The sequence below is a fragment of the Acinetobacter calcoaceticus genome, assembly GCF_900520355.1.
In the GTDB taxonomy this organism is placed as follows: domain Bacteria; phylum Pseudomonadota; class Gammaproteobacteria; order Pseudomonadales; family Moraxellaceae; genus Acinetobacter; species Acinetobacter calcoaceticus_C.
Map to the genome: position 1 here is coordinate 2,824,891 of NZ_LS999521.1, position 115,343 is coordinate 2,940,233.

Here is a 115,343-nt window from a genome sequence, read left to right on the forward strand (position 1 = left end):
ATTAATATGACGTTTTACAATGCGGCGGGTTTTATCTTTACGCGGCCCGTACATCATTTCGGTCATAATCGATTTTAACGTAATCAGATCTTCTGTTACTACGCTTGAAAACACATCAGAGACTTCCTCTTGACGCTTCATAAAAGCACCTTGGACATTATAAGTCCCAATTCGAAGTACTGGTACAATCCAAGGGAACTTACGATCTTTTGTTAACCTAAAAATCTGTGGGTAACGAATATAATGTGGTTCAAGAGGGTTAAACACCATCCAGATTGCAATCCAGTTCGTTAAAAAACCCCAAATCGCAGCCCAAAACGGGACTGTCCAGTGCCAAGGTACGACAAACCAAACAATCATTTGGAAAATACCAAAGAACATCCCAATTAAAGCGCTAATATGCCAAATAAAGTTGATTTCTTTTTGTCCAACTTTTAAGAACATGCGTACCATCAAACGGCGGTCACCTTCCATCTGAGTCACGACCATTTCACGCATATTAACCAGTGACTCGACGTTCATGGTCAGCTCAGTCACTAATTCTCTTAATACACCTGGTAATTGTTTATGTGCCTGAGCATAAATACGGCGTTTAATTGAATAAGGTAAGTTTTCCCAAAGCACAGCATTACGATCAATCATGACTTCATCAATCAGATGCTCAAGTTCAAACCCAACCTGCTCACCAATAATGCGTGCCATATCTTCAGGATCCATTGCTTCTAAAAATTCACGCAATGAACCTAATTTAGATAAAGTATTGTCGGTAATAATGCCCGAGATACGCCCGGCTTTACGTGGCACAATGCCTTGCCAACCGACTGGTAATGGACCTAAGTGGAAACCCCAAAATTTGATTGGGTAGAACACCATTTTTAAAGCCATCCATACGTGTGCCCATGTGACAAAGGCAGTAACTGGAATAATACTTAAAACGGCCCAAAAATCAGGTCTGTGTAAAAAGGTCTGCCACAATCCACTGACGTACTCTAACATGTAAGACTCTCGTATTTATTTGTGCTCTGCTTATGGCGAGTTAACGATAAACTGCTTTGTTTTATAAACCAAAACTTAGAGAATAAGAAAATTGAATTTGTGGTTTAGTATCTGCGGCAACATTTCCATTTTGGTCAGTCAACTTTTCCGCTGCACCAATACCCACACTAAAAGTGCTAATTCTTTCTGAATTCAACAATACATAGGCTAAATCGACACCAGCGCCTAAACGCGATTTATAATCTCCATCGACCTCTTTACTATCGAGATGCCCAGCATAAAAACCGATATAGTAACCATTTTTATCTGTGCCGGTAAGATAATAAGGATATCGAAACCCGACTTGGCCACCAGCAGTTTTGTCACCATTCAAAAAAGCGCCAACTTTTGCATAGGCAATACCATAAGGGTTTACCCATTCACCGTTTAGATGTAATAGTTTTTGTGTAAAACCTGCGCCCACATTCCACGTAGATGCTGTATGTCCTGCTAATTTTGCTTCTGGAAGAAACGAATAGTCTTGAGCATGAGCCCAACTACTTACCGTCAAAACTGCAAGTAAGGGATAAATTTTTCTCATTATTTTCTCCATTTTCCCTAATCGTATTGTGAGAACAACCCTATTCTATTGAATGAGAGACTTTAACAGAATTATTTTGCTTCTTATATACAAGTATCTACAATTTTATTGTCTGCAAAGTCAAAACGTATCTTATTAAAAGGCAATGAAACTTTGAAAATTATGCAATATTTTAAGCTCTCTTGCGTTAGAATAAGCAGCTATTTTTCTACCCTATGTCATTAAGTCGATCCTTATGAAGCAGCACTTTCCTTTAAAAGATATCCAGCAAGAAAAGCGCATTTATCGAGGACGAATCTTTTTTGCCGTAGGTCTGGTTATCATTTGCTTATTAGTGTTGATTAGCCGATACGCTTATTTGCAAATTTTTCACTACGACGAATTCTCTACCGCATCTGACAAAAACCGAATTCGTTTGCAGCCACTTCCACCTGCTCGTGGTTATATCTATGACCGAAATGGTGTATTACTTGCAGATAATTATCCTGTTTTTACAGCAACTTTAAGTAAAACAGATGTAGAAGATGCCGACCATGTTGTTGAGCAGCTACAGCCTATTTTAGATCTAACACAAGAAGATATTGATCGTTTTAAAAGTCGTATAAAAACTGCTCGAAAAACTGAACGTGTCGCAATTAAACTTAATCTAACCGAAGCCAATATTGCCAAGTTCAGTGAAGCTAAATATAAATTTCCCGGCGTAAGAATCGAAACACAAATGACCCGTTATTATCCGCATGGTGAGTTATTTGCTCACGTGATTGGTTATGTAGGGCGTATTAACGATAAAGAATTAAAAAGTATTGATAAAGATTTATATGCTGGAACCAACCTGATTGGAAAGATTGGTGTTGAAAAAAGCTATGAAGATTTGCTACACGGAACACCGGGTTATGAGTCTGTAGAAGCAGATGCCCACAGTAATATATTGCGCCATTTAGGCCGTAAAGACCCCACTCGCGGGAATGACCTGTATTTATCTTTAGATTATGGTTTACAGGCGGTTGCGTCTCAACAGCTCGCAGGCCGTCGTGGTGCTATTGTCGCCATTGACCCTCGTACTGGCGAAATTCTGGCTTTAGTATCTAGTCCAAGTTTCAACCCTAATTTATTTGTGACTGGTATTAACCATAAAGATTATAGTTCTTTACGTGATAGTTTAGATCAACCACTTTATAACCGTGCTGTACAAGGTGCATATCCACCCGGTTCTACCATTAAACCAATGGAAGCCATGGGCGGTTTACACTACGGTATTGTAAACTGGTCAACAGCAATTTCTGACCCGGGTTACTTCCATTTACCCGGTGATTCTCATAAATTCCGCGACTGGAAAAAATCTGGTCATGGCATCGTGAACATGCATAAAGCCATTATTATGTCATGTGATACCTATTTTTATATTCTTGCCCATCAAATGGGTATTGATCAAATGAACCAATGGATGCGTCAATTTGGGTTCGGTCAAAAAACAGGTGTTGATTTACCAAGTGAAAGTGAAGGTCTTTATCCAAATCCTGAATGGAAAATGCGTACTCGCAAAGCCAAATGGATGAAGGGTGAAACTATTTCTGTAAGTATTGGTCAAGGTGCGTTTACAGCTACCCCTTTACAACTTGCTATGGCGACTGCAATTACAGCCAATCATGGTTCTCATGTCACACCTCACGTTTTACGTTCAACTCATGGTGCAAAACCATTTACCGTTCGTAATGCGCCTGATGGCAAAATCAATTTCAACGGAACGGATGAAGACTGGATTCAAATGCGCGATGCCATGGTTGATGTAATTCAATCAGGTACTGGCCGAGGCATTCGTACACCTCTCTATCAAATTGCAGGAAAGACAGGAACTGCGCAGGTTAAAAGTATTGCACAGGGTAAACGTTACAATGAATCAGCCCTAAGCGAACGCCAACTTGACCATGGTTTATTCGTTGGCTTTGCACCAGCCGACAAACCAGAAATTGCGATTGCGGTGATTTGGGAAAATGGTCGTCATGGGGGTTCTGCTGCCCAACTAGCAAAACCTATTTTTGATTATTGGTTATTAACTCGTAAGAAAAACCCGATTCGACCAGCAAATCATCAAGTTAATGGTGGATTGATGACCGCAGGAATTAAGCCAGGTGAACTCTCAAACGGCGGTGAAAGCTCTAGTCCAGCACCAGCCACCTCAGCATCAACACCACAAGCTACACCAGCTCGCTCTGCAACGAATGAGGTTGAGGATTAATGAAAAATCAATTACGCATTATTGGTGGCGAATGGAAAAGAAGAGTACTTCCATTTGCCAGCATTGATGGTTTACGCCCAACGCCGGACCGTGTACGCGAGACTCTATTTAACTGGCTCATGTGGGATATTCAAAATACCCAAGTTCTTGATGTCTGCACAGGTTCAGGTGCTTTAGCTTTTGAAGCTCTGTCACGTGGTGCCGCTTCTGTTTATATGATTGAACCTGATAAAACTCAAGCACGTTTTTTAAAAGATAATATTCAATTATTAAAAGCTCAGAACTGTCATTTAATCAATGCAACTGCACAACAAGCTTTACCCCGCTTAAAAGAGCAATTTGATGTTGTCTTTTTAGATCCACCTTATAGTCTTAATTTATGGCAAGAGCTTGCCGAATTAGCAGACCCTCTCATTAAAACCAATGGTTATATTTATGTTGAAGCTGACCGTGATTTGTCCCAACTTCAACTTCCTACTACTTGGCAACAAGTCAAAACAACCAAAGCCGGTATAGTTCACTCAGGTCTTTATCAGAAAGTAGCTAAATAAAAAGGTAGCCTAAAGCTACCTTTTACCTATGAAGTTATAACTAACTCAATCCAATAACAGCAACAATTGCCGCACAAGCACCTACAATTTTTTTGCCATAGGGCACATATCGTGTAAGCACAGCACCCAATGCTAGTCCACCACAGTAAATTAAAGCCATAGCTGTGACCATACCTGCAACCAAAGCAATAATATGCCCTGCATGCGATAGTTCTACGCCATGAGCCATACCATGAAAACTTGCAAGCAAAGCAGCGGCGATAGGTAAAACCTGATTTGATTTTGTCCATAGTGCAATTGCTGTCACAACTAAAGAAGCAACAATTCCATATTCAGCAATATTTGCAGGTACTAAACCTTGAGCACCGATTAAAAAGCCTACAATTAGGGTAACACTCAAAGTAATGATACCCGCAATTTTCCATTGTTTAGCTGCTGACCAGAGTAAAACACCAAAAGCTAAGGCCATGACTAAATGATCTAAACCAGTAAATGGATGAATAAAGCCTGCCATAAAACCCGAATGTGCATGGTCATGCCCTGGGTGTGCCATTGCAAGTGTAGGTAACAATGCAAGGAGCCCTATGCCCCATTTTTTAATGAAGTCCATAATCTCTCCTTAAGCTTTAAACAGCCCTTGTTTCTCAATAAATTGAATGATTTCTTCAAGACCATCTTGTGTTTTCATATTTGAAAATAAGAATGGCTTTTCCCCACGCATGCGTTTCGCATCTTGATCCATAACATCAAGGTTTGCACCGACCATTGGTGCAAGGTCAGTTTTATTAATAATCAGTAAATCTGACTTGGTAATGCCTGGCCCACCTTTACGAGGGATTTTTTCTCCACCCGCTACATCAATTACATATAGCGTTAAATCAGAAAGTTCCGGACTAAATGTAGCAGCCAAATTATCACCACCACTTTCAATAATAATGAGCTCTAAACCTTCAAACTTTTCACATAAATCATCAATTGCAGCCAAATTAATTGAAGCATCTTCACGAATTGCAGTATGTGGGCAACCACCTGTTTCGACACCAACGATACGATCTGGTGACATGGCTTCATGACGAGTTAAAAAATTGGAATCTTCTTTGGTATAAATATCATTCGTCACTACAGCCATATTGTATTTATTACGCAAAGCAAGGCATAAATTGAGCGTAAGTGCAGTTTTACCCGAACCTACCGGACCACCAATTCCGACCCTTAATGGACTACGTTCTGTCATGATTTTTATCCTTTTATTTCCTAAAATTAAGATCTGAATAACCGTGAATATTGTGTTTCATGTTGCATACTCAACATGGCGTAACGAGGTAAAGCACTACTCAATTGCTCATCATTAAGTTTTAAGGCTTTCTCTATCGCCTGTGGTACCAAACCATGTAAATGCCATAAAATTCTTTGTCCAGCCATTTGCCCTAAAGGTACGGTTTTTACCGCAGCCAGAACCTGATTTTCTAGAACAGTAAAAGTGTAGGCTGTAAGCACATCAGCGTCTTTAAGCTCAAGTCGACCACAGAGCTGTGCATAGACAGGCACGAAACCAAACTGCTTTTTAACCTCAACCGTTTTTTTTAAAACATCTCTAATCCACGCATTTAAAGAAAATGCCAACTGCTGAGACTCTGCCAAAAGCTCTTTACTTTCTCGGCTTGCTCTATATAAATTTGCCCAAACCAAAAACTGATCTTGATCATCATGATGCTGCATGAGACGTTTCAGTACTGGCAGTTCAAACCGCACTAGCAGCATTTCAAGCACTTCTTCGAAATAAGCAATTGCCGACGTTTCATCGTGTATTAAGCCAATATCAATGGCTGTTTCTACACCTTGTGAATAACAATATGCTCCAACTGGCAATGCCGTAGAAGACAGTGTCAGCAATTGAAGTAATTGCGCTGCGTTATGAATGGACATGGTGCAAAGCTTTAATCGGACTTAAGCGGTGGTCATGGCTATGTTGCGCATAAGCACCACTTTCAGGTTCAAATGGATGATCAGTTTCTGAAACTGTAAGCCCTAGCCCTTCTACCATTTCTGCAAGAACATGATCAGGTTCAAAATATAAAGCAGTAGGCGTCAGCATTAATGGCACATGTCTGTTACCGAGGTGATAGGCTGCTTTAAGCAAATCAAAATCGTTTGCAGCAATCACTTGTACTAAACGTTCAGGTTTAGCATCAACACGTAATATGTCGCCATCATTCGTCGCAATATATGAGCCACTCCGCAAAATGCCTGTACGCGGTAAATCAGCGCCCACATCTATGCCATTGGCTAAAGTCGCTCGAAACCGTGATTTTTGACGTGTATCAAAAGTGAGTTCAACCGTTTCAAATGTCTGATCAGGAGAAATGTGTTCAAGGCGTTGTGTATAGATTTTCATTTAGCTCTTCTCTCCTTATTTATTTCTTTCATATATAAAGTAATGAGGTAAATCACCTCTGTAAAACTCATTAAAACAAGAAATAACGCTGAGCCATTGGCAATACTTCAGCAGGTTCACATGTTAATAATTCACCATCAGCTCTCACCTCATAAGTCTCGGGGTGTACATGCATGACAGGACAATATGTGTTGTGTTTCATGTCGGTTTTGCTAATCGCACGCGTGTTTTTGCATGGACTAATTAACTTTTTAAGGTTTAATTTTTCAGCAACTTTTTCATCAATCGCTGCTTGAGATAAAAAGGTAATGCAGGTGTTATGTACACCACGTGGATAGGCACCAAACATTGGACGGTAATGCACGGGTTGAGGTGTCGGAATTGAAGCATTAATATCACCCATCGGTGCCGCTGCAATCATACCGCCTTTAATAATCATGGATGGTTTCACGCCAAAAAAGGCTGGCTTCCACAACACTAAATCAGCTAGTTTTCCAACTTCAATCGAGCCAATTTCATGACTTAAGCCATGCGTAATTGCTGGGTTAATTGTATATTTGGCAATGTAGCGTTTAACGCGATTGTTATCATGAAACTCATTGTCCCCCTCAAGAGGGCCACGTTGAATTTTCATTTTATGAGCAGTTTGCCAAGTACGTAAAATCACTTCCCCCACGCGACCCATCGCCTGAGAATCAGAGGACATCATCGCAATTGCGCCTAAATCTTGCAGAATATCTTCAGCTGCAATCGTTTCACGGCGAATACGACTTTCTGCAAAAGCGATATCTTCAGCAATTGCTGGGTCTAAATGGTGGCATACCATGAGCATATCTAAATGTTCATCAATGGTATTAATCGTATAAGGTCGTGTTGGATTGGTCGAAGACGGTAAAACATTACTCTGTCCAATCGCTTTTAAAATGTCTGGCGCATGTCCACCACCCGCACCTTCAGTATGGTAGGTATGAATCGTGCGATTTTTAAATGCAGCTAAAGTCTCTTCCAAAAAACCGCTTTCATTTAAAGTATCTGTATGAATCGCCACCTGCACATCAAACTCATCCGCCACGCTCAAGCAGTTATCAATCGCTGCTGGTGTTGAACCCCAGTCCTCATGTAACTTGAGCCCAATCACGCCAGCTTTAATTTGCTCTCGAATTGGATCTGGCAAGCTCAAATTACCTTTACCTAACAAACCAATATTCATAGGCAAATCGTCAATGGCCTGCAACATGGTAGCAATGTGCCAAGGTCCCGGAGTCACAGTAGTTGCAGACGTTCCTGCTGCTGGTCCTGTACCACCTCCAACCATTGTTGTTGTACCAGACATAAGCGCAGTTTCAACTTGTTGAGGACAAATCCAGTGAATGTGAGTATCAATACCACCTGCTGTTAAAATCTGCCCCTCACCCGCAATAACTTCTGTTGCTGCGCCTAAAGGAATCGTAATGTCGGGTTGAATATCAGGGTTTCCAGCTTTTCCTATTTTCCAAATGCGACCATTCTTTAAGCCCACATCAGCTTTAACAATTCCCCACCAATCCACAATTAAAGCATTGGTAATGACAGTGTCAGCAACTTGATCGGCCAAAAGTTGTGACTGCCCCATCCCATCACGAATGACTTTTCCGCCACCAAATTTAACTTCTTCACCATAAGTAGTTAAGTCTTGTTCAACTTCAATAAAGAGCTCTGTATCAGCCAAGCGAATACGATCACCCACTGTTGGACCAAACATCTCAGCATATGCACGACGTGACATTTTCATAACTTAATACTCATCTCTTCCATTATCGTTGTTATGTCTAATCCAACTTACCCATGACGCGGCCTGCGAAACCATACACTTCTCGCTTACCCGCTAAACTGACAAGCTCTACTTCCCGAGTTTGTCCCGGTTCAAAACGTATCGCTGTACCGGCCGCGATATTTAACCGAAAGCCTTTAGCTAGCTCACGATCAAACTGTAGTGCATCATTCGCTTCATAAAAATGAAAATGTGACCCCACCTGAATAGGCCTGTCACCAATATTCGCGACCACCACTTTTAAGGTTTCTCGTCCAACATTGAGTTCAATATCTGTATCTGGAGTAATGATTTCACCGGGGATCATAAGCGTTCCTTTTATACGATTGGCTGATGAACCGTGACTAACTTAGAACCATCAGGAAAGGTTGCTTCGACCTGAACTTCTGCAATCATTTCAGACACTCCGTCCATGACATCTTCGCGCTTTAATAAAGTTGTACCGTAATGCATTAAATCACTGACCGTCATACCGTCTCGCGCACCTTCAAGTAAAGCTGCTGAAATAAAAGCAATAGCTTCAGGATAATTCAGTTTCAAGCCACGCGCTTTACGGCGCTCAGCAACGAGTCCTGCTGTAAAAATGAGTAACTTATCTTTTTCTGTTGGATTGAGTTCCATATCTCTTTCCTAAATAGCATTTATATTCTTTAAGCAAAATACGTGCTCAAAAACAGCTTACTTGTTTTAAATGCTTTTTAAATACGCAATTTAACGTAACTTAGGTTTTCCAAATTCTTGGAAATTCTTCTTCCAAATCAAACCAGTAACGTCTTAATCTTGCTCGTATAGCTGCAAATGCATCATGACAATTTCGGACATCATTTCCCAAAAAACGAGCAGAAACCACATCATCCAATAAAGTTAATGTGACAGGTGCTTGCATGCGCATCATCAATTCTCGAATGAGTTCTAACTGTTGTTCTAAATAAAATGATGAACGATATTTTTCGGGAGCGACTGCCCAAAAGCTTCCCATTACTGCTTGATTGTTCATACCTAAACATGAACTAAGCCAACGGTCTTCTCCTTCAAAACACAATGTATCTGCAACCAACAATTTGTGTTCTCGCCACAATTTAAACTGGTTGTGATAACTGCCCTGAACAAAGCGCTCAGCACGTGCCTGCCGCCCAAGTACCAACATATCCCACCCAATAAAACTTGCAGCATGATCAAGATGAATATGAGTTTCTGAATGCGCTAAAGCCCCATCAAACAGCATCGTCTCTTGTGGAACCCACTCTAAAATCGACTGATCTTTCACATGCAAATGGATATGCTGAAAAGCTTGCTTTCCATTGGTTTTGTACCATTTGCCCGCTCCAGGAGTAGTTACTACCGCATGAGCTTGTTCTTTGGTTTCAATTTCAAAAGTAAGATGATCTCCTCCTGCAATTCCTGCTGGTGGATGAACAATAATGGCATGACACACACCTGTTCTTTCAGGCCAGAGCATTTTTTGCACCCTAACAGGGCCATGATGTTTTCGATGACTCATTATGGTGCGTGAATTTTCAAAACAAAAACCGAGCTCAAGTTGTGCATACCAAAATGGTGCTGAAGAATTTTTTGGAAATGGTTGTGCCTGATTCATTCTGGTTCATATGTTCAAAATAAGTGCTTAAACTTATAAGCAAAATACGCACCAAATATAAAAATAAGCCGACTGATAAAATTAGATACAATTTTTCGATTTTAATGAGCTAAAAAATCATCAATGTCTAACATAAAAGCACAGTAACTTATGGAATTGTTTATACAATAGCGCCCATCGTTGCTTCCATACTTGCTCTCCATGAAACTTTTTTTCGTGTTAACCCCACTTGTCTTTTTAACTGGGTGTATTTTTGGCCAATCTAGTGAAGTCAAACGTGCAGAAAAGCTCCTGCACAATTTCGAATGTAAAAATGTTGAGACGAGTCAACTTGCAACAAGCTCGATTAATTCTTATTACCAGCAATCTCTAGCAGTAAGCAAAGAAAAAGCAACTTCATACGTAGAGAGCTACAAAAATGGTGAAGAATTATTCGATATGCCACTGGATGAAGTTCTAAAACAACAATACCAACTTTATAAAGCAGCGTGCGATTCCTTAGGTGGAGTTTCTTCGCAACCGTAATTCATAAGGTATTCATTAAATCATTTTAGTGAATACCTCCTTCTTATTTTCGTTTTAATAATTATTCAAAATTTACTCACTTTACCTTTTGTTAAAATTAAATTACATACTTAAACTTTTATTAAGCTCTCATATTTCATAGCCTATTTATTGATTTTTTATTTATTTTCCGAGGTTTAGATCATCATGAAAAAAACATTATTATCAGTTGCACTTGTAAGTACCCTTCTTGTTGCTTGTAGCAAAAATGAAAATAAAGCCGACACGACAACACAAGCCTCTGCTCCGGCACAAACTACTGACGCCAACAACAATGCAGTAGATACCGCACATACAGCTGAAAATTCACTAGATTGGGATGGTACATATAAAGGTACTCTTCCATGCGCAGACTGTGAAGGCATCAAAACTGAATTAGAACTGAAAGATGATAAAACCTACGAGCTAACCGAAACCTACATTGGTAAAGGTGACACAAACCCGTTTGAAACCCATGGTACATTTACTTTTGACAAAGATAATACTTCTGTCATTACCTTAGATGATAAATCACAAAACCGTAAATTCTTTATTGGCGAAAATACCGCAACTGCTTTAGATATGGAAGGTAAAAAAGTTGAAGGTTCTTTAGCTGAACACTATGTATTGAAAAAATAATTTTTTTAATGATACAAAAACCCGCTCATCTGAGCGGGTTTTCTTTTGAAATCAATTCTTAGTGTGCTGCGAATTGGTTCATTGTATTTTTAGCATCATCATGTGCTTTAAGTGCATTGTCACCAGAGAAGATTTCTTTGTGATCATCACCGATATCAGAACCCGCCATTGCTTGGTGTTTCACACAAGCGATACCACCGCGGATTTCTTTACGTTGTACGCCAGCAACATAAGCCAACATACCTTCAGAACCGAAGTAACCTTGTGCAAGCTCATGTGTAGAAAGAGCAGCAGTGTGGTAAGTCGGAAGTGTAATCAAGTGATGGAACACACCCGCTTCACGAGAAGCATCTGCTTGGAATGTACGGATCTTGTCATCAGCATCAGCAGCTAATTCAGTAGCATCATACTCAGCGCTCATTAATTTAGCACGATCGTAATTCGATACATCTTTACCTTCAGCAACCCAACGGTCATAAGCTTGTTGACGGAAGTTTAAAGTCCAGTTAAATGATGGGCTGTTGTTGTAAACAAGCTTCGCATTTGGAACAACTTCTTTAACACGGTTAACCATGTGAGCGATTTCTTCTACGTTTGGAGTCGCAGTTTCGATCCAAAGAAGGTCAGCACCATTTTGAAGGCTAGATACACAGTCAAGTACAACACGGTCAATTTGAGTGTCAGCACGGAACTGATATAAACCAGAAGGTAAACGCTTAGGACGGTGTAATTTACCATCACGTTTGATCAAGATTTCGTCTTCTTGAGCATCAGCAATGTCAATTTCAACAGTGTCTAAGAAACCGATGTATTGAGAAGCAATGTCACCTGGCTCTTTAACCACTGGGATTTTTTGAGTCAAGTCAGCGCCTTCAGAGTCAGTACGCGCAACGATAACACCGTCATCAAGACCCATTTCTAAGAATGCATAACGTAATGCATGGATTTTAGAGATGAAATCTTCATGTGGAACAGTTACTTTACCAGCTTGGTGACCACATTGTTTAGCATCAGATACTTGGTTTTCGATTTGAAGCGCACATGCACCAGCTTCAATCATTTTACGAGCAAGTAAGTAAGTCGCTTCTTCGTTACCGAAACCAGCATCGATGTCAGCAATAATTGGCACAATGTGAGTTTGGAAACCGTCGATTTGAGCAGTGATTTCAGCAGCTTTAGCAGTATCACCAGCTTCGTTTGCTTTTTTAAGCGCACGGAATAAATCGTTTAATTCTTTTGCGTCAGCTTGACGTAAGAAAGTATAGATTTCTTCGATTAATGCAGGTACTGAAGTTTTTTCGTGCATAGATTGGTCAGGAAGTGGACCAAACTCTGAACGAAGAGCAGCAACCATCCAACCAGAAAGGTAGATATAGCGACGTTCAGTAGTACCGAAGTATTTTTTGTTCGCAATCATTTTTTGTTGTGCGATAAAACCGTGCCAGCAACCTAATGATTGAGTGTATTTGCTAGAGTCAGCATCATAAGCAGCCATATCACGACGCATAATCGCAGCTGTATATTTAGCAATGTCTAAACCAGTTTTGAATTGGTTTTGCATTTGCATACGTGCAGCATCTTCTGGGCTAATATCGCGCCAAGTGCTACCGAATTTTGCTTTTAGTTCGCGGATTGCATCAATCGCTGTTTGATATGTAGTCATGATATTGTCCTGTATTCATTTTAGGATTTCATCGATTAAAGCCTAGAGTCATGTACTTAAATTTCTTATGACACCAGCTGCTTCTTCATGAACACAGCTTAGACTTAGCCAATCAATTAATCCAATATCCTTTATTAATCTTCAGTATTTATTTAAAAAATGTATCGATAAATCGATATTATAGATAAAACCAAAAACTCTAACACTTTGTTTATAAAAATAAAATTATTCTAAAGGAGTATAGAATTTTATTCTAAAAACTTAGTAAGACTTATTTTTATACAATTTATGAAATTTTTTCCACCCATTTTTAACTTTAAAAGTCAATTGTAAATTAGGCTATTTTGCCAATGTTAAAAGTCAATTTTCATGCTAGAAAGTAATAAGTTATATATAAATATATTCTATTTGTCACCTTCATACTTAAAAACGTAGCAAAGACAATAAAATCGAGCCTTTGAAGTACTTTTTACACCTACTTAATTCCTACAAAAAATGTCGTTTTTCTCATCATTTTTTCACACAATAGTTATTAGATATGGCATAATTTGAAACAATTTCAGGGTTTTATTTTCGGTATTTTTTTTATGAATCTGGAGCGAGTAGATCTTAATCTATTAATATATCTTGATGTACTTCTTCGTGAAAAAAATGTTACACGCGCAGCCGAACAACTTGGGGTAACTCAGCCTGCCATGAGTAATATTTTACGTCGCTTACGTAATTTATTTAATGACCCTCTTCTTATCCGTTCTTCTGAAGGGATGACTCCAACAGAACGTGCTCTTGAATTACAACCTCGTATTCGCGATGCGCTTGCTGATCTCTCCATGATTTTGGAACCCCGTACCGAATTCCGCCCTTATACAAGTAATCGCGTTTTCCGCATTATGACATCGGACTATGCCGAAGCAACTTTAGTTCCTCGTCTTGTCAAAGCGCTCCGCTCTGAAGCTCCAAACGTTGTTCTTGATTTTCTTACACCAAGTGATGTGTCTTATAGAGACATGGAACAAGGTAAAGTTGATCTCGCAATTAATAGATTTAATGAAATACCGCAAAGTTTCCATCAGGTTTTAGTTTGGCGTGATAGTTTCAGTTGTATTCTTAACGACAAACACCCTGCTGTAACTCATTTAAATTTAAAAAGCTATTTAGATGCACAACATATCTGGGTTTCTAAAACAGGTATGGGTGTCGGTTTTGGCGTAAACCCTGATAAACAAGGTGGTTTAGGCTGGATTGATCAGGCATTAGAACGTATTGGTCAACGTCGTAAAATTTCTGTATTTACTCGTCACTACCAAATGCCAGCGTTACTTGCTCAAAACGTAGACCTTATTGCCACATTACCAACACGAATGGCACGCCTACAAACACAGAATCCCAAACTACTTATAAAGGATCCTCCTTTTTATATTCCAGAGTTCGAACTTAAAATGGCTTGGTGTCCGTTGTTACATCATCATCCTGCTCATCGCTGGCTGCGCCAACTTATCTTATTTGTTGCTCGTCAAATGATTGAAGAGGAAAACCGTGAATTTCTAACCAATAATTCACAATTTTCTCACTATTAAATAAATTTTAATTTAATTGTCGATTTCAGGCGCTGAGCAATCAATCTGGTTACCTCAGCGCTTTTTTATGTTAAAACATAGTCATAATAATGATGAATCTCAGGTGATTTGTGAGTCTCTTTCAAAATATCATTATCATCGTACTGCTTATCATCGGAGCAGGCTTTTTATCTTTAACTGAAATTGCACTCGCTGGTGCCAGAAAAGTTAAGCTAAAAATTCTAGCCGAAGCTGGTGAAGAACGCGCTCAACAAGTACTAGATTTACAAGAACAATCTGCTGACTTTTTTGCAGCCTCTCAAATTGGCCTAAATGCAGTTGCGATTTTAGGCGGTATTTTGGGTGAAGCTGCTTTTCGTCCTTATTTCGTGACTTTAGTTGACCGTTTCTACGCAGGTCCCTGGACACAAACGATTGGTTTTGCCCTATCCTTTACTTTAGTGACATCACTCTTTATTTTATTTGCCGATCTTATGCCAAAACGTTTGGCTATGATTGCACCCGAAAAAATTGCAATTAGTGTTATTAACCCAATTCAGGTTTTTATTAAGGTTTGTAAACCTTTAGCTTGGGGAATTAACGCAATTGCCAATCTGTTATTCCGTTTATTTAAAGTGAATACAACGCGAGAAGACAATATTACTTTTGATGATATTTCAGCAGTAATGGATGCAGGCGCTCAAGCAGGTGTACTTCAAAAACAAGAACATCACTTTATCGAGAATGTTTTTGAATTAGAAGAACGCAACGTACCTTCCAGCATGACAACACGTGAAAATGTTGTTTATTTCACTTTAAATGAACATGAAGATAGCATTCGCCAAAAATTAGCAGAGTATCCTTATTCAAAATTTTTGGTATGTAATGAAAATATCGATCAGGTCATTGGTTACGTCGACGCCAAAGACTTCCTTGTTCGTATTTTAAATAATCAATCTCCAACGCAATTGAATGAAACAACCATTCGTACGGTCTTGATGATTCCTGACACCTTAACCCTCTCGGAATTACTTGATCGTTTCCGCTCCACAAAAGAAAAATTTGCGGTTGTTATAAATGAATATGCGCTTGTCGTGGGGGTTATTACCTTAAGCGATATTATGATTACGGTTATGGGTGACTGGGTAACCCCAATTGAAGAAGATCAACAAATCATTAAACGCGATAATAACTCGTGGTTAATTGATGGCAGCACACCAATTGATGACCTAAGACACGCACTTGAAATTGATGAAATGCCTGATGAAGAAAATTATGAAACATTAGCAGGCTTCATGATGTACCGCCTACGCAAAATTCCACGCCCAGCAGATTTTGTGGAATTCGGTGGATACAAGTTTGAAGTAGTCGATGTCGATAATTTCAAAATTGACCAACTCCTTGTAACTCGAATTTTAGAACAAAGTGAAGTACATTCATCAATTGATGAAAACTGATTTATATTAATTTAAATACCTCACAAGCAAGTGGGGTATTTTTTCAATCTAAATAAATTTTTCAAATATCTATAATAATTATTTTAGATTCATAAATTCAATTTGCTCTTTTAATCTAAAAATAATATTATTTAAATTATCAATTATATTAAATCTTAAATACTGAAAAATAATAGAATAGTCTATATATCTCAATTAACATAAAGCGAATAGATCCCCATTTACATTACCATCAAACTTTTGTAACCTAACCCAAAGTCAGTCTTTAAATGGTTCTTCTTCTCATTTCACCCATCAAAACATGTATAATTAAAAAAAATATCATATAATTTTTATTTTTATAAAGCCTTTATAATCTATTATTATGAATTACATTTATTATATGCTTACTATAATCCAAATATATATGTTCAGTATTTCTTCAAAATATACCTTTCCAACTGAATATATATTAACCAAATAAACTAAATATATTATTTGTCTTTTTGATAAAAATTAATAAGAATAACCCAGGTCAGAGTTTTGAATAAACTTGTTCAGTAAAACTATAGGCAAAGGATTGATTGTATGCTGACATTACTTGGTGTTGGCATGATTTTGTGCTTCATGTATTTAATCATGTCCAAACGTTTAAGCCCTATTATTGCTTTAATTCTCATCCCATTTATTTTTTCTCTTATTGCTTGGGGCCTAGGTCACTACTTTGAAAGTTTGAGTCATATTGAACTCAAAGGTCTCAGTGAGATGATGCTAGAAGGCATCAAAAAATTAGCGCCAACTGGCGTAATGCTTTTATTCGCAATTTTATATTTTGCCTTAATGATCGATGCAGGTCTTTTCGATCCACCAGTTAAATGGATTTTGAAAAAGGTTAAAGGTGATCCTTTAAAAATTACCATGGGAACCGTGTTTTTAACCACAATGGTTTCTTTAGATGGTGATGGTTCAACGACTTATATGATTTGTGTGGCTGCAATGTTGCCACTTTATCAACGCTTAGGAATGAATACACTCATCATGACAGCACTAATGCTGCTCTGTAGCGGTGTAATGAACCTAACACCATGGGGTGGCCCTACAGCTCGTGCTGCAAGCGCCCTGCAAATTGATCCAAGCCACATTTTCGTACCAATGATTATCCCTATGGTCATTAGTATTGGTTGGTTATTTTTCTTGGCGTACCTATACGGTCGTTACGAGCAAAAACGTTTAGGCGTTATTGAGCTTGAAACTCACCATGGCGACAATATTACCGTATCGAAAGATCCTGAAGCGACCCGCCCACATTTACGCAAAGTAAATATGGTGCTCACAATCCTTCTTATGATTGCTTTGATTAAAGGCATTTTGCCTATGTCTGTGTTGTTCATGATAGCGTTCTGTATCGCAATGCTCATTAACTACCCTGACGTTGATATGCAGAAAAAGCGCATTGCAATGCATGCAGATAGTGTCTTAGCTGTTGTGGGCTTAATTTTCGCGGCAGGTATTTTCACAGGTATTTTATCTGGTACAGGTATGGTTGAGGCGATGTCTAAAGAGTTCGTCGCAATGATTCCTCCAAGCATGGGTCCATATCTTGCACCAATCACAGCTTTAGTCAGTATGCCTTTGACTTTCTTTATGTCTAATGATGCATTCTTCTATGGGGTTTTACCTGTTCTTGCCGAAGCTGCTTCACATTATGGTATTAGTGCAGAAGAAATTGCCCGTGCCTCAATTATTGGTCAACCAGTCCATTTACTATCACCTCTTGTACCATCAACCTATTTGTTATGTGGTCTTGCTAAAGTCGATTTTGCAGACCACCAAAAGTTCACTTTAAAGTGGGCATTTATTACTTGTATGGTTCTTATGGGTACAGCGCTAGTTATTGGTGTTTTCCCTTTGTTCCATTCACTTACATAAATTATTAGCAATAAAAAAAAGCCCCAATGGGGCTTTTTTTTATTGCTCTACATATTCAATTAAGTGATCTAACACAATGTGAAAATGCAATGTAATGTCTTCTTCTAAAATTTTATAGGCATTATCAAACTGAACCATTGGCCAACCTTCTTTCCAAAATGGAAAAATATTGTGTAAACCTTCAGTCACGATCGCATCTTCACGACTAATCGCTTGAGCAACTTGAGCTAAAACCTGAGCGGTTTCTGCACCATCCATAGCTAAATAATCAAGACCACGTGCTTTAAAAATACGGATACGGTCTTTTTTATAACGAATCTTTTTCGCCTGACCTGAATTCAAGCCTAATGCCAGCGTAGCCGCTTCTACAAACTTTTCTTCAAAGTTTGCACTCAATGCAACTAAAGCCTGTTTATGTGCTTCTTGACGCCCAGCTTTCCCCCCATTACGGATAATCTCATTTGCTTCCGTATCTAGCTTATCTTTTTTCATAGACTGTAAAATGTCTAAAATTTCGATATCGCTTAGAGATTCAGGAGATTGCTCAAACATAGGAGTCCTTATACATACAACTAAAGGCATATTCTCTCATAAAAGCACTACTAAAGCAGAGTAAAATTTTAAATAGCCTATTATCTTGACTATTTTTATAGTCCTAACTTCATAGACTACACTCATAAAATCAAATAATTCTTTGGTTATAATTTTAATTATTTGCCAAATTAATTTTACCCTGGTAATATTATTTTACCCAGATAAAAATATACGTCTAAAATGAATACTAAAATCACCTATACTGCTTTCACTGGAAGCACGCTTATTGCGAGTGACTCCCTAGTTGAACTTGCAAAAAAACTTAAAGATCTTCCGAAACCAACGGAAAATATTCTGATTTTTAATGATCAAACAGGTCAACAAATTGATCTTGATCTTTCTGGTTCGGAACAAGAATTTCAACAACGTTATGCTGAACCGGAAGAAATTAAAAAAGTTGGACGACCTAAACTCGGAGTAATTTCTCGTGAAATCACTTTACAGAAAAAACATTGGGATTGGTTAGATCAACAAAGTGTGAGTGCATCAGCAATAATTCGTAAGTTAATTGATAAAGAGTTAAATAACCCAAATTCTGAAGGTAATATTATGCTCGCTAAACAAGCCATCGACCGTTTTATGTCTTCCATGTTGGGTAATATGCCAAATTACGAAGAAGCAACACGCGCCTTATATCAAGGCGATCGAGATATATTTTTAAAGATGATTCAGAGCTATCCTAAAGATTTAAGAGAATATTTAACTTTAAAAACTCAAAGTATTTTCTAAACCCAATAAAAAAACCCGCTTACGCGGGTTTTTTCAAAATCAATCCAGCCTATTAAAGACGGACTAATTCCACAACTTTTTCAGCTGCCTCTTCAACGGTTTCAGCAGTAACTTCTGTATCTGTGCCTTCCACAGCCGTAGTGATAACCACAACACCTGTCTCACGCAATAAAGTAATTTGCTCAGCAGTTAAGTTGGCTTTTGCAATCGCAACTACACCTTGTTGGATCAATAAACTTTCTAAAACTTGAGCTTTCTCGATTAACTGTGCAGAAATCCCAATCACCGCAGGCTTTTGACCCAAACGTGCAGCACGATCTTCAGCAGTTACAGGGTTGCTATGTGCAGCCCACTCTACCGCAGACTCAACCATACCCGCACCAACCGTTACATTGCTTAAACGATCAATGAAAATAAATGAACCTGTGTATCGTGAATCTTGATATTGATCAAACACGACTGGCGCATCAAACTCAACAACAACGTCTGCAATTGCATTTAATTCAAGCTCTTCCACCTGAGTATGCTCAAGCGTATTCACATTCACACGATAGTGAATGTTAGTCACTTTTGCAGGAACAGTCTGTGTACCAATCTTAACGTTGTACAACTTGCCCTTGACTAGTGGGTGTTCATTCATCCACACCACTGAAGCACGAACACTGCGTGAAATTAATGGCTGTTCACCTGCACGTACTAATACATTGCCGCGGCTAATATCAATTTCATCATTCAACGTTAATGTAACCGCCTGACCCGCAACAGCTTGATCTAGATTTCCATCAAATGTTACGATTTCTTTAACTGTTGAGCGCTTACCTGATGGTAATGCAACAATTTCATCACCAACATTGATTTTACCTAAAGCAACAGTACCAGCGAAACCACGGAAATCTAGATTTGGACGGTTCACATATTGAACAGGAAAACGAAATTCGCGTTTGTTTGATTCACGACTAATTTCAACTGACTCAAGAATGCTCATCAAGGTTTGACCCTTGTACCAAGCTGTATGCTCAGAAGTATTTACCACGTTATCGCCATTTAAAGCAGAAATCGGTACAAATTGAATATTAGCTGGACGACGATCACCTAACTGGTTCACGAAAGTATCATATTCAACCTGAATTTCGTTAAAACGTCCTTCAGAGAACTCAACTAAATCCATTTTATTAATGGCAACAACAATATTTTTAATACCAAGTAAACTTGCAATAAAAGTATGACGACGTGTTTGCGTCTGCACACCATAACGCGCATCAATCAAGATAATTGCAAGATCAGCGGTTGATGCACCTGTTGCCATATTACGGGTATATTGTTCATGCCCAGGCGTGTCAGCAATAATAAACTTACGCTTTTCCGTTGAAAAATAGCGGTAAGCCACATCAATGGTAATACCCTGCTCACGCTCAGCTTGTAAACCATCTACAAGTAATGCTAAGTCTGGTGCATCGCCCGTGGTTCCAACTTTTTTACTATCACGCGTTACAGCTTGCAATTGATCTTCATAAATCAATTTTGAGTCGTAGAGTAAACGTCCAATTAAAGTACTTTTACCATCATCTACGTTACCGCAAGTCAAAAAGCGCAATAGGTCTTTTTGTTCATGTTGCTTCAAATAGGCCAAGATATCTTGACTGATTAATTCTGATTGATGAGACATTGCTCAAACTCCACAAATTTAGAAATTGTCTTAGAAATAGCCTTCTTGCTTTTTCTTTTCCATTGAGCCCGCTTCATCATGGTCAATCATACGACCTTGACGCTCAGAACTCGTGGCTAAAAGCATTTCTTGGATAATTTCAGGTAACGTATCCGCTTCAGACTCAACTGCACCAGTTAATGGATAACAGCCAAGCGTACGGAAACGTACAGACTTCATCTGTGGAACTTCACCCTCTTTTAAACGCATACGTTCATCATCAACCATGATTAACGTACCGCTACGCTCCACTACCGGACGAACAGCAGAGAAATAAAGAGGAACAATTTGAATATTTTCTAAATAGATATATTGCCAGATATCCAACTCAGTCCAGTTAGATAATGGGAATACACGAATACTTTCACCTTTATTCACTTTACCGTTGTAAAGATTCCAAAGTTCAGGACGCTGGTTTTTCGGATCCCAACGATGCTTACTATCACGGAATGAATAAACACGTTCTTTCGCGCGTGATTTTTCTTCATCACGGCGTGCGCCACCAAAAGCAGCATCAAATTGATATTTATCCAAAGCCTGTTTCAAAGCTTGGGTTTTCATAATATCTGTATATTTTGAGCTACCATGATCGAATGGATTGATTCCAGCTTCGCGACCTTCTTTGTTCTGATGAACGATTAAATCAAAGCCATGCGTTTTTGCCATGTTATCGCGAAATGAAATCATCTCTTTAAATTTCCACCCAGTATCTACATGTAATAATGGGAATGGAAGTTTAGCTGGGTAAAACGCTTTTAACGCAAGATGAAGCATTACCGCCGAGTCTTTACCAATTGAGTAAAGCATTACCGGATTTTCAAATTCAGCAGCAACTTCACGAATAATATGAATGCTTTCAGCTTCAAGTTGCTTGAGATGTGTGAGTCTTGATTCAGTCATGAACACGTCCTTCTCTATCCATTTTGCCCATAAAATCTAGAAGTGGTATTAAACCGCCACCTAGAAGACCATGTGGAGGAACGAGTGCCATAACAACTCCAATTTTTTCGTAAGAGATAATCCAACCACAAGCCTTTATATGGCTTATAGCATTAGTTATGCATTATAGTGATTTAAAACCGATTTCTTTTGCTTGTTTTTTCATATTGATATTCGATTTCATCATATACATGTAATATGCTGATTCACTTGCATAACTTGGCAATCGTAGCTTGTATAGCCAACTTAAGCAAATCATGATCTACTCTTTAGATTCCTCTAAAAACCATAAAAAAAGAGAAGCCTTAATAGCTTCTCTTTTGTAAAACATAATCTAATCTTAGAAACCGAACATTTTACGTTCTAATGGAATTTCAATCCCAATAGATGCGCCTGCATCATTACCTTCTAGATCTGAATCACTTACCCAGCCATTAATTTTTAATGGAAGATCAGGCTTGATGAAATGTGTCCAAGTTAAATCAAGGGCTTTAATTTCATCGTCTTTAGGGAATGCTTTATTAATTGCCCGGTCAGATTGGTTAACCTTAACCACCATAGCACGACCACTTAAACGGTTCATGACATCAAAGCGGATATCACCACCCACTGAATACATTTGCCCATCACCACCCATCGCGTGGCCTAATGGGTAACCATGCTGGTAATAGCCATCTTTATAAGTTGAATGTGCATAAGAGATACCTCTTACATCGCCATTCGTACGTGTATCTGCCCATTCTGCATAAAGTTGATAAGGCAAGTTATTGTAGCTAGATGAATAGTCCACACCTGCTAAGTACATTTTCTTAGAAGGTAAACCACCTGCTTCATCTTCACCTACATATTGTCCATATATACTGACTGGAACTTGGAATAGCGGTTGTAGTAATAAGCGACCATCAAAGCCTGCAATTTGGTTTGAAGGATCTGCTTCACCAGTTCCACCATTATCTTTATTGCCGACAAATGCATCCCATAAAGAACTAAAGCTTTCAGGACGTCCATCCCCCCCCCATTGAATAGCACGCGATGCGCCTAACTCAATATATGGCAACGGTTGTGCAGTTACACGCAAGCCAATTAATTTAGCATCAGGGACTGCTTTATAGTCATCTAATTGACCAGCAAAAGCTTGATATTGCCAAGGCCCAATCCAAGATAACCATTTTGAATCAAAAGCATTTTGCACAGCACGTTGTGCCGTTACACCATAAACCGGACGGCTAGCATCACCACGAATTAAGCTACCATCATGGCCAGGACCCCACCATGTTGGAATTTGACCTGCAACTACCCACTGATTCCAAAGTTTACCAGCAACATATGAACCTTCAACATTCACATCTTGTCCATTATCAATTTGTGGATCTTTTTCTGCATTTACTCGAATTCTTGCATCCCAGTTTTCACCACCTGCATTAAACTCTAAAGAACCTTGATATTGAGCCTTTTGGTTATCACCGAATGCTTGCGGAATATTTTTGCTATCGGTTGCAGCAAAAGCACCCACTTTAACCGTATTATTATCTGCTTTTAATGCATTAAGAACGGAATTAATAACTTTTTGTTGAGCTGGATGAGACACTTCTGCCCGAGAGAGTGCTCGATGAATTTCATCACCACTTAACGGCCAAGTTGAAGTGCTAATATTGATAACACCTTGTTGATTCAACCAATTTAAGTCTGTACGTAAGTCCTCATTATTTAGCACTAAACCTTGTGCAAAAATAGTGGATGAAGCAGTTGCCAATATTGCAATCGAAAGTGTTTTTCTTAGAAACATGCCAGCCAATTCTCAAAGTTATTTATGAGCAACACCTTAAATTTTTTATCTCAACTTTGCAATTGTTAAACTGTGCAATTACATTTTTTAACGCTATCTTAAGATTAGTGTAGATAGGTAAGTTTTTGAGATATAAAGGTAATAAAAAAGGCAGTATTTATACTGCCTTTTTGCCTTTAGAGAAGATTAACCTTCTTTACGGCGCATGTGTGGGAATAAAATTACATCGCGAATACTTGGTGCATCGGCAAATAACATGACCAAACGATCAATACCGATACCTTCACCTGCTGTAGGTGGTAAGCCATACTCAAGCGCTTCAACGAACTCTGCATCGTAATGCATTGCTTCATCATCACCAGCATCTTTCTCTGCAACTTGAGCTTGGAAACGTTCAGCCTGATCAATCGGATCATTTAACTCGCTAAAACCATTTGCCAATTCACGTCCACCGATGAAAAACTCAAAACGGTCGGTAACATGTGGATTGTCATCATTACGGCGAGCCAGCGGAGATGTTTCAGCTGGGTATTCAGTAATAAATGTTGGCTGACGAAGTTTAGTTTCAACAGTTTCTTCAAATACGATAGTTTGAAGCTTACCTAAACCAAAACCAGGTTTAACTTGTTCTTTTAATTCTTCACGAATAAATTGAGCAAGGAACTCACGATCGCCAACATTTTCCGGTGTAAACTGTGGGTTATTCTCTAAAATCGCATCAAACATAGAGATTTTCTTGTAGGGCCCTTTGAAGCTAAACACTTCACCTTGGTAAGGCACATCAGTTGTACCCAAAATATCCAAGGCCAACTTTTCAATCATATTTTCAGTTAATGCCATCAAGTCTTTATAATCAGCGTAGGCTTGATAAAACTCGATCATCGTAAATTCAGGGTTATGACGTGTTGAAACACCTTCGTTACGGAAGTTACGGTTAATTTCAAACACACGCTCAAAACCACCAACAACCAAACGCTTTAAGTACAGCTCAGGTGCAATACGCAAGAATAATGGCATATCCAAAGCATTGTGATGTGTTTCAAACGGACGTGCAGATGCGCCACCTGGAATCACATGCATCATTGGCGTTTCAACTTCCATGAAACGTTCATTGTTTAAAAACGCTCGAATTCCAGCCACGACTTTAGCGCGGATTTCAAAAGTCTTACGTGTTTCTTCATTCACAATTAAGTCAAGGTAACGTTTACGGTACTTAACTTCTGTGTCATTTAAACCATGAAATTTATCTGGTAACGGGCGAAGCGATTTCGTTAAAAGCTCAAAGCCTTCAAGATGAACATATAAATCACCTTTTCCTGAACGTCCGATATAACCTTCAGCAGCAATAATGTCACCAAGATCTAGACCTTTAATGGTCTCAAGAATATCTTTTGGTAAACCTTTACGGTCAACATATAGCTGAATACGACCTGTCATATCTTGAATAACCATGAAAGAACCACGGTTTAACATGACACGACCAGCAATTTTTACATAGACATGCTCAGCGCTTTCAATTTGTTCTTTCGACTGATCTTTAAATTGTTCTTGTAGATCAGCAGCGTAATGTTCACGCTTAAACGTATTCGGCCAAGGACTCTTTCCAGTTTCCTTCGCAACATCTTGGATTTGCTTTAATTTGGCATGACGCTGTGCAATTAAATCGTTTTCGGAAATAGTTGGTTCAGAAGTCGATTGAGCGTTTTGTTGCGTCATCTCTGCCTCGATTAAGTAAAAATTAAGTGCTATATCTTAACAGATTGCGGGAGTTTTTCGAATGATTTCAATCAAACAAAAATTAAAAAAGACAATTTTATAGAACCGAACACTACTTTTTAAAGGCAAAATGACTTAGACCAATCGCTAAGATCATTTTTTAAAGCATTTAGTAAAATATAAAAAAATCCAAATAACCTCGATATTCAAAAGGCCCTATTTGCCTTTTATTTTATCAATGAGATTGTGTAGTAAATAATGAAAATTCTATTTTTACATGGCTTGGATTCTTCTCGTGAGTCGACAAAGTTCCATGCCATTTTACATCCTGAAAAATTTTGTATTGACGTCGATTATCGTAACTTAAGTTATGCATCTGTTGAGTACTTCTACCATCAGGTTATTCAGACGATCAAACCAGATTTGTTGGTGGGCCATAGCATTGGAGGCTATTGGGCGCTAAAAACTGCTGCTCAACATAAATTAGCTGTTATTGTGGCGAATCCAAGTCTTACACCTAATTTTCGGGAGGACTACCCTCAACTTTCTGAAGAAGAACTCATTCTCTCTAATCCTAAAATGGCCTATTTAGAATTAGGAGATGAGCAACTTGATATGTATCAGGTTCAAGAAAAACTTGCTCCTTATATGAACATTGAAACTTTTGAAGGTGGACATCATCGCTTGGCCTATCCTTCGCGAATTAATGATCTGATTATAAAAATTTATAAAAAATATTTGGCTTAGACTTACTATAGTTTGATTATATAAAACTGGTGTATATGTGAGTAAAAGAAGCTCTATTTTGCTTCTGCCATTTTTTTAACCACATCAAAACCTTGAACAAAGCCACTTTTCAACATGCCCATATATTCAGGTAAGGTGGCCACTTCAACTTTTAGAGCGGTTATATTATCTTTTTGGGTTAGAAAATATTTTTCTAAGGAACCACTCCACCCTTTAACCTCTTCACTTTCTAAATCCTCCTTACCCTCCTTAATCATTCCTAAATGTTTAAAAATCAATATTTCCGGTTTTTGCATTTGTTCAATCGTAGAAACCATTCCATTGCCTTCACCGTCAAGAAAATAAGTTTTACCACCGATTTCCCAGTCGGTACGCATGGTGGAATCCGGTGCAAAGAATTTCGTCCAAGCGTTATATGTCTCGCTATTCCAAAGTATGTCCCATACTTTTTCTATAGGCGCCTCAATTTCCACTTCATATACTAAATTTTCCATATTTCACTTCCCTGATTTATACCGTCTTAATGACAGCAAATTTTAATTTTCGGTTTTAATAATGACATTCTGTCACATCATAGTTTGTTGTTATTTAGCTTTCGTATGAAATGAATCTTTAAATTATGAGGTGCTCTTTATTTCAAGATACTTTCACAAATAAAATTAATTATAAGAATGCATTAGTTATTATTCGTTTATGGCGAAGTTTTGCCTAAATAACCAGTTATTTGTCCTAACCTGCCATTCATCTTTACTTACGAATGATTAAACTCCGTTATTTACTTTACTTTGAATGTAGAACTGCGTAAAAATTTGATATCCGATCAAAGGCACATTGGTTATTATTGACCGGATCGTAGTTACATTATTAATAGATGGAATAGTTTTACTGAAAGGCAGCTTTGAGCAAACTTATCAGTGCGGAGAGTCTCATGAAAAAATATCAATGTATCGTTTGTGGATGGATTTATGACGAAGCGGAAGGTTGGCCACAAGACGGCATTGCAGCTGGAACAAAATGGGAAGATATTCCAGATGACTGGACTTGCCCTGATTGCGGCGTTTCAAAAGCTGACTTCGAAATGATCGAAATCTAAGAACGTAAAGTAAAAGGCCATGATCGACATGGTCTTTTTTACGAATATTACCCATCACCGTATTAAATAAATAATTCTAACTCTGGAGAAAAAAATGCATCCTATCGTCATTATCGGATCAGGCATGGCGGGTTATACCTTAGCACGTGAGTTTCGTAAGCTTAGCCCAGAGCAAGAACTTGTGATGATTTGTGCGGATGATGCAGTGAACTATGCAAAGCCAACATTATCAAATGCATTTGCAGGTAAAAAAGCACCAGAACAGATTCCATTAGGTGATGCTGCTAAAATGGGTACTCAACTCAATATGCGTATTGAGCCTTTTACTTTTGTAAAAGAGATTTTAGCTGAACACCATGAGCTTGTTTTAGAGAAGGATGGTGTAACGTCGAAGCAACCCTACTCAAAACTAATTTTAGCCGTGGGTGCTAATCCAATTCGCCTTGCAATTGCAGGTGATGGTAGCGATGACATTCATGTCGTGAACTCACTGATTGATTACCGCACTTTCCGTGAAAATCTAGCTCAGCGTAAAGACAAACGTGTTGTTATTTTGGGCGCCGGTTTAATTGGTTGTGAATTTGCCAATGACTTACTTCATAGTGAATATGACATCACTGTAATTGATTTGGCTCCTCAGCCATTGGGTCGTTTACTTCCATCACATATTGCTTCTGCATTCCAGCAGAACCTTGAAGAAGCTGGAGTAAAATTCGCTTTAGGAACCACGGTTGAGAAAGTCAGCAAAGTTAATAATGGCGAAGATTATGCGATAACCCTCGCAAACGGACAAACATTGGTTGCTGACCTTGTTCTTTCTGCAATTGGCTTACAACCAAATATTTCACTTGCTAAAAGTGCAGATATTCAAACCAGCCGTGGCATTATTACCAATGGTTTACTGGAAACAAATCAAGCAGACATCTATGCAATTGGGGATTGCGCAGAAGTAAACGGTACCTTACTTCCATATGTTATGCCGATTATGCAACAGGCTCGTGCCCTCGCAAAAACACTCAGTGGACAACAAACTACCGTTCATTACCCTGCTATGCCCGTTGCAGTAAAAACTCCAGCGGCTCCGCTTACAGTATTGCCTGCTCCAGTTGATGTAGAAGTGAACTGGGAAACAGAAGAGTTCGACGATGGTATGCTTGCCAAAGCAATTGACAATGAAGGAACATTGCGTGGTTTTGTATTGCTAGGTGCAACCGCAGGTAAACAACGCTTAGCTTTAACAAAGCTTGTTCCAGATCTTATTCCAGCCCAAGCATAAGGTTTGTATCAGGAATACTCACTTAGAGAGTATTCCTTTAAGGAATGAATAACATGAATAGCGCCTTACAGTTTAACATTTCACCGTACACATCTTTCATGCAAGAAACCAAAGTCAACTTAGGCAATGGAATTGAATTACATGTAGAAGTGGGCGGAAAACCAGAACATCCAACCATTTTGCTGATTATGGGTCTTGGCGCCCAAATGCTTTTTTGGCCAGATTTCTTCTGTAAATCGCTGATTGATCAAGGATTTCGTGTTATTCGTTTTGATAACCGTGATATTGGCCTTTCTTCAAAAGTACGTCATGAAGGTAAACGGTTAAATACTGTTAAATTGATGGGCCGCTTTGCACTGGGGCTAACTAATCAGGGTGCGCCTTATACTCTGCATGATATGGCAGACGATGTATCTATGCTCATTGATCGTTTAGGCGTGAACAAAGCGCATGTGATTGGTGCATCAATGGGTGGGATGATTGCTCAAATTCTTGCAGCAAAATATCCCGAAAAGGTTGAAAAATTAGGGCTTATGTTTACAAGTAATAATCAGCCTTTTTTACCCCCCCCTTTTCCTAAGCAACTTTTGAGTTTAATTGGTAAACCCGAGTCCCGTGATGAAGAAGGTATTGTTAATCATAGTTTAAAACTATTTCAATTGATCGGTTCACCTGGTTATCTCAACCAAATTGAAGCAATACAAACCGCACGCAAGCTTTATCAACGTAGCTACTATCCTGCTGGTGTACTTCAGCAGTTTTTAGCAATATTATGTACAGGTTCCTTGCTTCAACTGGACCGTAAAATTAAGCAACCCGCTTTAGTCTTACATGGCTCTCGCGATCGTTTACTTCCACCTAGCCACGGTAAGGCTGTAGCAAAAGCAATTCCCGGTGCTAAGTTTGAATTAATTGATGGAATGGGGCATGATATCCCTGCACATTTTATTCCACAGCTTAGCGGTTTATTTGCGCATCATTTTAAATCATCAGACTAGGACACTATGGCTGCATTACCCTCACTAAGACAGCTATCATATTTAGTTACGTTGTCGGAAACTTTGCATTTTACTGAAGCAGCACGCCGCTCTTTTGTCACTCAATCGACGTTATCAGGCGGTATTATGGAGCTTGAACGGTTATTAGGTGGCGTTCTAGTAGAACGTGATCGTCAGAATGTGCGTTTAACACCTTTAGGTGAACAAGTCGTTGCTCGCGCCCGTGTACTACTAGCAGATGCTCAAGATTTAATGCGTTTGAGCCGTGAAATGAGTGAACCGTTAACAGGTGATTTGCATTTGGGTGTTATCCCAACCATTGCACCTTTTATCCTGACACGGTTACTTAATGAAGTGCATCAGCAGTTACCTAAAATTCAGCTGCATTTGCATGAAGCACAAAGTGAAAAAATTGTAGAGCGCCTAGAACACGGTAATCTAGATATGATCGTTCTTGCTCTACCATTTGACACGAGAGGTCTAAAAACCGCTGAAATTTCGAAAGAAAATTTGTACCTTGTATGTAGTAAGCAAGATACTAATGCTCTTCAAGCAAACTCTCTAGATGATCTTGATTTATCAAGATTAATTTTGCTTGAAGAAGGCCACTGTTTACGTGACCACGTTTTAAGTGCATGCCCTATCGGTGAGCGTAAAAACGACAATCGTTTAAAAGCAAGCTCTTTACCAACATTAGTTGAAATGGTTTCTTCTGATTTAGGCTTTACGCTTTTACCAGAAATTGCAATTGAAAATAGTATGATCAAGTTTAATGATCAGATTACTGCAAAACCAATTGAAGATGCACCGAGCCGTACCTTAGCACTAGTGACTCGTAAGAGTACGCCATTGCAAAGTGAGTTCGATGTCTTACTGCAAATTATGCAGAAAATCACGATAAGATTACATGAATAAAAAAAAGGAGTCTTCGGACTCCTTTTTATTTTATTGAGGGGTTAAAGAAGCCCACTTAAACACCCAAGCGGATTGCATATTCAAACTATTATCAGCAATAATTTTTTGTCTAATAATTTGTGCAATGGCATAGTCATTTGCAGGGTCTACCATGACTCGTATTCCTTTAGTCGTTGCACTGGTTACAACTTTGTACCCTTTCGCCTCTAACTGCGACTGAACCGTACTTGCCTTACTTTGATTAGTGGCTAATGCAACTTGTACCATCCATTTCTTTTCTCCATTTTCCAAAATTTCTTTAGCGACAGCTGCATCAAGTTGCTTTTTACCGTCAAATTTTTTCTTTTCTTCTATTTTCTTAGTGGGAACATCTTCGATTTTCTTTTGGGCTAAAAACTCATCTTGTTTTGGTTTTCTTTTTTGGATGAGTACTTTTTTATTTTTCTCACCATTTTTGTTAGCTTTAACATTAGAAGAATTTACAAAATAAGGATATATCGCTTGGTCATCAAACCTTTGAAATACGATGATATCCCCATAACACTTCTGATCTGCATAGGCGGTCACTGGTATTATCCCCAAAAGTATTTTAATAAGTAAACTTCTAATAAAGCATTGCATCTTATTCATTTACCAAAGTTAAGTATATTTAATGCGGCGTATTAAAGTAGATTTCTTGTGATTTGTATATTTTTAAAATTCAATGTTTTATGTAAAAAATCACATATTTTCAAAACATATTGCAGTGCTTCAAATTATTATCGTTTATCCAGCAACCATTTAGAAAAACTAACTAAATTACTTTGAATTTCAGATAATTAAAAAAGCCGACATTTTGTCGGCTTTTATTTAATCTCGTGAGTTCATTATTTAATAATTTCTAATAATGCCCTTTGAGCATTATGCAATTTTTCACCCTCTGCTGGCTCAGCACGAATCCAAGTACCATCACCTTGTAGCAGCCATGCCTGTTGATTATCTTGTAAGTAGTTCACTAATCCTTGTTGATAAATACGTTTTTTCAACGCAGGGTCTTCAACAGGAAAACACGCTTCAACACGATTAAATAAATTACGGTCCATCCAGTCTGCACTTGAACAGTAAATACGTGCATCACCATTATTACTAAAATAATAAACGCGAGTATGCTCAAGGAAACGTCCTACAATTGAACGCACTCGAATATTTTCTGATAAGTTAGGCAAACCCGGACGTAAACAGCAAATCGAACGGATAATCAGGTCAATCTGAACACCCGCCTGAGAAGCTTCGTACAATTTATTGATTAACTGGACTTCGGTTAATGCATTTACTTTAACAATGATTTGAGCTTTACGCCCTGCTTTAGCATTGGCAATTTCTTCATCAATAAAGTTAATGAGCTGAGCATGTAAGGTAAATGGTGCATGTAATAGCTTTTTCAATTTCGCCATTTTGCCCATACCGGTCAATTCTTGGAAGATACGGTGTACGTCTTCACATAGATCTTTATCCGTGGTCATGAGACCATAATCCGTATAAATTCGTGCATTCATCGCATGGTAATTACCTGTTCCTAAATGAACGTAACGCACCAGTTTATTATTTTCACGGCGTACCACCAAGATCATTTTGGCGTGGGTTTTATAGCCGACTATGCCATAAACAACGACTGCTCCAGCCTCTTGTAAAACGTTTGCTACTTCAATATTTGATTCTTCATCAAAGCGAGCACGTAATTCAATAACTGCAATAACTTCTTTTCCGTTACGCGCCGCTTCAGCCAAAATTTGCACAATTTCAGAATCAGCACCACTACGATATAACGTCTGCTTAATTGCTAATACTTGCGGATCACGTGCAGACTCGCGTAGCAATTGAATAACCGGCGCAAAAGATTCAAAGGGATGATGCAGTAAAATATCCTGTTTTTGCATTGCCGAGAAAATACTCTCGGTCTTTTTAAACACTTTAGGCACAATTGGTGTATGCGAGTCATAACGCAAATGAGGACGCTTAAAATTTGAAACCAGACGAGCTAAGTTTACCGGACCATCAACTTTATATAATTGCTCATCGGTTAAATCGAACTCTTCAAGTAAATATTCATAAATGTGTTGAGGACAGTTATGGGTCACTTCCAAACGAACCGCGCGACCGAAACGACGAGAACTTAATTCACCTTTTAATGCTTTAGCTAAGTCTTCAACATCTTCATTCAATGCCAAGTCTGCATTACGTGTAACACGGAATTGGTAACATCCAGTTGCTGTCATTCCCGGGAATAAATCAGACACATGCTCATGGATAATTGCCGATAACATCACGTGATGTTCTTTACCACCTGTTAATTCATCAGGTAGTCGTACAACGCGAGGTAATGAACGTGGTGCCGGCACAACAGCCAAATCGATTTGACGGCCAAAAGCATCTTTACCTTCAAGGGTAATAATGAAGTTCAAGCTTTTATTCACAAGTCGAGGAAATGGATGTGCTGGATCTAAGCTAATTGGTGTTAATACAGGTGCAACTTGTTCCTGAAAATATTTTTTTACCCAAGCAGACTGAGCTGGAGTTAATTCACCACGACGTAGGAAGCAAATATCTTCTTCACGTAGCTTAGGTAAGATTTGCTCATTTAAAATACGATATTGACGCTCAATCGCAGCATGAGCAGTTTCAGATATTTTTTGTAAAACCTGTCTTGGCGTAAGACCATCAGGGCTACGACTTTCATTGCCTAGAGAAAATTGCTCCATTACTCCTGCAACACGAATTTCAAAGAACTCATCGAGATTACGTGAAAAAATGAGCAAGAAATTCATTCGTTCAAGCAATGGATGTAAAGGGTCTACCGCTTGTTCCAATACACGTAAATGGAAGTCAAGAATAGACAATTCACGATTGATATAACGGTCATTATAACTATATTCTATTGGGGTCGTTGCTGTAATCGCTGTATTCATGTCTAACTCTATTCTCTATCCAGCCAAATCTCTATGAACCAGTATGCTGCAAAAATATGACAATTTGGTAAAAACTAAAAAATTAACACATCTTTAAAACAGCATTATTCAGGAATTTGGGTGCCATTCATATAACGTAAAATAACGCGTTTTCTATATTGTAGTTTATGATCATTGCGGTGATCTTGATAATATTTCGGATCAGGCAATAATGCAGCTAAAAAAGCAGCTTGTTCGCGCGTTAAGCTTTTAGCACTTTTCCCATAATAATATTGAGCGGCTGCTTCAATACCATACCGATTTTTACCGAATTCAACTGAGTTCATATACACTTCAAGAATTCGACGTTTTGACCACATCCGCTCCATCATCCAAGTCGCGACTGTTTCTTGGCCTTTACGAATAAATGAACGTTTATTGTATAAAAACAAGTTCTTTGCAAGCTGTTGAGACACGGTAGAACCGCCAGCAACAATCTCACCCTTTTCATTATTTCGCTCAAGAGCAAAACGAATACCCTGCCAGTCAAAACCATGGTGATGAATAAACTTTGCGTCTTCGCCCGCTAAAATCGCATGTTTGAAATTGTCGCTAATATCATCATAGTCGCGCCATTCATGAATGATCGGCTCTGATGTATCAGACCAATAATCAATTCGCATGAACATGGTCGTATCCACTTCATGTGTCCGCCACCAGACCAAACTCGAAAAAATCCAAAGTTGAATAAGGAGAATCGCCCCAATAAAAATTAACAACACGCGAACAATAAAAGCTTTCATGTTCGTCCTGATCTCCTGTATTCAACTTTTTTCATGTTAAGCTGTAAAGCATGTTCATATATAACAAAAGCATAGCATGACTCAATATCAGCCTCCGCACATTAATCGTAAACTCAATGTACAAAATTGGTGGCTGACCGCCCTACTCATCGCAATCAATGTAGGTTTGTTTGTCTGGCAAATTGCGACTGGTGTCGATATTAGTGACCCAGCCATGAAAGATGCCATTCATTGGGGGGCTGATTTTACACCACTTACTTTTTCTGGGCAGCCCGAACGTTTATTTACCAGCATGTTTTTTCATTTTGGTTTAGTTCATCTCATGCTTAACATGTGGGCCCTCTATATTTTCGGTAATGTTGCTGAGTCACTATTTGGCCGCTTCTATTTTATTGGGATATACTTACTCGCTGGCTTATTCGGTAGCCTTTTAAGTAGTTATATGACCATTCAAAATGGACATGAATTACTGCAACATTTCGACCAAAGCTTACTTCCTCATGTCAGTGCCGGCGCATCGGGTGCTGTAATGGGATTAGGTGCTGCGTTAACAGTTCTTTCTTTATTTCCACCTCTGCCTCATCAAGCCTACATACTTGATAAAAAAGCATTATTAATGATTATGGCAATCAACCTTATTTTTGGTTTTGTCGCAACTGGCATTAATAATGCCGCACATATTGGCGGCATGGTTATTGGAGCATTTCTTGCACTGATGTGGTACTTAAGCTATGTCAGCAAGTTTAAAAACACACTCAAAATTTTAGGTCTTTTAGGTGCAGTTTTAATTACAGGTGGTTTTTATATGTACTGTGTACAACTCAATTCACCTTTACTTCCGTTATGGCATGAAATCATCATCCAAAACCCCGGAATTATTCCTTAAGTTACAACTGGTTTAATTCTCTTAAGCTTTGTAAAGGTGGTAAGTTGCAAAGATAACCGAGTCGATAACGACCAATCAAAGCACAGACCAGCATCATGCCAAGCGGTAAAATCAGCCATATTTCAAAATGCCACTGTATTGCCATATTCATTTTATAACTAGCAATAGCACTAATTACTTCTGCAAAACAGCAGGCCACTATGCCTGCTAACAATCCTAAAAACCCTATCTCAAAACTAAGCATTTGCTTCATTTTGTTTTTTGACAAACCAAATGAACGTAATAAAGCAACTTCACGGCGTCGCTCATCCATTAATAGATTTAAACATGCAACAAGAACTAATACGCCTGAAAACCCAACTAATGCTGCCAGTACAGTCACAATTTTGACCAAAACATTCATTAAGCGTTTTACTTCATCTAAAATTCGATCAACATCAATAAATACCGTATTCGAAAACTGCTGAATGATATTAATCATTTTTGGTTGATCTAGCTTAGGTACATAAAAGCTACCCAAGTAACTTCCAGCATTTTCATCTAACGTTTTAGGTGAAAAAATAAAGAAAAAGTTAGGGCTAAAACTTTCCCACTCTACACTTCGGAAGTTAATAACTTTGGCCTGTAAAGTGCCTTCTGGCAGACTAAAGCTAAGCTTATCTCCAATTTGAATACCAAGGCTTTCAGCCGTTTTGTTTTCAACAGAAACTTGCCCTACACCACTAAACTGAGCTTGTCCTTTTGTAATGGCATTGTCATTCGGCAATTGATTAGACTGAGTTAAATTTAATTCGCGGCGCAAAGAATTATTCTGTTTTATAGCTTCTTCCGAAAAAGGTACATCATTCTTTGCCAATAATCGGCCACGGATATTTGGATATAACGGCGTGCTTTGCCAACCATTTTGCTTTAATTGTTGTTCAAAATCTTTTAAGTCAAATGGCGGTAACCCATAAACAAATTGATTAGGTGTTCCTTCGGGAAGTTGCTGCTGCCAACGCTGTAATAAATCTGTTCTTAAGACACTTAACACCGTAATGAGGCTTAATCCTAAAGCCAGAGCAGTAATTTGTAATGCACTTTGAGACGGAGAACGAATATAAAAAGACAACCGATTTTTCATCTTTTTTAAGCTATGAAGCAATAACCAAACAGCGGTGTAAAGAAAAATACAAAGAATGATAATAGCAGCCAAAACCGAAATGCTGAGCATCAAGTTTTCACTCAGCACCAAGCTAAAAACAATCAGGCTGCTAATACCGGCAAAAAACATAAAAAATAATGATTTTCGAGATTTTGCCTGTTCACGAATAACCCGAATAGGCGGTGTATTTAAAAGCTCCCAAATACTTGGCAAAATAAATCCAAGCAGTACAATCACACTCGTAAAAATAGCGATTGGTAACGGCCCAAGTAAAAGCGGTATTAGCGAAAAACTTAATTCCAGCTGAGGAATGAGTTGTAACATCAGTTGCAGCAGGCCATACCCCATGACTAAACCTAATAGACTACCCATCACAATCGAAATCGCACTAACAATAGACAGTAGTCCAATATATGCCCACAAGATTTGGAACTTACTTGCTCCTAAACATCTGAGAAGCGCAATGTGATCTTGGTTTTGTTGAACATATCGTTGACTCGTTAAAGCGATGGCAATACCACACAATAAAATCGTTAAAATATTGGCCAATTGCAAAAAGGTATCTAAGTTTTCAAGTGGGCGTAATAATCGACTATTTGACTCACTTGCATCACGTAAACGCAAGCCTGCCGTTTCATCTAATTCTTTATTTGTAGTTTGATGCTGCTGTTTAAACTGCTTAGAGAAAGCTTGAACCTGTTCAGAGCTACCTGCCATTAATAAGCGGTAATCAATTCTGCTTCCTGTCTGAATTGCATGAGTTTTAGCAATATCAGCTTGATGAATAATAACCGTGGGAGAAAAGCCAGAGAAACCTAACTCCTGATTTGAATCACGCACAATCACGCCACTAAAACGGAAGGTGCCATCCGCAATAGAAACAGCATCACCAAGTTTTACTTTAAGTAAATCAGCAGCCCTTTGACTTAGCCAGACTTCACCAGATTGAATTGCTTGCGTCTTTGGCTCAATTTCTAACTGTCCTCTTAATGGAAATAAAGGCTCTATTGCTTTTACATTGACCATAACAAACTGATCTTGGGTATGAGCCATAGAACTAAATAGAGTGACCTTAGTTTGCTTTAAGCCAAGCTGCTCTGCCCTTTTTTTCCAAGACTGTTCAATAGGTTCATTATTTGATAAAACTAAATCAGCACCCAACATTTGCGAAGCTTGCAAACTGACAGCGTTTTTAACTTGGTCATTGCTAAATTTCAGAGCGGTTGTTGCACTGATCGCAAGCGATAGAGCAATTATGAGCAGATATAATCCACCTGTGCGGAAACTTTGTAGTAAAAGTGGTTTTAGAAGATTGCGCATCATTTAACCACCCTGTACTGTCTTTAGTCGGCCGTCGTCTAATTCAACATGACGCTGACAAAGGGTTGCTAGATTACGGTCATGGGTCACCAAAATCAGAGTTGTACCTAACTCTCGATTTAAATCAAAAAGTAGACTCTCAATTTCTTGTGCTGTCTGACCATCTAGGTTTCCAGTCGGTTCATCAGCAAAAATAATTTGTGGTTCTGCAATCAGTGCTCGTGCAATTGCAACACGTTGCTGTTCTCCTCCAGATAAGACTTTAGGTGTTTGTTCAACCTGACGACTAAGTCCCACTCGATGTAACCAATCTAAAGCTTTTTTCTCTGCAGTTTTATAATCGAAATCTTTACGTAACCTCAAGGGCAACATCACATTTTCAAGCGCACTCAACTGAGGTAAAAGTTGAAAAGACTGAAATACAAAACCAATATGCTGCATTCTGATTTGGGCGCGTTGTTCCTCTGTTAGCTGATGAACAGCTTGCCCGCACAACCAAACTTCGCCTTCAGACGGTTGATCTAAAGTCGCCAAAATTCCCAGCAAGGTCGATTTACCTGAGCCAGAACGCCCCGTAATTGCTACCTGTTCCCCTTCAAAAATCTCTAAATCGATCTCTTTTAAAATCGTAAACTGATTTTGGTTAATCTGAATAGTTTGTGTAACTTGATGGGCAGCAATGATGGGTTGTGGCATGATGTAAAAAGTCCTATGTATTCAGAATCAGAGTCGAAGTACAAATGTATAAATCTTTTTTGATTGGTTCTAAAAGCATCATGCTCATCTCGTTGAGTATGTTACCTATGCTTGTATCGGCGAAAACTATTTTAATTTTAGGAGATAGTATTAGTGCCGGTTACGGAATTGATCCCAAACAAGGTTGGGTACAATTGCTGCAAAAACGTTTAGACCAACAGTATCCCAAACAGCACAAAGTGGTCAATGCAAGTGTTAGTGGAGAAACAACCAGCGGCGCTTTAGCCAGATTACCTAAGTTATTGCAGACCTATAAGCCTAATGTGGTCGTGATTGAATTAGGTGGGAATGATGGTTTACGTGGGCAACCCCCTCAAATGATTCAACAAAATCTGTCTCAACTGGTTCAATTAAGCCAAAAACAAAAAGCTAAAGTTATTGTTTTTGGTATGAAAATCCCGCCAAATTATGGAACTGCGTATAGCAAAGCTTTTGAAAATAATTATAAAGTTGTCAGCCAAAAATATCAGGTGAAATTACTGCCATTTTTCCTAAATGGTGTCGCAGGTCAAAAACAGCTTATGCAAAATGACTTGATTCACCCAAATGCACAAGCACAATCAAAACTAGTTAATTTGGCTTATCCATACATAAAAGGTGCCCTGTAGGCACCTTTTAGTTTTAAGAATTATTGCTAATATGATTAGAAATCAAAAAAAGTAACTTCGCCAGTTTCTAGCGAATATTCAGCACCAACAACAATTAATTTACCTTGTGCAATTAAATTTTCTAGCACAGCCGAACCATGACGTAATTGATTTACTGAAGCAAAAACGTTCGAGCGCACTGCATGGCATGAAAGTTTTTTCAAATCATTTTTTAGATCAGTTTGCATCAAAATTTCAACTGAAGGCCGAACACGGTTCACAATCGACATTAAGTTTGCAGAGGGTGGTTGATCAGGATTCATCAACGTATCAATTGTTGCTTGAATCGCGCCACAATGACTATGTCCTAATACCACAACAACTGGGCAGTCATAACGCTCTGCTGCGAATTCAACACTACCTACTTGTGAAGGTGCAACGACGTTACCCGCAACACGAATTACGAATAAGTCACCAAGACCTTGGTCAAATACCATTTCTGCTGGTACACGAGAATCTGAACAACCTAATACAATCGCAAACGGATTTTGATCCTTTGCCATTTCAGCGCGTTCATGATGCGATAAGGTTTTTGCAAGGGAAGTATTTCCATTTACAAATCGTTGATTACCAGCTCTCAGACGATCTAAAACTTCTTGCGCAGTAGGCATTTTATATTTCCATTGTTTTTTCAAGGTTGGAAATCATTTTAATGTGTCAAATTTTGAATGTCACTGACAAAAAATTAAATCCTTTCCCATGAAAAATTTTAAAAATATGTCCTCTACTTGAATAGAGAATTTACTGCACATTTGCTACTGTTTAGCGAAAAAATAGACATACTTTGGTTCTCGGATTGACTATAATTTTTGTCCTTTTGATCATTGGGCAAATGACTCATTGGCAAAGTTTTTCAATAATTTTCAAACTCGCTTATGCCTCAAGGATGAAATCTTATGACAACGCTGTTTGTATCAACCAAAACTACCCTAAAAAAAACAGCTATGGCACTTGCCTTGGCCTGTAGCCTTACAACAATAACAGGTGTTTTTCAGACGCAAGCAGCTGATACGATAGATATAAACTTTCAGAATATTTTACAACAAGAGCGCAGTTGGGCAGGTTTACAAAGTAAAAGTTTAAAAGTTGGTGATATAACTTGGTCATATAGTGAAGGTGGGTCTGCCACTAAACCCACTTTACTCCTTATTCATGGATTAGGAGGGAGTCGTGATAACTGGAACCGTGTCTCTCGTTATCTGACAGCAAATTACCATGTCATTATTCCTGATTTACCTGGCAGTGGTGAAACCTTAGTTACACAAGACTTTGATTATTCAGTGCCTAATCTTGCCGAAAAATTACGTCGTTTTGTTGAAGCTGCAAATTTAAAAGGCCCTCTTCATATTGCTGGCCACTCACTTGGCGGTTCAATTGCCTTACTCTATGCTGGACAATATCCATTTGAAACCAAAAGCCTATTCTTAGTTGATAGTGGCGGTATTTTCCGTTCAGCAAATACAATTTATCTAAAAGATCCTGCTTACCTAAAACAACTTTTAGTATCTAAAAAGGGTGACTTTAACTATTTATTAAAGCAAACCATGTCTAATCCTCCGTTTATTCCAAAAGAATTTTTAGAAGCTCAAGAAAAGCTGATGATTAATCAGGCACCTCAAACTCAAAAACTGGTTGATCAACTTATTGCACTCAATAAAGTCTACACGCCAGATTCATTTGCAGTTCTCACCAAGACAATCGATGCACCGACACTAATTTTATGGGGTAAGCAAGATAAGATTATTAATGTCGAAGTCGCAAGTGAACTAAAACGACTTTTAAAAAATGCCCAGCCTCCAGTTATTTTAGAAAATGTCGGCCATATGCCGATTTTGGAAGCTGAGCAGTTGGTTATTCAACAATATGTACCGTTTTTACTTAAAGTAGAAACAAATCAGTCTTTAAGAACGACTACACCTTAAATAAAACTTCGGACTTGTGAGACCTTATGTCTACCCAACCGCTTATAGAAAAACTCATTGAAGCTCATCTTGATTTTTTAGATGAAGAATTCGCTCAGCCCCATGTTATCCAACAAGAATTTGAGCAATTTTATCATTGGTTGGGTAGTCGGCAACTACAACACCTCTGGACCTTTGAACAAATTCAGCAGCTGATTCAAAAGCAGATTTTAGACACCCCTGCTTCTGATTCCCTGCTTGAACAAATTGCAGAACATATCCGCTTTGCATTGATTCACCCAACCAATGACACTACAACAATTGAAGATGTTATTCCTGTTTTAACAATTGACGGAATTGCGCAATACGTTGCAAGTAAAGAACAGCATCGTAAAAAAATCATTAAAACGATTGTGAATAATCCTGCATTTTCAGCACTTTTGACTCAACTGATTCAACAAACAATGCATGACTATTTAGATGAGTCGATGTCAAAACGTGTGCCGGGCGTAGGGCGCTTTATGAAAATGGGGAAATCTGTTCTGGAAACAGTGACTGATTCAAATCTAGACGACACGATTAATCATTATTTGCAAAAGAATATTTTAAAGCTCAGCCAAATGAGTGAGCGTGTTTTAAACCAACATTTTGACAATGATAAGCTCTACCATTTTCAAGCAAATGTTTGGCATAAAGTTAAAACCATGCCGCTTTCTGTTTTAAAAAATTATGTAGAAGTTCAGGATTTATCAAAAACTGTGGGTTTAGGACATGAGATTTGGGATCACATTCGCCAAACTTCTTATTTGAAACAACAAGTACATGATGGTATTTACACGTGGTATGTGCGTAATCAGGAACATAATTTTGACTTGTTACTTCGTGATCTGAATATAGATGAAAGCTTAATTCAACATGAACTGACTCAGTTACTTGTTCCCGTATTACAGCAATTAGTTGCAACAGGGCATTTAAGACGACGTGCTCGTGTTTACCTAGAGAAATTTTATTATTCTGAAAAAGCATTAGATATTTTAAATAACAAAGGCGCTTAAAGCGCCTTTGTTATTACTATGGATTAAAATGAATATTTTAGAGAAGCGTAATAAGCACGACCTGGCTCATTGTAAGTTTGGCTAATCGAATTACTGTCTCTTAAAATTTGTTTATCAAATAAGTTGCTTACACCAATACGGGTACTAATATTGTCTGAAATTTTATAACCCATATTAATTCCAGCGGTACTATAGCTTTTTACAGTGCTTGGCTTAATCGCAGAATTTGATCCACCTGAACCAATGCCAGATTCGATTCTATTTTCGGCAAACTGACGTGATTTTTGACGGCCATATTGAGTGAAAACAAAATTCACATCTAACTGATCTGTAATGTCGTAATCAAAGATTGAGTTAATTGTATAGTTTGGAACCAAAGATAATGGATTACCCGTTTGCTTATCTTTCGAGTCCATCATATAGGTAAAGTTATTGGTCCAACGAATATCGCCAAAGTCTAGTCCCAAACTTCCTTCAAAACCTTGAATTAATGCCTTAGGCGTATTTTCCCAACGTAAGATATTCCACTTGGTATTGGTCACAGCTCCTGTATTTGCATTGGTGCTTGAGCCATCGACTGTTCCAACAACATTAGTTCCTGCCACAATCTTATCTTTATAGTCATTACGGAACCAAGTTAAGCTTGCATTCACAATATCTTTTTGGAATTGGATTCCTAACTCTTTGTTTACCGAAGTTTCAGGTTTTAAATCACCATTACCTTGTAATAAACAACGCGAATCAATATTGGCTGGACAACCATTGCCGTTTGTACTGAGTAAGTACCCTTCGGCATTTTGATACATGTTTGGTGCTTTATAAGCTTTTGCTACCCCACCTTTTAAAGTGAAATAATCATTAAGTCTTTGAGTAATGTTTAAGCTTGGGCTCCAGTTAGAACCAGATTTACTATGGTCGTCGAAACGCAAACCTAACACGGCATCAGTGCTGTCTGTGAGTTTCAAGTTATCTTCGATATATGCAGAAGCAATACGTGATTCCATTTTACTGCGATTGCCTTTGGCTAATTGATCGCCATAACCTGAACCGCTGCTATCTGTACCCTGATTTGTCGAAATATTATCTTTAAATCTGTCTTCAACCCATTCAGTACCGAGTGTTAATACGTGTGGTACATAATACTCAAACGGAATATTGGCTTCACCATTCAACCGAAGAGTTTCTAATCTTGAAGTGGCTTTATCATCCAGATTATTAATTTTTCCTTCTGTGCTGCCGCCAAGACCTTCCGGAAGACGTTTATTATGAGTCTTATCATATTGAGCAACTAACTTGCTCTTACCCCAAGACCAGTCCCCTTCATGGGTTAATGCATAGCTATCGCGGTACATCGTATTGGTTTCTTTACCAATAAGTTCCGAGAGAATTGCATCTGCTTCAGCATTTGCATTTAACTGAGAATCGCCAGAATAAATATTACCTTGCTTGCTAGATGAAACATCAAGTAAGACGGTTTGCTGATCTGTTGCTTGCCATGCTAAGCGTCCCGAAATATCTTTATTTTTAACGCCTTCACGCCCAGCGGCTGTACTTCCAATTGATTTATTAATATCAACATCGTCAGATTCTGTTTTATTGTAATTACCATATAGACGGTATGATAGAACATCTTTAATCAGTGGCCCACTTACATTAAAACCAACACGATTTGATGAACCTTCTTTAGAATATTCGGGTTGTGATGTATAAAATTCTACCGAGCCATGGGTTTCGTTAGTGACTTTTTTAGTAATGATATTGACTACACCACCTGCCGCACCCGAACCATATCGAGCTGCCGCTGGTCCACGTAAAACTTCAATAGATTCGATTGCTTCTGCTGGAACCCAGTTTGAATCACCCCGTGTATCACGCTCTCCTTTCCAACCATAACGAACTGAATTACGAGAGTTAATCGGTTTTCCATCCACTAAAATGAGTGTATTTTCAGGACCCATTCCACGAATATCAATTTGTCTATTATTACCACGCTGCCCCGTTGCGCTATTGCCTGTTAAATTGACACCCGGCATACGACGCACATAATCAGAAATATCATTACGAACTGGTAGTTTTTCTAAATCTTCTTGGGTGATCACTGATACACCGAGCGATTGCTTTACTTGCTCTTCAGCCGTTACAAAAATTGTTTCCAATTTCACAGGTTCAGCAGGCTTTTCTAATGCTTGTTCAGCTTGTTCTTGCTCATTTTTTGCAGCATAAGCCATAGACATCATACTTGCCAGTACTGAAACAGAAAGCACTGACTGGATAATACGCTTCGACATAAGTATTCCCAATATATTGATTTATTAAACATCTCTCATTTTAAGTTCCGCATTGTAACAAATCTAAATAAAATTACAAATGATATTGATAATAATTATCATTATTTATATTGAATAATAAAAAAGCCTCAAATCGAGGCCTTTTTATTTCACTTTTCAAATAATTTGATTATTTGAAATAAGCACCCTCAGCTTGGGTATGGTCAGTTTCATCAACCACACGTTGTAGCTCAGGAATATTCTCTTTCAAAGTCGTTTCTACACCTTGTTTTAAGGTAACGTCAATTGCAGAACATCCTTGGCAACCACCACCAAATTTCAAGACAGCTGTTAAACCATGTTCTGGATTATCTTGTACTTCTACCAAGCTACAATTTCCGCCATGCCCTGCAAGACCCGGATTAATTTCTGCTTGAAGAATGTAAGTAATACGCTCTTCAATTGACGCATCTGGACCAACTCGTGGAACTTTAGAGTTTGGAGCACGGAAAGTTAACTGACCACCAAAACGGTCCTTGTTATAATCAATTACAGCATCTAAAAGGTAAGGAATAGATGGTGCATCAATATATGCAGGGAAATCAGGATAGTCCTGTTTATAATCCGTCGGGATCACTTCTTCTGGTGCACTATATGCCATACAGCATTCTGCACGTGGCGTACCCGGATGTTCAACAAAAACTCGAACGCCAATTCCCGGAGTATTTTGTTTCGACAATAAATCGTGCAAATACTCTTGTGCAGATGGGGTAATCAAAAGGTTTGGAATTTCTTCTGCAACAGCAGTGTTGGTGTTCTCAGTCGACATAACAATATTCCTCAAGCTGATGCCTTTATATTAACTGAAGATGAGGTAGATTGAAAAAAAATCAACTAAATTTGTCGGATTTATACACAACAGGGTTTCAACTTAAGTTTTTAATGGCATTATTGGGCTCAGTATTGATCATTTTTTAAATATTCCTTATGTTGCATTTGCCGTTTAACCATACCATTACCCTTATTATTATTACGGTCATTGTCTCTTTACTTGCTTTTAGCAACCAAAATGTGATGAATCGACTTATCTTTTGGCCACCAGCAATGCAACGAGGTCAATTTGATCGTTTCATTACTCATGGCTTTATTCATGCAGATGGAACCCATCTACTTTTTAATATGATCACCCTGTTTTTCTTTGGCAGCATTATTGAAAGTTTTTACCGCCAATATTTTTATGACATGGGTTTTGTATTGTTTTACTTAGGTGCTTTGATCTTTGCGATTTTACCTAGCTATTTACAACATAGAAATGATACAAACTGGGCCAGTCTAGGCGCCTCTGGTGCTGTTTCCGCTGTTTTATTTGCCTATATTTTATTCCAGCCATGGAAGCTCATTTTTGTATTCTTCATTCCAGTACCAGCCATTATTTTTGCTGTTTTATATGTAGCGTACAGCATTTGGGCTGGCAAACGTGGCAATAGTCATATCAATCATAGTGCTCACTTGTGGGGTGCAGCTTATGGGGTCATTGTAACCATTTTGATCGAACCAAAAGTGATTCCACATTTCTTAGACCAGCTTACTCGCTTACCGTTCTAAACTAAAAATTCAAAGAAAAGCCCGCAATGGGCTTTTCTTTTTTTCTCATTTATTTATCACCATAAATTCTCAGTCTTTTTTCTGATTTTCTTTGATCTTTTCCTTGTTTTGATTGCAAAAACCATCTGATTAAACTCATGCCAATTCTTTTAATAATTCAGATGATACAATGAAGTACAAAGCAATTTTATCTAGCCTTTCCATTGCCTTATTTAGCTTATCTTTAGCTGGGTGTAATGACAACGATTCACAAGAAACTGGTGTAAGTAAGCCACAACAGCCCAATATATTATTTATTATGGCCGATGACTTAGGCTATTCAGATTTAGGAGCTTTTGGCGGGGAAATTCATACACCAAATATTGATAGCCTATCTCAAGAAGGCCGTCTTTTAACTGATTATCATACTGCCCAGACCTGCTCACCAACACGCTCACAACTCATTTCTGGTACTGATCACCATTTGGCTGGTATTGGTGCAATGGCTGAGCTCACGCCAGAACATTTGAAGGGACAGCCAGGCTACGAAGGATATTTAAACGAACGTTCATTATCAATTGCACAAGTGCTGAAAGATAATGGTTACCGCACGTACATCAGTGGCAAATGGCATTTAGGGCTAACCCCTGAAAGCAACGCCCATGCAAAAGGTTTTGACCATTCATTTACCTTGTTACAAGGGCTAGATCATCACTTTAAACAAGCTCCAAGTGCATTTAAGCGAAATTCAACATATACAGAAGATGGGCAAATTGTTCCTGTTTCGGCATTGCCTGATGACTTTTTTTCGACTAACTATTTTACCGATAAATTACTTAGCTATTTAGACTCTGGTAAAAGTAGTGGAAAACCCTTCTTTGCCTATGCAGCCTATACTGCACCTCATTGGCCAATTCAGGCACCTGCTGAGTATCGCGAACGTTATCGCGGAGTTTACGATGTTGGTTACGATGCAATTCGTAATGCGCGTATCGCACGCCAAAAACAGCTTGGCATTATTCCTGCAAATTTTGATGCAGCAGAACCAATTTCCACTCAAAACACCCCACAAAAATATGGAAAATGGAATGAATTAACAGCCGAGCAAAAAGCACTTGAAGCCCGAAAAATGGAAATCTATGCAGGTATGGTAGAAAATCTAGATGCCAACGTGGGCCGAATTATTCAATATCTCAAACAAAATAATCTTTATGACAATACTCTAATTTTCTTTGTTTCAGACAATGGTGCAGAAGGTTTTGTACGTGGAGGATACGGCAGTGAATCTGGCTTTGATAACTCTGTAGCAAATGTAGGTATGCCGACTTCGTATCACTATATTGGACCACGTTGGGCTGAGGTTAGCGCTGCGCCATTCCATTTATGGAAAGATACAGCCGGTGAAGGCGCGACCACGGCCCCTGCTATTGTGAAATTACCACATCAGAAAAAAGCAGAAGAAACCAATAACAGCTTTGCATCCGTGCTCGATGTTTTCCCAACTTTACTAGAATATGCTCATATTCCAGTACCTCAAGGCCAATATAATGGCCGTACTATTAATACGCCATCAGGGATTTCATGGAAGCCTTTGCTTGAAAATAAAACAACTACGATTCGCCCCGAAAATTTTAGTTTTGCCGATGAGTTACATGGCAGTAAATATGCAAAACAAGGCGAGTGGAAAATTGCACTTCAAGGGCGCCCTGAATTAGGTACAGGAACTTGGGAGTTATACAACATTAAAACAGACCGAGGTGAAAGACAGAACGTTGCTCAGATTTACCCAGCTAAAGTCCAAGAACTTTTATCGGTCTATCAAAAATATACTGAAAAGAATGGTGTGCAGGAATATAACGCTAAATGAGATTAAAACCATTTTTAGTTACCACCATCAGCCTGTCTTTTATGGCGGGCTGTAGCCAACCTTCACAAGTTTCTGAACCTGTATCATCGTCTCAGAAACAAACTTCTTTAGCTGACTTAGGTTCTATTGAAAAGTGTAAAAATTACACAGGACTACCTCAAAGTTGGCTGAAGAAACCCACTGCTGGAATGGTTTTAATTGCCGATGGGAATTTTAATTTTGGTTCTGAGAAAGCCTATCCCGATGAACTTAATTTTGGAAAAAAGCAAAGGGAAGTTAAAGGCTTCTGGATTGACCAGACTGAAGTCACCGTTGCTCAGTTTACAAGTTTCGTAAAAGCAACGGGCTATATCACCGATGCCGAAAAACAAAAGCAGGCCGCAGTTTTTTCACCAGACCCTGATCATCCACAGCAATGGTGGCAGCTAAAGTCAGGTTATACATGGAAAACTCCAAACGGGAGTAATGGTGCCGTAGCAAACCCTAATGAACCTGTGCGATATGTGAGTAAAAATGATGCTGAACACTATGCAGTTTGGCTTGGACATGATTTACCAACAGAACTAGAATGGGAATACTCAGCTAAAGCAAATTCTCAAACTGATACACCATTACATCAAGCCCCTACCGATGAACACCAACATCCACAAGCAAATTACTGGCAAGGTGAATTTCCTTTTCAAAACCTAAATCAAGATCATTTTAAAGATGTTGCGCCTGTTGGATGCTTTGCACCAAATAATTTTAAGCTATTTGATACGATTGGAAATGTATGGGAATGGACATCTTCTGCCTATCAAGGTGCTCATGAACAACATATGGGAAATTATGCTGATTTAAGACAACAACAAATCACCAGAACACAATATGTAATTAAAGGCGGATCTTTTCTTTGCGCACAAAATTATTGTTCACGTTACCGAAGCAGTAGTCGCTATCCGCAAGACTTTGATCTAGCAGCAACTCATGTTGGTTTTCGAACAATTTTACGATCTCCTTAATTTCTTCTTAATTCCACTAATTAAAGATATTTTTTTAACCAAAATTAGGTCGAAAAATAATCAAAATATTTCTATAGTATAAAAGAGAATGATAAAAAAGTGAGAACATGATGAAAAAACTATTTCTTTGCGCGGCAGCCATTTTCACAATGTCACTGTCAGCCTGTGCCGTTCACACCCCAGATGGCAGTATTGTAATTGACCCAGATTCACCTTACTACGGACAACCTGGAGGCTTTTGCCCACCAGGACAAGCGAAAAAAGGACGTTGTTAGAAATACCTACTTCCAAATAACTTAAAGTTATCTGGAAAAATAAAGTTCAATAAAGTGATGAGTTGAATAGTAAATGGAGGGTCTCAGCCCAAAATAGATGGGATGAAACTAGAAAATTATGGTGCAAAAAAATCACCATATCCCCAAGATTTTTAAAAGACAATCTTATGTTGTCTTCTATCTAGTTTCACCCCAATTCTTTCTTATTCAATCTGACTTTTCTTATCTTTTAATAAAAAGTCTAGTTTTTAATCATTTCTGTATCTGTATTATTGATACATTTTGAACATTTTACCTTCAGGTTAAAACTGATGTATTTGCTTAATACAAAATAATCATTTATGTAACATAAGTCTATAAAAATGTTCTAAAAATGTGAAAAAAATTAAGACTAAAACGAGATGAATTTATCATAATAAATTTCTATTTCACGCTTCATCACAAAAATAATCAATATTATTTTGTCAGTTATTGCCACTCGTTTCCTTTCATTGGCATAGATAATGTATACATCTGTATATTAACCCAGTCGTATAACGAGATATTTTATGTCCAGCACAAGTCAAGTCGAAGGTCTACAATTTCCAGTACACGCCTCAACAAAAAAACAAAGTACATCTCTTACAGGCCAAGAGATTTTGTCAGAGGCTTTATCTGTCGTAGATAATAAAACCGCGCAACAAGTGCTGAATGAAAAAAACTGGCGAAAAAATTACCCTATATATTTTAAAGCACTTGTTAAACACGGGATCTCTAATAGTAGCAACCCAATTACTATTGCTAAGCAAGGTTTGCATAAGGCTCACCATATTTTTGACTTTTATCGTGATAGTAAACATTATTTTTTAAAAGATGCGGTTCATATTGCTTCATCTACATCTCTTCATACAGTAAAACTTAAAGGTGAAAGTGAAGCAGCACCAGAGTGGTATGTTCCTTATAAAGGACAAAAGCTCAGTGGACAAAGCTTGCTTGACCAAATTCAGCGTTGGGAAAATGCAGGCATTATGGAGTCGAGCCATGCTCAAGCTTTACGTGAAGCCGTAGCCCACCCTGAATGGTTTGATTTATCTGATCGAACTATGGTGCTGTTTGGTGCAGCTTCAGAAGCAGGCCCCCTACCTTGGTTAGCTAAATGGAAAGCGAATATTATTGCTGTCGACTTACCAAACTCACGTGTCTGGGGTAAAATTTTAAATACGATTCAACAAGGAAACGCAACTCTCATTGCACCATGTGTTGAACCAGTTGATTCATCCGCAAAAGTTTCTGAGTTAAAGGATAAATTGGGTGCAAATTTACTAACTCAATTACCAGAAATTGCGCAGTGGTTAGTTCAGTTTCCACAAAAATTAGATTTGGCTGCAATTGCCTATTTAGATGGGGAAAAGCATGTTCGTGTTTCCATGGCAATGGACAGCATCATGCAATTTGTAAGTGAACATAAACCAGATACAAGCCTTATGTTTATGTGTACGCCAACCGATGTTTATGCGGTTCCTAAAGAAGTTGCCAAAGCTGCTCAACAAAAGTTTAAATCACGTACAAAAATACAAAAAATGGCGGTGAAAGGTGTTTCCGCTCTTTCGCTCAATCGTTTTTTTCAAGCGCCATATCAAGACTTAATCGCTTGTGAAAATGGAAAAACTTATGGCATTGCCGACTGTCTAGTTGTTGAGCAAGGGCCAAATTACGCCTTGGCAAAACGCATTCAACAATGGCGTGCTATTTTGGCCCGCCATCAGGGACAACAAGTAAGTATTAATATTGCTCCATCTACAACGACTCACTCTGTGACTAAAAATCCATTGTTGAAAGCAGCTTTTAATGGTGCAGAGCTTTTTGATGTAGAAGCATTTAGCCCTGAAACGACCAATGCAATTATGGCTGCAATCTGGATTCATGACTTAAGAAATGAGGCTTCTGTAGCAAATCCTGAAACTGAGCTGGACCATCCGCTTGAACTCATGATGGAAGGTGCCAACCACGGCGGATTGTGGCGTGTTGCTTATTTAGCAAGAACTGCCCTGCCTTTTGCTGCAATCTATGGCTTTGCAATCGAAAAACTACCATTTGGGAAATCATCTAAAAAATAATGATATTAAAGCCCAATTCTAGAATTGGGCTTTTTTCTATATTTATCTATTTATTTTGAAAGTGTGATAGATATTTTTGCATTTCATCAGGCGGCACCATACCGCCTCCTGTCGCCCATATCACATGGGTTGCCTGTTGTAGTTTCTCAGCTGATAGTTGATGTAAAGCCAAATAATCAGGACTCGTCTGGACATAATATGGCCCCATCATTCCAGCTACCGCAGAAGGCTCAAGTTGAATATTTTCGGTTTGATTTAAAAGTGCAATGAGCTCATATAAACGTTCATCATCAATGGTGTAGTAGCCATCAATTAACTGCTGCATAGCACGTCCCACAAAACCTGAAGCACGGCCTACTGCGAGCCCATCTGCGGCAGTTACGTTATCGAGTCCAATGTCATTCACTGAAATCTGATCATGCAAACCTGTATGGACACCCAGTAACATACATGGCGAATGGGTGGGTTCTGCAAAAATGCAGTGAACATGCTCACCAAAAGCAAGTTTCAACCCAAAACTGACACCTCCAGGGCCACCACCAACGCCACATGGCAAATAAACAAATAATGGGTGTTCAGCATCGACTTTAATTTGTTTTTGCTCAAATTGCTGTTTTAAACGTATTCCTGCAACTGCATAACCTAAAAATAATGTTTTTGAGTTTTCATCATCAATAAAAAAGCAGTGCGGATCTTGCTCTGCTGCTTTTCTTCCCTCTTCAACAGCGACTCCATAGTCACTAGCATATTCCACAACATTAACGCCCAGTGAACGTAGTTTATCTTTCTTCCACTGCCTCGCATCGGCAGACATATGAACAGTTACTCTAAAGCCCAGTTTGGCACTCATGATACCAATCGAAAGCCCTAAATTTCCTGTAGAACCTACCGCAACTTGGTACTTAGAGAAAAACGTTCGAAATGAGTCTTGATCTAACTTACTATAATCGTCTTCCAACTTGAGAAGTCCCGCCTCAATTGCCAACTTTTCCGCATGAGCCAAGACTTCATAAATACCACCACGTGCTTTGATTGAACCAGAAATAGGTAAATGGCTATCTTTTTTCAGCCAGAATGTTCCACTCAACTGCACTTGTTTTGTTGAAGATAGTGCTTGCTGCATATGGGCAATTTCAACTATTTCTGATTCAATTTTTCCATGTTGTGCTTGAGTTTCAGGAAACACCTTTGCTAAGTACGGTGCAAAGCGCTCTAATCTGGCTTCTGCTTCACTTACGTCCTCTGCTGTGAGCCCAACTTTTTCTAAAGCTTCTTTTAAAGGATAGCAATGTGGTATAAACCAAAATATCTCTTGATAATTCTGCAATTTTTCAATAAGTGGGAATTGTTGTTTTAGCTGATCTATTTGAATCGCATCCATAATCTATCCTGATATCAAAGTTTTAAGCCTAGCCTCTAAAGCTGCTTGAGACTTTATAACGTCTCGTTAATTTATAGTTGAATGTACATGAAAATAGACTGAACATTAAAAAGAAACAAATAAAAAAGCCACTGTGAACAGTGGCTTTAATTTTTAAAGACGTTTATACAAACTGTAAGAATAACCAGTACAAACCGCCTGACAAACAGATTGTTGCAGGGAGTGTAAATACCCATGCAGATAAAATCGTTTTAACTGTATTAAAGTTTAAACCAGATCTATTCGCTACCATGGTACCTGCAACAGCACTGTTTAAAACGTGTGTTGTTGAAACAGGCATACCTAAACCGTCAGCAGCTGCAATTGTACTCATTGCCACAAGCTCAGCAGACATCCCCTGACCATAAGTCATATGATGCTTACCAATACGCTCACCTACAGTCACAACAATACGTTTCCAGCCAACCATGGTGCCTAAGCCAAGTGCCAAAGCAACTGCTACTTTTACCCAAGTTGGGATGTATTGTAAGAATGAATCTAAGCTACTACGGTATGCTTTCACGAGTTTTTCTTGTGACTGATCCATTTTCGGTAATGCATTCGCTTTATCCAAACGTTTAAACGATGTGGTGCTTAAATACATGTCATTACGAATTTCGCTAATTGCAGCTTCTGGAATATCTTTTAAGTTGTTATAGCTAGAAACACGCTCACCCAAATGATCCGTCATGCTTGCCAATGCAGGCATTACTTCCGGAGTTTGCTGTTTAGTTTGAATATATTTAGTCAAAATAACACGTGCTTTTTCATCGGTTAATTCTGGCTGATTTTGATTCAAAAATACGGCAGTTTGAGAAGAAAGCTGATGGAATGATTGAACTTGTTGTGTATCAAGGTTTTTATTTAATGAATAAGCCAAAGGCACCAGACCAACCAAAATCAGCATGATGAGACCCATACCTTTTTGACCGTCATTAGAACCATGTGCAAAACTTACACCTGTACAGGTAAAAATCAAGATTGCACGAATGATTGCTGGTGGTGGTTTATTCCCTTCAGGTGGCTGGAATAATTCCAATTGGCGTTTAAAAATAGTTTTAACCAACAAGAATACAATCGCTGCAAAAGCAAAACCAATTAAAGGTGAAAGCAATAATGCTTTACCAACTTTAATCACCTGATCCATATCAACACCACTGGTTGTTACGCCAGTCGATGCACTCAATAGATGGTTCATAATGCCCACACCCAAGATTGAACCAATCAAGGTATGAGAACTAGAAGCAGGAATACCCAAGAACCAAGTACCAAGGTTCCAAAGAATTGCAGCAATGAGAAGCGCAAAAACCATTGCGAAACCTGCACCGCTACCCATGTTCATAATCAATTCAACAGGCAACAATGCAATAATGCCGTAAGCGACTGCGCCGCTTGCAACCATTACCCCAAGAAAATTACAAAAACCTGCCCACATGACTGCAACTGGTGCAGGTAAAGCATTGGTGTAAATCACTGTTGCTACTGCATTTGCAGTATCGTGGAAGCCATTTACAAACTCAAAGCCTAATGCAATCAAGAGTGCTGTAGATAAAAGAATAACCGAATAAAGACTCAAAGGCGGTACGTGTGCTAAATCAGCACTCACCTGAAATCCAATATAAATAAGCGTTGCAACAATAATCGTCAGAAACACCGGCATAAAAAACTTAGGTGTCGGGACATGTACATTCGTCGATTTGACTTGCAGGTTTGCCGCAAGTTTTGAATCCGAAACAGGGGGTAGATTAGAATTCATGCAGACGGTAAGAGGATAGAAAAATCCTCTGTATTCTTAAATTAAATTATGACAATTATATGACAAAGCGGCGCCTGATGAAGTCAATTTTTCATATTTTGACCTCATTTGATGCACCTTTCCTCAATGCAATTTATTTTTTTATTAAAATACAATAATTTAAATCAAGTTATATCTTCCTTATTTATGATTATTTTTAAAGCAAAAATATCTAAAAAATTACCTGTATGATTATTTTTTAAACAGCTTAATTGTCATAAAATGGAATATTGAAGATGAAATATTTCAATATCATGATCATTTTATGAATATTTGATGAAAAAACACCCTATTTTTATCCGGACACACTTTTTTTAACGAGTAATTTACGGTGAATGGTGGGTCGTCATAGATCATCATTTGTGCTGCTATTCTGTTACAATAGCGCCGCATTTTTAAATTCGTATATATAAAGGTCAGGGTTTTCTATGTCTACGCTTGCCACCCTAAAAGCGCTTCTTGCTAAACGTATTTTGATTATTGATGGCGCAATGGGAACGATGATTCAGCGCCATAAATTAGAAGAAGCTGACTATCGTGGTGAGCGTTTTGCCGATTGGGCACATGACTTAAAAGGTAACAATGACCTGCTTGTTTTGACACAACCTCAAATTATTCAAGGCATTCATGAAGCTTACCTTGATGCTGGGGCAGACATTATTGAAACCAACAGCTTTAACGGCACACGTGTTTCTATGTCGGACTACCACATGGAAGATCTGGTTCCCGAAATTAACCGTGAAGCAGCACGTTTAGCAAAAGCAGCTTGTGAAAAATATTCAACGCCAGACAAACCTCGTTTTGTAGCAGGCGTACTTGGTCCCACATCTCGTACCTGTTCAATTTCACCGAATGTAAATGATCCGGCATTTCGTAATATTAGTTTTGATGCGCTAAAAGAAAATTATATTGAAGCGACTCATGCACTGATTGAAGGTGGTGCAGATATTCTTCTGATCGAAACTGTTTTTGATACTTTAAACTGTAAAGCTGCCATATTTGCGGTTAAAGAAGTGTTTAAGCAAATTGGTCGTGAATTACCGCTCATGATTTCAGGGACCATTACCGATGCATCTGGTCGTACCTTAACGGGTCAAACTGCCGAAGCTTTCTGGAACTCTGTACGTCATGGTGACTTACTCTCTATTGGTTTTAACTGCGCCCTTGGTGCAGATGCCATGCGTCCTCACGTAAAAACTATTTCTGATGTAGCAGATACCTTTGTTTCAGCGCATCCAAATGCTGGCTTACCAAATGCGTTTGGTGAATATGACGAGACTCCTGAACAGACAGCTGCCTTCTTAAAAGAGTTTGCAGAAAGTGGTCTCATTAACATTACGGGTGGATGCTGTGGTACGACTCCAGACCATATTCGTGCCATTTATAATGCAGTCAAAGACATTGCACCTCGCCAAATTCCAGAAACTGTGCCTGCTTGTCGTTTAAGTGGTTTAGAACCTTTTAATATTTATGACGACTCACTTTTTGTAAACGTGGGTGAACGTACGAACGTTACAGGTTCAAAAAAATTCTTACGTTTAATTCGCGAAGAAAACTTTGCCGAAGCTTTAGAAGTTGCACAACAACAAGTGGAAGCTGGTGCCCAAATTATTGACATTAACATGGATGAAGGGATGCTCGATTCGCAAAATGCGATGGTGCATTTCTTAAACCTTGTAGCATCTGAACCTGACATTTCACGTGTGCCGATCATGATTGACTCATCGAAATGGGAAATCATTGAAGCAGGTCTAAAATGTGTACAAGGTAAACCCGTTGTTAACTCGATTTCCTTAAAAGAAGGTTATGACGAGTTTGTCGAAAAGGCTCGCCTCTGCCGTCAATATGGTGCTGCAGTTATTGTTATGGCCTTTGATGAAGCGGGTCAGGCAGATACCGCTGCACGTAAGCGTGAAATCTGTAAACGCTCATATGACATTTTGGTCAACGAAGTCGGTTACCCTGCTGAAGATATTATTTTTGACCCGAACGTGTTTGCGGTTGCAACAGGGATTGAAGAACACAACAACTACGCTGTGGACTTTATTGAAGCAACCGGCTGGATTAAGCAGAACTTGCCACATGCCATGATTTCAGGTGGTGTATCAAACGTATCATTCTCGTTCCGTGGAAATGAGCCTGTTCGTGAAGCGATTCACTCTGTGTTTTTGTACCATGCCATTAAACAAGGTATGACCATGGGGATTGTAAATGCCGGTCAAATGGCAATTTATGATGATATTCCTAAAGAACTCAAAGCTGCGGTTGAAGATGTTGTTTTAAACCAGAACCAAGGTGAGACTGGTCAGGCAGCTACAGAGAAATTACTCGAAGTCGCTGAAAAATATCGTGGCCAAGGCGGTGCACAACGTGAAGCTGAAAACCTTGAATGGCGGAATGAGCCAGTTGAGAAACGCCTTGAATATGCGTTAGTGAAAGGTATTACTACCTACATCGACCAAGATACTGAAGAAGCACGTTTAAAAGCCAAGCGTCCATTAGATGTGATTGAGGGCGCTTTGATGGACGGTATGAACGTGGTCGGTGACTTGTTCGGTTCAGGCAAAATGTTCTTACCACAGGTTGTGAAATCTGCACGTGTCATGAAGCAAGCTGTGGCTTGGCTCAACCCGTACATTGAAGCTGAAAAAACAGGCAGCCAGTCTAAAGGTAAAGTCCTGATGGCAACTGTTAAGGGCGACGTACACGATATTGGTAAAAATATTGTGGGTGTTGTACTCGGCTGTAATGGTTACGACATTGTTGACCTTGGGGTGATGGTACCTTGTGAGAAAATCTTACAAACCGCGATTGATGAGAAATGTGACATTATCGGTTTGTCGGGATTGATTACCCCATCTTTAGATGAAATGGTTTTTGTTGCTAAAGAAATGCAACGTAAAGGTTTTAATATTCCTTTATTGATTGGTGGTGCTACGACATCGAAAGCACACACGGCAGTAAAAATTGATCCTCAGTACCATAACGATGCGGTGATTTATGTTGCAGATGCTTCACGTGCAGTGGGTGTTGCAACTACCCTGCTTTCAAAAGAAATGCGTGGAAAATTCATTGAAGAGCACCGTGCTGAATATGTCAAAATTCGTGAGCGCTTAGCTAACAAACAACCAAAAGCAGCAAAACTGACTTATGCAGAGTCTGTTAAAAATGGCTTTAAAATTGATGAAAGTTACGTTCCAGCAAAACCAAACCTTTTGGGAACTCAAGTTTTAACAAACTACCCACTTGAAACATTGGTTGAATATTTTGACTGGACGCCATTCTTCATTTCTTGGAGCTTGGCAGGTAAATACCCTAAAATTTTAGAAGATGAAGTGGTTGGCGAAGCTGCAACAGATTTGTACAACCAAGCACAAGCAATGTTGAAAGATATTATCGACAACAACCTTTTTGATGCCCGTGCTGTATTTGGTATGTTCCCTGCCCAGCGCACTGACGCTGACACAGTGAGCGTATTTGATGAAGCTGGTCAAAATGTTACGCACACATTTGAACATTTACGTCAACAATCAGACAAAGTAACAGGTAAACCGAACTTGTCTTTGGCAGATTACATCCGTACTGACCGTGAGCAACAGGACTACTTGGGCGGATTCACTGTATCGATTTTTGGTGCAGAAGAATTAGCAAACGAGTACAAAGCCAAAAGTGATGATTACTCTGCAATTTTAGTTCAGTCGTTGGCTGACCGTTTTGCAGAAGCTTTTGCAGAACATTTGCATGAACGCATTCGTAAAGAGTTCTGGGGCTATAAAGCTGATGAAACACTGAGTAATGAAGAACTGATTAAAGAGAAATATGTCGGTATTCGCCCTGCACCAGGTTACCCTGCTTGTCCAGAGCACTCTGAGAAAGCGGTGTTGTTTGACTGGCTAGGTTCTACCGATAAAATCGGTACTAAACTCACTGAGCATTTTGCAATGATGCCGCCATCTTCGGTGAGCGGTTTCTATTATTCACACCCTCAAAGTGAATATTTTAACGTGGGTAAAATCTCTCAAGACCAACTTGAAGATTATGCAAAACGTAAAGGCTGGACACTTGATGAGGCGAAGCGTTGGTTAGGGCCGAATTTGGATGATTCGATTGTTTAAGCTTAAGTAATTATAAAAAGTCCCCTCGATTGAGGGGATTTTTTATTTTTGTTCAAATACCCCTGTAATATGAGTCATACCATTAAGTGTATTTGCTCCTGCTTTTACATTATGAAAATAAAAAGTTTGTCTATCACTATCTGAAGTTATGCCCGAACAAGGGATTTCTCGATTTCCGCACATGAACTCTTGTTCACCAATTATTGTTTTAACGCTTAAATGTCCTGCCAGCTCTTGAATGATAGATATATCAATCAATTCATTACTATTTTCAAAACCTAGATTATAAATTTTTCGATCATTTTTAACTGTAGCTATATAACGATTATGAATAGGCAACATTACTATTTTTTGATCCCCAAATTGTAAGTCACTATAAGTTTTAGGCATGTTCACATTTACACTAACATTTAGTCTCCTATTATTAATGTGATCAATCAATTCTATATTTTCTAGATTAAAATCTATATTTTTTTGATCTTCCTTCCAAAACTGATCGCTCAATTTCTCTATATTTTTAAAATCCCAACCTTTATATACCAAATTAATTAATGCATTACCTTTCACCTTGTTTTCATAAAAGATTATACTTAAATATGAAATATCTTCATTTTTCTTCAAAGTAAATTTTTTGGTAGTGTATATTAATTCATTATTATAATATTGCTTTGACTCCTCAAAATCTATAATTTTAAAAATACTTCCATCAATAGCAATATCATTAACTTTGATAGCTGAAAATCTATCTTTTTGAAACAATGGCCAATTTGAAGGAACCGTAAAATTTATATTCCCAGACACAACTACGGGAACTCTATTTCCTACCTCCTCTTCGTTTATAGAAGTTACTGAGAACTCATTTTTGGACTGATTCAAATCAAAACTCAATTTCAATTTATCCCCGAAATTTTCTATCTTATATGTCGTACCATCTGGACAAGTTAAGATTGGTAAACATATAAGTGCCTTATTTAAAGTATCCTTCCATACCAAATAATCTAAACTCGCTATATTTGAATAAGGTTTTAATGAAATAGAGCCCAAGAGCTTTTTTTCCTGTCCCGTTAAATTAATCAAGACAGCCTCAGTAGGTTCATTACCATAGGCAATTAGGTCATAGTTGGTTATGGCTGGGTTCAATTCAACCTTTTCATTAACACTAACGCCTTGTATAAGCAATGTATTATCTTTATTTGGTACTATACTTTGGTTATTTTCACCACATCCAGTCAACATTAAAAAACTTAATAGACTAAACTGTATTTTTTTCATTTTTTCAAATCCTATTTATAATTTTTATTCATCTTATAACACATAATTATTTAAACCAAACCTTCAAAATAGCCAACTTCCTATTAATTAATATCTACATTTCATTAGCATATGGAGATAAAAAATCCCCCAACCTTTTAAGATTAAGGGATTTTAAACAATCTATTTCAATACTATCTGTATCAAACACACATGAACTTTACTTCAAATGTGACTTAATCTTCTCTTTAACTGCTTCAGTTGAAATACCATATCGATCATGCAAAGTTGGTAATGCCCCTGCATCTAAAAATGCATCTGGCAAACCAATCATATCAAAACGAGGATGTTGTCCATTTCTTAAAAGTAATGACCCGACTGCTTCCCCTAAACCACCAATCACAGAATGATTTTCGGCAGTTAAAACAGGACGTTCGCCTTTTGCGACTTCATCCAAAATAGTTTGTTCATCTAAAGGCTTAATGGTAGGTACATGCAGCACTGAAACCTCAATGCCATCTTTTTCAAGCTCTTCGGCTGCCTCAAGCGCACGCATGGTCAACAAACCAGTCGAGATAATGAGTAAATCTTTACCCGGTTTAATCACCTGCGCCTTACCCAATTTAAACTGGTAATTGTATTTATCGAGCACTAATGGAACCTGACCACGCAATAGACGCATATATACGGGGCCATTATGAGCCGCAATCTGAGGAATCGCTTGTTCGATTTCCAAGGCATCACATGGGTCAATGACCATCAGATTCGGCACTGCACGGAAAATCGCAATATCGTCAGTCGCCTGATGACTTGGGCCATAACCGGTGGTTAAACCCGGAAGCGCAGCGACGATTTTGACATTGAGGTTATCCTCGGCAATTGCCATACAAATAAAGTCATAGGCACGGCGTGATGCAAACACAGCATAGGTAGTGGCAAAAGGAACAAATCCTTCACGAGCAAGTCCTGCTGCTGCGCTCATCAAAAGTTGTTCTGCCATGCCCATTTGGAAAAATTTGTCTGGGTTTTCTTTGGCAAAAATATGTAGGTCAGTATATTTTGATAGATCTGCTGATAACCCCACAATATCATCACGCTCTTTTGCCAAGGCATTGAGTGCATGACCAAATGGTGCGGGTTTAGTCGGTTGACCCTCAGCAGCAATGGAAGCAATCATTGCCGAAGTGGTTAGTTTTTTCTTAAGAGGATTGGCTAACTGGCTCATGGTGTGTTCCTTACTGTTCGTAGTGGGTCAAAATATTTAAAGCGTCATCCCATTCATGTTCATCAACACGAATGAAGTGTGTTTTTTCGCGGCTTTCCAAGAACGACACGCCTTTACCCATTTTGGTGTCACAAATAATGACTCGCGGGCATGCTCCTTCATAGTTTCGTGCTTGATCGAATGCCTCAAGTAAAGCTTCTATGTCATTGCCATCTACGCGTTGGGTGTACCAACCAAACGACTGCCAACGGTCTACAATGGGTTCAAAAGCCAAAATTTCGCTTGAATGCCCATCTGCCTGTTGGTTATTTACATCAATAATGGCTATTAGGTTATCTAGCTTCCAATGAGAGGCAGACATCACCGCTTCCCATGTTGAGCCTTCATTTAGCTCTCCATCGGACAGTAAGTTATAGACAAAAGCATCCGACTTTTTCTGTTTCAGCCCTAAACACGCACCGACTGCAATTCCAAGACCGTGACCTAATGAACCACCTGTAATTTCCATGCCCGGTGTGTAAGAAGCCATGCCCGACATCGGTAAACGGCTGTCATCTGCTCCATAGGTTTCAAGTTCTTCAAGCGGAATAATGTTTGCTTCAATTAAGGCTGCATAAAGTGCAATTGCATAGTGCCCAATAGACAAATAAAAACGGTCACGGCCTTCCCACTCTGGGTTTTCTGGCTGATATTTCATGGCATGAAAATAAGATACGGCCAGTAGATCTGCGGCACCTAGAGCCTGTCCAACATAGCCTTGACCTTGTACTTGCCCCATACGTAAAGCATGTTGGCGAATGTGGTAGGCACGTTGTTGCAACTCGGCAAGTTGGCCTGATTTATCAATATTTAACATTGTCATTTACTATTCCTTATTAACGATTGACCAGTTTTGCCGGAACGCGCAGAACCAAGCTGGCACCGAAAATTAATACTGCTGTGATTAAGAACATGCCAATTGCATTTGAACCTGTATTTGTGGTGACCCAACCGATTAAATAAGGTGAACAGAATCCGGCAAGGTTGGCGAAGCTATTGACGGCTGCAATACCTGCCGCTGCCGAAACACCACCCAAAAAGTTGGTTGGTAACATCCAGAATAAAGAAGATGCAGTGAGCACACCTGAGGCTGCAATGCAAAGGCAAATTAAAGAAAGTGTCAGATTTGAAGCGAGCAAAGTCGCAAGGGTGAGTGCGATTGCACCCGCACACATTGGGATAATTAAGTGCCAACGGCGTTCTTGGAAATGGTCGCCACTACGCCCTGCCAAAAGCATAACTACAATGGCGCACATATAAGGAAGACTCGTAAGTAGCCCAATATGCCAGTTATCACTGATGCCTGAGTTACGAATGAGAGTGGGTAGCCAAAAGGTAATGGCGTATTGGCCCATCACGACACAAAAGTAAATGCCTGCAAGTAACCATAAACGTTTATCCGCGACAAACTCTTTAACGCTCCCATGACCTTCTTTGTGTTGGTTATCTTGAGCAAGCTCTTGCTTCACCAAGTTTTTCTCATCTTGAGTTAGCCAGTTAGCGTCTTGAACGGAATCTTTTAAAACAGCAAGTACGAGCAAACCAACAAGCACAGTAGGAATGGCTTCAATGAGGAACATCCACTGCCAGCCAAACCAGCCATGCACACCGCTCATTCGGTCCATGATTAAGCCTGAAAGTGGTCCACCAATCATTCCTGAAATTGGAATTGCGATAAACCAAAGTACGGTCATGCGTGCCCGACGATAAGACGGGAACCAGTAAGTGAGGTAAAGTAACAAGCCCGGAGCCAAACCGGCTTCAGCAACACCGAGTAAGAAGCGTAAGGTGTAAAATTGCCATTCGGTTTGAACAAAGGCAAAACAACCTGACAAAATGCCCCATGTAATCATGATGCGGGCAATCCAGCGTCTTGCACCTACTTTATGAAGTACGATGTTACTTGGCACTTCACAGAGAAAATAACCAATAAAGAAAATCCCTGCACCCAATCCATATACAGCTTCACTAAACTGTAAATCGCTCATCATCTGGAGCTTGGCAAAACCAACATTGACTCGATCTAAATAGGCACAAAAATAACAAAGCATTAAAAATGGCATGAGCCGAAATGCAATTTTTCGATACGCCGATTTACGAACTGCCGTATCTACTTCAGATGAAAACACTGTATCCATCATGCGAATCCCTTTACATTTGGCCACAGTATCCTCTTGTGACCATCATTCTATTTTTAGTTTTGAAATGGCAAGCTTTAATGAATCAGCATGCCACCATTTACATCGAGTGTTACACCCGTTAAGTACGCTGACAGATCACTTGCCAAAAACAGTGCTGCATTTGCAACATCTTGTGCTTTACCTAAACGGCCAAGTGGAATACCTGCAAGAATGTCATGACGACGGTCATCATTCATTAAACCACCCGTAATATCAGTCTGGATTAGACCCGGAGTAAGAGAATTTACACGAATCTGATCGCCACCAAACTCACGAGCCATCGCTTTTGCCAAACCTAAAACCCCAGCTTTTGCAGCGCTATAATGCGGCCCGCCAAAAATACCACCACCGCGTTGTGCTGAAACAGAAGATAGACACACAATGCTTCCGCCACCATTTGCTTTCATGGATGGAATAACAGCTTGCGACATAATGAGTGTTCCGCGCAGGCTGACATCTAAAACACGGTCATAATCATTGCGTTGAATATCAAGTGTTTTTACAGGTTGGGTAATGCCTGCATTATTAATTAAAATGTCGATTTTTCCATAGTGTTGTATAGCTTGTTCAACAGCTGCTTTGACCTGCTCTTCATTTGCAACGTTTGCAGCAAGACCTAAATGCCCTTCTCCAAGTGCCTTTGCAGCGTTTTGGCTTTGAGCAAGATTTAAATCAACAATAATGACTTTGGCACCTTGTTGTGCAAAGATTTCTGCGGTTGCTCGCCCAATTCCACGTTCTGATGCTGCACCGGTAATTAATGCCACTTTTCCTTGTAGTAACATGTTGAATCCTCTTTTACACTTTATTTCCTGAGTTCGGACTTAGATTCTCTTTTTTCAGAGGTTCCAGCAATCATCTCGAATTCAACAAGGCATGAAAAAAATTCATGCCTGTGCTATTTTTAAATAAGTTTTAGGGATAAAAACGGATTATTTCATGGATAGTAGTGAAAACAATTTCAACCAGATGCCGTCAATTAAAACATTACAGGCTTTTGAACAAACCGCCCGTTTCGGCAATGTTGCTAAGGCAGCGGAGCATTTGAATCTCACTCCTTCAGCAGTCAGTCACCAAATTGCCAAACTAGAAGAAATGATTGGGCAGAGTTTATTTATTCGTGGTGCCCGTGGTGTGACGCTTACCCCGTCAGGTGAACGCTATTTTCAGGATGTCACGACCATTTTGCATAACCTGATGTTAGCCACTGAAAAAGCCGCTGATAAAAGTCCTAAAGACAGTTTATATATTCATTCATCCCCAAGTTTTGGTTTGCTTTGGCTACTGCCACGCCTCGAATCATTTAAAGAAAAGTTCCCAATGATTCAGGTCAACCTATCGTGCTCTTATGAAAACTTGCACTTTACTCGTGACAAGATCGACATTGATATTCGCCATGGCCTACCTAACTGGACGGGTGTGGAAATCAGAACCATTCGTAATGAAAAGCTAGAAGTGCTTGCATCGCCTAAGTTGCTTGAGCGCAGCCCAGTGCATAAGCCCCAAGATTTATTAAAAAAAGAACTGATTTTATCGCGCTCAACCTTAGTCACTTGGCCCCAGTGGTTTGCGCATCAGGGCTTAAGCATTCCTGAGTTTCCCTACACTTTGAGTTTTGACCGCTCTTATATGTCACTTGAAGCGGCAACGCATGGACTAGGTTTTGTTTTAGAAAGTAATTTACTCACTCAAAATTATTTGGAGTCTGGAAAATTAGTTAGAGTTTTTGCAGATGAGTTATCAATTCCTATTTCTGCTCATCATCTGGTTTACCCGCGAACCCATCAGTTTATTCCTAAAATTGAGCTGTTTTTAAACTGGATTCATGATGAGTTGGCAGATTGAGAAAGCAATTTCTTAAATAATCTGAATTTGCTCAACTCTTAAGTGATGCATCATCTCTCGAACAAATACAAAGTAGGTAAAAATATAAAGCTGATTTGGGACTACTTGGCTTGTGTAGTAGCTCAAATGCTCAATAAATTCATTGAATCCATGCTCAAGCTCAATGCGACTGATTTGCTTTTTAGCACTAAAAAATAACTCACTGAGTTGTGTCATGGCTGTATCAGACGTAACAGCTACACCACTTATATTTAGGTCTCTGAGTGGCTGAGACTCTATAATTTCTTCAATAAAGTAAATCATCTTTTCAATAGTAAGCTCATCAATAACACCATGGCTGATGCTTTTTGACTCAACAAAACCCAAGCCCTGTTCAATTTGGATGTGTTGGTTGTTTAGGTCAAATGATAGGCCATTGAGACCAAGTGAAATTTTTAAAATTGAATCGGGATGAGCCATAAAAATGGCGTGCTGTTGAAGTTTGCTAAAAAAGTTACTTTATTTATAGCCTTAAATTGTGCTGGTTGTTCAATATTTAGCATTAACCACTCGATTATTATTAACACTATATATAATAAAAACCTCTTTAAAAAGATAAAAAATCAATCTTATATTCATCCAATCCTACTATTACAAAATAGAGTATAAACATGAAAAAATTAGTAATTTTAAGTTTCACGATCTGTAGCTTTGCGCAACTTACAAATGCAGCAACATTAAATGTAAAACCATATGGTACGACTCAAGATGGTCAAAAAGTTGATCTATACACCATGAGCAATAACAAAGGTATCTCTGTTTCTTTTATTAGTTTTGGTGGCGTAATTACACAGATTTTGACTCCCGATGCACAAGGTAAAAAAAACAATATCGTTTTGGGCTTTGATGATCTAAAAGGTTATGAAATAACTGATACTAAGGAAGGTATTCATTTTGGTGGATTAATTGGACGTTATGCCAACCGTATTGGCAATGCTAAATTTAGCTTAGATGGAAAAACGTATAATCTTGAAAAAAATAATGGACCGAATTCATTACATAGCGGGAATCCTGGTTTTGATAAACGTGTTTGGCAAGTTAAGCCCCTCGTGTCTAAAGGTGAAATCGTCAAAGCTTCTCTTAAGTTAACCAGTCCAAATGGTGATCAAGGTTTTCCCGGGAAATTAGATGTGGAAGTGATATATAGTCTTTCAGATCAAAATGAATTCCAGATTGAATATAAGGCCAAAACTGATCAACCTACAGTCGTCAATCTCACCAACCACAGTTATTTCAACTTGTCAGGTGCTGGGAACAACCCGTATGGCGTACTAGATCATGTTGTACAGCTCAATGCAGACCGTGTATTGGTAACCGATCAAAATTCTTTACCAACAGGTGAAATTGCTTCAGTTGCAGGTACACCTTTTGATTTTCGGACTCCTAAAGCAATTGTAAAAGATATTCGAGCAAATAATCAGCAATTGGCGTATGGATATGGCTATGACCAAACTTGGGTAATTAATCAAAAGTCTCAAGGGAAATTAAATCTTGCAGCTGTTGTGGTTGATCCAAAATCTAAACGGTCCATGCAAGTCTTCACCACTGAACCAAGCGTTCAGATGTATACGGCCAATCATTTATTAGGAAATGTTGCTGGCGCAAATGGCGTACTTTATCGACAAGCAGATGCGCTAGCATTAGAAACACAGCATTTTCCAGACAGTCCCAATCAACCGACTTTCCCATCTACACGTTTAAACCCAAATCAAACGTATAACAGTGTCACCGTATTTAAATTTGGTATTCAAAAATAGTCTTTTGAATTGAAACTATATTCATCTTAAAAAAGACTCTCAGCTTAATATGACTGAGAGTCTTTTCATTTATTTAACCTTTGTGTTTGGTAAAAATGCAGTTGCAAAACCAAGTAATGGCAACAATGAACATAAACCAAATACCCATTCAATGCCGTTAATATCAGCTAAATGCCCTAACCCTGCTGCGGCAATACCACTTACCCCAAACATCAGACCGAACATTAAACCTGCAATCATGCCCACACGGCCCGGAACAGCTTCTTGTGCGTAAACCACCATGGCTGCAAAAGCAGATGACAATATCAAACCTGCAATAATTGAGAAAACTGTTGTCCAAAATAAGTTTGCATACGGCATCATTAATGCAAACGGCGCCATACCTACAAATGAAACCCAAATAACCGCTTTACGGCCAATTTTGTCACCAATTGGACCACCCGCAAATGTTCCTAAAGCAACAGCAGCCAAGAAAGCAAATAAGTGCAATTGTGCCGTTTGAATGCTGATATGGAACTTTTGAATCAAGTAAAATGTAAAGTAATTACTAATGCTGGCAATGTAGGTGAATTTGGCGAACATCAACACACTAATGGTGCTCAAAGCAATAATGAGCTTACGACCATGCAATTTACTATGTGCTTGAGTCACCCGTGTTGCCACCTGACTTTTAGCATGACCAATCGTCCAACGGCTTACACCAAATAAAACCCAAATGGCTAAAAGTGCAAATATAACTAAGCCAGCAACTGCATGCTGCCCAAACGGAACTATCAGCAAAGCTGCTAATAATGGACCAATGGCAGTGCCTGTGTTTCCACCCACCTGAAAAGTTGATTGAGCCGTACCGAAACGCCCACCGGATGCCATACGCGCCACTCGTGAAGCTTCAGGGTGAAAAGTTGCAGACCCTACACCAATAAGCGCAGATGCACATAACAACACAGTAAAGCTTGGTGAAAATGCCAACAAGATAATGCCGCAGAATGTAACCATCATTCCCAGTGGCAGAAGATACGGTTTTGGATGTTTATCGGTATAAAGTCCAATCCAAGGCTGTAGCAGTGAACCTGTAATCTGGTACACAAACGAAATTAGGCCAACTTGAGCAAAACTCAGTGAAAAGTTTGCTTTAAGCATTGGATAGATGGCTGGTAAGACTGCCTGAATCAAATCATTCAGTAAATGTGCAACCGCCACGGCGCCTACAATTTTAATAATCATTCCTTGAGGCTGATCATTAGCAACGGTATTGGCAATACCATCTTTCAATTGTATTGAAGACGTCATACCTGAAAAACTCCAATATTTTTAAGTAAGGTGCTTATTGTAAATTGTCGCTTATAAAGTTATCTTCCAATAATCATCGTATAAGTGACAATTTTTAGGATAGATTATGTCCGATTCTCTTATTCAGTCTGATTTGTCTGAACTTGTGATTGGACTATCTTCCGAGCATGCCTACCGAGAAATCACGCCGACTCATACGCATGCACGTGCTCAGTTTTTATATGCGTCCACTGGAAATATTCAGGTTTTTACACCTAATAATGTCTGGATTGTGCCACCCATGTGTGCGTTATGGATTCCTGCCCATGTCGAGCATAGTGTGATTTCACTGAGTCACGTGAAGTTAAATACTGCTTTGGTTGAAATAAATGCAGCTGCTTTGATGGGACAACATTGCTTTATTATTCGGGTGAGCAACCTTTTGCATGAGCTTTTGATTCGTTTAAACGAAATTGAACGCGAAAACTCACCAAATATTACGACCTCTCAAGAGCTTTCTCGTTCTTTGCAAATTCTAATTTTTGAAGAAATTCATCGAGCCAATTTATTGCCTATCCAGATTCCATGGCCAAAAGACAAACGATTATTAAAAATTTGCCAAGCCTTATTACACGCGCCTAATCACTCAAAAGATTTAACAGATTGGGCGGATGATATTGGCACGAGTTCGAGAACTTTAATGCGCATGTTTCAAAAAGAAACCGGGTTGTCTTATCGAGCATGGGTACAGCAAATGCATATTGCACTTGCCTTGAGTAAAATCGCGAATGGTGAATCTATTGCTCAAATTTCCGAGTCACTGGGGTATAACAACCCCAGTGCTTTTAGTGCGATGTTTAAACGACATTTAGGAAAAACACCTCAGCAATTTAGAAGTGTTGCGATGTCGTTATAAGTCTTTTTTTTTGAGCGTATTTCATGCTTTTCGAGCAAATCGTCAAAATCATGATAGACGTGCAATTCTCGATCCTTATCGGTTCTCGCATGATCTAATCGTTGTTCAGGATCAACCAAAACGAGTGTATGACCATCATCAATCAGACGATCTACACCTTCTAAGAACATACGTTTACCCACCTCATGGATCAGTGAAATCTGGGTCAAATCAATTACGATTGTGCTGTGGTCAGTCGTCTCGTCTTGTAAAATACGCAATAACATTTCAGCTTCGGTAAATTTCAATACGCCTCGAAGCACATACACACTCAATGATGCATCTTTCCCTGTACGATAATGGCTCTGTACAATGGTTTGTGCAGAAGGTGTACCTTCCATAAGGTGTAATCCCATGTCACGAGATAGGCGCTCTAAAATATCGATACCACGTATACTATGACCATGCTCATCTAGTCGAGGAGAAAAAGCAGCAATACTGACCTGACCCGGCAGCACACCTAATATACCGCCTGCCACACCACTTTTAGCTGGAATTCCTACAGTCGACAACCAGTCACCCGCAGCATCATACATACCACAACTCATCATGACACTGAGTACTTGTCTCACTACAGATCGGTTCAACAGACGCTTTCCAGTTTTAGGATCAACCCCACCATTGGCAAGTACACTGCCCATACGTACAAGATCTTTAACCGTCACCAAAATCGCACATTGGCGAATATAACCATTCACAATATCGACAGGATCAGTTTCTAAAATTCCAACTGTCCGCAACATATAGCCGATTGAAAGATTACGATAGGCTGTTTTGACTTCCGAATCGTAAACAGACTCATCAAAACTTAATTCACGTCCTGCAAGCTCGCTCATAAAACGGCGTAGAATTTCTGCACTATGTAGACCATGTTTGACCTGAATCAATGAATGTACAGTAATTGCGCCAGAGTTGATCATCGGGTTTTTCGGACGACCATCTTTACCCAATGAAATTTCATTGAAGGCTTCCCCAGAAGGTTCTACCCCGACTTTATCAAGTACCGCATCAATGCCAAGCTGTTGCATAACATAGGCATAGACAAAAGGCTTAGAAATCGACTGAATGGTGAATTCGGTATCATCATCGCCAATCGAATAAATTTCACCATCTACCGTAGACATGGCTAAAGCCAATCGGTCTGGATTTGCATTTGCCAACTCTGGAATATAGTCAGCTAGATGCCCGCTATTATCTACCTCACAGGCTTCTATCACATTTGCCAAATAATCTGGGAGAGGGGTTTTCATGGTGAGTAACCTTAAATGAGGAGATTTACACTTTCGAGCATTTTTTCAGCACAACCAGCTGATAATATTAAAATTATACTTTTTGAATGAATTAAAAATCACGATATAAGTATTGTAATTCCGATGCCTGATTTATTTCAAGCTCATTATACCTTTTTCAAAACTTTAAATAGAGGATTAGATTATTCTTTCTACAAATAACACTCCATTTAAATGATCGACTTCATGTTGAACAATACGAGCAGGAAAACCGTGAAAAATTGTCTCTACCACGTCACCTTCTAGTGTTAAGTATTTAACCTTGACCATTTCTGCACGTTCAACTTGTCCACGTTCATCTGGCACACTTAAACAGCCCTCTTCGCCCAAACAAGTTTCACTCGAAAACTCCAAAATCTCTGGATTTACCATCACCACCGCATCCATTTCAGGAGCATCTGGATAACGTGGATTTGGTCGAGATGCCACAATAATGACTCGTTTAGAGATGTAAACTTGCGGTGCAGCAATGCCAACACCGTTACGTTCAAGCATAGTGGCATGCATAGCGGCTGCAAGCTCATAAAGCCAATCACTGTTCAACTCAATTGGTGAGACAGGTGCAGCAATCAGTTTTAAAATGTTTTCACCTTGCTTGGCAACTGGTAAAATCACGCTCATCCCTTGGCCTCTAATCAAATTAGGTTTTACTTATTTTATTGTGTCGCTGAACGACTCAAAAGAAAAGCGATTCCTTCATCTGTTTTTGTTTCATCTAAAGCAATTTTTTGTTTTAAACAATTTTTATTCTTCATGGAACACAGTTTATCTAGGGATCGATCATACAAAATATCCTCCATTTACTTTTAATTCACTTTTCCATTAATATCCAAACTTCGATTACAACAATTAAGTAAAAAAATGGATCAAGAATTAATCTTGCAGGATGCGAACTATCTGAATAAAGAAGATAAAAGAACTCTCGCCCTTTCTTCTCTGGGCGGTGCTTTAGAGTTTTACGATTTTGTGATTTATGTGTTCTACGCCAAAATCATTTCCGACTTATTTTTCCCAAGCACACTCAGTCCGTTTTGGGCCATGCTCAATACTTACGGGATTTTTGCAGCAGGTTACTTTTTCAGACCGCTAGGTGGAGTTGTCATGGCTCACTTTGGTGATCTGGTCGGGCGTAAAAAACTATTCTCGCTTTCTATTTTGCTGATGGCTCTGCCTACCCTGTTTATCGGGATTTTGCCCACTTTTGAAAATATTGGTTATTTGGCACCGCTGCTTTTATTGCTGATGCGTGTTGTGCAAGGTATTGCGATTGGTGGTGAAATTCCGGCTGCATGGACATTTGTGTCTGAACACGTACCTGAAAGAAAAATTGGGCTGGCAAATGGTTTATTAACTGCCGGACTGTCTTTAGGAATTTTATTGGGTGCGCTCATGTCTTTATGGATCTCGCTTAATTTTAGTGAGGGGCAAATCCATGACTGGGCTTGGCGTATCCCTTTCATTGCAGGCGGTATTTTTGGCCTAGTCGCACTTTATTTACGAACCTATTTAAAAGAAACACCTGTGTTTAAAGCAATGCAGGCACGTAAAGAAATCTCCAAAGAAATGCCAGTGAAGCAAGTGTTAAAAACTCATAAAACAGCCGTTGTTATTGGCATGTTATTTACATGGTTTTTAACAGGTTGCGTGGTGGTGGTTATTTTAGCCATGCCAAATTTATTGATTGGTTCATTTGGTTTTGAGCGTGCGCAAACTTTTGAAATACAAAGCGCAGCCATTGTCATGCAAATGGTCGGCTGTATTTTGGCAGGTTATTTTGCTGACCGTTTTGGCTGTGGCAGAGTCATGATGGTAGGTGCTCTTGCTGTGGCACTTACAGCAGCAGTTTTTTATAACAGTTTAGGTCACGCCGCACATTCAACCATTTTTGGTTTATATATGTTGTTGGGTCTATGCTCAGGTACTGTCGGCATGGTGTCGAGCAGCATGGTCAAAATGTTCCCCGCGCCTGTTCGCTTCTCGGGCATTTCATTTTCTTATAATTTATCTTATGCAATTGTGGGTGGTATGACACTGCCTTTAGTTCATTGGCTCAGTCAATATAGTGATATTGGTGCGATGTATTATATTTTCGCGCTGACTATTTTAGCTTTTGTAACCGCTTTTGTATTTTGGAATAAGTTTGAGAAATCCAGATATTAAAAGTGTTCATTCATTAAATAAAAAACCACGTCAGCTGCGTGGTTTTTTATTGCCGTTCACTTTAGAAAGTAAATCCGATATTAAAGTTCAAACGGTACAGCCACTTATCACTATTTGGTGAGCTGGCAGAGGTATAACCCGTTGAGTTGGTTGCCCCACCAATAATATTTGAGTTTTTACCCCACGTATAATCTGCCCAAACCATAAATGGCGATGCAATAAACATCATGCCTGTAGTGTTCATTTGCGAATCTGACCAATCATCATGTTTTTTATCGAGATAGCTATAGTCATTATAAAACTTAATAGCTTTTAGCTTGCCCATATTGGTCACAGGCAAAGTATAGGCAAGATTTAAACTAGCAATCGTCCCTTCCGAAGCAATGAAATAGGCTGGTGTGAAACCGTTATTGCCCATTAAAGTCATGTCACTATTTACACCGTCCGGGTTTTTAGCATCGTATTGATAGTGAATGACTGAGCTTTGTAAATTAAAGCGTTTGTAGTTGTTGTCAGTATGCAAACCGACTGCATAATACTTGCCATCTTTATCGGTCATTTTATTATGTAACTGGGCAATTGCACCAGACACACCAACCTCTTGTTTACCAAAGTCAGTTTCTAACTTACGTACAATGCGAGTATTAAACTGATGGCGCTTTTCATTCTGGTAGGCTTTTTGAGATGGAAATGCGTTTTCTTCCAAGTCATCGTAAGTTGCACTTTCAGGCGAATAACGCAAATTGGTCTCTAGCATTTGCGGGTAATAACCGAGTTTTACATCCCAATCTTTGTCGTGATAATTCCAGTTAATCCCCGGTGCAATATTATTGCCATAGCCTAAAAAGAACGGAATATGATAAGTCCAGCCATTTTGTGGATATGGATAAATCGTAAAAGGTTTATAGACCAAGCCTGCTTCAATGCTGTTGTTGGCATCTAAGTTATAGCCGACATATGCTTTTTCAATAGACGTTTTTTGTTGATCTTGGAACAGATAGCTGGCATTGATATAAGCATCATCAAACTTGCCTTTTAGGTCGACCCTAAAAATATCAAAATAGAGTTTACCAAAACCACGGTTTGGCCCTTCCCAATCTTCATAACGCTGATTTAACCGAACCACCCCACCTAACTTTAACGAGTCGGTACCATCATCACTTTTCCATTCAAGTAATGAATCTTTTGCAAATGCACTTACACTCATCCCCATGGTTAGTGGTGCAATGAATGCCATGATCAATGAAGTCTTTTTCATCTCTACATCCTTGATTGAGTTCCAGCGTCCTGCTGGAACTTTATTTGTTTTACCTGTAAAACTTAGTTTTTATTGTTTTTTAGATAAAAAAATATATCTAAAAAAAGGATGGCTTAGCAGCTCCCATCGCATATGTACTAAACCATCCAAACTGGTTAATACAGTTTCTTTTGCGGTGGACCCGCAAAGTTTAATGGGCCAATCGAGTTCATATCGAGCTCAATCACGGTCGGTCCTTCGAATGCAACCGCCTCTTGAATAACAGTTTTAAATTCATCTGCACTACCGACTTTCCAGCTCTTAACACCCATAGATTCGCCAAGAAGTTTGTAGTCTGGTGTATGCAATTCATTGAAATACTGACGACCACCAAAGTAGTTATTTTGAATGCCACGCATTACGCCATAACCACCGTCATTCATAATCATTAAGACCATGTTGGTGTTTTCTTGCACCATGGTTGCAATTTCGCCAATGCCAAGCATTAAGCCACCATCTCCGACCAAACCAATCACTTTTTTATCAGGATTGGCAACCGAAGCACCGATTGCAGTTGCAAGACCTAAACCAATTGCACCAGCGAGTGAGTGAATATTTTGGTTCGGTGCTTGTACAGGGAATAAGCGGCTGCCCCATGTACTACCTGACATGGTGATGTCACGTACAAAAATGCCATCTTGAGGTAAAGCTGCACGCAAGTGATCACAAATTAAAGCGTATTGGTCGATTTGCTTACGCAACGCATCAATCGCAGCCTGTTTTGCAGCAACTACAGCCGCATCGTAATCGGCATCAACTTTTGAAGTACCTTGAAGCTGTTCCAACACACGTGTTAAGACATCTTTGGCATCGCCACAAATGAAGTTGCGAATTTTGTAATTACGTTGCTGAGCCACTGGGTTTGCATCTACCTGAATAATGTTTTCAGGGAATTCAACCGAATAAGTTTTGGTTTCATTACTACGTAAACGAGAACCTACCACAACCATTAAGTCAGCATCTTTTAATAACTGCTCAACCGCTGCCGAGTTATGGAATGCACCTAAACTACGTGGATGATCATCTGCCAATACGCCACGACCGTGTGTAGATGACACAACTGGAATACCTAAATCTGCAATTGCTTTGACTTCGGCAACGCTATTTAAAGTTCCACCGCCAATCCAGAAAATTGGGCGTTTTGCTTTTTTGATTTCACTCAAAAGAAGATCAATTTCAGCTTGATCCGCTTGTGGTAATTGCAATGCTTTGACTGGTCCAAGGTTAAGTGGCAAATCAATTTCTGCCGCTTGTACGTCAATTGGCAACTCAACACTTACCGGCCCCATTGGAACTGTTGTTGCTACACGGATGGCTTCACGAATTATACCAATTGCATTGTCAGGACTGGTAATGCGAAATGCTGCTTTGCTTGATGCACGTAAAAACGTAAGTTGATCTTTAGTTTCGTGGATGAAGCTTGCATCGCGGTCAAGATATTCGCGCTCAACCTGACCTGTTAAATGTAATACAGGACTAGCTGCATTCATTGCTTCAATGAGTGAACCCACTGCATTACCTGCCCCAGCACCAGTACTGGTCAGTGCTACACCCAAGCCTTTAAAGCGTGAATGAGCATCTGCCATAGTTACTGCACCCGCTTCACCACGCGCAGCAACAAAGCGCATTTTTTCACGGCGCCCTACTGCGTCAGCAATAGGTAAATTGTGGATGGAAATAACACCATAAATACTCTCAACTTGGTGCGCTTCTAAAACTCTTGCGATTGCTTCGCCTACATTTACACGTTCAGTCATGTCTGTTCCTCAAAATTTGTTTTCAGTCCTTGAATCTATTAGTCGCACCAAGGGTTAGGCTGTTCATTCAGCCCCATATAAATACTCTTTTGCTGCATGTACGATAAAATGCCCAAACGGCCTTTTTCGCGCCCAATACCACTGTCTTTAAAGCCACCAAACGGCGCACTAATCGAGAACTTTTTGTAGGTATTAATCCACACTGTTCCGACTTCTAACACACGTGCAATACGCCAAGCTTTACGGTAGCTTTCAGTCCAGATGCCTGCTGCAAGACCGAAACAACTGTCATTGGCTTGAGCAATCAAATCTTGTTCGTTGTCATATTTCATGACGACTAAAACAGGGCCAAAAATCTCTTCCTGACAGGTTTGGGCACTATTACTTAAACCCGTAATAATGGTGGGTAAGTAATAACTGCCTTTGGCATAGTCACCCGTTGTTAATGCTTCGCCACCCACCAAAACTTGACCACCTTCGCTTTTAGCAAGCTGCACATAGCGATCAACCGACTGCAAATGTTTGTCATTGACTAATGGCCCTAAATGCACACCAGCCTGTTCAGGATGGCCCACGCGTAAGCCTTTGGTAATTTCAACCAGACGCGTTAAAAACTGATCGTAAAGACTGCTATGAATAAACAAGCGAGAACCTGCGATGCACGCTTGGCCTGCCGAACTAAAAATACCGTAGGCTACGCCTTTAGCAGCAAGTTCTACATCGGCATCTGGCAAAACGATTGTTGGTGATTTTCCACCTAGCTCAAGTGATGTGGTAATAAGTTTTTCCGCTGCAATATGAGCCAAATGACGACCCGTGGTTGTTCCTCCAGTAAAAGAGATTTTACGAACCAGCGGGTGCTGAGCAATTGCATCACCAATGACAGAACCGCGCCCAACTAACACACTGAGTAAGCCTTTAGGTAAACCTGCTTCTTCAAAAATTTTGGCAAGTTCTAAAGCAATCAGTGAAGTTGCTTCTGCTGGTTTTAAAACCACTGCATTTCCTGCTGCCAAAGCTGGAGCAAGCTTTTGAACTTCACTTGCAATTGGAGAGTTCCAAGGCGTAATTGCTGCCACAACACCTACAGGTTCATGCACGCTCATGGTCATAAAGTCTGGAGCGCGTTGAGTGGTTAACTCATCATTCAGCGTTTCACATGCTGCTGCAACATAACGTGCAGTTGCCGCAGCACTCATCACCAAACCACGAGTTTCAGTTAAAGGCTTACCGTTATCGCGTGTTTGAAGTTTTGCCAATTCATCTACACGTGCTTCAATAATGTCTGCAACTTTGTAAAGAATACGTGCGCGCTCATGCGGTAAACTGTTTCTCCAGCTGGGTTGACGCCAAGCCTGATCAGCCTTTTCAATTGCTTCATTCACATCTTCAAGCGTTGCCGTTGAAATCTCTGCATTGACAGACTGATCTGCCGGAAACAGGCTTTGGATGACCGCACCGCGGCCCAAACGCCATTCACCTGCAATATAAATTTCCTTTGCCATGGTCAAATCCTTCTTAAATCTGTATTGCTTCGACACTGTTGCGACAAGCACGAATCACGCTAAGCGCAGCCAAAGTTGATGTTTTCGGGTTACTTGCTAACGGCACGCCAACCAGTTCAATGGTCATTTGCCCAAAGCCGCCTTCTGCCACAATGGTGTGTTTGTTTTTGTTGATGGTTGGATCAACTGTTAACTCGACCATGGTTTCATCCATTCCAAGCCCAGCAAGCGCAATCGTTGCAGCGACGTTGGCATTTGCTGGGAACTTCATCGCAGCTTCACGAGCAGTTCCGGTAAAAAAGACCGTAGGTTCAGAAACATGATCTAGATCGACCAATTGCTCTGCATAACTTCCTTTCCAGCTTTTTGGGCTTTTACAGCCTTTGTAAGTGACTTTTTGCAAACCACCTTCTTTGGCTGCTGAAATACCATCAATGCCAGCAATGGCACCTGCGAGTAAATGCAGATGGGCATTATTTTCTTCAGCTGTTTGTTTGAGCTGAATCAGAAAATCGCTATCAGCTAAAGTTCCAACCGAAATCAGGCCTATGGTCCAACCTTTCGCTAAAACCTTTTGAGCATGCTCTTTCACCGCGGCTTGACCTGCCACCTCAATGACATAGTCTGGCGCACCATCACATTGCTCAATATCTGAAATCACCTGAATCTCTGAAGACACTTGTGATTGAACTTTTTCAACACTACGAGACGGCACGACAATCCATTTCAGTTGCAAATCTTGAGGCAAATGAGCCTGCACTTCTGCAGCCATTGCGCCAAAACCAATCATCATCAACTTTTTCATGACAGCACCTGATATTTATAAATGTTTATTAAAACCACCTGAGACATCGAGTGCCGCACCTGTGGTGTACGATGCCAATGGCGATGCCAAGAAAACTAAAGCACGAGCAGGTTCTTCAGGGCGGCCTAAACGTTGCATTGGAATACCGCGGTTTTTAGCAATATTGCCTGTCCATTCTTCCCATGACTGATTTAAGTCTGAGCGAGTTTCATAACGTCGTTTCCACTGTGCAGATTCAACCATCCCAAGCAAAATCGAGTTCACACGAACACCATACTGAGTAAACTCATGAGCCAAAGAATGTGTCAGATTCAACAACGCAGCTCGTGCTGATGAAGTCGCAATCATGTGTGGCTCTGGTTGTAACGCCAGTAAAGAGTTCACATTGGTAATCGAAGCATTTGCCGACTGTTTTAAATCTTCAAGAAAAGCCCGAACCGGATGCAACACACTGAAATATTTCAGCTCAATTTCTTTCATCCAGTCTTCATCTTGCGTATTTTCAAAATTTGAAACACGGCCTTGTCCAGCATTGTTAATGAGCATATCAACATTGCCCAAATTGAGTTTTACGTCTTTGGCAAATTGTTGAACTTCTTCTTTTTTCAACACATTACATGCTTTGGTAAAAATATTGGCATGCGGATATTTTTCTAAAATATAGTGCTTAGAAGCATTTAAACGCTCTTCATCACGACCACACCAAGCTACTTTTGCACCCTCTACAACCAGTATTTCAACAGCAGCCAGCCCAATCCCAGAGGAGCCACCCGTAACAACTGCAACTTTTCCTTCAACTTGGAAGCTCATAATCCTTAATCTCTCTTACGATTGTTCCTGAATCGTCAACATAATTTGGTTAAATGCTTGCGGTTGGTCGACATAACTTAAATGTCCTGCATCTTGGATGATGTAGTGCTGTTCCAACTGCAATTCCTGAGCAAGCTCTTGTATACCTAACGCAGGAGTGATTTGATCTTGCTGCCCTGCAATTACTGTGCATGGGACTTTTAAATCTGTTAAATAATGACGTATTTCGTCATAGGCAAGTAAGTACGATGCATGTGTAAAACCCTTTAAGGTCAACTGCTGCATCACCTCTAAAACTAAAGCTAAGGCTTGTGGCTCTTGTTTATAAATCAAATGAGGCCCACGGCTTTCAGCCATCCCTTTAGCGCCTAACTCTTTCAACATTTTTGGTCTTTTTTCAAAAACCTGAATTTGTGTTTGTTCATCTTGACGTTGGTAGCCTTGAGCCAAATTGGCGATCACCAAATGCTCTACTCGCTCTGGGTAAAGTGCAGCAAATGCACTCGCCTGTAAGGCACCTAGTGAGTGGCCAACAACAATGGCTTTTTCAATTTTTAAAACTTCAAATAGCGCTGCCAAACGCTTTGCATAATCTTTGGCATTTGGTTGGTCAGTTAATAATTCATCTGATTTGCCATAGCCTGGTGCGTCCCAGGCAATGACATGAAAATGATGAGACAACACTTCAAGTTGGTTCACCCAAGAAGCAGAACCTGAACTAATGCCATGTAACAACACGAGGTATTCGCCCTGACCGGCTTCTCGATATGCTTGTTGCTGGCCTTGTACAGTCACCGTTTTAACCGGAAATTCTGCTAACTTTTCAATGAGTGTCATCATTTTCATTCCTTTCCCTTAACTCACATCATCAAGCGCTTAACGTTTGATTTGAGACAATGGATGCTCTGGTGGATAGTTTGGAATTGTTGGTTTACCTGTTCCTAACATTACGCACATCAAGGCATCGTCTTGACCTGGGTTAAATAGACCACGATAGATTCCCGGTGGAATTGAAATCAGGTCACGCTCTTTTAAACGGGTTTGAAATTTTTCGCCGTTGTGTTCAATAAATAGGTCAATCTCACCGCGGAGCATAAAGAAGACTTCTTCAACATCATGATGAATGTGCAAAGGACCTTCACACTGAGGCGGCAGTACCATTGTTGAAAAAGTAAAGTTCTCTGCTGGTACAGTGTTACTGTCATCTGCAACTCCTGTCGCCCCCGTACCCATATAACGCATTTGTGCACGGCGATATTTAGGGTCGTAATCGGCTTGGAACTTCAAAGCTTCAAAGTCATATTTACGAGTGTCAAAGCGAGCAATACGAGTGTTTAACCAATCTTCTAAAGAAGCACCTTCCGGTTGTGTCCACGATTCGAATTGTTGTGTAGTCATTTTTAAACTCCTATACAGTGAATTAATAACGTTTTAATAAAGGAACCAAGAACAATGACCCGATGACAGCGACAGCAGCCAAGAAGGTAATTCCCAGATTAAAACTATGTGTTTGCATCACGATGTAACCGATCAGTACAGGCGCAATTGCACTAGCAAAATTGCCTAGACCATTAAATATTCCACCTGCGGTCGCCCCTACATTTGAGGTCGTTACTTTTGCAAGCAGAGCAAATACAGCGGCCACTCCAAAACCCCAAGCCATCGCACTTAAAGACATCGCTGCAATAATCAATAATGGCTCGGTCATGATGACCATCACATACATGAAAATGCCTGCTAGTAATAAACCGCTAAAGACTTGAATTGCGCGGCGGCCCAACTTGTCAGATAAAAATGCGCCGATCACTTCGCCAATTAACATGGCAATGAATGGAAAGCTTGAATACATTCCAAACTCTTTGAGATTGAAGCCTTTGTCTTGCATTAAGTAAGAAGGAACCCAGCTATTTAAGCCCCATAAATAAGTCATCAATGCAATGTTAAAGAGACAAACCAGCCAGAATGCTCTATTGCTCAAAAGTACCTTGGTATTGGCAATATGGCCTTTGAAATTGGTACGTTTGCTCTCGCCTTCAATTTCGACGGTTTTCTTAAGTTGCAAATTACGCAAACCGAAAACAATGCTGAAAATAGCGATTAGCGTTAATCCAGCCATCACAAAAAAAGTGGTGTGCCAGTCGTGGTGTGCTAAAACATTTGCAGTGATTGGGAACCCAAGGAATGCACCAATTGGTGTTCCAAGTAAGAACATGGTTGAAGCACGTGCCTGCTGACGGTCTGTGTAAGTCTGTTTAACAATGGTATAAGCCAAGGCAAATAACGGACCCTCTGCTAAACCGAGAAGTACACGTAAAATCAACATGCCCGAATAACTGGTGGTGAACCCCATGCAAAACATGAGTAAACCCCATGAAGTTACACTCCAAAACAGCATTTTCTTTGGGTTAAAAATGTCACCCAAAAAGCTTAGAAAGACTGATGAAAAACCATAAGCAAGTAAGAAACTTGTCATGAGCCATCCCAGTTTGGCCTTATCTTCATCAATTCCCATTGCACTTTGAAAGTGAGGATCTGAAAATAAAACCGCAATACTAATCTTGTCGAAAAATGCCAGTACCACGCACACCATAAGGACAAAAGCAGGTACCCAATGCTTCAATCCACTTTTTTCTTCATTACTCATGTGTCATTCCTTCGATTTGGTAATGAGAACCAGATTTAATGTTTACGGTTTTAACTTCATGACATTAAATTCAGAATCTGCTAACAGTTTTGGTTCTAAAACGGTGTTGGCTTGCATCCAACGTTTTGCCAGTTTGACCAATTTAGAATCATTAATGGCAATCATATTGAGCAAACGATTTTCATGGTCTAGATATAAATAACTCACCTGATCTTCACCACCTTGGCGAATCACTAACTCTTTCGTTTTTTCAGGTTGATACGTACCTAATATCTGGATATTAAAGTGATATTGATCAGACCAAAGCCATGGAATATCACTATATTCAGTTTCAATACCCAGCATCGACTTTGCTGCGGCAATTGCCTGATTTTGTGCATTTGCCCAAGACTGAATGCAATAACCCAAAGCTGGGTGAATCGCGACATCGCCCGCGGCATAAATATTTTGATCGGAGGTTTGTCCAAAGCAGTTCACCACAATGCCATCTTTCACATCGAGGCCCGCATGAACACCGAGCTCTTTAGCAATTTCAGCACCCGCACCCACCACCACACAGTCAAATAACTGACTATTTTGTGGATGGTTCACCACTTCAACTTTCTGGCGAGGTGCTTCAACCAAATGCAGGCTTTTGCTATCTAAATGAATTTTTGTACCTTGGGTTTCATGCATATTTTTTAAAAATGCAGAGACTTCAGGACTCACGCTTCTTGCACATAAACGGTCGCCATATTCAAAAATATGAACGTCTTTACCTTGCTTACGCGCAGTTGCGGCAATTTCTAAACCAATCCAGCCACCGCCAATCACAGCAACATTCTTTGCAGTCTTTAAAATTTCAGCCAGACGTTCACAGTCATGCACGTTACGTAAGGTCACCACATTTGGAATGAACTGCCATGTATTGACTGGTACTCGAGCGCGGCTTCCAGTTGCGATCAGTAATTTGTCATATGGCAAAACCTGACCACTTTCTAGATGAACCTGTTTTTGTTCACGGTCGACTTTTGTCGCAATTTCCGGTTTGTGCCATTGAACGTTGAACTCTTGAACCTGCTCATTAGAAAACAGATTCAAACTTTCATAAGTTGCTTCTTTTGAAAGTACTTGCTTAGACAGTGGCGGACGCTCATAAAACACTTGATCTTCATTTGAAACCACGTGAATTTCGCCCGCATAACCATTTTGGCGTAGTGTGCTTACTGCCCAACCCGCTGCCTGTCCGGCACCTACAATTACGATCTTTTCCATAGCCATCTTCCTTGTAAAGCAATACCTGTTAAACAGGCTTCACCTGACGGCGGGTTGTGTCATCAAGACCACCCTCAATCGCCCACTCGGTGAAAAGCTCTAGACGATGTTCTTCTACACGTGGCTGCCATTCTTCTGTCAAATAATCATCGTTGGTGTAATATTCAAATGCACCACCCAATGGTGAGTTGACGTACCAAAAATAAGCTGAAGAAATTGGGTGACGTCCCGGTCCAATAAAGGTTGACCATTCCGAACGATTCATATTTAAACCGCCCCCAATCACCTCATGGATATCACGTACGACAAATGCAACATGATTTAGACCAGCAGGTTTATTTGGCACACTAAGCAAGAATAAATCATGGTGATAACCTTTACCGCGGCAACGTAAAAATGCACCACGATTTTTGTAGGCATCAGACAAATGAAATCCAACTTTTTCAATATAGAAATTTTCAGTTGCTGCTAAATCTGGTGTGAAGAACACCACGTGCCCAATCGCAACAGGTTGTCCTTTTTCATAGACAGGACTTGCCGCATTGACACGTTGAATATTGCCGTATTGGTTAATGCCTTCCGTTTTAAGTTCTTGAACATCTTTCACAAAACTTTGTTCAAAACGAATGGTCATACCATTAGGGTCAATACATTGCACCGTGTTTTCTGAACGCGCAAAACCATTTACATCAGCTAAACGACCTGCCAAGTCTTCAAGGTCTTGAGCATGATCAACACCCCAAGTGACTTCACGTAAAGTTGAACCTTGTTCAATAGCAGCTGGTAAACGGTCATCATCACAATTAAACAGATAAATCTTGCTACCGTTTTGAGTCTGATATAAATCAGTGCCTTCAATATCAGAAGCACTTTGGCTTAAACCAAAATCTGCCAAAAACTTGTTTGAAGCGGCTCTATCTTCAACTCCAAACTTTAAAATCTCGATCCCTGTAATCATTTGACTACTCCTTAGTTAAAGACAAAACCGCCATTGACCGGAATATTTTGACCTGTCACAAAAGAGGACAAATCCGACAGTAGATACAATGCTGTTCCATTTAAATCTTGTGGAAGTTGCTGACGCTGAATCGCTCTTCCGTTGACATATAAATCGTGACGTTCCTGCGGTACATATTCAGTTGCTTCAACCAAAGTCAGACCCGGAGACAACGTGTTGACACAGATATTGAACTGCCCCAACTCTCTTGCCATGGAACGTGTCATGGCAAAAATTGCACCTTTACTTGCCACATAAGCCATCAGGTTTGGTGCACCCCACAAAGCAGTATCTGATGCAACATTAATAATTTTGCCAGCAGGCGACTGCTTTAAGTGTGGAACGCATGCCTTACTGATTAGCCATGTGCCTTTCACATTAATATTCATGACCCGATCCCAAAGTTCAGGATCATAATCAATCATATTTTTTCCACCTACATTCGTTGCAAGCGCCGCACAGTTCACAAGGCCATCTAGCCCTTTTAACAGCTCAACACTTTTTGCTACCGCATTTTCAATCGAGGTCGCATCGGCAAGGTCAACGGTGACCGCATGAACATGAAGTCCTTGTTTCTGTAACTCTTGTGCTTCTTGCTGAACGAGCTCAGACAAAATATCTGCCATTACAACCTCAGCACCAGCTTCAGCAATCGCTTGAGCGAAATCTCGCCCTAAACCACGTGCAGCACCAGTCACTAAAACTTTTTTGCCTTGCAGCAACGCTACATTAGCCATGAGCTTCTTCCTGCATCTCGATACGGTTTGATGCATTTAGCGCAGCAATTTTCTTTAATTGCTTCTCAGCCTCTTTTTTCATTAAACGGCGTAAACGTGCAAGACCCACATCGTGTTGATAGAGGAACTCTTTTTCACGCGCATTTGGTGCAAGGTTTTCTAAAATAATGCGGTCTTGTTCCAACACATCCCAATGCAACTGTTCTAAGTGATTGCGATATAAAAAACGCCATACATTGCGTTGCCAGCCACTTACTTTACGGCAGCGCCAGAAAAATACGCGGGTATTGTTGGCATCAATTGGCGTTGCATAACCCACGATCCAGAACTCGCCACCTGGACCAAATTGTTTACGGTACGGAATTGAAAGACGTAACCAACTTGCACCTGTCGAACCATATTCAACCCAGTCGAAGTTCACACCAGTTTGGCCTTCTTTTTCAAAAACAAAGCCATTATCTGTAGTACGGTGCTTCATCTCTGCGGTACGTTCACCATCTGCCATCGAGTGCGATGTCGCGTGTAAATATGTACCGTGCATTGGGTCCATCACGTTATCAATCGCGTATTGATGGTTTACTTTCCAGTCGGCTTGGCAAAGGAACGCACTCCACTCTTCGCTTGCAAGTTGTTCTGGGAACTCAAGCGGTTTTGGCTGTTCATTTGCGTCGATACCAAACCAAATAAAAATTGCACCATGCTGTTCACTAACTGGATAGCTTTTTAAGCATTTGGTTCCTGTCATTGGACATTCGTGAACGGCTGGTACATCTGCAACCACACCATCAGCACGAACTTCAACACCATGATACCAACAAGCAACTCGATCACCTAAGTTCCAGCCTAATGAAAGACGAGCACCACGGTGCGGACAGCGGTCTTCAAGTGCGTGTACCTGACCTTCGGCATCACGCCAAACCACAATGTTTTCACCCAAACGGGTAATTCCGACCGGATTGGCAGCCACTTCCCAACTTGCTAAAGCTGGATGCCATTGATCACGTAAACCGAGTTCTAAATATTCTTCAGCGCTTTGTGAAGCTGATACGATTGCGTTCATTTTATTCTTCCTTGAATTAATAACCTAAACGTTGCATTTCTTCTGTAAAGCTCGCAGAAGTCCATTCATCACCAGATTCACAGCGGAAACCCTGCTGATTAAGTGCAGAAACAACGTCATCTAATGCTGTTGCGCCCGCAGAAAATGCCTGAATCAAGTTCTTTACAAAGTCTTGTTCGTAGACCGTTGGTTCTTTATAACGTGTTTGCCAAACCAACAATTCTGGTTGACCAGGAATTTGAATATTGTTGATACCTGCATCGGTTGCCGGCGTTGCATAAATCCAGCTTGCCAACTTTTCATTAAATGTCTTCATTGTTCTGCTTCCTTGTACATGTGAGGACTAGAGTTGAATTTGAATATCCTGCCCTTCAACACGAACTGGGTACGTGCATAGGTTTCTACACCCAGGCCCACTTTTTAGCTCACCTGTCTGAATGTCAAAAATTGCTTCGTGCAATGGACATTCAACAGTTTGATCTTCGATAAATCCTTCGGTTAATAAGGCATATGCATGAGGGCAAACATTTTCAATCGCAAAGTAATTTTCATCGACGAAAAATACGCCAATTTTCTTCCCTTCAATTTCGATGGCTTTCGGCTCATCTTCGCTAACGTCACCCTGCTGACAAATTGAGATCCAACTCATACCTTGCGTCCTCATTTTGTTTTATATACAAAACATAATTTGATTTTCAAAACATGGGTTAAGCATAATACCCTTGATCATTTTTTGTCAAAGTAAAAATAGATAGATAATTCATCATCTTAATAAAATTTAAATATTTTGTTACGTTTCAAACAGGAAACAAAGTTTTAAATATAAAAATTGTTTTATGTATTTTTAACAATTACAATAGTTCTAAAATAAAGCAGCATGCCCCAAATTGAACCTTGTTTTATTTATAGGAAAAAGACACGAATGAGCCTAACAATTGAAGAAGATTCACAAGAATCAGAAACAACAAAAAATGATGATCGATATTTAGTACCCGGACTTGTTCGAGGTTTAGCTATCTTGCAAGCTTTTAATCAACAAGCACAAGAAATGACAATTACTGAAATTGCTGAAATTTTAGAAGTGAACCGTTCTAGTGCATTTCGTCTGATCTATACACTCGAATCTTGTGGCTATTTAAGAAAAGCCTCTCAAAAAACTTATGCACTCGATTCAAAAGTAATGGAGCTAGGTTTTAACAGTTTATCTAAACTTTCATTACTTGATTTATCGACACCTTTAATGAAAGAACTACGTGACCAAACTAAATTGGCTGTTCATCTTTCTATTTTAGAAGGCACTCACATTGTCTTTGTAAATAACATTCAATCTATGGGTACCTTCACCAGTAACATTAGCTTAGGTACGCGTTGGCCTGCCCATGCAACCGTGATTGGTCAAATGTTATTGTCAGATTTACCGGAAACTGAAGTACGACAGCGTTATCGTAATTTTAACGACTGGGATAGCTTCTCTGAACTTACTCCGACTAATTTAAAAACGTTATTGCAAAGACTGGTTTATGTAAAAACACAAAAAACTATGGTGAGTTGGGGTCATTATAATCACGATATGGCGGCCTGCGCGGCGCCTATCTTTAAACAGTCAAATGGTAAAATGGTGGCTGTTATTTCAGTGAGTTGCCCAATTACCACCTATGATGAAAGAACGTTTAAAGACGATATCGCAAGTTTAGTTGTGGAAACAGCAAATAAAATTTCAAAATTTATTTATTAAAAAGGCGCTTTAAAATCGCCTTTTTCTTTTCAAAAAATCATTCAAACAAGTGTAGTGATCACATTACCTTGTTGATTTTTAAAACTGAACTTAGTTTTATCGGTTACATCAATCTGTAAGTATTGAGATTTAAAGGCAATAACAGCATAAAACTCTTCTGCGCCATCATCTAGTCCTGTGGCTGAAACTGTTGTACCTTTCGGGAACTCATTTAACCAAGCTGCTTTATAAAAATCGGACACAGAATCAAATTCACCATAGTTTTGTGGCTCTGCCATTATTTTTGCGGCTGCCTCGTCAAACTGCTGACACTTATAATCATCTAAACTCAATAACATTGAAATTCCCATTTTGTCTTCTCATGAAGTCGGTCGTATTATTGAGTAATAGTTGCTTGTTTTCTTTTCACCTTTTCCCATTGATACCAACCATAAGCAGCCATTAAAACAAACGCTGCATATAATCCAGCAGTTAAAAATAAATCTTTATAGATAAACATGCCGACATAAATAATATCAACAAAGACCCAAAGCACCCATGTTGCAATATGCTTACGACTGGTCCAATAGGTTGCGAGTAAGCTAAATGCTGCAAGCTGTGAGTCAAGCATTGGCACCGCTGCATCGGTAAAGTTTTTGAGAATCAATCCAAAAAGCAAGCCACCTACCGCCGCAATAATCATTTGAAAAATTGCTTTTTGAACTGCAATTGGTTCAATCCGAATATCATGATCTTGCTGCTTTCCCTTAAACCAGTAGTAAAAACCGTAAAAATTTACAACCATAAAGAAGAACTGCAAAATCGTTTCACCATATAGCTTAAATTCGTAAAACAAATATGCATATAAAACAAAGGCAAAGAAATTAAACAGCCAACACCACATATTCCTAATAACAGTTAATCCAACTCCAATTAGGCTAATCAAGACTGCAAAAATTTCTAAAGGTGACATAAGAACAGCTTCTTATAGAGATCAATTCGACGGGGTATTATGAGAAAAATATCAGCTTAAGCAAACTGCTAATTTGAAATCAAAAAATCTGCGGTTCATGCTTGAATATAATTTGTACTTTTCTATTTATGTGTTATAAAAATATCATCTATATTTTAATATACTTATCATGTTTTTATCTAAAGCCCATTTATGTCTGGTTCACCAATTATATGCCGTAGAGGTCAATGTCTCTATGGCCGATTGGCGACGTCCTTCTTTTGGAAAATTTGGCGCTTCGGATGAGAAAATCAAGATATTCCATTTGTAATATACTCCCTGATTTTCATAACAAGCCGCCATAAACGCGGCTTTTTTTATGCCCATTTAAAACACAAAAACCAAACTTTCTGGAGCTTTCTATGAAGCCGTTATTTGAACAACAGAGTATTTCCACCCCGCAGACTCAGCCGGCTGTAGCACCCTCTTTAACTCCAACTCGCCTCGCTACAGCCGGCCAATTTATTGCTGTCGTCATGATTTGGTCGCTTACCCCACTCGCAGCCGTCTGGACAGTACAAGAAATTCATTGGGCATGGGGGTTATTTATTCGATTCAGTTTGGCAATTCCTATTGCCTTACTCTGTTTGCATTTTTTTCGTTTAAAACTCATCTTTAGTAAAAAAGCAATTTTAAGTTATTGTGCCGGAGCCATTGGTTTATTTGGCTCTATGGCCTTTTGCTACATGGGTGCAGATAAAGTTCCCTCTGCCATTATTTCAATTATTTACGGTACTTCTCCGTTAGTGTCCGGACTCATCAGCTCTTTTTTATTAAGGCGTGAACGTTTTTCGGCATGGCAGTGGCTTGGGCTCGGTATTGCTCTGGTCGGGATGAGCTTTACTTTAGGACTATCTTCATCAGGTTTTCAGTTCAACCGCACCGGTATTATATTAGAACTGATTGCGATGCTGTTTTATGTATTGTCGACTTTTGCAGTAAAATCCGTTGGCGCACATATTCCGCCAATTACACAAATGACAGGTGCTACTCTTGTTTCATGGGTAGGTTATGTATGTCTATTACCTTTCTTTTGGTCACATCTTCCAACTGAGTTCCCAAGCCTGAAAATTTCAATAGCAGTCTTTTATAGTGCAGTCTTTTCATCTGTGCTTGCCATGATTTTTTATTATCAACTCATTAAGGTACTACAACCGACCACTGTGTTGCTCATTACCATTATTACCCCTGTTCTCGCTACATTTTGGGGAACATGGTTCAACCATGAACAGCTCAGCTCACACCTTATTTTAGGTTTAACCCTGTTATGCCTAGGACTAGTTATGTATTCACGTCGTCCAACATAATGTTTGATAACCTGATTGGGACCACTCATCAGGTTATTCTACCCCCTCATATTTATATTAATCTTAAGAATAAAAGTTTAGTTTTATTTTAATCCCTCCTTCTATTTTTGTTTACGAAGTAGTCTATAAATTGTATTTGACAGTTTTCTAACGAACGTTTAAAAACTTATTAAAGACAAATAAAGGACATCACGATATGTCAAATCAAGAAGGAAAAGTTAGCCGTGAAACCCGCGGACATATTTTTTTAATTGGGCTGGATCGGGCAGCAAAACGTAATGCTTTTGACAGCCACATGATTAAAGATTTATCACAAGCACTCACTGAATATGAAAATAATGATGAGCTGCGCTGTGCAGTAATATTTGCCCATGGTGACCATTTTACGGCTGGATTAGACCTCGTAGAGTTACAACCTAAACTTGCTACTGGTGTTTTTGATTTTAGTGATGAAGAAGTTAATCCTTGGGGCACAGTTGGACGAAAACTGAGTAAACCGTTGATTGTTGCGGTACAAGGTTATTGCTACACCGCAGGCATTGAACTCTTTCTAAATGCAGACATTGCTTTAGCAAGTGAAAATACTCAGTTTGCACAAATGGAAGTCCAACGTGGCATCTTACCTTTTGGTGGGGCAACAGCACGCTTTACTCAAGCTGCGGGTTGGGCCAAAGCCATGCGCTACTTGCTTACGGGTGACCCTTTTGATGCAAAAGCCGCCTTGGATATGAACCTAATTACAGAAATTTGTCCTGAAGGTACTGAACTCAACCGTGCAATAGAGCTCGCTGAACATATTGCTCAAGCGGCTCCACTCGCGGTAAAAGCTACCCTAGCTTCAGCACGTGAAGCCATCAATGAAGGTTATCAAGCTGCATTTAGTCAGTTACAAAATCATCTTCATCCCTTATTAAAAACTGAAGATGTACAAGAAGGAGTTTTTGCCATGTTGCAAAAAAGACCTCCTGTTTTTAAAGGTAAATAACTTTCATCACGCTAGAAAAATAAAGAGAAAAGCAATGCAATTAGCAACTCAAACGAACGAACAGCTTAGCCAAAATGTACAATTTTCAGCTTTAGATGGCTATCAACTCTACGGCACACGTTACTTTACGACGACACCAGCTAAAGCCAATATTGTCGTTGCCGGAGCTACTGGCGTACCACACGAGTTTTACCGTCGCTTTGCTGAATATATGACGCAATATAGTTATCAAGTATTTACCTTTGATTATCGCGGTGTGGGGAAATCGAGTCCCAAATCTTTAAAAGGCTTTGATATGTCTTACCTCGACTGGGGCAAACTCGATTTAGCAGGTGCCATTGAATATTTGTCAAAAGAACCCCTACCACTTTTAATGGTGGGTCATTCTTACGGCGGGCATGCATTAGGGCTATTACCTAATCATGATAAATTATTGGCCTGCTACACCTTTGGCACTGGGGCTGGCTGGCATGGCTATATGCCACTCAAAGAACGTTTTAAAGTTCAAGTGGTCTGGAATATCGTGTTTCCGCCTATTGTTGCGGTGACAGGTTATTTACCTTGGAGCAAATTTAATATGGGTTCTGATTTGCCTCTGAATGTTTATAAACAGTGGCGTAAATGGTGTAAACATCCCAAGTACTTTTTTGCTGACCCAGAACAGCAACATTTAATTGAGCAATATGCCTCAGTTAAAACACCAATTTATGCAACCTCTGCCCTTGATGATGACTGGGCTTTACCGACTTCTTGCCGTGCATTTATGCAATATTATCGACAAGCTCCGGTCACCTACATTAGCCTTCAACCACAAGATGTTTCAATGAAAACCATTGGGCACATGGGCTACTTTAAAAAAGGTGCTGAACAGATCTGGAGTAAAGTCCGCACCACTTTTGATGATTTGGTAAAAGCCTGATTTATATTTTGGATAATTTAAGATGAGACCGCAGAAACTTGCGAAAGAAGAATTGCTCAAGCACTGTGCTTTGCAGTTTAAAACCTATGGTTACGCAGGCACCAGTATGGACATGCTGGCAAAGGCTTGCGGCCTAACCAAAGCTTCTTTTTATTATTATTATCCAAACAAAGAAGCACTATTGCTTGAAGTGTTGAATGGCACTCATCAGTATTTAATCCATTCTTTATTTCAAAGCACAGCAAATTCTGACTGCTCTGCAATTGAACGGTTTGAGCAAATGCATGAGCGTGCTATTCATTTTTTTACACAAGGTGTTAACGGCTGCTTAATAGGTATCATTTCTATGGAAGCAGCATATGGCTCACCTAAAATTTTAGCCAAAGTACGCAGCATTTTTCAGGACTGGCAACTTTCAATTCAGTCTATTTTTGCAAAGTGCATTGCTCAAGATCAAGCAGAGATTTTAGCAAAACAAAGTATTGCTGATTATGAAGGTGCGATCTTGATGTACCGTGTCACCCATGATGAGTTTTATATTAATCAAGTCAAACAACGTATTCTTGGATTTCTCAGTTCATAAAAATAAAGCCCACTTGAAGTGGGCTTTATTTGATTAATAAGGCTTATTCAACTCGAATAATTTTGCCTAGTTCATCGTGGTGAACGACTGTAATTTTTTGGCTACGTCCCTGCTCAATTTCATGTTCAGGTAAATCAAAATAGCGAGCATAATCATCAGTCTGTTTCATTTTAAGCGCACTACCACCGACACGACGCTCAGGTAGCACATGGCTCCACAACAATAAACACATTGCACAAGCAATTAATGCTGTAAGGCCATGTTCAATTCCTAAACCAAAGGCACTAAATAAGCGGTGTACCAAATGAGTTTTTTGTAGTTCAACCAATAACCATACAAACACGAACGGACGCCACAACAACAACCAAACCGCCCACATCATGGCTGTGCTTGTTGTAGAAGCATAGCGTTTATGCCATGGTAATTGACGGCGTAAATCAATAATCAACGAATCTGTCTTCATTTCTCTCTTTACCTAACGAAGTGCTGTGCTTTTTCCCCAGACATCAATACAGCACGATCTTTAAAATCTCATGACTCTTGCATTTCATTCTAGCGAATGCCCCGATCTGGGCTCACCCAACGTGCTCGTTTCTCATCTCCACGTCGTAAGACTTTTGGAAATGCCACAATGGTTGCCGAAATCGTAATTAACCAAAAGACAAGCGGGTACCAAATCATCCAGAAATAATTTTTTCCTAGGTTTGGTTCATAACGACTATCCATCCATTTGCTTAAAGCAAACTGAATTAGACAAGTTGCCCCCAATAAAATGCCGCTACCATACGGTAAAAATGGAGAGCTCACAACGGCTAGTGCTGGTAGTGGTAAAATAAAATGCGCCAACCACAATACAGCCATCGCTAGCATTAAATATGACCATACTAATGTTAAGCAAAGCTCAAACATTAAAGGCCATAAAAAATTCAATTTTGGTTTGGTGAACACATCAATATTTTTAATTAATACTTGTGCGCCACCCATTGCCCAACGTAACCGTTGTTTCCACAACCCATTTAAGGTTTCAGGCATTAAAATCCAGACCAAGGCATTCGGTTCAAACTCAATATCCCAACCTGCACGCTGTAATTTCCAAGTAATATCGATATCTTCAGTCAACATATTAGGTGACCAATAGTCGACTTGGTGAACGGCGCTTTTACGAAAAGCCGTAATTACGCCTGATACGGTAAACAGTCGACCAAAGGTACGTTGTGCACGTTTAATCATACCTACAATCGAAGAAAACTCACCGACCTGAATACGCCCTAATAAAGTTGAGCGAGTGCGGATACGAGGGTTTCCAGTAACCGCAGCAACTGTTGGATTTTCAAGAAAATGACGAATCATCCACTTTGCTGCATGTGGATCAAGTAAAGCATCACCGTCAATACCAATTAAAAATTCGGCATCGGTCATTAAGCTTCCGGCTTGCAATCCCATGGCTTTACCTTGGTTTTGAGCCAAATGAACAACACGTAATTTTTCATGTTGTTCTGCTAAACGGTCAAGTACTTCACCTGTATTATCTGAGCTACCATCATTAATCGCGATGACTTCAAAATGAGGATAGTCTAGTTTTAAAGCATGGCTAATGGTTTCTTCTGCATTATCCCCTTCATTAAAACAAGGAACTAATACAGCGACTTTTGGATAACTTTCTAATGGAGCTGGTTGATCATAAGCTGGAGCCTGACGTTCTTTCCAATAGAAAATGATCGCACCCATCATCCATAAATACGACATGAATAATGGATAATAAAAAACGAATTTTAAGGCATGCGACCATATCGCAGCAAAGATTGTCATGTTTCAGCCCCGACTACGGCACAAGACGAGATGATTTTTCAGCAAATGCTTTATGCATCACATCAACATCTGGATGATCTTTGATTGGATCATCTGGATAATATCCGACATGCATTACACCTTGCTGATAAAGAGAATGAATTGTTGCTGCCATTTCAGCTGAAGGTACCTTTTCGTTTTTACGCCAGTCGGTTGCCTGTAATTCAAAAACGGTTTTCTTAATGCCATTCGGGTATTGTTTTACCCGATCAACCATATCTTTATAGAATTGATCAGCATTATCGACCTGCTCCATATAAGGCATTGCCATAATAGCTGTAAAATCATAACGCTTTAATGACTCTTCAAGCGACTGTGAGTACCAGTTTTCAGCATATGGTTTTAAAGCCACTTGTGCATATAAATTACGTGCAGTCAGCAAGAATGGCTCATATTGTCGAACATCTTCAACCAACTCCATAGCGAAATCATCAAGGTATCTGGTCTTAAACGCTGTCCATTTTTGCAAGTCTTGATCATTTTCACGAATCTTGGCCAAATCTGTTGGCAAACCATGTTTCGCATAGGCTTTTAACGCATCAGGGCTTGCATCTTCATAATCAGATAATGTCACATCATCATGGAACAAGATGCCATTAAACGGCGTTGATTTTGCCAAATCTTGATAAATTTCACGAATTGTTTGGCGGGCTTCTGGCGAGAAAGGACTCAAACGGATATAGCCCATGTTCAGGTGTTCACCTGCTTTCTCCTGCTGAGTCACCACCAAGTCTTTAGAAACAGGATCAGTCTTTGGTAATTCCCATGCCAATAATGGCATCCATGCATAAATACGACTTACAGGTGTGCGTGTCTGGATTTGCCACGCCACACGGTTAAACAAGTCTGCACGCATTGGAATATGGCGGTTTGGGAAATAAACCATATCAGCAGAACCATTCGCATCGGGATCTGAAAATGCCTGTAAATAAACGGTATTTACACCCATTCCATTAATTCGATCTAACAAGTGTCCTAAATTACGCTCTTGTTGTTTCGGGTCCAGATCATAAATATAATCGAGATCAACATGCATGATTTTTTGAGGACGATTATTATCTGTCAGATTTAATTCACGACTTTTAATTTCCTGAGATAAATCATCAGTTGTCATTCCACCTTCGACCAAAATACGGCTCATATTTTGTAAAGACTGTTTAGCATGATCTGCCCCATCATCAAGTGTGATGGTAATAGGCATTCCAAGGTTTTTCGCAATTTGAATGGTTTGCATATTATAGCGACCATATGGCCATACCATAATACGAGGCGAACGTAAGCCATGGGCTTTAAGTAATTCATTATTCTTTTTCAGGTCATTATAAATACGAGCCTGATATTGTTCGTCGTTTTCGTAGCTTTGAGTTTTAATATCGTAAAAACGTGTGGTTGCCGCAGGTTCTGAATTACCTTGAGGGTTGCCCGTAATACCGCGGTGCAAATGATAGCTATGGCTCGCAATTTCAACCAGACCACTATCTTGCATCTCTTTTAGCTCATTCCAGCTCAAGATTTTATCACGTGAAATTTCTTCACCAGAAAAATCAACCTTCTGACCGGATTTTGGCTCTAGCCATGAACCGACCACTGCTAAAACAACAGGAATCTTTTTAGCTTTAATTACAGGGTATGCATTTTGATAAAAAGATTGATATCCGTCATCTACCGTCAATAATACTGGCTTAGTCGGCAGTCGATATTTACCTTGATGTGCACGGATTAACTGATCAACAGTAATAAAATGGAAGCCATTCTTTTGTAACCATTCAACATGCTGAGTAAATTGTTGAGTCGTGACCGCATACTCAGGAATCATTGCATTTTTTGTATCAGTAATTTCATGATACCCAATGACCGTAAGTGTTGAAGCATCGAGTTTTTGTGGTTTAGCCAATGCCATACCTGACATGCCAGCAAGGGCCAATCCAAGAGTAAGATTCAACAAAGGAGATGCAAAGCGGATAATCATGAAATAGCGTCTCAATATAGATGACTGATGTGAAGTTTGATCCGATGGACTTTGGATTTATCTAAGCCGACCTTAAGATCAAAACTATTTATAAAAAACAGTTTTTCAGATGCCATTTATAATCAAATAAACTGAAAGTAATCTTAAATATTCAAAAAGCTAAAATATAAATTATGAATGTATTTATATTTAAAGCTCATATAAACAAGAAAGCCCCCTAAAGGGCTTCAAATTTTTCACTAGTCCCGGGTTTTAACATCAAACAATTCAATTTCAAAAATCAAATTAGAATTGGCTGGAATAATCTTACCCATTTTACGCTCACCATATGCTAAATGAGCAGGTACGATTAATTTACGTTTACCGCCAACTTTCATTCCCATGATACCTTGGTCCCAGCCTTTAATGACACGACCTGTACCAATCACACACTCAAAGTAATTACCGCGATCAATTGAAGAGTCGAATTTGGTACCATCTTCTAACCAACCTGTATAGTGAGTGGTAATTAAAGCGCCTTTAACAGCTTCTTTGCCTTCACCTATCTTTAAGTCGATAATTTCTAATTCATTTGACATGGTTTACCCCTTGAATCGAATTTCTAAATAGCAACTGGTGCCTAGTGTACCAATTGAATCTGTCGAATTTGTTGCGCTTTTCTATTTTACTGTAACTGGGTCCACACCACATTGGCTTGCCCCTTATCACCTAAAAGGGTCCACTCTGTGTCCATAACATTTAACTGTAGTTGCATGGTACGTTCACATAGTTTTTCTAGCTCTACTGTGCTCGCGGGCGCAAGCTGCCAGACTTGAACATTACTTAACGTTTTAATTTTGCTATTTCTCTTCCACCACTCTTCGACTTGTGTGCCATAGACAACAATTACAACTTTTTTACAACGCGCACTGGCTTTTTTGACTTTATCTTCTGAAGGTAAACCCACTTCAATCCATGTTTCTAGCTGACCTGTTAAATCCTTTTGCCATAGCGCAGGCTCATCAGTTTCAAAAAGGTCTTTCGTAAACTCAAGTTCATCACTTGCAAAACGGGCAAAAGCCATTAAACGAACCATTAATCGTTCTATAGTTTCAGAAGGATGCAAAGCGAGAGTAAGTTGATAATCACCGTAAATATGGTCATCCATATTGGCAATATTCAAATCTGCTTTATAAATTGTTGCTTTAAGCGCCATGGTTAAAATGTCCCAAAATTTGGCGCTAAGGATACTCGATTTTAGCTAAAAAATTATAAAAAAACTGAGTAATGCGAAAACATAGCAATATGAAATTTGCATATTCCTCCAAAACGCTCCACTTAATTTTAGAGTTGGCTGGCTTTTTGCTTAAAAGAGATATTCTCCTCTTCCTAAAATTGATGACTTATGTGGCAAAAGCTCAAGCGTAGTTTATTTTTACAGGTTCTTTGTGCTCTCTTTCTTGGAGTTGCAGTTGGAGCTGGTTTTCATGATTTCTCCCTATCTTTAAAGCCATTGGGTGACGGTTTTATCTCTTTAATTAAAATGCTGATTGCACCAATTGTGTTTTGTGTCGTTGTACTTGGTATTTATGGTGCAAATGATATTAAAAAAATGGGCAAAGTCGGTGCAAAAACCATTCTCTATTTTGAAGTGGTCACAAGTTTCGCTTTAGTTTTAGGCATTATTGTGGCCTATGTATTTAAACCTGGCGTCGGCATGAATATCGATATCAGCCATTTAGATGCAAAAGATTTAAGCACCTATACCGAACGTGCCCATGAAATGCACTCCGGTTCTGATTTCATACTGAACATTATTCCAAAAACATTTACTGGTGCTTTTGCTAACGGCGATATTTTACAAGTTTTACTGATTGCCATTTTATTTGGCGTTTCCCTACTCTTAATTCCAAAACATTTAGCAGAGTTAGTACGACAAGCTCTTGAGGCTTTCTCTGAAGTCTTCTTTAAAATTATGGGGCTGATTATTCGTTTAGCCCCTATTGGTGTGTTCGGTTCAGTGGCCTACACCACTGCTAAATTTGGTTTAGATTCACTTCTACAATTGGGCTATTTGGTTTTACTGTTTTATGCGACCTGCATTTTATTTGTTGTGGTTGTTTTAGGTTCAATTTTAAAACTTACCGGTCTCAACATTTTTAAATTCGTGGCTTATTTTAAAGATGAGTTAGCCATTGTTTTGGGTACCGCCTCTTCTGATTCTGTTTTACCCCAAATTATGAAAAAGCTCAGAAATCTGGGAATTAAAGATTCAACCGTAGGGCTGGTCATTCCAACTGGTTATTCTTTTAATCTGGATGGATTTTCAATTTACTTAACTCTAGGTGTTATTTTTATTGCACAGGCCTGCAATATTGATTTATCTATGCATGACTTACTGGCTATTTTACTGGTTTCTCTCATCACGTCTAAAGGCGCTCATGGAATTCCTGGTTCAGCATTAGTTATTCTTGCAGCCACGCTTTCAGTGATTCCAAGCCTTCCTGCGATTGGTTTAGTACTTTTACTTTCAGTAGACTGGTTTATTGGAATTATCCGTGCCTGTACCAACTTGATTGGTAACTGTGTCGCAGCGGTAGTCATTGCGCATTGGGAAAAAGATATTGACCATGCTCAAGCTAAAGCCGTGCTAAATACAAAACCTTAAATCCGTTCTAGAGAACATTGAATCATCTTTTTTCTCAATGTTCTCTAGTCTTCAATTCGGCAATTCAACAAATCTGTTTCAAATGCCAGCCAATCATGTTCTTGTTGGCTAATCATTTCAATCCGGTTATCAATTCCCTCTTCACCAGACTTATAATTAAACTGATCAGGATTAAAATTAAATATTTTCCATCCTTGATCTGTATTAAAAATTCCCTTAATACGTAGCCAATCTTGCTGTGCACACAATAAATCTAGCAAAGCATAAAATTCAAATTTCCAGCGTTTAGGCAACTTCCAACCCGCCACGATATAACCTTGTGCCGACTCTACATAATGGTAAGGTAACTGCTGAATTTCTTTAGTCACTTCAGCTTCAGTCATTTGCTTTTGAAGTTTAAGTAAAGGTTGTATGGATCTCTCGGTTAAACGGGCGGCTACATCAATTTCATTTAATGCTAACTGACCATATTGCGTCTTAATCCATTCTTGTTGATAGGGTTGATACTCTTCTTTTAGTGACTCAAGTGTCTGCTCGTCTTCAAAAGTCATGATATCGGTATGTGACACCACTACTATCTGGGCTGCTTTTAACTGGTCTTCATAAAGATTTTGTTTGACCCAGTTTGTATCATGCAAGCGGCTACCATCGACTACAGTCACCAAAGCACGCATTGCCAAACTACTTTGCCAATGAGGCTCAGTCAGTTGGTCAAATAATTGAGAAGGATGCCCAAGACCAGTCGGCTCAATAAAAAGACGGTCTGGCTTTTGCTCACTCAACAGGCGAGCTAAAGCAATGTGCATAGGCAATTGACTGCTACAACATAAACAACCGCCTAATAACTCTTTTACCGCGTAACCTTGTTCTTGAGGTAATAGTTGTTGATCTACTCCAATTTGCCCAAACTCATTCATTAATACAGCCCATACCTCATCTTTAGGCTTCTGACTTAATAAATGCTGCAATAACGTAGTTTTCCCTGCCCCTAAAAAACCAGAAATAATATGGGTAGGAACAGTTTTTTGGGCAATAAATTTCACAAGGCACTCAAATTAAAACAGTCTCAGACATTTTAGGTATATCACTATTTTTTGTCATGTAAATGATTTTTAAATTTGGTCTATACTTTTTTAATTTCTACTTAACAACCCAAAAGTGAGACTTAAGTCCCACTTTCAATCTAAAATAACTCTAAGCTTATCCCTACCCAACGGAATATTCTATTTAAGCGTATTCACAATTCATGCCAGAGTGTTTTGTTTACGTAACACAATTGGTTTTTTTTCGCTCAAGAAGAAATATTTTTACACATTTTAAGGTGTATTTAAGCCAGTTAACTTTACAGATTCCGCACATAAATAGCCCATATATTTTTTATTGTTAAGATAGACGTAATAGATTGTTAAGTTAATTGATGTAATCCCAAGCTCGGCTTAGCATGTGTCCTAGCTTAGTCATTCAGCCATACACGTTTCATGTATGTATGAACGATTAGGTTTGATTGATTTTTTAATGAATTTAAGGATGCCATAAAATGAAATTAGCTAAGACTCTACTTGCAACTACTTTAGCTTTAACTGCAGTATCAACTTTCGCTGCTTCTAAACATGAACAAGCGCATAGCACTGCTAGTGAAGAGAAAGTTGTTGTTTCAACTCAAGAACAAGCGAACACAGCAAATGCTGCTTCTGAAGCTGTAGGCTCTGCTTCTGAAGCTGCTCCTGCTACTCGTTAATTATCTCTGCACTCTCCTCCAAGCTCAGAGATAATTTTACTGGAAAGAAAAAAGGAATTTGAATTTCAGTAAAGAAAAAGGATCGAACCATGCTGCGGTTCGATCCTTTTTTAATTCAGTTTTTTAAGAAGATTTTTTATACATACTACAAGATGGGTTGTGATTTTCTTGTAGACGTAAAACCTTGCGGTGTTCTGCTGCTTCAAAACGACAGCGTTTCCACTCAGTCTCAAGTTTTAAAGTAGGCACGTCACAAGGCTTACCCTGTTCATCAACAGCCACCATGGTGAAATAACAGCTATTAGTATGGCGCACTGTACGCTTCTGGATATTTTGGGCTTCAACACGTATACCCACTTCCATTGAAGTACGGCCAACATGATTCACACTTGCCAAAAAAGTTACCAATTCACCCACATAAATCGGTTCTTTAAAATTCACCTTATCTACAGACAATGTTACGACATAGCTGCCTGAATAACGGCTAGCGCACGCGTAAGCGACTTGGTCTAGTAGTTTTAGAATCGTACCACCATGAACATTACCTGAAAAATTTGCCATATCAGGCGTCATTAAAACTGACATCGTCAATTCTGACTGATCATCAGTCACTGTGGTCATTTCATCTAATGTAGGCATAGCTCAACTCTGGTCTCAAACAAGCTCAGTAAATATTATGGTTGATAATTCACAAAAAAAACATGATTAAATCCAGAACATGGCATTGTATTTTCTAATATCTGTCATTGTTTTTTGAAATTAGGTTTTTTAAAAATATTATTTTTAGAAATTTTATAATAAATATGAAAGTATTATAGAAAAATGCTATGCCATTTTATTCAACTCTCAATGGCATAGCAGGCTTTTGCAATTAAGTTGTTATACCTTATTAATTACGCCGGTCACGCCATTAATAATCATATCAATAGCGATCGTACCAATTAATAAAGCAGATAAACGTCCCACAATATCAAAATAACGGTCAATATGTTTGGCATGTCTATAACGTAAATGATCATGTGAAAATTTCATCAAAATCAAAATACTGCATGTTAAAAACATGGTAAAAGCAATGACCAGTGCCGCAGCACCAATTGACATTTCCATTCCCGTGACTACAGCAGCACTAATGGTTCCAGGGCCAACCATGAAAGGCATGGCAATGGTGCCTGCCAGATGTTCTGGCGCACCCCGCATTTCACCGATGGTATCGGCACCCTGAAACACATAGCGATAGCCAATCACTAGAAAAATCAACCCACCAAAAATCTGGAAGGCTTCAAAACGTACATTCAGATATTTACTAAAAATTGCTTCACCGCCCCATGCAAATAGCATAAATACAATGTAAGCAATTACACTTCCCTGAATCAGTGCTTTATTAAACACCCTTGTTTCTGAATGGCGAATCAGACCAATCATATAAATGCTCATCAAAAATGGATTGAGCAAAGAGAAAAATAAAACAAAAGAATGCAGATATGGAGACGCCATGCATATTCCCCTTAAGCTTGTGGATCTGGGAACAACGGTCGGTTCCCCGGGCTAATACGATTAATATGTAGAAACGTCATATGTCTTTCATATTTATCTAAAATATCATTAATGACTTGCTCTTTACCGTAACCCACTAGATCGTTATCTTGAGAACCATCATAAAGATAGGTTTCTAATCGATAATAGAATTGTTTACCTCGTTTCACACGTTGACTGAAAATCGGTGCGCTATAACGCACAGGCCAGATCTGGTAAACGAAGTTTTGCTCTTCTTCTAAATGAATAGTGAAGTCCAGATGGTAAAGCGTGTCTTCATCTTCGAGTAGCGTTTGCTGCACATCCACGTTCATTCCCTGCTTAATAAGTTCATCAGCAACAGCCTGAACTGCTGGTCGGCAGACAGTATCTAACATGCGCAGAGTTTCAGTGGTTCCCGGATGATGCATGACACGGGTTAAACGCTGTTTCCAATTCAGAATATCGACGTTACCCACCACAGGAGCTGCATTCATACTTCGGCTAGCCTGTCTGTAATCTTCAAGTCTTAAGGACTTGTAAAGCCCTGCCATGACAAGGAACATCACGAAACTAAACGGCAATCCCATAATAATGGTCGCGTTTTGTAAAGCCGTAATTCCGTTGGTCATCAGCATCGCTAGCGTGAGTAAACCAATGGCAATTGCCCAGAACACACTCAGCCAACGCGGAGCATCATTATCAATATGCGTTAACTTAGTGGTGAAATTACCTAAAACCAGCGCGCCCGAATCGGCAGAAGTCACATAGAACAAAAGCCCTGTTACGGTGGCAATTGAAGCAATGAAAGTAAAGCCCGGATATTGTGCTAACAAATCATAAAAACCATGAGCCGGATTCGCCAACACAGTAGCAGCTAAGGTTTGGTTCCCTTCAAAAATAACGCTGTGCAATGCACTATTACCAAAAATAGATAACCACGTTATTGTAAATAGAAGCGGAATAATTAAAGTACCGGATACAAACTCACGAATGGTACGCCCTCTTGAGATACGAGCTAGGAAAAGGCCTACGAACGGCGACCATGCAATCCACCAAGCCCAGAAGAATAAGGTCCAGCTACTCATCCACGCTTTAGGCTGTTCAAACGCAAAACTTTGTAAAGCCAAAGATGGGAATCGACTTAAGTAATCACCAACATTTTGAACAAGGGCATTGAGTAAAAACTCAGTATTTCCCAAGAACAAAATAAACAGCAATAGCCCGATCGAAACATAAATATTGATTTCAGATAAAATCCGCAGGCCTTTATTAACGCCTGATGTCACCGAAATAATACTGATTCCAACTGCAATGGCAATCAGGGCAAACTGCATCCAGATGTTCTCTGGTAGCCCTAATAATACATGTAGCCCATAATTCAGCTGTACCACCCCAATCCCGCAGGTTGTTGCAATACCAAAAATTGTCCCGATAACGGCAGCCGTATCAACACTATGCCCGATCACACCATTAATTCTTTTACCAAAAATTGGGTAGAGTGCAGAACGAATGGTAAGCGGCAGATTATAACGATAGCTGAAATATCCCAATGACATGCCAAGTAAGGCATACATACACCAACCAGTTAAACCGTAGTGGAACAATGTCCAGACCATACTTTGGCGTGCGGCTTCATAAGTCTGAGCTGCACCTACTGGCGGTTGCATATAATGAGATAAAGGTTCGGCGACCGAGAAGAACATTAAATCGATACCAATACCAGCCGAAAACAGCATGGCAGACCAACTAAGTAAACTAAACTCAGGCTTTGAATGCTTAGGTCCTAGCTTAATATTGCCATATCTTGAACAGGCAATGAAAATTACGAATGCCATGTAAAGTGTTGCGGCAAGCAGGTAATACCAACCAAAGGTCGAAGTTACCCACTGAAGTACTGTATTCATTACCCGATTTGAAAAATCGTTGAACAAAAACGTGACGAGAGAAAAAATTAAAATAAGTACAGCTGAAAAATAAAAAACCACACGGTTGAGCGGGTCTTTTTTAGATTTAGATAATGTTAAATCATCAACTGCTCTTGGATTATCTGTTGCCATACAATCCTCAAGGAATAAAAAATAAAAACAAAATGTTTAACTTCGTCTTTTCACTATTCAAAATAATGAAAAGACGATATTTAAACGCAAAAATAATATATAGATGTGATCGATGGAGGTTATAAAACCTCGGTCACTTTATTCTGGTCACAATTTGATGGGACAGAAATGTCTTTTGAAACAGCCAACTGCTTTTTCACTAATTGAGGGTCAAAATCATCTTGCTTTAACGCTTTGGCTAAACCGAACATATAAAGCAAAATAATGACTGAAAATGGTAAACCACATAACACCACTGCACTTTGCATGGAGTTAAAACTACCAGCTAATAATAAGCCAATACTTACAATGGTAATTACCACAGACCAAAAGACGCGTAACCAAATTGGCGAATCACTATCATTTGTGCCCCCTTTTGAGGACAAATTAGCGATCATAAGTGTACCAGACCCAACTGGTGTCAAAAATAAAACGAAACAAATTACAACAACAATGCCAGCAACATAAGGATTAAATGGCAGATATTCGAGTAATTTAAATAATGATAATGCTGGGTCACTTAAAACCATATCACCCAAAACTTTCTGTTTTTGATTCAAGATTAAGTAAATTGCAGTATTGCCAAAAACTGAAATCCAAGCCAGTGTAAAACCTAATGGAATCAGGCAGACACCCAAAACAACTTCGCGAATTGTGCGTCCTTTTGAAATGCGGGCAATAAACATACCCACAAAAGGTGCCCAAGCAATCCACCATGCCCAATAAAATACGGTCCACGAACCTAACCAACCACTTGCCTTCTGATTGTATAAATACATATCGAAGCTTTTACCAATAAAATTGCTTAGATAATCACCGACATTTTGCACCAGACCATTTAATAAATGATTTGTAGGGCCCGTTAAAAATACAAATAAAAGTAAGGCATAGAGCAGACGTAAATTAATACGAGATAACCATGCCAGACCTTTTTCAATACCAACCACTGTCGTTATTGTGGCAACAAACATCATAACCAGAACAACGGTAATTAAGGTCGCAGAGTTATCAGGAATTTGAGGCAGTAAATAGCAAATACCAGATACGAGTACCAAAGCCCCAATTCCTAAATTGGTCACCAATGAAATAACTGTTGCTAAAATTCCAAAGCCATCAACGAAATCCCCCACCAAGCCATGAACACGTTCCCCAAAAATTGGGTAAAGTGCCGAACGTAATGCCAGTGGCAAATTTTTTCTAAAAGCGAAGTAACCTAAAGTGACTCCAAGCAATGCATAGAGCACCCAACCATGAATTCCCCAGTGTAAAAAGCTATAGGTCATGGCATTTCGGGCAGCTTGAATAGTTCCTGCTTCGCCTTCTGGTGGGCGTAAGAAATGATCAACAGGTTCGGCAACGCCATAATAGAGTAGCGCAATACCAATCCCTGCCGAAAACAGCATTGAAGTCCATGCCAGATAACCAAACTCGGGTTTATCGTCGTCTTTTCCTAACGGAATCTGGCCGACTTTTGAAAAAGCGAGCCAAGCCACAAAACCGAGGCACAGCACAATCACCAGCATGTAATACCACCCAAAAAAGTGATTTACCTGCTCTTGTATATAAGTTAACCAGAACTGGCTCTTTTCAGGAAACAGCACAAAAAGTAGGCCAAAAATGCCAATACTGATGGCTGAACTCCAAAATACAAAACGATTTAACCGAATATGGTCTGAAGAATATCTATCACTTTTCAACACCATCTTATTGCTCCTTGCAATCGGTGTATTTTCTCAAAATAACGTGATAAGTACTGTACTTATGCGCATCATCCTATCCTTAAGAATCTTTGATTTTACCTCTTTATTTTCAGAGCTAATCTTCAAAAATTCATTGATTTTTACATATCATACTTGTTATTGATTGAACGTTCAATCAATAACAAGTATGATAAAAAAAGTGCTATGATGCTCTGCAAGTTAACATGCTGAATTTAAAGCACCGCTAAAAGTGCTGATGTGGAAAATCATGACAAAACGCAGAGTAAAACCAGAGCATGTGCGACGTGAAGAAATCATGAACGCTGCACTCGACGTAATTTATGAAGTGGGGTTATCCAATACCACCATTGCACAAATTGCAAAAAAAGCCGAGTTGTCGACTGGCATTGTCAGCCATTATTTTGGTGACAAACAAGGGTTGATAAACACCTGTATGCAAGAAATGCTGAATGTTCTGCGTCATAAAACTGAACAGTACAGAGCAGAAGCAGATACGCATCCAGAGAGCCAGATTAAGGCCATTATCGACTCTAACTTTGACATTAGTCAGGTCAATGAAAAAGCAATGCGGGTCTGGTTAGATTTTTGGTCAGCAAGTTTGCATGTACCAGACTTGAGCCGTTTGCAAAAGATTAATGATCAACGCCTATATTCCAACTTGAAGTTTTATTTTCTCAAGTTAATGGATGAAAAACAGGCCGGTGTTGCCGCCCGAGGTTTGGCAGCATTGATTGATGGATTATGGCTACGCGGCAGTTTAAGCCGTCACAACGAATTTGACAGCGAACTTGCCCGTTCCATTGCTTACGATTATGTACAAACGCAATTGCAATTTGCGAACAAGCCTTTGCAGGAGAGACAAAATGAGTGATGTACAAGTTCATCAACTGTATATCCATGGACGCTACGTTAAAGCAACCAGTGGTAAAACATTTAATAGTATTAACCCTGCCAACGGCGAAGTTATCGCGACTCTTCAACAAGCTTCTGAGCAAGATATAGAAGCTGCTGTGCAAAGTGCACAACAAGGTCAAAAAATCTGGGCAGCCATGACCGCCATGGAACGCTCACGTATTTTACGCCGTGCAGTCGACATTTTACGTGAACGTAATGATGAGCTTGCCCGTCTTGAGACACTAGACACAGGTAAAGCTTTTAGCGAAACATCTACCGTCGACATTGTGACTGGTGCAGATGTATTAGAATATTACGCAGGGCTTGCAACAGCCATTCAAGGTGAACAAGTTCCGCTTCGCGAATCAAGTTTCTTTTATACACGCCGTGAACCTTTAGGCGTGGTTGCAGGTATTGGTGCCTGGAACTATCCAATTCAAATCGCTTTATGGAAATCTGCCCCTGCCCTTGCTGCCGGCAATGCCATGATTTTCAAACCAAGTGAAACGACCCCTCTTACTGCATTTAAACTTGCAGAAATCTATACAGAAGCTGGCTTACCAGACGGCGTATTTAACGTCATTCAAGGGCCTGGTCGTGAAATTGGTCAGTGGCTCACTGAACATCCTGTGATTGAGAAAATCTCATTCACTGGTGGTGTTGAAACTGGCAAAAAAGTCATGGCAAGTGCTGCTGGTTCTACACTTAAAGAAGTGACGATGGAACTTGGCGGTAAGTCTCCACTCATTATTTGTGAAGATGCCGACCTTAATCGCGCAGCAGATATTGCTGTCATGGCGAACTTCTTTAGTTCAGGCCAAGTGTGTACCAACGGTACGCGTGTTTTTGTTCCGAAATCACTTTTAGCCGATTTTGAAAAAGCCGTTGTAGAGCGTGTAAAACGTATTCGCATTGGTGACCCAATGGCTGAAGAAACCAACTTCGGTCCACTCACCAGCTTCCCTCACATGGAAAAAGTGCTGTCTTTCATTGAGTCAGGCAAACAACAAGGCGCTAAAGTCTTAATTGGTGGTGACTGCGCAACAGAAGGTGACCTTGCTAAAGGCGCTTATGTACTACCGACTGTATTTAGTGACTGCAACGACCAAATGGCAATTGTTCAAGAAGAAATTTTTGGACCTGTCATGAGCATCTTAAGCTACGAGACTGAAGAAGAAGTGATTCGTCGTGCTAACGATACAACTTTTGGTTTAGCTGCTGGCGTTGTCACTCAAGATATTAGCCGCGCTCATCGCATTATTCACCACATTGAAGCTGGTATTTGCTGGATTAACACTTGGGGCGAATCGCCTGCAGAGATGCCAGTGGGTGGCTACAAGCAATCTGGCGTGGGCCGTGAAAATGGTCTAACCACGCTTGGGCACTATACCCGTATCAAATCTATTCAAGTTGAACTCGGCGACTATCAAAGCATTTTTTAATGCATCAATTGCCTTAAACACTTCAACCTAAATCACATATGCAGAGCAATCTTTATAGATTGCTCAGGCAAACTGTTAGTAAAAAAAGGATAGTTATGAATATTAAAGAATATGATTACATTATCATCGGCGCAGGATCTGCCGGAAATGTACTTGCTGCACGTCTTACTGAAGACAAAGATACCACTGTTTTATTATTAGAAGCTGGCGGTCCAGATTATCGTTTGGATTTTCGTACCCAAATGCCCGCAGCTTTGGCCTTCCCTCTACAAGGCCGCCGTTATAACTGGGCTTATTTAACTGACCCTGAACCACACATGAATAACCGCCGTATGGAATGTGGTCGCGGCAAAGGTTTAGGTGGCTCATCTTTAATTAATGGTATGTGCTATATCCGCGGTAACGCGATGGATCTAGAGCAATGGGCAACCCATAAAGGCCTAGAAAACTGGTCTTATGCCGATTGTTTGCCATACTACAAAAAAGCCGAAACCCGTGACATTGGCGAAAATGATTACCATGGCGGCAATGGCCCTGTGTCAGTTGCTACACCAAAAAATGGCAATAATGTCTTGTTCCATGCCATGGTTGAAGCTGGCGTACAAGCTGGTTATCCACGTACCGATGACTTAAACGGTTACCAACAAGAAGGCTTTGGTCCAATGGACCGTACAGTTACGCCTAAAGGTCGCCGCTCAAGTACCGCCCGTGGTTATCTGGATATGGCGAAAGGCCGTCCTAACCTCACCATTTTGACTCATGCAACCACCAATAAAATCTTGTTTAATCAAAAACAAGCCGTGGGTGTTGAATACATCATTGGTGCTGATCAAAACAACTTGCAACGCGCCTTAGTTAAACGTGAAGTCTTACTGTGTGCAGGTGCAATTGCTTCACCACAAATTTTACAGCGCTCTGGTGTGGGTGAAAGTACCTTCTTAAAATCAATGGACATTGATGTCGTTCATGATTTACCGGGTGTAGGTGAAAACCTGCAAGACCATTTAGAAATGTACTTGCAATATAAATGTAAGCAACCCGTTTCTTTATACCCTGCCTTGAAATGGTATAACCAACCTGCAATTGGTGCCGAGTGGTTATTTAACGGTACAGGTGTTGGCGCAAGTAACCAATTTGAAGCAGGCGGATTTATCCGTAGTTCAGATGAGTTCAAATGGCCAAACATTCAGTACCATTTCTTGCCAGTTGCTATTAACTACAACGGTAGTAATGCAGTGAAAGAACATGGCTTTCAGGCACATGTTGGTTCAATGCGTTCGCCTTCACGTGGTCGTATTAGACTTAAATCAAAAGATCCGTTTGAGCATCCAAGCATCTTGTTTAACTATATGTCGAGTGAACAAGACTGGCGTGAGTTCCGTGATGCGATTCGTATCACTCGTGAAATTATGCAGCAACCTGCTCTTGATCCATATCGCGGTGAAGAAATTAGTCCGGGTAAACATCTTCAAAGTGATGCAGAGCTGGATGACTTTGTTCGTAATCATGCCGAAACGGCTTATCATCCGTCTTGTAGCTGTAAGATGGGCGAAGATGAAATGGCTGTCGTGGATGGTCAAGGTCGCGTCCATGGTATGCAAAGCTTACGCGTAGTTGATGCCTCAATCATGCCGCTGATTATTACCGGTAACTTAAATGCAACGACGATTATGATTGCCGAGAAAATTGCAGACCAAATTCGTGGACGTGAAGCGTTACCACGTTCAACTGCACCGTTCTATGTAGCGTCATAAAACATCAAAGGGTATATTTCTTATGCAGAGATATACCCTTATTTTATTATCACCAGATGGTCATTAATAAGAACTTTGTATTAGTCCAATCTAGAAAACTAACGACAAATAATAACTTTACTCACTTTTTCTTATTATGTATTTCTCCAACTGGTTCACCTTTAATCAATTTTTAATTATACTTTTAAATTCAATAATATAATAATAAAAATCAACTTAAAACCGTCTATTAAAAACTTAAAATGATTAAATATAAATCACATTTATGAGTTTGATGGGTCCCATTTATTATAAAAATTGTCTTGTCAATGCAAAATTAGTCTAAAATATAGAGTGTTTGCGATAATCCCAAGTAATTTTATTTTTTTATAAGTTCTCAAATTTTGAGAATTTACTTTCGCATTTATATCCATTTTGTCTGGATACGCTGTCTAGGTTTCCTCACACCTTAAGTGACTCAAATAACTTATTTTAAGGTCCCCCTTACATGAAAAAGTTTTTGAAATACCTTCTGGTATTAATCATTCTTATTTTAATTGCAGGAATTGTTTTCTTGTTTAGACCAACCACGTCAAAACAAGTAGAAACTGCAAAAGATGAACCAGTTGTTGATGCTGTTCTTGTTGGCGGCGGCATCATGAGTGCCACTCTTGGTACTTATCTCACCGAGCTTGAACCAAACTGGCAAATTCGTATGTATGAACGTCTTGACCAAGTTGCTCAAGAAAGTTCAAACGGCTTTAACAATGCCGGAACAGGCCACTCTGGCTTTATGGAAATGAACTATACCGAAGAAAAAAACGGTAAGATGGAAATTGTCAAAGCTGAAAAAGTTGCTTCTCAATTTGAAGTCGCTAAACAGTTTTGGTCATATCAGGTAAAACAAGGCGTTTTAGCTGAACCAAAATCATTCATTAACCCAGTTCCGCACATTGCTTTCGTTTGGGGCGATAACGTTCAATTCTTAGAAAAACGTTATGCTGCCATGATTCAAAGCCCGTTGTTCAAAGGTATGGAATTTACTGAAGACCCAGCTGTAATTAAACAATGGGCACCTTTAGTAATTAACGATCGTGATCCTAGCCAAAAAGTTGCAGCGACCCGTATGGATGTTGGCTCTGACGTAAACTATGGTTCTATCACTAAGCAATTGGTGAATCGTTTAGATCAAAACCCGAATTTCAAATTACAGACTTCAACCGAAGTGTCTGGCATCAGCCAAAATGATGACAAAACTTGGACTGTGTCTTTCAAAAATTTGAAAACTGGTAAAGTAGACCACGTTAAAACACGTTTTGTATTTATTGGTGCAGGTGGTGCAGCAGTTAAATTATTACAACTCACTGGCTTACCAGAAGCGAAACAATATGCAGGCTTCCCTGTCGGTGGTGAGTTCTTAATTACTGACAATCCAAAAATTACTGCAGAACACACAGCAAAAGTTTATGGCCGTGCTGAACTTGGTGCGCCTCCAATGTCTGTGCCACATATTGATACGCGTTATATCGACGGTAAAAAATATGTATTGTTTGGACCATTTGCAACGTATTCAAACAAGTTCCTGAAAAATGGTTCTCAGATGGACTTGCTTGCATCAACGAACAAAAACAACGTTTTACCAATGACCACTGTTGGTTTGGAAAACCTTGATCTTGTTAAATACTTGGTGAGCCAAGTCATGATGTCAGACAAAGACCGTCTTAATGAACTTCGTAAATACTACCCAGATGCGAAAGCTGAAGACTGGCGTTTAAGCCAAGGTGGTCAACGTGTTCAGATCATCAAAAAAGAACCGGGTAAACCAGCTACACTTCAATTCGGTACAGAAATCTTTGCATCTAAAGATGGTGCTGTAACTGCGTTGTTAGGTGCGTCTCCGGGTGCTTCGACTTCTCCATACATCATGCTCAACTTGCTTGAAAAAGCTTTCCCTGAGCAAACTGAAGGTAAATGGAATCAGAAGCTTCATGAAATTGTTGTTTCGTATAAACAAGACCTAAGCAAAGACCCTGTATTACTCGACAAAGTTCGTCAGTACACAAGTTCTACACTTGGCTTGAACTATACATCTCCGTTTAAAGCTGCAAACGATGAAACTGCTGCTGCTCCTGTTGCAAAAGCAAACTAAGTTTGATGATGTATAAGTAAAATTCCAAAAGGATGAATTTCGATTCGTCCTTTTGTTTTTTAAGACCTCAGTTGAGATATTTAGATTAGCTATGACGCCTTTAAACTCATCATCCCGCCTCTTTACATTTTGTTTTAAGCTCGCGCTTGTTTTGCTACTGGCTTATCTTTGGTTAAGCGGTTTTTATATGTGGATGATTGGTGGTACAGCCATTTACATAAGCTCAGCCGTGTTACTCGCAATGACCGCTTATGCCTTTAAGCTCGGTAAATATCAAAAATTATTTTCAATTTTAAATCTACTGTTAAGTGCTGCTGCATTATATTTTAGTACTGCTCATTTATTTTTCTCTTCTGTTCAATTCTTTATATTTTTACCTGCCCTATTTTTTGTACTGTTAGCTTTTGCTCGCCTAGAAAAAGTTCGTGGCTTATCTAAAGTTTTAATATTCATGAGCTTATTGATTTGGTCAGGCATACATTTTAGTCAACTTGAGCAACTTAAAGCCTATTATAAAACCCAGCACACTGGGGAAAGTTGGCAACAATATGGCGCACTTTAAGCTTATTTTTTAGGCGGCAGCCCTATATAAATAAGTTTTCTTTTTCCCATAAAGTTCATCAGTAAAACTGAACATGATCTACAGAATTTCTTTTAAGAAAAAATATTCATAACAATCTAATTTATTTAGAAATATATCGAGCATATTAGCGATTGAACATGTTTCATGTACCCGCTAGATTAGCTGAATTATTTTTCTCCCTTTGTTTTGTAATTTATGAAAATTTTAGATGGCGGTTTAGGCCGTGAACTTGCTCGTCGTGGTGCCCCATTTCGTCAACCAGAATGGTCTGCACTCGCACTCATTGAAGCGCCTGAAACAGTAAAAGAAGTACATCTTGATTTTATCAACGCTGGTTCAGAAGTTATTACTACCAATAACTACGCTGTTGTACCGTTTCATATTGGACAAGAACGCTTTGAAACTGACGGTGTTCGTTTAATTCAAGTTGCGATCGAACAAGCAAAAAATGCAGTTAAAGAAAGCGGCAAAAATGTCAAAATTGCAGGTTGCTTACCGCCTTTATTTGGTTCTTACCGTGCAGATCTGTTTCAACCTGAGCAGGCTAAAAACCTTGCTGAACCGATCATTAACACCTTAGCACCAGAGGTAGATTTCTGGTTAGCAGAAACTCAATCGTGCTTAAAAGAAGTCGAAACGGTGCATGCGTTATTACCAAAAGATGGTAAGGACTATTGGGTATCGTTTACGCTTCAAGACGAAATTAAACAAGAGCAAGCGCTACTTCGTTCAGGCGAAAACATGCAACAAGTGGCTGAATTTATAAAACAGTCAAATGCTAACGCGGTTTTGTTTAACTGCTGTCAGCCTGAAGTGATCTTGCAAGCCATTAATGAAATTAAAGGACTCATTCCAGTGTCTGTACAGATTGGTGCCTATGCCAATGCGTTTCCACCACAAGATGACAACGCAACTGCAAACGATGGTCTTGATGAAGTTCGTAAAGATCTTGATGCTCCAGCTTATCTTGGTTTTGCCAAGCAGTGGCAACAAGCAGGCGCAAGTTTAGTGGGTGGTTGCTGCGGTATTGGCCCAGAACACATTGCTGAACTTTCTCAATTTTTCAAAGAATAAATACCATGTCTGCTGCCAAAATCGGATTATTGTCTCTTACAGCGCTGGTCTTTAGTTCTATGGTGGGGTCAGGCGTATTTAGCCTTCCCCAAAATATGGCTCAAGTCGCTAACGGCTCTGCCCTTCTTGTTGCATGGCTCATTACCGGAGTCGGCATTATTTTCTTAGCCCTCACGCTATTACATTTAACTCGCCAACGCCCAGATTTAGACGGCGGTATTTATAACTATGCACGTGAAGGTTTTGGTGACCTGATCGGGTTTTGCTCGGCTTGGGGCTATTGGTTATGTACCACCATCGGTATTGTTGGTTATGTAGTGATTGCCTTTTCGGGCGTCGGCATGTTTACCGATAGCAAAGACCATATTATTTTTGGTGAAGGTAATACGCTCTACGCACTGATCGGTTCAAGCATTTTTGTATGGCTGGTGCATTGGTTGGTCAGCCGAGGCATTAAAGAAGCGGCTATTGTGAATTTATTGGCGACCATTGCCAAAATCATTCCAATGGTGGTTTTCATCTTCTTTACTTTTATTGCCTTTAAGTTTGACCTGTTCAAACTCAACTTAAATGACTTTACTTTAAAAGTTCCACTTTGGCAGCAAGTAAAAGACCTGATGCTGATTACCCTCTGGGTCTTTACCGGCATTGAAGGTGCTGTGGTTTTATCATCGCGTGCAAAAAACCGTTATGACATTGGTAAAGCCACTATTTTAGGCGTGCTACTGGCGTTAAGTTTTTATGTAATGGTCACCGTTTTGGCTTATGGTGTGGTCAGTCGTGAAGCACTTGCAGGCATGCATAACCCTTCAATGGCAACCATTTTACAGCAGCTCATCGGTTTGCCGGGCACTATCGTTATTACCATCGGCCTTATTATTTCAGTTTCTTCGTCTTATTTAAGCTGGACTTTATTTGCAACTGAAATTCCATATTTAGCTGCAAAAAATGGCGCATTCCCGAAATTATTTTTAAAGAATAATCAGAATAATGTGCCGATTTCATCACTTTGGCTCACCACTCTGGTCGTGCAAGGTGCATTAATTGCGGTGTATTTTTTCAATAAAAACTACACCCAGCTTTTACTGATTTCTTCGGTAATGATTTTGCTGCCTTATTTTCTGGTGTCTGCTTTTTATCTTAAAGAATCGATTCGTCACAAACGCACGCCACATATTGCCATTGCAAGCGTCGCTTCAATCTATGCGCTCTGGTTGCTCTATGCAGCAGGATTAGATTTATTGCTCTTGTCTGTGGTGTTGTATTTAGTCGGCTTGGTTATTTTTTCAATCAGCTACTTTGAGCACAAAAAATCGCTTAAACAAAACGAGCTAAATTAATTATTTCAACCACTGTTGACCCATTTCAACAGTGGTTTTCTAAAAATAAATCGCTCTATTTTAAAGGCTGCGACTGCATTAAATGCAATCGTAAAATACGACGTAATTCTAAAATCGCCTCTGGCGTTGTTTGAATAGAATGCCCACCTTTAATCATCAGCTCCGATTGCTCACCTTCTAGATGTGAACTTTGGTAAGGCACTATCCCATCACTGCTTTTTAACTTATCTTTTGTACCATCCACGTTACCCATAATCGAGTGATAGACCACGTTAGAGGATGGCTGAATGGCCTGCGTAAGCTGCATAAAGTTTGAAGAACGACTTAAATTACTCGCCCCATTTTCAATTAAGCCTTTTCTGAGTTTCGTATTTTTCTCATCTCTCATTTCAACCGCAATAAAAAAGTCAGCAGGTAAGCGAATAACACGGCGTGCAATTTGGGTAAACCATCGGTCTGCGTAGTCGGTACCATGATGCGGCGACGAAACAAAAACCACGCGTTTAAAATATGGAAGCGCTTTGAACTGAAAACGCTCTTTAATCACTGGATTTTCTTTTAAACGATTTAACTGCGCGTCATTCATTTTTTGCATGGCTAAATCGGAAACATCAGCATTACTGACCAATAAACGGCTAATCACACCGCCCATACTATGCCCGACCAATACTGCATCGTGTGCAGCATAGCTATCTTTAGCAATGTTTTGAAAAGCCTGATTCAGTAAAGAATAAATCTGAAAACGACTTTCAAAAATGGGCATATTGGTTGAATAGAACACTTGCCAAACTTGGTAATTTTGTCTTAATTCGGCATCGCCCATAATGTCATTGGTCAGACTCACCCAAGCTTCTGGGCTACTTGCTAAGCCATGAACAAACACAATGATTTTCTTATTGGGGTTAAAAGGTTCC

General features: G+C 39.4%; 105 protein-coding genes and 1 pseudogene (2 of these 106 only partly in view). 42 read left to right on the top strand and 64 right to left on the bottom strand.

All coding sequences use genetic code 11. The features are described from left to right. Together AC2117_RS13570 and AC2117_RS13575 are read right to left on the bottom strand one after the other, a co-directional pair. A protein-coding gene (locus tag AC2117_RS13570; protein WP_133974805.1) for a hypothetical protein crosses the window boundary here: on the bottom strand, positions 1-996 show its 5' portion. It extends 318 nt beyond the left edge of the window; the window shows 996 of its 1,314 coding nt (coding positions 1-996); the start codon lies at positions 994-996; its stop codon lies beyond the left edge, outside the window. 61 nt (positions 997-1,057) lie between these two features. Continuing rightward, entirely contained in the window at positions 1,058-1,576 is a 519-nt protein-coding gene (locus tag AC2117_RS13575; protein ID WP_005042185.1) for a hypothetical protein, read from the bottom strand. A 235-nt stretch (positions 1,577-1,811) separates the two neighbouring features. On the opposite strand from AC2117_RS13575, the gene mrdA reads away from it, so the two are divergent. After that, the gene (mrdA, locus tag AC2117_RS13580) at positions 1,812-3,812 is read left to right on the top strand and encodes a penicillin-binding protein 2 (protein ID WP_133974807.1); all 2,001 of its coding nucleotides are present in this window, start codon (positions 1,812-1,814) and stop codon (positions 3,810-3,812) included. Then, the gene (gene rsmD / locus AC2117_RS13585; protein ID WP_133974809.1) at positions 3,812-4,363 is read left to right on the top strand and encodes a 16S rRNA (guanine(966)-N(2))-methyltransferase RsmD; all 552 of its coding nucleotides are present in this window, start codon (positions 3,812-3,814) and stop codon (positions 4,361-4,363) included. The genes mrdA and rsmD overlap by 1 nt, the downstream gene beginning before the upstream one ends. 40 nt (positions 4,364-4,403) lie before the next feature. Here the strand turns inward: rsmD and AC2117_RS13590 are convergent, their stop codons facing one another. The 8 genes from AC2117_RS13590 to AC2117_RS13625 all read right to left on the bottom strand — a co-directional run bounded on the left by AC2117_RS13590 (position 4,404) and on the right by AC2117_RS13625 (position 10,165). Then, positions 4,404-4,973, bottom strand: a complete 570-nt coding sequence (locus AC2117_RS13590; RefSeq protein ID WP_133974811.1) for a HupE/UreJ family protein — start codon at positions 4,971-4,973, stop codon at positions 4,404-4,406. Between the two features lie 9 nt (positions 4,974-4,982). Next, positions 4,983-5,597 (bottom strand): urease accessory protein UreG, encoded by a 615-nt coding sequence (gene ureG / locus AC2117_RS13595; RefSeq protein WP_133974813.1) that lies wholly within the window; start codon positions 5,595-5,597, stop codon positions 4,983-4,985. 26 nt (positions 5,598-5,623) lie between these two features. Then, positions 5,624-6,289, bottom strand: a complete 666-nt coding sequence (locus tag AC2117_RS13600) for an urease accessory protein UreF (RefSeq protein ID WP_133974815.1) — start codon at positions 6,287-6,289, stop codon at positions 5,624-5,626. Then, a complete protein-coding gene (gene ureE, locus AC2117_RS13605; protein WP_133974817.1) occupies positions 6,276-6,758 on the bottom strand; it encodes an urease accessory protein UreE in 483 nt (160 codons plus the stop codon). Before ureE ends, AC2117_RS13600 begins: the two co-directional genes overlap by 14 nt. A 70-nt stretch (positions 6,759-6,828) precedes the next feature. Next, entirely contained in the window at positions 6,829-8,529 is a 1,701-nt protein-coding gene (ureC, locus tag AC2117_RS13610; RefSeq protein ID WP_133974819.1) for an urease subunit alpha, read from the bottom strand. Between the two features lie 37 nt (positions 8,530-8,566). Then, positions 8,567-8,875: an urease subunit beta gene (locus AC2117_RS13615; protein WP_133974821.1), complete on the bottom strand. Its 309-nt coding sequence runs from the start codon at positions 8,873-8,875 to the stop codon at positions 8,567-8,569. Between the two features lie 11 nt (positions 8,876-8,886). Further along, positions 8,887-9,189, bottom strand: a complete 303-nt coding sequence (gene ureA, locus AC2117_RS13620; protein ID WP_005042204.1) for an urease subunit gamma — start codon at positions 9,187-9,189, stop codon at positions 8,887-8,889. Positions 9,190-9,289: 100 nt separating this feature from the next. Continuing rightward, positions 9,290-10,165, bottom strand: a complete 876-nt coding sequence (locus AC2117_RS13625; protein ID WP_197730923.1) for an urease accessory protein UreD — start codon at positions 10,163-10,165, stop codon at positions 9,290-9,292. Between the two features lie 201 nt (positions 10,166-10,366). On the opposite strand from AC2117_RS13625, the gene AC2117_RS13630 reads away from it, so the two are divergent. Both AC2117_RS13630 and AC2117_RS13635 read left to right on the top strand, forming a co-directional pair. Then, the gene (locus AC2117_RS13630) at positions 10,367-10,690 is read left to right on the top strand and encodes a hypothetical protein (protein ID WP_075431296.1); all 324 of its coding nucleotides are present in this window, start codon (positions 10,367-10,369) and stop codon (positions 10,688-10,690) included. 186 nt (positions 10,691-10,876) lie between these two features. After that, complete coding sequence (locus AC2117_RS13635) at positions 10,877-11,347, top strand: copper resistance protein NlpE (RefSeq protein ID WP_133974823.1); 471 nt, start codon at positions 10,877-10,879, stop codon at positions 11,345-11,347. Positions 11,348-11,405: 58 nt separating this feature from the next. Here the strand turns inward: AC2117_RS13635 and AC2117_RS13640 are convergent, their stop codons facing one another. Next, complete coding sequence (locus AC2117_RS13640) at positions 11,406-13,010, bottom strand: isocitrate lyase (protein WP_133974825.1); 1,605 nt, start codon at positions 13,008-13,010, stop codon at positions 11,406-11,408. Between the two features lie 587 nt (positions 13,011-13,597). On the opposite strand from AC2117_RS13640, the gene AC2117_RS13645 reads away from it, so the two are divergent. The 3 genes from AC2117_RS13645 (at position 13,598) to AC2117_RS13655 (ending at position 17,931) form a co-directional block, all read left to right on the top strand. Continuing rightward, a complete protein-coding gene (locus tag AC2117_RS13645) occupies positions 13,598-14,587 on the top strand; it encodes a LysR family transcriptional regulator (protein WP_133974827.1) in 990 nt (329 codons plus the stop codon). Between the two features lie 110 nt (positions 14,588-14,697). Beyond that, the gene (locus AC2117_RS13650) at positions 14,698-16,023 is read left to right on the top strand and encodes a hemolysin family protein (protein WP_003653027.1); all 1,326 of its coding nucleotides are present in this window, start codon (positions 14,698-14,700) and stop codon (positions 16,021-16,023) included. 567 nt (positions 16,024-16,590) lie between these two features. After that, a complete protein-coding gene (locus AC2117_RS13655) occupies positions 16,591-17,931 on the top strand; it encodes a CitMHS family transporter (RefSeq protein WP_133974829.1) in 1,341 nt (446 codons plus the stop codon). A gap of 39 nt (positions 17,932-17,970) precedes the next feature. Here the strand turns inward: AC2117_RS13655 and AC2117_RS13660 are convergent, their stop codons facing one another. Beyond that, on the bottom strand, positions 17,971-18,483 hold the full coding sequence (locus AC2117_RS13660; protein WP_133974831.1) for a hypothetical protein: 513 nt from the start codon (positions 18,481-18,483) through the stop codon (positions 17,971-17,973). Positions 18,484-18,705: 222 nt separating this feature from the next. On the opposite strand from AC2117_RS13660, the gene AC2117_RS13665 reads away from it, so the two are divergent. Then, positions 18,706-19,254, top strand: a complete 549-nt coding sequence (locus AC2117_RS13665; RefSeq protein WP_133974833.1) for a DUF2239 family protein — start codon at positions 18,706-18,708, stop codon at positions 19,252-19,254. Between the two features lie 52 nt (positions 19,255-19,306). Here AC2117_RS13665 and cysN read toward each other — a convergent pair whose 3' ends face one another. The 5 genes and pseudogenes from cysN to lysS all read right to left on the bottom strand — a co-directional run bounded on the left by cysN (position 19,307) and on the right by lysS (position 25,400). Then, entirely contained in the window at positions 19,307-20,920 is a 1,614-nt protein-coding gene (gene cysN, locus AC2117_RS13670) for a sulfate adenylyltransferase subunit CysN (RefSeq protein ID WP_133974835.1), read from the bottom strand. Between the two features lie 30 nt (positions 20,921-20,950). Further along, positions 20,951-21,859 (bottom strand): sulfate adenylyltransferase subunit CysD, encoded by a 909-nt coding sequence (gene cysD, locus AC2117_RS13675; protein WP_004641806.1) that lies wholly within the window; start codon positions 21,857-21,859, stop codon positions 20,951-20,953. Further along, a pseudogene (locus AC2117_RS13680) lies at positions 21,852-21,984 on the bottom strand (hypothetical protein). Before AC2117_RS13680 ends, cysD begins: the two are co-directional and overlap by 8 nt. 254 nt (positions 21,985-22,238) lie before the next feature. Then, positions 22,239-23,684, bottom strand: coding sequence for a capsule assembly Wzi family protein (locus AC2117_RS13685; protein ID WP_133974837.1), 1,446 nt, complete (start codon positions 23,682-23,684; stop codon positions 22,239-22,241). Positions 23,685-23,870: 186 nt separating this feature from the next. Next, positions 23,871-25,400 (bottom strand): lysine--tRNA ligase, encoded by a 1,530-nt coding sequence (gene lysS, locus AC2117_RS13690; RefSeq protein ID WP_004641802.1) that lies wholly within the window; start codon positions 25,398-25,400, stop codon positions 23,871-23,873. 258 nt (positions 25,401-25,658) lie between these two features. Between lysS and AC2117_RS13695 the strand changes: the two genes are divergently transcribed. Further along, on the top strand, positions 25,659-26,147 hold the full coding sequence (locus AC2117_RS13695; protein ID WP_133974839.1) for a YqiA/YcfP family alpha/beta fold hydrolase: 489 nt from the start codon (positions 25,659-25,661) through the stop codon (positions 26,145-26,147). Positions 26,148-26,200: 53 nt separating this feature from the next. Here the strand turns inward: AC2117_RS13695 and AC2117_RS13700 are convergent, their stop codons facing one another. Then, positions 26,201-26,641: an SRPBCC family protein gene (locus tag AC2117_RS13700; RefSeq protein WP_133974841.1), complete on the bottom strand. Its 441-nt coding sequence runs from the start codon at positions 26,639-26,641 to the stop codon at positions 26,201-26,203. A gap of 434 nt (positions 26,642-27,075) precedes the next feature. Between AC2117_RS13700 and rubA the strand changes: the two genes are divergently transcribed. From rubA to oxyR, 4 genes are all read left to right on the top strand, one after another. Then, complete coding sequence (rubA, locus tag AC2117_RS13705) at positions 27,076-27,240, top strand: rubredoxin RubA (RefSeq protein ID WP_000760495.1); 165 nt, start codon at positions 27,076-27,078, stop codon at positions 27,238-27,240. A 94-nt stretch (positions 27,241-27,334) separates the two neighbouring features. Further along, positions 27,335-28,516, top strand: a complete 1,182-nt coding sequence (rubB, locus tag AC2117_RS13710) for a rubredoxin reductase RubB (RefSeq protein ID WP_133974843.1) — start codon at positions 27,335-27,337, stop codon at positions 28,514-28,516. A gap of 53 nt (positions 28,517-28,569) precedes the next feature. Next, on the top strand, positions 28,570-29,514 hold the full coding sequence (gene estB / locus AC2117_RS13715) for an esterase EstB (protein ID WP_197730924.1): 945 nt from the start codon (positions 28,570-28,572) through the stop codon (positions 29,512-29,514). Between the two features lie 6 nt (positions 29,515-29,520). Beyond that, a complete protein-coding gene (gene oxyR, locus AC2117_RS13720) occupies positions 29,521-30,429 on the top strand; it encodes a LysR family transcriptional regulator OxyR (protein WP_042898222.1) in 909 nt (302 codons plus the stop codon). Positions 30,430-30,459: 30 nt separating this feature from the next. Here the strand turns inward: oxyR and AC2117_RS13725 are convergent, their stop codons facing one another. After that, positions 30,460-31,050, bottom strand: coding sequence for an SPOR domain-containing protein (locus tag AC2117_RS13725; RefSeq protein ID WP_227549258.1), 591 nt, complete (start codon positions 31,048-31,050; stop codon positions 30,460-30,462). Between the two features lie 57 nt (positions 31,051-31,107). Here AC2117_RS13725 and AC2117_RS13730 point away from each other — a divergent pair, with 57 nt between their 5' ends. Continuing rightward, positions 31,108-31,236, top strand: coding sequence for a hypothetical protein (locus AC2117_RS13730; protein ID WP_081399186.1), 129 nt, complete (start codon positions 31,108-31,110; stop codon positions 31,234-31,236). Positions 31,237-31,295: 59 nt separating this feature from the next. On the opposite strand, the gene ppk1 is transcribed toward AC2117_RS13730, so the two are convergent. Both ppk1 and mtgA read right to left on the bottom strand, forming a co-directional pair. Further along, a complete protein-coding gene (gene ppk1, locus AC2117_RS13735; RefSeq protein WP_075431292.1) occupies positions 31,296-33,374 on the bottom strand; it encodes a polyphosphate kinase 1 in 2,079 nt (692 codons plus the stop codon). A 104-nt stretch (positions 33,375-33,478) separates the two neighbouring features. Next, on the bottom strand, positions 33,479-34,156 hold the full coding sequence (gene mtgA / locus AC2117_RS13740) for a monofunctional biosynthetic peptidoglycan transglycosylase (RefSeq protein ID WP_133974845.1): 678 nt from the start codon (positions 34,154-34,156) through the stop codon (positions 33,479-33,481). A gap of 76 nt (positions 34,157-34,232) precedes the next feature. On the opposite strand from mtgA, the gene AC2117_RS13745 reads away from it, so the two are divergent. Then, positions 34,233-35,042: a rhomboid family intramembrane serine protease gene (locus AC2117_RS13745; protein WP_133974846.1), complete on the top strand. Its 810-nt coding sequence runs from the start codon at positions 34,233-34,235 to the stop codon at positions 35,040-35,042. 1 nt (position 35,043) lies between these two features. Here the strand turns inward: AC2117_RS13745 and AC2117_RS13750 are convergent, their stop codons facing one another. Together AC2117_RS13750 and AC2117_RS13755 are read right to left on the bottom strand one after the other, a co-directional pair. Beyond that, on the bottom strand, positions 35,044-37,506 hold the full coding sequence (locus AC2117_RS13750) for an ABC transporter permease (RefSeq protein WP_133976373.1): 2,463 nt from the start codon (positions 37,504-37,506) through the stop codon (positions 35,044-35,046). A gap of 3 nt (positions 37,507-37,509) precedes the next feature. After that, complete coding sequence (locus AC2117_RS13755) at positions 37,510-38,202, bottom strand: ABC transporter ATP-binding protein (RefSeq protein WP_133974848.1); 693 nt, start codon at positions 38,200-38,202, stop codon at positions 37,510-37,512. 44 nt (positions 38,203-38,246) lie between these two features. Between AC2117_RS13755 and AC2117_RS13760 the strand changes: the two genes are divergently transcribed. Beyond that, positions 38,247-38,870: an arylesterase gene (locus AC2117_RS13760; protein WP_133974850.1), complete on the top strand. Its 624-nt coding sequence runs from the start codon at positions 38,247-38,249 to the stop codon at positions 38,868-38,870. Between the two features lie 35 nt (positions 38,871-38,905). On the opposite strand, the gene AC2117_RS13765 is transcribed toward AC2117_RS13760, so the two are convergent. Continuing rightward, positions 38,906-39,520 (bottom strand): carbonic anhydrase, encoded by a 615-nt coding sequence (locus AC2117_RS13765; protein WP_075431290.1) that lies wholly within the window; start codon positions 39,518-39,520, stop codon positions 38,906-38,908. Between the two features lie 285 nt (positions 39,521-39,805). Here AC2117_RS13765 and AC2117_RS13770 point away from each other — a divergent pair, with 285 nt between their 5' ends. Both AC2117_RS13770 and AC2117_RS18890 read left to right on the top strand, forming a co-directional pair. Continuing rightward, on the top strand, positions 39,806-40,831 hold the full coding sequence (locus tag AC2117_RS13770; RefSeq protein WP_133974852.1) for an alpha/beta fold hydrolase: 1,026 nt from the start codon (positions 39,806-39,808) through the stop codon (positions 40,829-40,831). A 26-nt stretch (positions 40,832-40,857) separates the two neighbouring features. Beyond that, complete coding sequence (locus AC2117_RS18890) at positions 40,858-41,865, top strand: hypothetical protein (RefSeq protein WP_171459071.1); 1,008 nt, start codon at positions 40,858-40,860, stop codon at positions 41,863-41,865. A 23-nt stretch (positions 41,866-41,888) separates the two neighbouring features. On the opposite strand, the gene AC2117_RS13780 is transcribed toward AC2117_RS18890, so the two are convergent. Further along, entirely contained in the window at positions 41,889-44,153 is a 2,265-nt protein-coding gene (locus AC2117_RS13780) for a TonB-dependent siderophore receptor (protein WP_133974853.1), read from the bottom strand. A 169-nt stretch (positions 44,154-44,322) separates the two neighbouring features. Then, the gene (gene nfuA, locus AC2117_RS13785; RefSeq protein WP_133974854.1) at positions 44,323-44,961 is read right to left on the bottom strand and encodes a Fe-S biogenesis protein NfuA; all 639 of its coding nucleotides are present in this window, start codon (positions 44,959-44,961) and stop codon (positions 44,323-44,325) included. Between the two features lie 158 nt (positions 44,962-45,119). On the opposite strand from nfuA, the gene AC2117_RS13790 reads away from it, so the two are divergent. From AC2117_RS13790 to AC2117_RS13810, 5 genes are all read left to right on the top strand, one after another. After that, complete coding sequence (locus AC2117_RS13790) at positions 45,120-45,737, top strand: rhomboid family intramembrane serine protease (RefSeq protein ID WP_133974855.1); 618 nt, start codon at positions 45,120-45,122, stop codon at positions 45,735-45,737. A gap of 169 nt (positions 45,738-45,906) precedes the next feature. Then, complete coding sequence (locus tag AC2117_RS13795; protein WP_133974856.1) at positions 45,907-47,583, top strand: arylsulfatase; 1,677 nt, start codon at positions 45,907-45,909, stop codon at positions 47,581-47,583. Then, positions 47,580-48,584 (top strand): SUMF1/EgtB/PvdO family nonheme iron enzyme, encoded by a 1,005-nt coding sequence (locus AC2117_RS13800; protein ID WP_227549203.1) that lies wholly within the window; start codon positions 47,580-47,582, stop codon positions 48,582-48,584. Before AC2117_RS13795 ends, AC2117_RS13800 begins: the two co-directional genes overlap by 4 nt. A gap of 110 nt (positions 48,585-48,694) precedes the next feature. After that, complete coding sequence (locus AC2117_RS13805; protein ID WP_133976375.1) at positions 48,695-48,859, top strand: hypothetical protein; 165 nt, start codon at positions 48,695-48,697, stop codon at positions 48,857-48,859. Between the two features lie 548 nt (positions 48,860-49,407). Then, positions 49,408-50,955, top strand: a complete 1,548-nt coding sequence (locus AC2117_RS13810; protein ID WP_133974857.1) for a hypothetical protein — start codon at positions 49,408-49,410, stop codon at positions 50,953-50,955. Between the two features lie 46 nt (positions 50,956-51,001). On the opposite strand, the gene AC2117_RS13815 is transcribed toward AC2117_RS13810, so the two are convergent. Beyond that, the gene (locus AC2117_RS13815) at positions 51,002-52,336 is read right to left on the bottom strand and encodes a D-serine ammonia-lyase (RefSeq protein WP_133974858.1); all 1,335 of its coding nucleotides are present in this window, start codon (positions 52,334-52,336) and stop codon (positions 51,002-51,004) included. 163 nt (positions 52,337-52,499) lie between these two features. Then, positions 52,500-54,131 (bottom strand): inorganic phosphate transporter, encoded by a 1,632-nt coding sequence (locus tag AC2117_RS13820; protein WP_133974859.1) that lies wholly within the window; start codon positions 54,129-54,131, stop codon positions 52,500-52,502. A 467-nt stretch (positions 54,132-54,598) separates the two neighbouring features. Here AC2117_RS13820 and metH point away from each other — a divergent pair, with 467 nt between their 5' ends. Further along, complete coding sequence (metH, locus tag AC2117_RS13830) at positions 54,599-58,285, top strand: methionine synthase (RefSeq protein ID WP_133974861.1); 3,687 nt, start codon at positions 54,599-54,601, stop codon at positions 58,283-58,285. Positions 58,286-58,327: 42 nt separating this feature from the next. On the opposite strand, the gene AC2117_RS13835 is transcribed toward metH, so the two are convergent. The 5 genes from AC2117_RS13835 to AC2117_RS13855 form a co-directional block, all read right to left on the bottom strand. After that, positions 58,328-59,557 carry a hypothetical protein gene (locus tag AC2117_RS13835; RefSeq protein WP_133974863.1) on the bottom strand — a complete coding sequence of 410 codons (1,230 nt, stop codon included), beginning with the start codon at positions 59,555-59,557 and terminating at the stop codon, positions 58,328-58,330. A 199-nt stretch (positions 59,558-59,756) separates the two neighbouring features. Continuing rightward, positions 59,757-60,761 (bottom strand): transketolase family protein, encoded by a 1,005-nt coding sequence (locus AC2117_RS13840; RefSeq protein ID WP_133974865.1) that lies wholly within the window; start codon positions 60,759-60,761, stop codon positions 59,757-59,759. A gap of 10 nt (positions 60,762-60,771) precedes the next feature. Beyond that, positions 60,772-61,617, bottom strand: coding sequence for a transketolase (locus AC2117_RS13845; protein WP_133976376.1), 846 nt, complete (start codon positions 61,615-61,617; stop codon positions 60,772-60,774). Positions 61,618-61,636: 19 nt separating this feature from the next. Further along, positions 61,637-62,938 carry an MFS transporter gene (locus AC2117_RS13850; RefSeq protein ID WP_197731020.1) on the bottom strand — a complete coding sequence of 434 codons (1,302 nt, stop codon included), beginning with the start codon at positions 62,936-62,938 and terminating at the stop codon, positions 61,637-61,639. Positions 62,939-63,015: 77 nt separating this feature from the next. Continuing rightward, entirely contained in the window at positions 63,016-63,765 is a 750-nt protein-coding gene (locus tag AC2117_RS13855; RefSeq protein ID WP_133974869.1) for an SDR family NAD(P)-dependent oxidoreductase, read from the bottom strand. Between the two features lie 184 nt (positions 63,766-63,949). Here AC2117_RS13855 and AC2117_RS13860 point away from each other — a divergent pair, with 184 nt between their 5' ends. Continuing rightward, positions 63,950-64,825 (top strand): LysR substrate-binding domain-containing protein, encoded by an 876-nt coding sequence (locus tag AC2117_RS13860; RefSeq protein ID WP_098714593.1) that lies wholly within the window; start codon positions 63,950-63,952, stop codon positions 64,823-64,825. A gap of 12 nt (positions 64,826-64,837) precedes the next feature. Here AC2117_RS13860 and AC2117_RS13865 read toward each other — a convergent pair whose 3' ends face one another. Further along, positions 64,838-65,284, bottom strand: coding sequence for a hypothetical protein (locus tag AC2117_RS13865; RefSeq protein ID WP_133974871.1), 447 nt, complete (start codon positions 65,282-65,284; stop codon positions 64,838-64,840). A gap of 191 nt (positions 65,285-65,475) precedes the next feature. Between AC2117_RS13865 and AC2117_RS13875 the strand changes: the two genes are divergently transcribed. Next, positions 65,476-66,621, top strand: a complete 1,146-nt coding sequence (locus AC2117_RS13875; protein ID WP_133974875.1) for an aldose epimerase family protein — start codon at positions 65,476-65,478, stop codon at positions 66,619-66,621. Positions 66,622-66,690: 69 nt separating this feature from the next. Here the strand turns inward: AC2117_RS13875 and AC2117_RS13880 are convergent, their stop codons facing one another. Beyond that, positions 66,691-67,911, bottom strand: a complete 1,221-nt coding sequence (locus AC2117_RS13880) for an MFS transporter (protein WP_133974876.1) — start codon at positions 67,909-67,911, stop codon at positions 66,691-66,693. A gap of 106 nt (positions 67,912-68,017) precedes the next feature. On the opposite strand from AC2117_RS13880, the gene AC2117_RS13885 reads away from it, so the two are divergent. After that, positions 68,018-68,806, top strand: coding sequence for an AraC family transcriptional regulator (locus AC2117_RS13885; protein WP_133974878.1), 789 nt, complete (start codon positions 68,018-68,020; stop codon positions 68,804-68,806). Here the strand turns inward: AC2117_RS13885 and AC2117_RS13890 are convergent. Further along, positions 68,773-70,095, bottom strand: coding sequence for a glutaminase (locus tag AC2117_RS13890; protein WP_133974880.1), 1,323 nt, complete (start codon positions 70,093-70,095; stop codon positions 68,773-68,775). The genes AC2117_RS13885 and AC2117_RS13890 overlap by 34 nt on opposite strands. 177 nt (positions 70,096-70,272) lie before the next feature. Next, positions 70,273-70,755: a peptide deformylase gene (gene def, locus AC2117_RS13895; RefSeq protein ID WP_133974882.1), complete on the bottom strand. Its 483-nt coding sequence runs from the start codon at positions 70,753-70,755 to the stop codon at positions 70,273-70,275. Positions 70,756-70,995: 240 nt separating this feature from the next. On the opposite strand from def, the gene AC2117_RS13900 reads away from it, so the two are divergent. Then, on the top strand, positions 70,996-72,294 hold the full coding sequence (locus AC2117_RS13900; protein WP_133974884.1) for an MFS transporter: 1,299 nt from the start codon (positions 70,996-70,998) through the stop codon (positions 72,292-72,294). 61 nt (positions 72,295-72,355) lie between these two features. Here AC2117_RS13900 and AC2117_RS13905 read toward each other — a convergent pair whose 3' ends face one another. The 14 genes from AC2117_RS13905 to AC2117_RS13970 form a co-directional block, all read right to left on the bottom strand. Next, a complete protein-coding gene (locus tag AC2117_RS13905) occupies positions 72,356-73,552 on the bottom strand; it encodes a hypothetical protein (protein WP_227549204.1) in 1,197 nt (398 codons plus the stop codon). A gap of 155 nt (positions 73,553-73,707) precedes the next feature. Beyond that, positions 73,708-75,348, bottom strand: coding sequence for a thiamine pyrophosphate-binding protein (locus AC2117_RS13910; RefSeq protein ID WP_133974885.1), 1,641 nt, complete (start codon positions 75,346-75,348; stop codon positions 73,708-73,710). Between the two features lie 38 nt (positions 75,349-75,386). After that, positions 75,387-76,853: an aldehyde dehydrogenase gene (locus tag AC2117_RS13915; protein WP_133974887.1), complete on the bottom strand. Its 1,467-nt coding sequence runs from the start codon at positions 76,851-76,853 to the stop codon at positions 75,387-75,389. A gap of 13 nt (positions 76,854-76,866) precedes the next feature. Beyond that, positions 76,867-77,658: an aspartate dehydrogenase gene (locus AC2117_RS13920; protein WP_133974889.1), complete on the bottom strand. Its 792-nt coding sequence runs from the start codon at positions 77,656-77,658 to the stop codon at positions 76,867-76,869. A gap of 15 nt (positions 77,659-77,673) precedes the next feature. Further along, the gene (locus tag AC2117_RS13925) at positions 77,674-78,468 is read right to left on the bottom strand and encodes an SDR family oxidoreductase (protein ID WP_133974891.1); all 795 of its coding nucleotides are present in this window, start codon (positions 78,466-78,468) and stop codon (positions 77,674-77,676) included. Positions 78,469-78,483: 15 nt separating this feature from the next. Further along, positions 78,484-79,308, bottom strand: a complete 825-nt coding sequence (locus tag AC2117_RS13930) for an alpha/beta fold hydrolase (protein ID WP_133974893.1) — start codon at positions 79,306-79,308, stop codon at positions 78,484-78,486. Positions 79,309-79,344: 36 nt separating this feature from the next. After that, positions 79,345-79,866 carry a cupin domain-containing protein gene (locus AC2117_RS13935; RefSeq protein ID WP_042898189.1) on the bottom strand — a complete coding sequence of 174 codons (522 nt, stop codon included), beginning with the start codon at positions 79,864-79,866 and terminating at the stop codon, positions 79,345-79,347. A gap of 22 nt (positions 79,867-79,888) precedes the next feature. Continuing rightward, positions 79,889-81,112 (bottom strand): MFS transporter, encoded by a 1,224-nt coding sequence (locus tag AC2117_RS13940; protein ID WP_042898188.1) that lies wholly within the window; start codon positions 81,110-81,112, stop codon positions 79,889-79,891. 42 nt (positions 81,113-81,154) lie between these two features. After that, on the bottom strand, positions 81,155-82,366 hold the full coding sequence (locus AC2117_RS13945; protein WP_133974895.1) for an NAD(P)/FAD-dependent oxidoreductase: 1,212 nt from the start codon (positions 82,364-82,366) through the stop codon (positions 81,155-81,157). 28 nt (positions 82,367-82,394) lie between these two features. Beyond that, positions 82,395-83,324 (bottom strand): VOC family protein, encoded by a 930-nt coding sequence (locus AC2117_RS13950; RefSeq protein WP_133974897.1) that lies wholly within the window; start codon positions 83,322-83,324, stop codon positions 82,395-82,397. Between the two features lie 11 nt (positions 83,325-83,335). Beyond that, entirely contained in the window at positions 83,336-84,100 is a 765-nt protein-coding gene (locus AC2117_RS13955) for an SDR family oxidoreductase (RefSeq protein WP_133974899.1), read from the bottom strand. Then, entirely contained in the window at positions 84,093-85,160 is a 1,068-nt protein-coding gene (locus tag AC2117_RS13960; RefSeq protein WP_133974901.1) for an aromatic ring-hydroxylating oxygenase subunit alpha, read from the bottom strand. The genes AC2117_RS13955 and AC2117_RS13960 overlap by 8 nt, the downstream gene beginning before the upstream one ends. 16 nt (positions 85,161-85,176) lie before the next feature. Further along, positions 85,177-85,476, bottom strand: coding sequence for a recombinase-like helix-turn-helix domain-containing protein (locus AC2117_RS13965; RefSeq protein ID WP_133974903.1), 300 nt, complete (start codon positions 85,474-85,476; stop codon positions 85,177-85,179). Positions 85,477-85,503: 27 nt separating this feature from the next. Further along, entirely contained in the window at positions 85,504-85,809 is a 306-nt protein-coding gene (locus tag AC2117_RS13970) for a non-heme iron oxygenase ferredoxin subunit (protein WP_003653126.1), read from the bottom strand. Between the two features lie 273 nt (positions 85,810-86,082). Between AC2117_RS13970 and AC2117_RS13975 the strand changes: the two genes are divergently transcribed. Beyond that, complete coding sequence (locus AC2117_RS13975; protein ID WP_133974905.1) at positions 86,083-86,895, top strand: IclR family transcriptional regulator; 813 nt, start codon at positions 86,083-86,085, stop codon at positions 86,893-86,895. Positions 86,896-86,936: 41 nt separating this feature from the next. Here AC2117_RS13975 and AC2117_RS13980 read toward each other — a convergent pair whose 3' ends face one another. Together AC2117_RS13980 and pnuC are read right to left on the bottom strand one after the other, a co-directional pair. After that, positions 86,937-87,233, bottom strand: a complete 297-nt coding sequence (locus tag AC2117_RS13980) for a hypothetical protein (protein WP_133974907.1) — start codon at positions 87,231-87,233, stop codon at positions 86,937-86,939. Positions 87,234-87,271: 38 nt separating this feature from the next. Further along, entirely contained in the window at positions 87,272-87,847 is a 576-nt protein-coding gene (pnuC, locus tag AC2117_RS13985; RefSeq protein ID WP_133974909.1) for a nicotinamide riboside transporter PnuC, read from the bottom strand. A 401-nt stretch (positions 87,848-88,248) separates the two neighbouring features. Between pnuC and AC2117_RS13990 the strand changes: the two genes are divergently transcribed. From AC2117_RS13990 to AC2117_RS14005, 4 genes are all read left to right on the top strand, one after another. After that, positions 88,249-89,193 (top strand): DMT family transporter, encoded by a 945-nt coding sequence (locus AC2117_RS13990; protein WP_133974910.1) that lies wholly within the window; start codon positions 88,249-88,251, stop codon positions 89,191-89,193. 196 nt (positions 89,194-89,389) lie between these two features. After that, positions 89,390-90,178, top strand: a complete 789-nt coding sequence (locus tag AC2117_RS13995; protein WP_133974911.1) for a crotonase/enoyl-CoA hydratase family protein — start codon at positions 89,390-89,392, stop codon at positions 90,176-90,178. Between the two features lie 34 nt (positions 90,179-90,212). Then, entirely contained in the window at positions 90,213-91,097 is an 885-nt protein-coding gene (locus AC2117_RS14000; RefSeq protein WP_133974914.1) for an alpha/beta fold hydrolase, read from the top strand. Between the two features lie 22 nt (positions 91,098-91,119). Continuing rightward, entirely contained in the window at positions 91,120-91,680 is a 561-nt protein-coding gene (locus tag AC2117_RS14005; RefSeq protein ID WP_133974916.1) for a TetR/AcrR family transcriptional regulator, read from the top strand. 43 nt (positions 91,681-91,723) lie between these two features. On the opposite strand, the gene pgaD is transcribed toward AC2117_RS14005, so the two are convergent. The 5 genes from pgaD to AC2117_RS14030 all read right to left on the bottom strand — a co-directional run bounded on the left by pgaD (position 91,724) and on the right by AC2117_RS14030 (position 96,692). After that, complete coding sequence (gene pgaD, locus AC2117_RS14010; protein ID WP_197730925.1) at positions 91,724-92,143, bottom strand: poly-beta-1,6-N-acetyl-D-glucosamine biosynthesis protein PgaD; 420 nt, start codon at positions 92,141-92,143, stop codon at positions 91,724-91,726. Positions 92,144-92,232: 89 nt separating this feature from the next. Next, the gene (gene pgaC, locus AC2117_RS14015) at positions 92,233-93,489 is read right to left on the bottom strand and encodes a poly-beta-1,6-N-acetyl-D-glucosamine synthase (RefSeq protein WP_133974918.1); all 1,257 of its coding nucleotides are present in this window, start codon (positions 93,487-93,489) and stop codon (positions 92,233-92,235) included. Positions 93,490-93,502: 13 nt separating this feature from the next. Further along, positions 93,503-95,497, bottom strand: a complete 1,995-nt coding sequence (gene pgaB / locus AC2117_RS14020; protein ID WP_133974920.1) for a poly-beta-1,6-N-acetyl-D-glucosamine N-deacetylase PgaB — start codon at positions 95,495-95,497, stop codon at positions 93,503-93,505. A gap of 239 nt (positions 95,498-95,736) precedes the next feature. Beyond that, positions 95,737-96,075, bottom strand: a complete 339-nt coding sequence (locus AC2117_RS14025) for an FKBP-type peptidyl-prolyl cis-trans isomerase (RefSeq protein ID WP_004641710.1) — start codon at positions 96,073-96,075, stop codon at positions 95,737-95,739. Positions 96,076-96,161: 86 nt separating this feature from the next. Next, entirely contained in the window at positions 96,162-96,692 is a 531-nt protein-coding gene (locus AC2117_RS14030) for a YaeQ family protein (RefSeq protein WP_133974921.1), read from the bottom strand. Between the two features lie 189 nt (positions 96,693-96,881). On the opposite strand from AC2117_RS14030, the gene dctA reads away from it, so the two are divergent. Next, positions 96,882-98,144, top strand: coding sequence for a C4-dicarboxylate transporter DctA (gene dctA / locus AC2117_RS14035; protein ID WP_133974923.1), 1,263 nt, complete (start codon positions 96,882-96,884; stop codon positions 98,142-98,144). Between the two features lie 44 nt (positions 98,145-98,188). On the opposite strand, the gene AC2117_RS14040 is transcribed toward dctA, so the two are convergent. Then, positions 98,189-99,187: a CobW family GTP-binding protein gene (locus AC2117_RS14040; RefSeq protein WP_133974925.1), complete on the bottom strand. Its 999-nt coding sequence runs from the start codon at positions 99,185-99,187 to the stop codon at positions 98,189-98,191. A gap of 494 nt (positions 99,188-99,681) precedes the next feature. On the opposite strand from AC2117_RS14040, the gene AC2117_RS14045 reads away from it, so the two are divergent. Beyond that, a complete protein-coding gene (locus tag AC2117_RS14045; protein WP_133974927.1) occupies positions 99,682-99,882 on the top strand; it encodes a hypothetical protein in 201 nt (66 codons plus the stop codon). Between the two features lie 123 nt (positions 99,883-100,005). Here AC2117_RS14045 and AC2117_RS14050 read toward each other — a convergent pair whose 3' ends face one another. The 4 genes from AC2117_RS14050 to AC2117_RS14065 all read right to left on the bottom strand — a co-directional run bounded on the left by AC2117_RS14050 (position 100,006) and on the right by AC2117_RS14065 (position 105,196). Then, positions 100,006-100,521: an acyl-CoA thioesterase gene (locus AC2117_RS14050; protein WP_133974929.1), complete on the bottom strand. Its 516-nt coding sequence runs from the start codon at positions 100,519-100,521 to the stop codon at positions 100,006-100,008. A gap of 240 nt (positions 100,522-100,761) precedes the next feature. Next, positions 100,762-101,376, bottom strand: a complete 615-nt coding sequence (locus AC2117_RS14055) for a MarC family protein (protein WP_042898164.1) — start codon at positions 101,374-101,376, stop codon at positions 100,762-100,764. Between the two features lie 11 nt (positions 101,377-101,387). After that, positions 101,388-103,454 (bottom strand): choline transporter, encoded by a 2,067-nt coding sequence (locus AC2117_RS14060; protein ID WP_133974931.1) that lies wholly within the window; start codon positions 103,452-103,454, stop codon positions 101,388-101,390. Positions 103,455-103,573: 119 nt separating this feature from the next. Continuing rightward, a complete protein-coding gene (locus AC2117_RS14065; protein WP_133974933.1) occupies positions 103,574-105,196 on the bottom strand; it encodes a BCCT family transporter in 1,623 nt (540 codons plus the stop codon). 265 nt (positions 105,197-105,461) lie between these two features. Here AC2117_RS14065 and betI point away from each other — a divergent pair, with 265 nt between their 5' ends. From betI to AC2117_RS14100, 7 genes are all read left to right on the top strand, one after another. Further along, positions 105,462-106,085, top strand: coding sequence for a transcriptional regulator BetI (betI, locus tag AC2117_RS14070; protein ID WP_075431283.1), 624 nt, complete (start codon positions 105,462-105,464; stop codon positions 106,083-106,085). Further along, entirely contained in the window at positions 106,078-107,550 is a 1,473-nt protein-coding gene (gene betB, locus AC2117_RS14075) for a betaine-aldehyde dehydrogenase (RefSeq protein WP_133974936.1), read from the top strand. The genes betI and betB overlap by 8 nt, the downstream gene beginning before the upstream one ends. Positions 107,551-107,645: 95 nt before the next feature. Then, entirely contained in the window at positions 107,646-109,304 is a 1,659-nt protein-coding gene (gene betA, locus AC2117_RS14080) for a choline dehydrogenase (RefSeq protein WP_133974938.1), read from the top strand. 487 nt (positions 109,305-109,791) lie between these two features. Further along, positions 109,792-111,432: a malate dehydrogenase (quinone) gene (gene mqo / locus AC2117_RS14085; RefSeq protein ID WP_133974940.1), complete on the top strand. Its 1,641-nt coding sequence runs from the start codon at positions 109,792-109,794 to the stop codon at positions 111,430-111,432. Between the two features lie 91 nt (positions 111,433-111,523). Beyond that, entirely contained in the window at positions 111,524-111,994 is a 471-nt protein-coding gene (locus AC2117_RS14090; protein WP_133974942.1) for a hypothetical protein, read from the top strand. 216 nt (positions 111,995-112,210) lie between these two features. Continuing rightward, positions 112,211-113,089, top strand: coding sequence for a homocysteine S-methyltransferase family protein (locus AC2117_RS14095; protein WP_133974944.1), 879 nt, complete (start codon positions 112,211-112,213; stop codon positions 113,087-113,089). Between the two features lie 5 nt (positions 113,090-113,094). Continuing rightward, on the top strand, positions 113,095-114,429 hold the full coding sequence (locus AC2117_RS14100; RefSeq protein ID WP_133974946.1) for a basic amino acid/polyamine antiporter: 1,335 nt from the start codon (positions 113,095-113,097) through the stop codon (positions 114,427-114,429). Positions 114,430-114,484: 55 nt separating this feature from the next. Here the strand turns inward: AC2117_RS14100 and AC2117_RS14105 are convergent, their stop codons facing one another. Next, positions 114,485-115,343, bottom strand: the final stretch of a protein-coding gene (locus AC2117_RS14105; RefSeq protein ID WP_197730926.1) for an esterase/lipase family protein. The gene runs 1,055 nt beyond the window's last position; 859 of the gene's 1,914 nt are visible here — the last part of the coding sequence; the start codon falls outside the window, past its right edge; it ends in the stop codon at positions 114,485-114,487.

What these genes read in the sequence shown, in the direction of transcription:
- mrdA (WP_133974807.1), top strand. Translation starts at nt 1,812, where the DNA reads ATGAAGCAGCACTTTCCTTTAAAAGATATCCAGCAAGAAAAGCGCATT.
- AC2117_RS14090 (WP_133974942.1), top strand. Translation starts at nt 111,524, where the DNA reads ATGACGCCTTTAAACTCATCATCCCGCCTCTTTACATTTTGTTTTAAG.
- ureA (WP_005042204.1), bottom strand. Translation starts at nt 9,189, where the DNA reads ATGGAACTCAATCCAACAGAAAAAGATAAGTTACTCATTTTTACAGCA.
- AC2117_RS13960 (WP_133974901.1), bottom strand. Translation starts at nt 85,160, where the DNA reads ATGAACGCAATCGTATCAGCTTCACAAAGCGCTGAAGAATATTTAGAA.
- AC2117_RS13890 (WP_133974880.1), bottom strand. Translation starts at nt 70,095, where the DNA reads ATGAAAACCCCTCTCCCAGATTATTTGGCAAATGTGATAGAAGCCTGT.
- AC2117_RS13835 (WP_133974863.1), bottom strand. Translation starts at nt 59,557, where the DNA reads ATGAAAAAAATACAGTTTAGTCTATTAAGTTTTTTAATGTTGACTGGA.
- AC2117_RS13590 (WP_133974811.1), bottom strand. Translation starts at nt 4,973, where the DNA reads ATGGACTTCATTAAAAAATGGGGCATAGGGCTCCTTGCATTGTTACCT.
- AC2117_RS13990 (WP_133974910.1), top strand. Translation starts at nt 88,249, where the DNA reads ATGAAGCCGTTATTTGAACAACAGAGTATTTCCACCCCGCAGACTCAG.
- AC2117_RS13965 (WP_133974903.1), bottom strand. Translation starts at nt 85,476, where the DNA reads ATGAAGACATTTAATGAAAAGTTGGCAAGCTGGATTTATGCAACGCCG.
- AC2117_RS13940 (WP_042898188.1), bottom strand. Translation starts at nt 81,112, where the DNA reads ATGAGTAATGAAGAAAAAAGTGGATTGAAGCATTGGGTACCTGCTTTT.
- AC2117_RS14095 (WP_133974944.1), top strand. Translation starts at nt 112,211, where the DNA reads ATGAAAATTTTAGATGGCGGTTTAGGCCGTGAACTTGCTCGTCGTGGT.
- AC2117_RS13635 (WP_133974823.1), top strand. Translation starts at nt 10,877, where the DNA reads ATGAAAAAAACATTATTATCAGTTGCACTTGTAAGTACCCTTCTTGTT.
- estB (WP_197730924.1), top strand. Translation starts at nt 28,570, where the DNA reads ATGAATAGCGCCTTACAGTTTAACATTTCACCGTACACATCTTTCATG.
- AC2117_RS13760 (WP_133974850.1), top strand. Translation starts at nt 38,247, where the DNA reads ATGTATAAATCTTTTTTGATTGGTTCTAAAAGCATCATGCTCATCTCG.
- mqo (WP_133974940.1), top strand. Translation starts at nt 109,792, where the DNA reads ATGAAAAAGTTTTTGAAATACCTTCTGGTATTAATCATTCTTATTTTA.
- dctA (WP_133974923.1), top strand. Translation starts at nt 96,882, where the DNA reads ATGTGGCAAAAGCTCAAGCGTAGTTTATTTTTACAGGTTCTTTGTGCT.
- AC2117_RS13950 (WP_133974897.1), bottom strand. Translation starts at nt 83,324, where the DNA reads ATGATTACAGGGATCGAGATTTTAAAGTTTGGAGTTGAAGATAGAGCC.
- pgaC (WP_133974918.1), bottom strand. Translation starts at nt 93,489, where the DNA reads ATGACAATCTTTGCTGCGATATGGTCGCATGCCTTAAAATTCGTTTTT.
- AC2117_RS13810 (WP_133974857.1), top strand. Translation starts at nt 49,408, where the DNA reads ATGTCCAGCACAAGTCAAGTCGAAGGTCTACAATTTCCAGTACACGCC.
- betI (WP_075431283.1), top strand. Translation starts at nt 105,462, where the DNA reads ATGACAAAACGCAGAGTAAAACCAGAGCATGTGCGACGTGAAGAAATC.
- mtgA (WP_133974845.1), bottom strand. Translation starts at nt 34,156, where the DNA reads ATGAAAGCTTTTATTGTTCGCGTGTTGTTAATTTTTATTGGGGCGATT.
- AC2117_RS13820 (WP_133974859.1), bottom strand. Translation starts at nt 54,131, where the DNA reads ATGAATTCTAATCTACCCCCTGTTTCGGATTCAAAACTTGCGGCAAAC.
- AC2117_RS13630 (WP_075431296.1), top strand. Translation starts at nt 10,367, where the DNA reads ATGAAACTTTTTTTCGTGTTAACCCCACTTGTCTTTTTAACTGGGTGT.
- AC2117_RS13755 (WP_133974848.1), bottom strand. Translation starts at nt 38,202, where the DNA reads ATGCCACAACCCATCATTGCTGCCCATCAAGTTACACAAACTATTCAG.
- AC2117_RS13975 (WP_133974905.1), top strand. Translation starts at nt 86,083, where the DNA reads ATGAGCCTAACAATTGAAGAAGATTCACAAGAATCAGAAACAACAAAA.
- AC2117_RS13880 (WP_133974876.1), bottom strand. Translation starts at nt 67,911, where the DNA reads ATGACGTCTTCAATACAATTGAAAGATGGTATTGCCAATACCGTTGCT.
- AC2117_RS13930 (WP_133974893.1), bottom strand. Translation starts at nt 79,308, where the DNA reads ATGATGACACTCATTGAAAAGTTAGCAGAATTTCCGGTTAAAACGGTG.
- AC2117_RS13955 (WP_133974899.1), bottom strand. Translation starts at nt 84,100, where the DNA reads ATGGCTAATGTAGCGTTGCTGCAAGGCAAAAAAGTTTTAGTGACTGGT.
- ureE (WP_133974817.1), bottom strand. Translation starts at nt 6,758, where the DNA reads ATGAAAATCTATACACAACGCCTTGAACACATTTCTCCTGATCAGACA.
- AC2117_RS13875 (WP_133974875.1), top strand. Translation starts at nt 65,476, where the DNA reads ATGAAAAAATTAGTAATTTTAAGTTTCACGATCTGTAGCTTTGCGCAA.
- betB (WP_133974936.1), top strand. Translation starts at nt 106,078, where the DNA reads ATGAGTGATGTACAAGTTCATCAACTGTATATCCATGGACGCTACGTT.
- AC2117_RS13845 (WP_133976376.1), bottom strand. Translation starts at nt 61,617, where the DNA reads ATGTTAAATATTGATAAATCAGGCCAACTTGCCGAGTTGCAACAACGT.
- AC2117_RS13905 (WP_227549204.1), bottom strand. Translation starts at nt 73,552, where the DNA reads ATGAAAAAGACTTCATTGATCATGGCATTCATTGCACCACTAACCATG.
- AC2117_RS13970 (WP_003653126.1), bottom strand. Translation starts at nt 85,809, where the DNA reads ATGAGTTGGATCTCAATTTGTCAGCAGGGTGACGTTAGCGAAGATGAG.
- AC2117_RS13625 (WP_197730923.1), bottom strand. Translation starts at nt 10,165, where the DNA reads ATGAATCAGGCACAACCATTTCCAAAAAATTCTTCAGCACCATTTTGG.
- AC2117_RS14055 (WP_042898164.1), bottom strand. Translation starts at nt 101,376, where the DNA reads ATGGCGTCTCCATATCTGCATTCTTTTGTTTTATTTTTCTCTTTGCTC.
- AC2117_RS13885 (WP_133974878.1), top strand. Translation starts at nt 68,018, where the DNA reads ATGTCCGATTCTCTTATTCAGTCTGATTTGTCTGAACTTGTGATTGGA.
- AC2117_RS13685 (WP_133974837.1), bottom strand. Translation starts at nt 23,684, where the DNA reads ATGTTTCTAAGAAAAACACTTTCGATTGCAATATTGGCAACTGCTTCA.
- AC2117_RS13770 (WP_133974852.1), top strand. Translation starts at nt 39,806, where the DNA reads ATGACAACGCTGTTTGTATCAACCAAAACTACCCTAAAAAAAACAGCT.
- AC2117_RS13780 (WP_133974853.1), bottom strand. Translation starts at nt 44,153, where the DNA reads ATGTCGAAGCGTATTATCCAGTCAGTGCTTTCTGTTTCAGTACTGGCA.
- AC2117_RS18890 (WP_171459071.1), top strand. Translation starts at nt 40,858, where the DNA reads ATGTCTACCCAACCGCTTATAGAAAAACTCATTGAAGCTCATCTTGAT.
- AC2117_RS13900 (WP_133974884.1), top strand. Translation starts at nt 70,996, where the DNA reads ATGGATCAAGAATTAATCTTGCAGGATGCGAACTATCTGAATAAAGAA.
- pgaD (WP_197730925.1), bottom strand. Translation starts at nt 92,143, where the DNA reads ATGAAGACAGATTCGTTGATTATTGATTTACGCCGTCAATTACCATGG.
- AC2117_RS13815 (WP_133974858.1), bottom strand. Translation starts at nt 52,336, where the DNA reads ATGGATGCGATTCAAATAGATCAGCTAAAACAACAATTCCCACTTATT.
- AC2117_RS13935 (WP_042898189.1), bottom strand. Translation starts at nt 79,866, where the DNA reads ATGACTACACAACAATTCGAATCGTGGACACAACCGGAAGGTGCTTCT.
- betA (WP_133974938.1), top strand. Translation starts at nt 107,646, where the DNA reads ATGAATATTAAAGAATATGATTACATTATCATCGGCGCAGGATCTGCC.
- AC2117_RS13980 (WP_133974907.1), bottom strand. Translation starts at nt 87,233, where the DNA reads ATGTTATTGAGTTTAGATGATTATAAGTGTCAGCAGTTTGACGAGGCA.
- metH (WP_133974861.1), top strand. Translation starts at nt 54,599, where the DNA reads ATGTCTACGCTTGCCACCCTAAAAGCGCTTCTTGCTAAACGTATTTTG.
- rubA (WP_000760495.1), top strand. Translation starts at nt 27,076, where the DNA reads ATGAAAAAATATCAATGTATCGTTTGTGGATGGATTTATGACGAAGCG.
- AC2117_RS14000 (WP_133974914.1), top strand. Translation starts at nt 90,213, where the DNA reads ATGCAATTAGCAACTCAAACGAACGAACAGCTTAGCCAAAATGTACAA.
- ureC (WP_133974819.1), bottom strand. Translation starts at nt 8,529, where the DNA reads ATGAAAATGTCACGTCGTGCATATGCTGAGATGTTTGGTCCAACAGTG.
- AC2117_RS14050 (WP_133974929.1), bottom strand. Translation starts at nt 100,521, where the DNA reads ATGCCTACATTAGATGAAATGACCACAGTGACTGATGATCAGTCAGAA.
- def (WP_133974882.1), bottom strand. Translation starts at nt 70,755, where the DNA reads ATGAGCGTGATTTTACCAGTTGCCAAGCAAGGTGAAAACATTTTAAAA.
- AC2117_RS13865 (WP_133974871.1), bottom strand. Translation starts at nt 65,284, where the DNA reads ATGGCTCATCCCGATTCAATTTTAAAAATTTCACTTGGTCTCAATGGC.
- AC2117_RS14065 (WP_133974933.1), bottom strand. Translation starts at nt 105,196, where the DNA reads ATGGTGTTGAAAAGTGATAGATATTCTTCAGACCATATTCGGTTAAAT.
- cysD (WP_004641806.1), bottom strand. Translation starts at nt 21,859, where the DNA reads ATGACTGAATCAAGACTCACACATCTCAAGCAACTTGAAGCTGAAAGC.
- AC2117_RS13805 (WP_133976375.1), top strand. Translation starts at nt 48,695, where the DNA reads ATGAAAAAACTATTTCTTTGCGCGGCAGCCATTTTCACAATGTCACTG.
- rubB (WP_133974843.1), top strand. Translation starts at nt 27,335, where the DNA reads ATGCATCCTATCGTCATTATCGGATCAGGCATGGCGGGTTATACCTTA.
- pgaB (WP_133974920.1), bottom strand. Translation starts at nt 95,497, where the DNA reads ATGATTATCCGCTTTGCATCTCCTTTGTTGAATCTTACTCTTGGATTG.
- AC2117_RS13790 (WP_133974855.1), top strand. Translation starts at nt 45,120, where the DNA reads ATGTTGCATTTGCCGTTTAACCATACCATTACCCTTATTATTATTACG.
- oxyR (WP_042898222.1), top strand. Translation starts at nt 29,521, where the DNA reads ATGGCTGCATTACCCTCACTAAGACAGCTATCATATTTAGTTACGTTG.
- AC2117_RS13745 (WP_133974846.1), top strand. Translation starts at nt 34,233, where the DNA reads ATGACTCAATATCAGCCTCCGCACATTAATCGTAAACTCAATGTACAA.
- AC2117_RS13765 (WP_075431290.1), bottom strand. Translation starts at nt 39,520, where the DNA reads ATGCCTACTGCGCAAGAAGTTTTAGATCGTCTGAGAGCTGGTAATCAA.
- AC2117_RS13860 (WP_098714593.1), top strand. Translation starts at nt 63,950, where the DNA reads ATGCCGTCAATTAAAACATTACAGGCTTTTGAACAAACCGCCCGTTTC.
- lysS (WP_004641802.1), bottom strand. Translation starts at nt 25,400, where the DNA reads ATGACGCAACAAAACGCTCAATCGACTTCTGAACCAACTATTTCCGAA.
- AC2117_RS14100 (WP_133974946.1), top strand. Translation starts at nt 113,095, where the DNA reads ATGTCTGCTGCCAAAATCGGATTATTGTCTCTTACAGCGCTGGTCTTT.
- AC2117_RS13660 (WP_133974831.1), bottom strand. Translation starts at nt 18,483, where the DNA reads ATGTTTGAGCAATCTCCTGAATCTCTAAGCGATATCGAAATTTTAGAC.
- AC2117_RS13995 (WP_133974911.1), top strand. Translation starts at nt 89,390, where the DNA reads ATGTCAAATCAAGAAGGAAAAGTTAGCCGTGAAACCCGCGGACATATT.
- AC2117_RS13915 (WP_133974887.1), bottom strand. Translation starts at nt 76,853, where the DNA reads ATGGCAAAGGAAATTTATATTGCAGGTGAATGGCGTTTGGGCCGCGGT.
- AC2117_RS13750 (WP_133976373.1), bottom strand. Translation starts at nt 37,506, where the DNA reads ATGCGCAATCTTCTAAAACCACTTTTACTACAAAGTTTCCGCACAGGT.
- AC2117_RS13700 (WP_133974841.1), bottom strand. Translation starts at nt 26,641, where the DNA reads ATGGAAAATTTAGTATATGAAGTGGAAATTGAGGCGCCTATAGAAAAA.
- AC2117_RS13855 (WP_133974869.1), bottom strand. Translation starts at nt 63,765, where the DNA reads ATGTTACTACAAGGAAAAGTGGCATTAATTACCGGTGCAGCATCAGAA.
- AC2117_RS13800 (WP_227549203.1), top strand. Translation starts at nt 47,580, where the DNA reads ATGAGATTAAAACCATTTTTAGTTACCACCATCAGCCTGTCTTTTATG.
- AC2117_RS14025 (WP_004641710.1), bottom strand. Translation starts at nt 96,075, where the DNA reads ATGTCAAATGAATTAGAAATTATCGACTTAAAGATAGGTGAAGGCAAA.
- pnuC (WP_133974909.1), bottom strand. Translation starts at nt 87,847, where the DNA reads ATGTCACCTTTAGAAATTTTTGCAGTCTTGATTAGCCTAATTGGAGTT.
- AC2117_RS13600 (WP_133974815.1), bottom strand. Translation starts at nt 6,289, where the DNA reads ATGTCCATTCATAACGCAGCGCAATTACTTCAATTGCTGACACTGTCT.
- AC2117_RS14030 (WP_133974921.1), bottom strand. Translation starts at nt 96,692, where the DNA reads ATGGCGCTTAAAGCAACAATTTATAAAGCAGATTTGAATATTGCCAAT.
- AC2117_RS13910 (WP_133974885.1), bottom strand. Translation starts at nt 75,348, where the DNA reads ATGACTGAACGTGTAAATGTAGGCGAAGCAATCGCAAGAGTTTTAGAA.
- AC2117_RS13640 (WP_133974825.1), bottom strand. Translation starts at nt 13,010, where the DNA reads ATGACTACATATCAAACAGCGATTGATGCAATCCGCGAACTAAAAGCA.
- AC2117_RS13795 (WP_133974856.1), top strand. Translation starts at nt 45,907, where the DNA reads ATGAAGTACAAAGCAATTTTATCTAGCCTTTCCATTGCCTTATTTAGC.
- ppk1 (WP_075431292.1), bottom strand. Translation starts at nt 33,374, where the DNA reads ATGAATACAGCGATTACAGCAACGACCCCAATAGAATATAGTTATAAT.
- ureG (WP_133974813.1), bottom strand. Translation starts at nt 5,597, where the DNA reads ATGACAGAACGTAGTCCATTAAGGGTCGGAATTGGTGGTCCGGTAGGT.
- AC2117_RS13575 (WP_005042185.1), bottom strand. Translation starts at nt 1,576, where the DNA reads ATGAGAAAAATTTATCCCTTACTTGCAGTTTTGACGGTAAGTAGTTGG.
- AC2117_RS13925 (WP_133974891.1), bottom strand. Translation starts at nt 78,468, where the DNA reads ATGAGCTTCCAAGTTGAAGGAAAAGTTGCAGTTGTTACGGGTGGCTCC.
- AC2117_RS13695 (WP_133974839.1), top strand. Translation starts at nt 25,659, where the DNA reads ATGAAAATTCTATTTTTACATGGCTTGGATTCTTCTCGTGAGTCGACA.
- AC2117_RS13615 (WP_133974821.1), bottom strand. Translation starts at nt 8,875, where the DNA reads ATGATCCCCGGTGAAATCATTACTCCAGATACAGATATTGAACTCAAT.
- AC2117_RS13725 (WP_227549258.1), bottom strand. Translation starts at nt 31,050, where the DNA reads ATGCAATGCTTTATTAGAAGTTTACTTATTAAAATACTTTTGGGGATA.
- AC2117_RS14005 (WP_133974916.1), top strand. Translation starts at nt 91,120, where the DNA reads ATGAGACCGCAGAAACTTGCGAAAGAAGAATTGCTCAAGCACTGTGCT.
- AC2117_RS13920 (WP_133974889.1), bottom strand. Translation starts at nt 77,658, where the DNA reads ATGAAAAAGTTGATGATGATTGGTTTTGGCGCAATGGCTGCAGAAGTG.
- AC2117_RS14060 (WP_133974931.1), bottom strand. Translation starts at nt 103,454, where the DNA reads ATGGCAACAGATAATCCAAGAGCAGTTGATGATTTAACATTATCTAAA.
- AC2117_RS13645 (WP_133974827.1), top strand. Translation starts at nt 13,598, where the DNA reads ATGAATCTGGAGCGAGTAGATCTTAATCTATTAATATATCTTGATGTA.
- AC2117_RS13665 (WP_133974833.1), top strand. Translation starts at nt 18,706, where the DNA reads ATGAATACTAAAATCACCTATACTGCTTTCACTGGAAGCACGCTTATT.
- cysN (WP_133974835.1), bottom strand. Translation starts at nt 20,920, where the DNA reads ATGTCTCATCAATCAGAATTAATCAGTCAAGATATCTTGGCCTATTTG.
- AC2117_RS13655 (WP_133974829.1), top strand. Translation starts at nt 16,591, where the DNA reads ATGCTGACATTACTTGGTGTTGGCATGATTTTGTGCTTCATGTATTTA.
- AC2117_RS14045 (WP_133974927.1), top strand. Translation starts at nt 99,682, where the DNA reads ATGAAATTAGCTAAGACTCTACTTGCAACTACTTTAGCTTTAACTGCA.
- AC2117_RS13840 (WP_133974865.1), bottom strand. Translation starts at nt 60,761, where the DNA reads ATGAGCCAGTTAGCCAATCCTCTTAAGAAAAAACTAACCACTTCGGCA.
- rsmD (WP_133974809.1), top strand. Translation starts at nt 3,812, where the DNA reads ATGAAAAATCAATTACGCATTATTGGTGGCGAATGGAAAAGAAGAGTA.
- AC2117_RS13850 (WP_197731020.1), bottom strand. Translation starts at nt 62,938, where the DNA reads ATGGATACAGTGTTTTCATCTGAAGTAGATACGGCAGTTCGTAAATCG.
- nfuA (WP_133974854.1), bottom strand. Translation starts at nt 44,961, where the DNA reads ATGTCGACTGAGAACACCAACACTGCTGTTGCAGAAGAAATTCCAAAC.
- AC2117_RS13945 (WP_133974895.1), bottom strand. Translation starts at nt 82,366, where the DNA reads ATGGAAAAGATCGTAATTGTAGGTGCCGGACAGGCAGCGGGTTGGGCA.